General features: G+C 69.0%; 94 protein-coding genes and 1 pseudogene (1 of these 95 only partly in view). 46 read left to right on the top strand and 49 right to left on the bottom strand.

What is annotated here, in order from left to right:
- The first annotated feature begins 352 nt into the window (after positions 1-352).
- Positions 353-2,785 (top strand): non-reducing end alpha-L-arabinofuranosidase family hydrolase, encoded by a 2,433-nt coding sequence (locus V6U86_RS00960; protein ID WP_334497301.1) that lies wholly within the window; start codon positions 353-355, stop codon positions 2,783-2,785.
- An 89-nt stretch (positions 2,786-2,874) separates the two neighbouring features.
- Positions 2,875-4,266 carry a poly(ethylene terephthalate) hydrolase family protein gene (locus V6U86_RS00955; RefSeq protein ID WP_334497299.1) on the top strand — a complete coding sequence of 464 codons (1,392 nt, stop codon included), beginning with the start codon at positions 2,875-2,877 and terminating at the stop codon, positions 4,264-4,266.
- 107 nt (positions 4,267-4,373) lie between these two features.
- Here the strand turns inward: V6U86_RS00955 and V6U86_RS00950 are convergent, their stop codons facing one another.
- Genes V6U86_RS00950 through V6U86_RS00940 form a run of 3 tightly spaced genes read right to left on the bottom strand, consistent with a single transcriptional unit; the run spans position 4,374 to position 6,975 of the window.
- Positions 4,374-4,937 carry a GerMN domain-containing protein gene (locus V6U86_RS00950; protein WP_334497297.1) on the bottom strand — a complete coding sequence of 188 codons (564 nt, stop codon included), beginning with the start codon at positions 4,935-4,937 and terminating at the stop codon, positions 4,374-4,376.
- Entirely contained in the window at positions 4,934-6,289 is a 1,356-nt protein-coding gene (locus V6U86_RS00945; RefSeq protein ID WP_334497295.1) for a sensor histidine kinase, read from the bottom strand. The genes V6U86_RS00950 and V6U86_RS00945 overlap by 4 nt, the downstream gene beginning before the upstream one ends.
- Positions 6,286-6,975, bottom strand: a complete 690-nt coding sequence (locus V6U86_RS00940) for a response regulator transcription factor (protein WP_334497293.1) — start codon at positions 6,973-6,975, stop codon at positions 6,286-6,288. Before V6U86_RS00940 ends, V6U86_RS00945 begins: the two co-directional genes overlap by 4 nt.
- Before the next feature lie 154 nt (positions 6,976-7,129).
- On the opposite strand from V6U86_RS00940, the gene V6U86_RS00935 reads away from it, so the two are divergent.
- From V6U86_RS00935 to V6U86_RS00905, 7 genes are all read left to right on the top strand, one after another.
- Positions 7,130-7,549 carry an STAS domain-containing protein gene (locus V6U86_RS00935; RefSeq protein ID WP_334497291.1) on the top strand — a complete coding sequence of 140 codons (420 nt, stop codon included), beginning with the start codon at positions 7,130-7,132 and terminating at the stop codon, positions 7,547-7,549.
- 150 nt (positions 7,550-7,699) lie between these two features.
- Positions 7,700-8,317 (top strand): STAS domain-containing protein, encoded by a 618-nt coding sequence (locus V6U86_RS00930; RefSeq protein ID WP_334497289.1) that lies wholly within the window; start codon positions 7,700-7,702, stop codon positions 8,315-8,317.
- Between the two features lie 95 nt (positions 8,318-8,412).
- Positions 8,413-8,688 (top strand): GlsB/YeaQ/YmgE family stress response membrane protein, encoded by a 276-nt coding sequence (locus tag V6U86_RS00925; protein WP_334497287.1) that lies wholly within the window; start codon positions 8,413-8,415, stop codon positions 8,686-8,688.
- A 204-nt stretch (positions 8,689-8,892) separates the two neighbouring features.
- Positions 8,893-9,186, top strand: coding sequence for a BON domain-containing protein (locus V6U86_RS00920; RefSeq protein ID WP_442934864.1), 294 nt, complete (start codon positions 8,893-8,895; stop codon positions 9,184-9,186).
- Positions 9,187-9,401: 215 nt separating this feature from the next.
- Entirely contained in the window at positions 9,402-10,721 is a 1,320-nt protein-coding gene (gene nhaA, locus V6U86_RS00915) for a Na+/H+ antiporter NhaA (protein WP_334497283.1), read from the top strand.
- A gap of 260 nt (positions 10,722-10,981) precedes the next feature.
- Positions 10,982-11,872, top strand: a complete 891-nt coding sequence (locus V6U86_RS00910; protein ID WP_334497281.1) for an ABC transporter ATP-binding protein — start codon at positions 10,982-10,984, stop codon at positions 11,870-11,872.
- A 104-nt stretch (positions 11,873-11,976) separates the two neighbouring features.
- Positions 11,977-13,470, top strand: a complete 1,494-nt coding sequence (locus V6U86_RS00905; protein ID WP_334497280.1) for a hypothetical protein — start codon at positions 11,977-11,979, stop codon at positions 13,468-13,470.
- Positions 13,471-13,547: 77 nt separating this feature from the next.
- Here V6U86_RS00905 and V6U86_RS00900 read toward each other — a convergent pair whose 3' ends face one another.
- The 3 genes from V6U86_RS00900 to V6U86_RS00890 form a co-directional block, all read right to left on the bottom strand.
- Complete coding sequence (locus V6U86_RS00900) at positions 13,548-14,432, bottom strand: glycine betaine ABC transporter substrate-binding protein (RefSeq protein ID WP_334497278.1); 885 nt, start codon at positions 14,430-14,432, stop codon at positions 13,548-13,550.
- An 80-nt stretch (positions 14,433-14,512) separates the two neighbouring features.
- The gene (locus V6U86_RS00895) at positions 14,513-15,406 is read right to left on the bottom strand and encodes an ABC transporter permease (RefSeq protein WP_334497276.1); all 894 of its coding nucleotides are present in this window, start codon (positions 15,404-15,406) and stop codon (positions 14,513-14,515) included.
- Complete coding sequence (locus V6U86_RS00890; RefSeq protein WP_334497274.1) at positions 15,403-16,650, bottom strand: quaternary amine ABC transporter ATP-binding protein; 1,248 nt, start codon at positions 16,648-16,650, stop codon at positions 15,403-15,405. Before V6U86_RS00890 ends, V6U86_RS00895 begins: the two co-directional genes overlap by 4 nt.
- A 540-nt stretch (positions 16,651-17,190) precedes the next feature.
- Here V6U86_RS00890 and V6U86_RS00885 point away from each other — a divergent pair.
- On the top strand, positions 17,191-19,170 hold the full coding sequence (locus V6U86_RS00885) for an acyl-CoA dehydrogenase family protein (protein ID WP_334497273.1): 1,980 nt from the start codon (positions 17,191-17,193) through the stop codon (positions 19,168-19,170).
- 117 nt (positions 19,171-19,287) lie between these two features.
- On the opposite strand, the pseudogene V6U86_RS00880 reads toward V6U86_RS00885, so the two are convergent.
- Positions 19,288-19,515 (bottom strand): annotated as a pseudogene (locus V6U86_RS00880) (flavoprotein); the annotation flags it as partial.
- A 38-nt stretch (positions 19,516-19,553) separates the two neighbouring features.
- A complete protein-coding gene (locus V6U86_RS00875) occupies positions 19,554-20,051 on the bottom strand; it encodes a GNAT family N-acetyltransferase (protein ID WP_334497271.1) in 498 nt (165 codons plus the stop codon).
- 227 nt (positions 20,052-20,278) lie between these two features.
- Between V6U86_RS00875 and V6U86_RS00870 the strand changes: the two genes are divergently transcribed.
- Positions 20,279-20,677 (top strand): ArsR/SmtB family transcription factor, encoded by a 399-nt coding sequence (locus tag V6U86_RS00870; protein WP_334497269.1) that lies wholly within the window; start codon positions 20,279-20,281, stop codon positions 20,675-20,677.
- A gap of 164 nt (positions 20,678-20,841) precedes the next feature.
- On the opposite strand, the gene V6U86_RS00865 is transcribed toward V6U86_RS00870, so the two are convergent.
- The gene (locus tag V6U86_RS00865) at positions 20,842-21,495 is read right to left on the bottom strand and encodes an FMN-dependent NADH-azoreductase (protein ID WP_334497267.1); all 654 of its coding nucleotides are present in this window, start codon (positions 21,493-21,495) and stop codon (positions 20,842-20,844) included.
- A gap of 115 nt (positions 21,496-21,610) precedes the next feature.
- Here V6U86_RS00865 and V6U86_RS00860 point away from each other — a divergent pair, with 115 nt between their 5' ends.
- On the top strand, positions 21,611-22,096 hold the full coding sequence (locus V6U86_RS00860) for a MarR family winged helix-turn-helix transcriptional regulator (protein ID WP_334497265.1): 486 nt from the start codon (positions 21,611-21,613) through the stop codon (positions 22,094-22,096).
- A 328-nt stretch (positions 22,097-22,424) separates the two neighbouring features.
- On the opposite strand, the gene V6U86_RS00855 is transcribed toward V6U86_RS00860, so the two are convergent.
- From V6U86_RS00855 to V6U86_RS00835, 5 genes are all read right to left on the bottom strand, one after another.
- Positions 22,425-23,945, bottom strand: a complete 1,521-nt coding sequence (locus tag V6U86_RS00855) for an MFS transporter (protein ID WP_334497263.1) — start codon at positions 23,943-23,945, stop codon at positions 22,425-22,427.
- A 549-nt stretch (positions 23,946-24,494) separates the two neighbouring features.
- A complete protein-coding gene (locus V6U86_RS00850; RefSeq protein WP_334497261.1) occupies positions 24,495-27,560 on the bottom strand; it encodes an ATP-binding protein in 3,066 nt (1,021 codons plus the stop codon).
- A gap of 38 nt (positions 27,561-27,598) precedes the next feature.
- Complete coding sequence (locus V6U86_RS00845; protein WP_334497259.1) at positions 27,599-28,771, bottom strand: NAD(P)/FAD-dependent oxidoreductase; 1,173 nt, start codon at positions 28,769-28,771, stop codon at positions 27,599-27,601.
- 22 nt (positions 28,772-28,793) lie between these two features.
- Complete coding sequence (locus V6U86_RS00840) at positions 28,794-30,005, bottom strand: FAD-dependent oxidoreductase (RefSeq protein ID WP_334497257.1); 1,212 nt, start codon at positions 30,003-30,005, stop codon at positions 28,794-28,796.
- A gap of 4 nt (positions 30,006-30,009) precedes the next feature.
- Complete coding sequence (locus V6U86_RS00835) at positions 30,010-30,582, bottom strand: OsmC family protein (RefSeq protein WP_334497255.1); 573 nt, start codon at positions 30,580-30,582, stop codon at positions 30,010-30,012.
- Positions 30,583-31,035: 453 nt separating this feature from the next.
- Between V6U86_RS00835 and V6U86_RS00830 the strand changes: the two genes are divergently transcribed.
- Both V6U86_RS00830 and V6U86_RS00825 read left to right on the top strand, forming a co-directional pair.
- On the top strand, positions 31,036-31,245 hold the full coding sequence (locus V6U86_RS00830; protein WP_334497253.1) for a hypothetical protein: 210 nt from the start codon (positions 31,036-31,038) through the stop codon (positions 31,243-31,245).
- A gap of 178 nt (positions 31,246-31,423) precedes the next feature.
- Positions 31,424-32,017: a sigma-70 family RNA polymerase sigma factor gene (locus V6U86_RS00825; protein WP_334497251.1), complete on the top strand. Its 594-nt coding sequence runs from the start codon at positions 31,424-31,426 to the stop codon at positions 32,015-32,017.
- 77 nt (positions 32,018-32,094) lie between these two features.
- Here V6U86_RS00825 and V6U86_RS00820 read toward each other — a convergent pair whose 3' ends face one another.
- Positions 32,095-33,459, bottom strand: coding sequence for a BTAD domain-containing putative transcriptional regulator (locus V6U86_RS00820; RefSeq protein WP_334497249.1), 1,365 nt, complete (start codon positions 33,457-33,459; stop codon positions 32,095-32,097).
- Positions 33,460-33,860: 401 nt separating this feature from the next.
- Here V6U86_RS00820 and V6U86_RS00815 point away from each other — a divergent pair, with 401 nt between their 5' ends.
- The 3 genes from V6U86_RS00815 (at position 33,861) to V6U86_RS00805 (ending at position 38,477) form a co-directional block, all read left to right on the top strand.
- Positions 33,861-34,298: an acyl-CoA thioesterase gene (locus V6U86_RS00815; RefSeq protein ID WP_334497247.1), complete on the top strand. Its 438-nt coding sequence runs from the start codon at positions 33,861-33,863 to the stop codon at positions 34,296-34,298.
- A gap of 379 nt (positions 34,299-34,677) precedes the next feature.
- On the top strand, positions 34,678-36,834 hold the full coding sequence (locus tag V6U86_RS00810; RefSeq protein ID WP_334497245.1) for an MMPL family transporter: 2,157 nt from the start codon (positions 34,678-34,680) through the stop codon (positions 36,832-36,834).
- A gap of 317 nt (positions 36,835-37,151) precedes the next feature.
- A complete protein-coding gene (locus tag V6U86_RS00805) occupies positions 37,152-38,477 on the top strand; it encodes an FAD-binding oxidoreductase (RefSeq protein WP_334497243.1) in 1,326 nt (441 codons plus the stop codon).
- Positions 38,478-38,539: 62 nt separating this feature from the next.
- On the opposite strand, the gene V6U86_RS00800 is transcribed toward V6U86_RS00805, so the two are convergent.
- Positions 38,540-39,013: a MarR family winged helix-turn-helix transcriptional regulator gene (locus V6U86_RS00800; protein ID WP_334497241.1), complete on the bottom strand. Its 474-nt coding sequence runs from the start codon at positions 39,011-39,013 to the stop codon at positions 38,540-38,542.
- An 8-nt stretch (positions 39,014-39,021) separates the two neighbouring features.
- Here V6U86_RS00800 and V6U86_RS00795 point away from each other — a divergent pair, with 8 nt between their 5' ends.
- Positions 39,022-39,936: an LLM class flavin-dependent oxidoreductase gene (locus tag V6U86_RS00795; RefSeq protein WP_334497849.1), complete on the top strand. Its 915-nt coding sequence runs from the start codon at positions 39,022-39,024 to the stop codon at positions 39,934-39,936.
- 101 nt (positions 39,937-40,037) lie between these two features.
- Here the strand turns inward: V6U86_RS00795 and V6U86_RS00790 are convergent, their stop codons facing one another.
- Entirely contained in the window at positions 40,038-41,144 is a 1,107-nt protein-coding gene (locus V6U86_RS00790; protein WP_334497239.1) for a cytochrome P450 family protein, read from the bottom strand.
- 404 nt (positions 41,145-41,548) lie between these two features.
- On the opposite strand from V6U86_RS00790, the gene V6U86_RS00785 reads away from it, so the two are divergent.
- Positions 41,549-42,337 (top strand): hypothetical protein, encoded by a 789-nt coding sequence (locus V6U86_RS00785; protein WP_334497237.1) that lies wholly within the window; start codon positions 41,549-41,551, stop codon positions 42,335-42,337.
- 176 nt (positions 42,338-42,513) lie between these two features.
- Here the strand turns inward: V6U86_RS00785 and V6U86_RS00780 are convergent, their stop codons facing one another.
- From V6U86_RS00780 to V6U86_RS00760, 5 genes are all read right to left on the bottom strand, one after another.
- Entirely contained in the window at positions 42,514-43,239 is a 726-nt protein-coding gene (locus tag V6U86_RS00780; RefSeq protein WP_334497235.1) for an anti-sigma factor, read from the bottom strand.
- Positions 43,240-43,261: 22 nt separating this feature from the next.
- A complete protein-coding gene (locus V6U86_RS00775) occupies positions 43,262-43,735 on the bottom strand; it encodes a sigma-70 family RNA polymerase sigma factor (protein ID WP_334497847.1) in 474 nt (157 codons plus the stop codon).
- A gap of 256 nt (positions 43,736-43,991) precedes the next feature.
- A complete protein-coding gene (locus tag V6U86_RS00770; protein ID WP_334497233.1) occupies positions 43,992-45,320 on the bottom strand; it encodes a hypothetical protein in 1,329 nt (442 codons plus the stop codon).
- A 1-nt stretch (position 45,321) separates the two neighbouring features.
- Positions 45,322-45,852 (bottom strand): type VII secretion system-associated protein, encoded by a 531-nt coding sequence (locus V6U86_RS00765; protein ID WP_334497845.1) that lies wholly within the window; start codon positions 45,850-45,852, stop codon positions 45,322-45,324.
- Positions 45,852-47,690: a hypothetical protein gene (locus V6U86_RS00760; RefSeq protein ID WP_334497231.1), complete on the bottom strand. Its 1,839-nt coding sequence runs from the start codon at positions 47,688-47,690 to the stop codon at positions 45,852-45,854. The genes V6U86_RS00765 and V6U86_RS00760 overlap by 1 nt, the downstream gene beginning before the upstream one ends.
- Before the next feature lie 202 nt (positions 47,691-47,892).
- Between V6U86_RS00760 and V6U86_RS00755 the strand changes: the two genes are divergently transcribed.
- Positions 47,893-48,195, top strand: coding sequence for a hypothetical protein (locus V6U86_RS00755; RefSeq protein WP_334497229.1), 303 nt, complete (start codon positions 47,893-47,895; stop codon positions 48,193-48,195).
- Positions 48,196-48,215: 20 nt separating this feature from the next.
- Entirely contained in the window at positions 48,216-48,854 is a 639-nt protein-coding gene (locus V6U86_RS00750) for a hypothetical protein (protein WP_334497227.1), read from the top strand.
- Between the two features lie 160 nt (positions 48,855-49,014).
- Here the strand turns inward: V6U86_RS00750 and V6U86_RS00745 are convergent, their stop codons facing one another.
- Positions 49,015-53,391: an FtsK/SpoIIIE domain-containing protein gene (locus tag V6U86_RS00745; RefSeq protein WP_334497225.1), complete on the bottom strand. Its 4,377-nt coding sequence runs from the start codon at positions 53,389-53,391 to the stop codon at positions 49,015-49,017.
- Positions 53,392-53,470: 79 nt separating this feature from the next.
- The gene (locus V6U86_RS00740; RefSeq protein WP_334497223.1) at positions 53,471-53,767 is read right to left on the bottom strand and encodes a WXG100 family type VII secretion target; all 297 of its coding nucleotides are present in this window, start codon (positions 53,765-53,767) and stop codon (positions 53,471-53,473) included.
- Positions 53,768-53,988: 221 nt separating this feature from the next.
- On the opposite strand from V6U86_RS00740, the gene V6U86_RS00735 reads away from it, so the two are divergent.
- Positions 53,989-54,693 (top strand): hypothetical protein, encoded by a 705-nt coding sequence (locus tag V6U86_RS00735; RefSeq protein WP_334497221.1) that lies wholly within the window; start codon positions 53,989-53,991, stop codon positions 54,691-54,693.
- A 16-nt stretch (positions 54,694-54,709) separates the two neighbouring features.
- Positions 54,710-55,150 (top strand): DUF4333 domain-containing protein, encoded by a 441-nt coding sequence (locus V6U86_RS00730; protein WP_334497219.1) that lies wholly within the window; start codon positions 54,710-54,712, stop codon positions 55,148-55,150.
- Positions 55,151-55,300: 150 nt separating this feature from the next.
- Here V6U86_RS00730 and V6U86_RS00725 read toward each other — a convergent pair whose 3' ends face one another.
- The 5 genes from V6U86_RS00725 to V6U86_RS00705 all read right to left on the bottom strand — a co-directional run bounded on the left by V6U86_RS00725 (position 55,301) and on the right by V6U86_RS00705 (position 61,640).
- Positions 55,301-57,196 (bottom strand): CocE/NonD family hydrolase, encoded by a 1,896-nt coding sequence (locus V6U86_RS00725; protein WP_334497217.1) that lies wholly within the window; start codon positions 57,194-57,196, stop codon positions 55,301-55,303.
- A 207-nt stretch (positions 57,197-57,403) separates the two neighbouring features.
- A complete protein-coding gene (locus tag V6U86_RS00720) occupies positions 57,404-57,982 on the bottom strand; it encodes a TlpA family protein disulfide reductase (RefSeq protein ID WP_334497215.1) in 579 nt (192 codons plus the stop codon).
- A complete protein-coding gene (locus tag V6U86_RS00715) occupies positions 57,979-58,413 on the bottom strand; it encodes a hypothetical protein (protein WP_334497213.1) in 435 nt (144 codons plus the stop codon). The genes V6U86_RS00720 and V6U86_RS00715 overlap by 4 nt, the downstream gene beginning before the upstream one ends.
- 85 nt (positions 58,414-58,498) lie before the next feature.
- Positions 58,499-60,544, bottom strand: a complete 2,046-nt coding sequence (locus V6U86_RS00710) for a M6 family metalloprotease domain-containing protein (protein ID WP_334497211.1) — start codon at positions 60,542-60,544, stop codon at positions 58,499-58,501.
- 178 nt (positions 60,545-60,722) lie between these two features.
- Positions 60,723-61,640, bottom strand: a complete 918-nt coding sequence (locus V6U86_RS00705) for a dihydrodipicolinate synthase family protein (protein WP_334497209.1) — start codon at positions 61,638-61,640, stop codon at positions 60,723-60,725.
- A gap of 254 nt (positions 61,641-61,894) precedes the next feature.
- Here V6U86_RS00705 and V6U86_RS00700 point away from each other — a divergent pair, with 254 nt between their 5' ends.
- Positions 61,895-63,124 (top strand): PucR family transcriptional regulator, encoded by a 1,230-nt coding sequence (locus V6U86_RS00700; RefSeq protein WP_334497207.1) that lies wholly within the window; start codon positions 61,895-61,897, stop codon positions 63,122-63,124.
- A gap of 54 nt (positions 63,125-63,178) precedes the next feature.
- Here V6U86_RS00700 and V6U86_RS00695 read toward each other — a convergent pair whose 3' ends face one another.
- Positions 63,179-64,264 carry a branched-chain amino acid aminotransferase gene (locus V6U86_RS00695; RefSeq protein WP_334497205.1) on the bottom strand — a complete coding sequence of 362 codons (1,086 nt, stop codon included), beginning with the start codon at positions 64,262-64,264 and terminating at the stop codon, positions 63,179-63,181.
- A 152-nt stretch (positions 64,265-64,416) separates the two neighbouring features.
- Here V6U86_RS00695 and acpS point away from each other — a divergent pair, with 152 nt between their 5' ends.
- The 15 genes from acpS (at position 64,417) to V6U86_RS00620 (ending at position 79,714) form a co-directional block, all read left to right on the top strand.
- On the top strand, positions 64,417-64,863 hold the full coding sequence (acpS, locus tag V6U86_RS00690; RefSeq protein WP_334497203.1) for a holo-ACP synthase: 447 nt from the start codon (positions 64,417-64,419) through the stop codon (positions 64,861-64,863).
- A 325-nt stretch (positions 64,864-65,188) separates the two neighbouring features.
- A complete protein-coding gene (locus V6U86_RS00685) occupies positions 65,189-66,394 on the top strand; it encodes a DUF6421 family protein (protein WP_334497201.1) in 1,206 nt (401 codons plus the stop codon).
- Positions 66,387-67,505: a branched-chain amino acid aminotransferase gene (locus tag V6U86_RS00680; protein WP_334497199.1), complete on the top strand. Its 1,119-nt coding sequence runs from the start codon at positions 66,387-66,389 to the stop codon at positions 67,503-67,505. The genes V6U86_RS00685 and V6U86_RS00680 overlap by 8 nt, the downstream gene beginning before the upstream one ends.
- A 12-nt stretch (positions 67,506-67,517) precedes the next feature.
- Complete coding sequence (locus V6U86_RS00675; protein ID WP_334497197.1) at positions 67,518-68,093, top strand: hypothetical protein; 576 nt, start codon at positions 67,518-67,520, stop codon at positions 68,091-68,093.
- Positions 68,087-69,304, top strand: a complete 1,218-nt coding sequence (locus tag V6U86_RS00670; protein ID WP_334497195.1) for an ATP-grasp domain-containing protein — start codon at positions 68,087-68,089, stop codon at positions 69,302-69,304. The genes V6U86_RS00675 and V6U86_RS00670 overlap by 7 nt, the downstream gene beginning before the upstream one ends.
- 2 nt (positions 69,305-69,306) lie before the next feature.
- Positions 69,307-70,401, top strand: coding sequence for an aminotransferase class IV (locus V6U86_RS00665; RefSeq protein WP_334497193.1), 1,095 nt, complete (start codon positions 69,307-69,309; stop codon positions 70,399-70,401).
- A gap of 34 nt (positions 70,402-70,435) precedes the next feature.
- Complete coding sequence (locus V6U86_RS00660; RefSeq protein WP_030330895.1) at positions 70,436-70,726, top strand: 4Fe-4S dicluster domain-containing protein; 291 nt, start codon at positions 70,436-70,438, stop codon at positions 70,724-70,726.
- An 18-nt stretch (positions 70,727-70,744) separates the two neighbouring features.
- The gene (locus V6U86_RS00655; RefSeq protein WP_334497189.1) at positions 70,745-72,265 is read left to right on the top strand and encodes a coproporphyrinogen-III oxidase family protein; all 1,521 of its coding nucleotides are present in this window, start codon (positions 70,745-70,747) and stop codon (positions 72,263-72,265) included.
- A 1-nt stretch (position 72,266) separates the two neighbouring features.
- Positions 72,267-72,551 (top strand): acyl carrier protein, encoded by a 285-nt coding sequence (locus tag V6U86_RS00650; protein ID WP_334497187.1) that lies wholly within the window; start codon positions 72,267-72,269, stop codon positions 72,549-72,551.
- Positions 72,544-73,116 carry an RBBP9/YdeN family alpha/beta hydrolase gene (locus V6U86_RS00645; RefSeq protein ID WP_334497185.1) on the top strand — a complete coding sequence of 191 codons (573 nt, stop codon included), beginning with the start codon at positions 72,544-72,546 and terminating at the stop codon, positions 73,114-73,116. Before V6U86_RS00650 ends, V6U86_RS00645 begins: the two co-directional genes overlap by 8 nt.
- The gene (locus V6U86_RS00640) at positions 73,113-74,654 is read left to right on the top strand and encodes an amino acid adenylation domain-containing protein (protein ID WP_334497184.1); all 1,542 of its coding nucleotides are present in this window, start codon (positions 73,113-73,115) and stop codon (positions 74,652-74,654) included. The genes V6U86_RS00645 and V6U86_RS00640 overlap by 4 nt, the downstream gene beginning before the upstream one ends.
- Complete coding sequence (locus tag V6U86_RS00635) at positions 74,644-76,065, top strand: S8 family serine peptidase (protein ID WP_334497182.1); 1,422 nt, start codon at positions 74,644-74,646, stop codon at positions 76,063-76,065. Before V6U86_RS00640 ends, V6U86_RS00635 begins: the two co-directional genes overlap by 11 nt.
- Before the next feature lie 62 nt (positions 76,066-76,127).
- Positions 76,128-77,345: an MFS transporter gene (locus V6U86_RS00630; RefSeq protein ID WP_334497180.1), complete on the top strand. Its 1,218-nt coding sequence runs from the start codon at positions 76,128-76,130 to the stop codon at positions 77,343-77,345.
- Positions 77,311-78,534, top strand: a complete 1,224-nt coding sequence (locus V6U86_RS00625; protein ID WP_334497178.1) for an ATP-grasp domain-containing protein — start codon at positions 77,311-77,313, stop codon at positions 78,532-78,534. Before V6U86_RS00630 ends, V6U86_RS00625 begins: the two co-directional genes overlap by 35 nt.
- Positions 78,527-79,714: an ATP-grasp domain-containing protein gene (locus V6U86_RS00620; protein WP_334497176.1), complete on the top strand. Its 1,188-nt coding sequence runs from the start codon at positions 78,527-78,529 to the stop codon at positions 79,712-79,714. The genes V6U86_RS00625 and V6U86_RS00620 overlap by 8 nt, the downstream gene beginning before the upstream one ends.
- Before the next feature lie 36 nt (positions 79,715-79,750).
- On the opposite strand, the gene V6U86_RS00615 is transcribed toward V6U86_RS00620, so the two are convergent.
- Positions 79,751-81,094: a low temperature requirement protein A gene (locus V6U86_RS00615; RefSeq protein ID WP_334497174.1), complete on the bottom strand. Its 1,344-nt coding sequence runs from the start codon at positions 81,092-81,094 to the stop codon at positions 79,751-79,753.
- An 84-nt stretch (positions 81,095-81,178) separates the two neighbouring features.
- Between V6U86_RS00615 and V6U86_RS00610 the strand changes: the two genes are divergently transcribed.
- The 4 genes from V6U86_RS00610 (at position 81,179) to V6U86_RS00595 (ending at position 85,642) form a co-directional block, all read left to right on the top strand.
- Positions 81,179-82,264: a hypothetical protein gene (locus V6U86_RS00610; RefSeq protein WP_334497172.1), complete on the top strand. Its 1,086-nt coding sequence runs from the start codon at positions 81,179-81,181 to the stop codon at positions 82,262-82,264.
- A gap of 235 nt (positions 82,265-82,499) precedes the next feature.
- Positions 82,500-83,840 (top strand): carbohydrate-binding protein, encoded by a 1,341-nt coding sequence (locus V6U86_RS00605; protein ID WP_334497170.1) that lies wholly within the window; start codon positions 82,500-82,502, stop codon positions 83,838-83,840.
- A 54-nt stretch (positions 83,841-83,894) separates the two neighbouring features.
- Positions 83,895-85,142 (top strand): FAD-dependent oxidoreductase, encoded by a 1,248-nt coding sequence (locus tag V6U86_RS00600; RefSeq protein ID WP_334497168.1) that lies wholly within the window; start codon positions 83,895-83,897, stop codon positions 85,140-85,142.
- An 8-nt stretch (positions 85,143-85,150) separates the two neighbouring features.
- Complete coding sequence (locus V6U86_RS00595) at positions 85,151-85,642, top strand: MarR family winged helix-turn-helix transcriptional regulator (protein WP_334497166.1); 492 nt, start codon at positions 85,151-85,153, stop codon at positions 85,640-85,642.
- Between the two features lie 75 nt (positions 85,643-85,717).
- Here the strand turns inward: V6U86_RS00595 and V6U86_RS00590 are convergent, their stop codons facing one another.
- Complete coding sequence (locus V6U86_RS00590; protein ID WP_334497164.1) at positions 85,718-86,125, bottom strand: nitroreductase family deazaflavin-dependent oxidoreductase; 408 nt, start codon at positions 86,123-86,125, stop codon at positions 85,718-85,720.
- Positions 86,126-86,317: 192 nt separating this feature from the next.
- On the opposite strand from V6U86_RS00590, the gene pyrE reads away from it, so the two are divergent.
- The gene (gene pyrE, locus V6U86_RS00585; protein WP_334497162.1) at positions 86,318-86,842 is read left to right on the top strand and encodes an orotate phosphoribosyltransferase; all 525 of its coding nucleotides are present in this window, start codon (positions 86,318-86,320) and stop codon (positions 86,840-86,842) included.
- 160 nt (positions 86,843-87,002) lie between these two features.
- Here the strand turns inward: pyrE and V6U86_RS00580 are convergent, their stop codons facing one another.
- From V6U86_RS00580 to V6U86_RS00560, 5 genes are all read right to left on the bottom strand, one after another.
- The gene (locus tag V6U86_RS00580; protein WP_334497160.1) at positions 87,003-89,288 is read right to left on the bottom strand and encodes a hypothetical protein; all 2,286 of its coding nucleotides are present in this window, start codon (positions 89,286-89,288) and stop codon (positions 87,003-87,005) included.
- Between the two features lie 549 nt (positions 89,289-89,837).
- Entirely contained in the window at positions 89,838-90,689 is an 852-nt protein-coding gene (locus V6U86_RS00575) for a serine hydrolase (protein ID WP_334497158.1), read from the bottom strand.
- Between the two features lie 64 nt (positions 90,690-90,753).
- On the bottom strand, positions 90,754-91,254 hold the full coding sequence (locus V6U86_RS00570; RefSeq protein ID WP_334497156.1) for a hypothetical protein: 501 nt from the start codon (positions 91,252-91,254) through the stop codon (positions 90,754-90,756).
- 341 nt (positions 91,255-91,595) lie between these two features.
- Positions 91,596-92,096, bottom strand: a complete 501-nt coding sequence (locus tag V6U86_RS00565; RefSeq protein ID WP_334497154.1) for a SigE family RNA polymerase sigma factor — start codon at positions 92,094-92,096, stop codon at positions 91,596-91,598.
- Entirely contained in the window at positions 92,089-92,976 is an 888-nt protein-coding gene (locus tag V6U86_RS00560; RefSeq protein WP_334497152.1) for a hypothetical protein, read from the bottom strand. Before V6U86_RS00560 ends, V6U86_RS00565 begins: the two co-directional genes overlap by 8 nt.
- 376 nt (positions 92,977-93,352) lie before the next feature.
- Between V6U86_RS00560 and V6U86_RS00555 the strand changes: the two genes are divergently transcribed.
- Positions 93,353-94,378, top strand: a complete 1,026-nt coding sequence (locus tag V6U86_RS00555) for a 3-oxoacyl-ACP synthase III family protein (protein WP_334497150.1) — start codon at positions 93,353-93,355, stop codon at positions 94,376-94,378.
- Positions 94,379-94,438: 60 nt separating this feature from the next.
- On the opposite strand, the gene V6U86_RS00550 is transcribed toward V6U86_RS00555, so the two are convergent.
- From V6U86_RS00550 to V6U86_RS00525, 6 genes are all read right to left on the bottom strand, one after another.
- On the bottom strand, positions 94,439-95,005 hold the full coding sequence (locus tag V6U86_RS00550) for an MOSC domain-containing protein (protein WP_334497148.1): 567 nt from the start codon (positions 95,003-95,005) through the stop codon (positions 94,439-94,441).
- Positions 95,005-95,796 (bottom strand): thioesterase II family protein, encoded by a 792-nt coding sequence (locus V6U86_RS00545; protein ID WP_334497146.1) that lies wholly within the window; start codon positions 95,794-95,796, stop codon positions 95,005-95,007. The genes V6U86_RS00550 and V6U86_RS00545 overlap by 1 nt, the downstream gene beginning before the upstream one ends.
- 31 nt (positions 95,797-95,827) lie before the next feature.
- A complete protein-coding gene (locus V6U86_RS00540) occupies positions 95,828-97,246 on the bottom strand; it encodes a nitroreductase family protein (protein WP_334497144.1) in 1,419 nt (472 codons plus the stop codon).
- Between the two features lie 18 nt (positions 97,247-97,264).
- A complete protein-coding gene (locus V6U86_RS00535; RefSeq protein WP_334497142.1) occupies positions 97,265-100,549 on the bottom strand; it encodes a non-ribosomal peptide synthetase in 3,285 nt (1,094 codons plus the stop codon).
- Positions 100,546-102,366, bottom strand: a complete 1,821-nt coding sequence (locus V6U86_RS00530; protein WP_334497140.1) for a non-ribosomal peptide synthetase — start codon at positions 102,364-102,366, stop codon at positions 100,546-100,548. The genes V6U86_RS00535 and V6U86_RS00530 overlap by 4 nt, the downstream gene beginning before the upstream one ends.
- 97 nt (positions 102,367-102,463) lie before the next feature.
- Positions 102,464-105,532, bottom strand: a complete 3,069-nt coding sequence (locus V6U86_RS00525; RefSeq protein WP_334497138.1) for an amino acid adenylation domain-containing protein — start codon at positions 105,530-105,532, stop codon at positions 102,464-102,466.
- Positions 105,533-105,657: 125 nt separating this feature from the next.
- Here V6U86_RS00525 and V6U86_RS00520 point away from each other — a divergent pair, with 125 nt between their 5' ends.
- Complete coding sequence (locus V6U86_RS00520; RefSeq protein WP_334497136.1) at positions 105,658-106,485, top strand: GNAT family N-acetyltransferase; 828 nt, start codon at positions 105,658-105,660, stop codon at positions 106,483-106,485.
- An 18-nt stretch (positions 106,486-106,503) separates the two neighbouring features.
- Here the strand turns inward: V6U86_RS00520 and V6U86_RS00515 are convergent, their stop codons facing one another.
- The 6 genes in view from V6U86_RS00515 to V6U86_RS00490 are tightly spaced (at most 35 nt apart) and all read right to left on the bottom strand, a layout consistent with a single transcriptional unit that may run on beyond the window.
- Positions 106,504-106,761, bottom strand: a complete 258-nt coding sequence (locus V6U86_RS00515; protein WP_334497134.1) for an acyl carrier protein — start codon at positions 106,759-106,761, stop codon at positions 106,504-106,506.
- Entirely contained in the window at positions 106,754-108,634 is a 1,881-nt protein-coding gene (locus tag V6U86_RS00510; protein WP_334497132.1) for an HAD-IIIC family phosphatase, read from the bottom strand. Before V6U86_RS00510 ends, V6U86_RS00515 begins: the two co-directional genes overlap by 8 nt.
- The gene (locus V6U86_RS00505; RefSeq protein ID WP_334497130.1) at positions 108,631-109,662 is read right to left on the bottom strand and encodes a 3-oxoacyl-ACP synthase III family protein; all 1,032 of its coding nucleotides are present in this window, start codon (positions 109,660-109,662) and stop codon (positions 108,631-108,633) included. The genes V6U86_RS00510 and V6U86_RS00505 overlap by 4 nt, the downstream gene beginning before the upstream one ends.
- 35 nt (positions 109,663-109,697) lie before the next feature.
- Entirely contained in the window at positions 109,698-111,062 is a 1,365-nt protein-coding gene (locus tag V6U86_RS00500) for an MFS transporter (protein WP_334497128.1), read from the bottom strand.
- Entirely contained in the window at positions 111,059-112,639 is a 1,581-nt protein-coding gene (locus V6U86_RS00495; protein WP_334497126.1) for a GNAT family N-acetyltransferase, read from the bottom strand. The genes V6U86_RS00500 and V6U86_RS00495 overlap by 4 nt, the downstream gene beginning before the upstream one ends.
- Before the next feature lie 15 nt (positions 112,640-112,654).
- Positions 112,655-115,343: the 3' portion of a condensation domain-containing protein gene (locus V6U86_RS00490; protein ID WP_334497124.1), read on the bottom strand. 1,853 nt of this gene lie beyond the right edge of the window; 2,689 of the gene's 4,542 nt are visible here — the last part of the coding sequence; its start codon lies off the right edge, out of view — the gene reads right to left on this strand; it ends in the stop codon at positions 112,655-112,657.

Genomic DNA, 115,343 nt, shown 5'->3' with positions numbered 1-115,343 from the left:
CCCGGGAATTTTCTGCCAGCCTGGGAGCCATCGATCAGTGTGAACGTTAACAAGATCATTCCGCACTGGAGGCGCCTCACGCAACCGTCAGGCCCACCCCCTGCCAGGTGACCACGTCCACCACCCAATGAGACCAGCGCCCGCAACCACTTCCCAACGGGCGACCGGACCCACCCATCGCACACCTCCACCCGCTGGTCAGGTAGTCCGAACGAACTCGCGTCCGGGCGGACGCCTGAGGTGAGTCCCCGGCCCGCCCGGGCGGACTCAGCTCGTGGCCACCGCCATCCCAGCGGGGCCATCCACTCGAACAGCGACAGAGCTCCCCCTATCCCACCACCGGAGGATCAGCATGCCTTCCCGGACCCGTCCCACCGGGCATACCCGACTACGAACGCTCGCTTTTTCCGGAACGGCCGCGATAATTCTGGCCCTGGTCGTATCGCTGCTACCCAATCTGGCCCAGGCCGCCGAGAGTACCCTCGGCGCCGCCGCAGCCCAGTCCGGCAGGTACTTCGGTGCCGCGGTCGCCGCGAACAAGCTCAACGACGGCGCCTACACCACGATCCTCAACCGGGAGTTCAACGCCATCACTCCCGAGAACGAAATGAAGATCGACGCGACCGAGCCGCAGCAGAACAACTTCACGTTCGGCAACGCGGACCGGATCGTCAACCACGCCCTCTCCCGGGGGTGGAAGGTTCGAGGCCACACCCTGGCCTGGTACTCGCAGCAGCCGGGCTGGATGCAGAGCATGGAGGGCAGCGGGCTACGCAGCGCGATGCTGAACCACGTCACCCGGGTCGCCAGCTACTACCGCGGCAAGATCTACTCGTGGGACGTGGTGAACGAGGCGTTCGAGGACGGCAACAGCGGCGCCCGTCGCAACTCGAACCTGCAGCGCACCGGCAACGACTGGATCGAGGCGGCGTTCCGCGCCGCCGACGCGGCGGACCCGGACGCGAAGCTCTGCTACAACGACTACAACACCGACAACTGGACCTGGGCCAAGACCCAGGCCGTGTACAACATGGTGCGCGACTTCAAGTCTCGTGGGGTGCCGATCGACTGCGTCGGCTTCCAGTCCCACTTCAACGCCAACTCGCCGTACAACAGCAACTACCGCACCACGCTGTCCAGCTTCGCCGCCCTCGGGGTGGACGTGCAGATCACCGAGCTGGACATCGAGGGCTCCGGCACGACCCAGGCCAACACCTACCGCAGTGTGGTCAACGACTGCCTTGCCGTGGCCCGCTGCAACGGTCTCACCGTGTGGGGGGTGCGCGACTGTGACTCGTGGCGCTCCGGCGGCACCCCGCTGCTCTTCGACTGCAACGGCAACAAGAAGGCCGCCTACAACTCCACCCTGGAGGCGTTGAACAGCGCCGGCCCCACCAACCCGCCGACCGACCCGCCCACCAACCCGCCCACCAACCCGCCCGGCTCGGCCAGCGAGATCGTCGGGACACAGTCCGGCCGGTGCATCGACGTACCCAACGCCTCGACCACCAACGGCACCCGGGTGCAGCTCTACGACTGCAACGGGCAGACCAACCAGGCGTGGACCTACACCTCCGGCAAACAACTACAGGTGTACGGCAACATGTGCCTCGACGCCGCAGGCTCCGGCAACGGTGCGGCCGTCCAGATCTACAGCTGCCACAGCGCGACCAACCAGCAGTGGAACGTCAACTCCAACGGCACCATCAGCGGCGTGCAGTCCGGGCGATGCCTGGACGTCTGGAGCACCAGCAACGGAGCCCAGATCCAGCTCTACGACTGCCACGGCCAGAGCAACCAGCAGTTCCGGTTCGCCGGCACCACCCAGACGCCCACGCCCACGCCGACGACCACGACGCCGCCGCCGACCGGTGGCACGTGCGACCTCCCCTCGACGTACCGCTGGTCGTCGTCGGGCGCGCTCGCGCAGCCGAGGTCGGGATGGGTGTCGCTGAAGGACTTCACCGTCGCGCCGTACAACGGGCAGCAACTCGTCTACGCCACCACCCACGACACCGGCAGCACGTGGGGCTCGATGAACTTCGGCCTCTTCACCAACTACTCGCAGATGGGCTCGGCCAGCCAGAACGCGATGAACTCGGCGACCGTCGCGCCGTCGTTGTTCTACTTCGCGCCGCGCAACATCTGGGTGCTGGCCTATCAGTGGGGCCCCACGGCGTTCTCGTACCGGACCTCCAGCGACCCGACGAACGCGAACGGGTGGTCCGGGGCGCAGACGCTGTTCACCGGAAGCATCTCCAACTCCAACACCGGCCCGATCGACCAGGCGGTCATCGGGGACGACCAGAACATGTACCTGTTCTTCGCCGGTGACAACGGCCGGATCTACCGGGCCAGCATGCCGATCGGGAACTTCCCGGGCAGCTTCGGCTCGAACTACACGACGATCATGACCGACTCGACGAACAACCTGTTCGAAGGAGTTCAGGTCTACAAGCTCCAGGGCCTGAACAAGTACCTCATGATCGTCGAGGCGATCGGCTCGAACGGGCGCTACTTCCGCTCGTTCACGGCCAGCAGCCTGGGTGGTTCGTGGACGCCGCAGGCCACGTCCGAGAGCAACCCGTTCGCGGGCAAGGCCAACAGCGGCGCCACCTGGACCAACGACATCAGCCACGGTGAGCTGCTGCGGACCAACGCCGACCAGACCATGACCGTCGACGCGTGCAACCTGCAACTGCTCTACCAGGGCCGTTCCCCCAGCTCCGGCGGTGACTACGGCCTCCTGCCGTACCGGCCGGGTCTGCTGACCCTGCAACGCTGACGACCGAACGACACCGGGGCGGGCCGGCTCGGCACAAGGCCGAGCCTGCCCGCCCCGCACGCATCCACCACCACCAGGAGGTATCGACAGTGCGAGGACACGCAAGCCACCCCCCGCCCGCGGGGACGACCCACGCCGACCGGGTGTCCCCCCGGCTGCGGGGACGCCTGTTCAAGCTCGCCGCGGCCGGGATCGCCGCCGCGGTCGGACTGCTCACCATCACCCTGGCGACCGGGTCGGCGTCGGCCGCCGACAACCCGTACCAGCGGGGCCCGGATCCCACCCGGACCAGCGTCGCCACCGAGAACGGCCCGTTCGCCAACACCTCCGTCAGCGTGCCGACCGGGTACGGCTTCAACGGCGGCAGGATCTACTACCCGACCGACACCAGCCAGGGCACCTTCGGGGCCATCGCGATCTCGCCGGGTTACACCGCGTTGTTCTCCGCGGAACTGGCCTGGATGGGGCCGTGGCTGGCCTCCCACGGCTTCGTCGTGATCGGCATCGAGACCAACAGCCGTAACGACTTCGACACGGCGCGAGGCACCCAGTTGCTCGCCGCACTGGACTACCTCACCCAGCAGAGCCCGGTGCGCGACCGCGTCGACCCCAGCCGGTTGGCGGTCGCCGGTCACTCCATGGGCGGCGGTGGCGCGCTGAGCGCAGCCACCCGGCGATCGTCGTTGAAGGCAGTGGTCGGCATCGCGCCGTACTCGCCGTCGTCGAACCTGGCCAACGACCGGGTGCCCACAATGATCTTCTCCGGGCAGGCCGACACGGTGGTCACCCCGTCCTACGCCACCGGCCTGTACAACAGCCTCCCGGCCACGACCGAGAGCGTCTACCTGGAGGTCGCCGGCGCCGATCACGGGTTCATGGTCGGTCGGTCGAACCCGGTGATGATCCGGACCATGCTGCCGTTCGTCAAGATGTTCATCGACAACGACGCCCGGTACAGCCAGTTCCTCTGCCCGCTGCTCGACTCCAACGGCGTGGTCACCTACCGCAGCACCTGCCCGTTGCTGCCCTCGACGCCGACCACCCCGACCGACCCGCCAACGGACCCGCCCACCAACCCGCCCACCAACCCGCCCGGCTCGGCCAGCGAGATCGTCGGCGCCCAGTCCGGCCGGTGCATCGACGTACCCAACGCCTCTCGCAACAACGGCACCCGGGTGCAGCTCTACAGCTGCAACAAGCAGACCAACCAGGCCTGGACCTACACCTCCGGCAAACAACTCCAGGTGTACGGCAACATGTGCCTCGACGCCGCAGGCTCCGGCAACGGCGCGGCCGTCCAGATCTACAGCTGCCACAGCCAGACCAACCAACAGTGGAACGTCAACTCCAACGGCACCATCAGCAGCGTGCAGTCCGGGCGATGCCTGGACGCCTGGAGCACCAGCAACGGAGCCCAGATCCAGCTCTACGACTGCCACGGGCAAACCAACCAGCAGTTCAGGCTCGCCCCACTCGCATGATCCAGCGCCTCTGCGACAGGCCGGACTGAAACGGGCGGGCTCGGCGCCATGCCGGGCCCGCCCTCATCATCCCAACGCGGCGCCCGTACAGGCCTTGGGGACGACGGTCACCGAGGGGCGATCAGTGGCGCAAAATCGATGCGGGTGAGGGGCTGTTCGGACAGCGCACCGTCCGCGCGGGGCACCCGCAGAGGCCGACCGTCACGGAAGAACGTGACGGTGGTGACGTCGTCACGGCTGGTGAGGGTGCAGACGATCTGCCCGAAGGCGAGCACCTCGTCGCTGCGGCCGGCGTCCTCGCCGGGTTTGTCGACCACGACGCGGGCCTCGGTGCCGGTCACCGTGACACCGGCGGCGTTGACAGCGCCCGGCAGCGCAGTGGTCAGGTCGGTGTCGCGTTCGGCCGCGGTGGGTCCGGCCAGCAGATGCCGCAGTTGGTCCTCGGTAGTGGGTGGCCGGTCGACCCGCCGGACGAACGAGATGATGCGGTTGTCCCGGACGAAGCAGAGTGTCTCGACGGCAGGGCCGACCGGTGCGCTCGTGTCGGCGGACGCAGAGCTCTGGAATGGCCCTTGCGGCGCCTGCACTACCCGGGGGGCATCGTCGGTGGGAATGCTGCAGCTGGTCAGTAGCGCGGCAAGCGCCAGTGCGACGAGATGACGATGGTTCATGGCAGGCTCTCCGGCAGGGTGACGCGGAAGCGGGCGCCTCCATCGGGCCGGTCACCGACGGTGACGTGTCCGGCGTGTGCCGCGGCGTGCTGCGCGACCAGCGCGAGCCCGAGCCCGGTGCCGTCGCCGGTGCCGCGGGTGTGTGCTGCCCGCCCTCGAACGAAACGGTCGAAGATCGCCTCGCGGTCCTCGACGGGCACACCTGGTCCGTCATCCTCGACCTCGATGATTCCGGCGTTACCGTCGCGGCCCAGCCGGACGCCTGCCGGACCGCCCCCGTAGGTCACCGCGTTGTCGAGCAGGTTCGCCAGGATCTGGGCGACGCGGCGCCGCTCGACCAGCCACGTCGCCGGCACGTCGGGTGCGAGACGGACGAGGGTCGTGGGCAGGTCGAGGGCGCGGCAGGCGTCGCGGGCCAGCGCCACGACGTCCACGGAGGCCCGGTGGGCGGGTTGGTCGCTGCGGGCCAGGTCGATCAGGTCGTTGACGAGCCGCTGGAAACGGTCGATCTCGTCGGCGACGAGCCCGGCCGCGATGGCGGTCCGTTCGTCCTGGTGTTCCCGACGGCGGGCCAGGACGCTGGCCGCCGCGGCGAGGGTCTGCAACGGGGAGCGCAGCTCGTGGCTGACGTCGGCGGCGAACCGGCGGTCCCGCTCGATGCGGTGGGCGAGGCGGTCGACCATCTGGTTGAACGAGGAGGACAGGCGGGTCAGGTCGGGGTCGGTGGCCGTGTCTAGGCGGGCGGTGAAGTCACCGGCGGCGATCTTCTCGGCCGCGTCGGCGACCGCCGTCAGCGGGCGCAGCCCGTGCCGGGTGGCGTACCAGCCGAGTGCCGCGCCGGACCCGGCGACCATGATCGCGACGGTGGTCAGCGCGAGGGCCAGGACCTGGAGCGTCTGTTCCAGCTCCCGGAGCGAGTTCACCTCGAAGTACGTCGCGGACGCGGACAGCGGCACCCCGACGACCAGGGCGGGTTGTCCATCGACGCGTACCCGCTGCACGGCGGGTTCTCCGGCGGCGACGATCCGGCGCAGCGCGGCGGGGATGGCGGCCGTGGTGCCGGGATCGGCGGCGCGCGCGTACCACTCGCCGTTGAGGTGCAGCACCGGTCGACGGCTACCCCCGGTGTCCAACGACCGGAGCACCTCCACCACGTCCGGGGTCTCGGTGTCGATACCGGCACGAACGACGGTAGCGTCGAAGTAGGCCGCGCGCAGGGCGGTGCGTTCCCGCTCGTCGAGCAGGGATCGGCGGGTCAGGTCGTAGGAGATCAGGGCCATCGACGCCGAGAGCAGGAGCGCGCCGACGGCGAATGCGGCGGTCACCCGGGTACGCAGTCCGAGGCGTCTCATCGCTGCAGCTTGTAGCCCAGGCCCCGCAGGGTGACCAGGTGCCGCGGGTTCGCCGGGTCCGGCTCGATCTTCTGCCGCAACCGGCCCACGTGCACGTCGACGAGCCGTTCGTCTCCGCTGTCGTACCCCCAGACCCGTTCCAGCAGTTGCTGGCGGGACAGCACCCGGCCGGCGTGCTCGGCCAGCTCGCACAGCAGCCGGAATTCGGTGCGGGTGACCGATATGGGTTGGCCGGCTCGACGAATCTCTCCCCCGTCGGGGCTGATCTCCAGCTCGCCGACCACGAGCACCGGCACGGGCTCCGGAGTGTGCCCCACGACACCGCTACGGGCACGGCGCCGCAGGGCACGCAGCCGAGCGGTCAGCTCCTTGATCGCCACCGGCTTGACAACGTAGTCGTCGGCGCCGGCTTCGAGGGCGGCGACGATGTCGTGGGTGTCGTCGCGGGCGCTGACCACCACGATCGGCACGTCGTCGTCACGGCGTAGTTGCCGGATGCACTCGAAACCGTCGAGACCGGGCAGCATCAGGTCGACCAGCACGTAGTCGGCCGGGTCGCGTCGCTGCGTGCGCAGGCCCTCCTCGGCCGTGGCCGCGCCGAGAGCGTCGTAGCCTTCGTCCTCGAGTGCGAGCAACAAGGCCAGACGGATGCGGTCGTCGTCCTCGATCACCAGTACGGCCGTCATACCGGGCATCATCCCCAGCCGAGCGGCTCGGCTGCCAACCACGGCGGCCGGTTGGCAGATTTGTCACGGAACTGTCACAGATCCGCGTGGTGACCGCCAAGCCGGCACGGCAGGGTCCTTGACGACCGCGTCCGTGAAGGAGAGGGGTACACCCGTGACCGGACCGCTGGCAACTACGTCGTGCACGCTGCCGCTGGTCGAGGTGTGCGTCACCGAGTTCGACCTGGCCTGCCTGCCGGCCACCGGAGCAGTGTTCGACCGGCTGTTGGCCCTGCATCCCGCACAGGTGGTGGTCGACCTGTCTGGCTGTCGGCACATCGACGCCGCCGCCATCGGGCTCCTGCTCGATGTGCACCGGCGCCTCGCGCGTACCGACGGGGTCCTCACCGTCCGCAACCCGAACCCGCGCATCCGACGCATCCTGCACACCGCGCGTCTGGACCAGATCCTGCCGGTGGTCGACACCGACCCGTCGTCGCCGTCGACCTGCACCCCGGCGGTGGGGCAGGAACCCCCCGCCACACCGCCGACGTTGGTCGCTCATGGCCGCGCCTCGGTAAGAGCCGCGACCTGACGTTCGCCAGCGGTCTCACCTGTCCCACCATCGGGCTGGACCGCCACCCGGGTCGCAACAACCGGCTCGGGAGCCAGCCCCGCTTCGGCTCTGCACGAATGCCGTGTCGCACCGCACCCTTCCGACACGGCCCCAGGAAGGACCCACAGAATGACCGTTGTTCCGGACGACCACCTGATGACCCTGATCTGCGACACCTGCGGCGACTCCGTCAAGGCCACCGCGTGCGTGCTCCCCGACGCGGAGGTCGTCTGGACGCTGGTGTCCGAACAGGGGTGGAGCGGTTCTCCATTCGCCACCGGCCCGCATCGCTGCCCGCACTGCAGCCTGCTGCCGCCCACCGGTGGCGGCCAGGCGTCGTGCGGCGACCACGGTCCTGGTGGCATCCTCGGCATCGACCACGTCGACGACGTGACAGTTGTCGCCGCCGCCGGTGACGTCGATCTCGACACCGGTGACACCCTGCGTCACGCCCTGCGCCACGCGGCCGACATGGGCGGGCACGTCGTGGTCGACCTGAGCCGGGTACACCTCATCGACTCCACCGGGCTCGGCCTCCTGGTCCGCGCCCACCGCGACGCCCGAGACCGTGGGGCCACACTCTGCCTGGCCGCGCCGTCGCGGTTCATCCGCACCGTCCTGCACACGATGCGCCTGGACGGAGCCTTCCCCATCTTCGACAGCCGCGACGACGCCCTCGCCCAACTGTCCGAGGGTGCAATGTCGCAGCGCCCAACCTCCGCCGCCGCGACGGCTGCCCACTCCTGATCGGGCTCGAACGGCCGGCGGTCCCTGCGGCGAACGTTCAAACCGACCTCCGCTCGCCCTGTGCACCCGTACTCGAAGGACATCCGAGGAAGCCCATGAGCATCGCCGGTCTCGTCACCGCGCTCCTCGTCGGCGTCGCGATCGGCCTGCTCGGCAGGCTCATCGTCCCGGGACGCCGGGAAGCCCCCATCTGGCTGACCGTGTCCGTCGGGGTGGTCGCCGCGCTGGCGGGCACCATCCTCGCCCGTCTCGCGGGCCTCGGTACCGGCACCCTCAACCTCCCGACCCTGGCCATCCAGGTCGGCCTCGCCGGCGGCGGCGTCGTGCTCGTCGTCGCCACCGCCAGGTCGCAACCGTCCGACTCCCCATGAACGGGAAACGACGCAGCGCCGGCACCGGAAGGCCGGCCACCAGCACGGTCAGGCCGGAGCCGGGGCGACGCGGACGAGGAGCACGAGCGAACCCCACGAGTCCCCACCCGATCGCCTACCGACGGTGGGACCGTCACGGGTTCCCCATCCCCGCCGGCCGCGATCGCCCCCCGCTTCGCCACGATCAAGGAGCTGACCGTGTACATGCCATGGCCACTACCCGATGAGAACTGGTTCGGCGACACCTCGAACCAGCCCGAGCCGGACAGCGAGGACCTACGAATCGAGGCGCTGGTCGCGCAGCGACTGAGCATCGACTGGACCACGCGGCGCCAGCAGATCGTTGTCTCCGTGCAGAACCGGGTCGTCATCCTCGCCGGTGTGGTGAGTGACCCGACCACGCGGCAAGTCGCGGCGGAACTCGCCTACGACGTGCCCGGCGTCTTCGACATCTGCAACACGCTGCGGCTCAGCGGCCCACGGCGTAGCCACTGGTGACCGCCGATCACCGGTGGCGCCGCCGGTTCAGGGCAACAGCGCAGGCGCGAGTGACCTCTCCGGGGTGACTGCACCGCACGCTGCGTCGCCGTGGATTGCATTCTGCCCTTCTCAGGGCCGGTGACAGCCTGATGATCGTCGTTTGGCTAACGTAGAGGCCGGTGTGCCGGGAAGACTGGTCGGCGTTTCTATCACCGACCCCACCGGAGGACCCGATGACCCGACCACCGGCGAACCGCACGCCACTCCTGCTCAGCCGCAGGAGTTGGCCTGAGGTACGCCGGATCGGGGACATCCTGCGGACCGAAACGGTCGGTGGGGTCCTGCTGCTGGCGGCTGCGGTGCTTGCCCTCGCCTGGGCGAACTCGCCCTGGTCCGACGCGTACCGCTCCCTCGCCGACCTGACCGTGGGACCCGGCGCGCTGCATCTGGACCTCTCATTGGCGCAGTGGGCTGCCGACGGCCTGCTAGCGATCTTCTTCTTCGTCGCGGGGCTGGAGCTCAAGCGCGAGTTCGTCGCCGGTGACCTGCGCGAGCCCCGCCGGGCGATGCTTCCCGTCGCCGCCGCGCTCGGCGGCATGACGCTGCCTGCGTTGATCTACGTGGCGTTCAATATCGGGGCCGGTGACGAGGCGTTGACCGGGTGGGCGATCCCGACCGCGACGGACATCGCGTTCGCCCTCGCCGTACTCGGTGTGATCAACACAAGTCTGCCCTCGGCAATGCGGACGTTCCTGCTCACCCTGGCGGTCGTCGACGACCTACTCGCCATTGTGATCATCGCGGTCTTCTATACCAGTTCCCTGCCCTTCGGGCCGCTGCTGCTCGCGTTGGTCCCGATGATGCTGTTCGGTCTGCTGGTCCAGCGCCGGGTGCGGTCCTGGTGGCTGCTACTGCCACTCGCCATCACGACGTGGGTGCTCGTACACGCCTCCGGTGTGCATGCCACCGTCGCCGGAGTCGTGCTGGCCTTCACCGTGCCGGTGCTGCGCCGCAAGCCGGGGCCTGGCCCTGGCCTGGCCGAGCACTTCGAACACCGAATTCGACCCCTGTCCGCCGGGGTCGCGGTCCCGGTGTTCGCGTTCTTCGCCGCCGGCGTCTCGCTCGCCGGGGCGGGCGGCCTCGGCGCGACCCTGACCGACTCGGTCGCCCTGGGGGTGATGGTCGGGTTGGTGCTGGGGAAAGCCGTAGGCGTCCTCGGAGCCACCTGGCTCGTGCAGAGATTCACCCGGGCCCGACTCGCGGAAGGGCTCGCCTGGTGGGACATGGTCGGATTGGCGCTGCTGGCCGGGGTGGGATTCACCGTGTCACTGCTGATCGGCGAGTTGGCGTTCGGCGCCGGCACCGAACGCGACGACCACTCCAAGATCGGCGTCCTCCTCGGGTCGCTCCTCTCGGCGGTGCTGGCCGCCGTCGTCCTGCGCGCTCGTAATCGGCATTACCAGGGAGTCTGCGCCCTGGAGGAACGCGACAGTGACGCCGACGGCGTCCCAGACGTCTACGAAGAGCAGCCAACCAGAACGACGCAGTCCTGATCTCGGTGCTCGTGGCTACGGTGCGCGAACGCCTGCACCAGGCCACGCCGACGCGAGCCGAAGCGAGCCGAAGCGCAGCAGGTCTTCCGCTTCCGCCGATCATCGCATCGAACCAGACGCTCTCCAGGACACGAAGTCATGGTCACCTGGCCGACCCGGGGCGGGCCTCCGCGCCGTGACCCTCGGGAGTACGCTCCCATCAGGTGCGCCGGGAAGTCTGGTCGGCAGTTCATGTCCTGCTGCGACCTCCGGAGGCTCCGATGGGCGTTTCTGCACTGCGCACCGAAAATCTGTCCAAGCGGTACGGGCAGCTACTCGCCCTCGATGACCTCACCCTCGACGTCGCGGCGGGCGAGGTGTTCGGGTTCCTCGGTCCCAACGGCGCCGGGAAGTCGACAACGATCCGGCTACTGCTCGGCCTTGCCCGACCCACCTCCGGACGGGCGTGGATCTTCGACACCAACGCCGCCCACGTCGCCGCCGCCCACAGCAGGCTCGCCTACGTGCCGGCGGATGTGGCGCTGTGGCCACGGATGACCGGCGCCGAGGTGCTGGACCTGCTCGCCCGCATCGGCCCCGGTACGGACACCGCCTACCGCGACGAACTCATTCAACGGTTCGCGCTGGATGTGTCCAAACCGGCCGGCACCTACTCGACGGGCAACCGGCAGAAGGTCGCTTTGATCGCGGCGTTCGCCACGAGGGCGCCGCTGCTGGTGCTCGACGAGCCAACTAGTGGCCTTGACCCGCTCATGGACCTGCAGTTCCGGCAGGCCGTGGGCGTTGCCCGCGACAACGGGCAGACGGTGTTCCTCAGCTCCCACCAGCTCGCCGAGGTCGAGGCCATCTGCGACCGCGTCGGCATCCTGCGCGCCGGAGAACTGGTGGAGGTGGCGTCCGTCGCACAATTGCGCCGACTGCACCAGACGGAGGTGGCCGCGACGTTCACCGGCACGCCACCTGACCTCACCGGCGTCCTCGGCGTCGACGGCCTGCACCGCGACGGCACCGCGACCGTGCGGTTCACCCTGAACGGCTCACCTGCCGCTGCGCTGCGCGCCCTGGCCGATGCTGATGTGGCGACCATCGTCGTCCGCGAGCAGAGTCTGGAGGAGATCTTCCTCGCCTACTACGGGCAGGACGCCCGATGATCGCGGCCGCGACGACAGCAGCCCGGCCGCACCGTGTGCTGCGGGCGCTGGCAGTGCGTCAGGTGCACCGCGGGGCCATGGTCGTAACCGCTGTGTGCGCAGGCATGTCCGCGCTGGTGGCGGTCGGCTACCGCACCGAGGCACTGGACCAGACCGCCATAGCGGCGCTGGCACGCAACCCCGCGATTCGCACCCTGTTCGGTGAGCCGGTCGCGCTCGATCAGGCAGGCGGGTTCACCGTCTGGCGGACAGGCATCGTCCTGGCCATCCTGCTCGGTGTGTGGACGATGCTGACCGCCACCCGGATCACCCGTGGTGAGGAGGACGCGGGCCGTTGGAGTCTGTTGCTCGCCGGCCGCACCACCCTCGCCGAAGCTGTCCGCCATCATCTCGGTGTCCTGGCCGTCGTTCCGGTCGTCGTTGGAGCGGCGACCGCTGCGGCGATGATCGCCGCGAGAGTGGATACCACCGGTTCGTTGTTGCACGGAGCCGGCCTCGCCTCCGTCGGGCTCTTCTTCGTCGCCGTCGGGGGAATCAGCGCTCAGATGTTCGCCAGCCGGTCGGCGGCCAACGGGGCGGCAGCCGCCGTCCTGGTCGTCGGGGTACTCACGCGGATGGTCGGCGACGGTATGCCCGCACTGGCCTGGCTTCGGTGGCTGTCCCCGTTCGGGCTCGTGGCGCTGACCCGCCCGTTCGACACCAATCGAGGCCTGCCGGTGTCGGTGCTGACATGCGCCGCGCTGCTGCTACTGACCCTCGCCGGTCGGCTTGCGCTGCGGCGTGACGTCGGCGCGGGGATTCTTGCGACAGCCGACAGCCGGCCGGCGCGTACCGCGTTGCTCGGCTCGGTGCCGGCCTTCGCGGTCCGGCGCACCATGCGACCGCTGGCCGCATGGTCTACCGGGATCGGCGCGTACTCCCTGCTCCTGGGCCTGATCGCCCGGTCCATGACCGAATTCTTGACCGGCAACCCCCAGTTCGCGGCGATGGCGGCCCAGGCCGGCTTCCCCGCACTCGGCACGGTAGAGGGTTACGCGGCCACCATGTTCGCGCTGCTGGCCGTTCCGGTCGGGGTGTTCGTCGCCGTGCGGCTCGCAGCCGCCGCCGCAGACGAAAATGCCCGGCGCCTCACCCTGCTGCTGGCCGCACCTGTGACCCGACTGCGGTTGTTGGCTGCCGAGGCGACCATCGCCGGGTGCGCTGCGCTGGTCCTGATCACGCTGTCGGGCCTCGCCATGTGGGCCGGCACCGCCGCCGTCCGTGCCGATCTTGGGGCCGGCGACGCGCTCGCCGGCGCCTGGAACGTCGTGCCGATCGTGGTGCTCTGTCTGGGAGCTGGCGTCCTGGCGCTCGGATGGAAACCGCACGCCGTCGCGGCGATCGGCGCTCTCCCGGCCGCCGGCGGGTTCATGTGGCAGGTCATTGCCGACAGCGTCGAAGCCCCCTCCTGGATCCGCGCGCTGTCACCGTTCGCGCACCTGGCCGCAGTGCCGGCCACCGCACCAGCCTGGCCCGCAGCGTCGGCGATGGCCGGCATCGCCGTGGCAGGAGTGGTCGCCGGCGCGATCGGGTACCGCCGCCGTGATCTGTGGGCCTAACCAACCCCATCACCAACACGCTCGGCGACGACAAGGGGCACCGTCGAACCGACGGTGCCCCCTAGCGTCATGCCAATTCAGGCGAGCGTGCCGAGGTAGTCGGGATTGGCCTTGAGCCACTCCTCGACGGCCTTCTGCTCGTCGCCCTTGTGGGTGTTGAACATCAGGTCCTCCAGGGACGCGAGCTGGTCTCCGTCCATCTTGAACTTCTTCAGCATCGCGGTGACCTCGGGAAAGTTCTCGCCGAAGCCGGTACGGGCCAGAGTGTTGACCTGCTCGGCCTGGCCGAGGGTGCCCTTCGGGTCGGCGAGGTCCTTCAGCTCGTACTTCGCGTAGGCCCAGTGCGGGTGCCAGAGCGTCACCACGATCGGCTTCTTGTCGGCGATCGCGCCGTCCAACGCGGCCAGCATCGCCGGGGTGGAGGACGTCTTCAGCTTCAGCTTGCCGTCCAGGCCGTACTCGGGGATGACCTTCTCCTGGGTGGCCTTGGTCAGACCTGCGCCCGGCTCAATGCCGATCAGTTGCCCGTCGAAGCTGCCGGCCTTGTCGGCCAGGTCGGCCAGCGAGTCGACGCCCTCGACGTACTTCGGCACCGCGATGCTCAGGCTGGCGTCGTCGTACCAGACGCCGAGCTTCTCCAGCTTGTCGCCGTACTTCTCCAGGTAGGAGGCGTGCGTCTGGGGGAGCCAACTGTCCAGGAACAGGTCGATGTCGCCGTTGGCGAGACCACCGTAGACGAGACCGGCCTCCAGGTTCTTGAGCTCGACCTCGTAGCCCTTGTCCTGCAGGATGTCCTGCCACAGGTGCGACGCCGCGATCGCCTCGTCCCAGGCCATGTAACCGATGGTGATCTTCTTGCCGTTGCTGGAGGCGTCGTCCTGCTTGCCGCAGGCGGCGGCGCCGCCCAGGGCCAGGGTGGCGGTGACCGTGAGCGCGAGGGCGCGCTTCAGTGTCGTGAACAAAAGGGGTTGTCCTTCCTGTTTCGGGTATGCCGGCAGACCCCGCGTAGCCCGGGGAAGAGATTGCCGACGGAGAGCGACGGTCAGGCGGCCTGCCGCGCGAGGCGTTGCGCCCGGGCGGACGGGAAGCGGTCGCCCGCCGAGTCGGTGAGCCGGTCGAGCACCACGGCGAGGATCACGACGGCGATCCCCCCTTCGAAGCCGCTGCCCACCTCGACCTGCGACAACGCGAACATGATCACGTCCCCGAGGCCGCCGGCGCCCACCATGCCGGCGATCACCACCATGGACAGGGCCAGCATGATGACCTGGTTGACGCCGGTCATGATCGTGGGCAGTGCCAGTGGCAGCTTGGTTCGCAGCAGCACCATCCACGGTGGCGCACCGAACGACTCGGCGGCCTGGACGATCTCCTTGTCGACCTGGCGCAGACCCAGCTCGGTCAGGCGGACGCCGGGCGGCATGCTGAAGACCAGGGTGGCCAGCACGCCCGGCACGGTGCCGATGCCGAAGAAGAAGATCGCCGGGATGAGGTAGACGAACGCGGGCATGGTCTGCATCAGGTCCAGCACCGGTCGGGCCACTGCGGAGACCCGCTTGTTCTCGGCGACGAGCACGCCCAGCGGGATAGCCATCAGCAACGCCAGGGTGCTGGCCACGAGCACCTGCGCGAGCGTGCTCATGGTCTCCTCCCAGTACGGCATTCCGGCCACCAGACCGAGACCGACCGCGGTACCCAGTGCGAACTTCCAGCCGCGCAGCCACCAGCCGAGCCCGGCGAGCACCAGCACGACAACCACCGCCGGTACGCCGGTGAGGAGGTCGTTGAGCGGTCGTACCAACGCCTCGACCACGGTGGCGACACCGTCGAAGAACGGGCCGAGGGTGGCTGTGGCCCAATCGACGGCGGACTCGGTCCAGGCGCCGAGCGGCACCCGGGGCAGCCAACTGTCGAGTGGCGACTGCGTCAGGATCATGCCGGCTCTCCCTTCGTCCCGACCAGTTCCACCTGGTCCTGCTCCTGCGTCGGCTCGTTCGGTGTCGCAGCGGCCAGCGCACTGAGCAGGGTGATCCGGGGGATCACCCCGATCAGGCGGTCGCGCTCGTCGAGAACGGCCACCGGGTGCTGACTCTCCGCGCAGTCGGCAAAGAGGTCGGCCACCGCGGTGTCCCCGGTGACCGTGCGAACCCGCTCGGTCGACACGTACCCGTCGAGGTGGGGGCGGCCCTCGCGGAGCGCCCGCAACACCTCGTCCTCGGTGACGGTGCCGAGGAACCTCTTCATCGGACCGGTCACGTAGACCACCGAGGTCTGGCTCTCCCGCAGCGCCTTCGCGGCGACCCGGGGACCGGCGTTGACATCCAGCACCTGCTGGGGCTTCTCCATGACTGACGCGGCGGTGAGGATCCGAGTCCGATCGACGTCCGCGACGAACTGCGCCACGTAGTCGTTGGCCGGGTCAGTGAGGATCTCCTCGGCGGTGCCGATCTGGACGATCCGACCGTCCCGCATCACGGCGATCCGGTCGCCGAGTCGCATGGCCTCGTTCAGGTCGTGGGTGATGAAGATGATCGTCTTGCCCAGTTCGGCCTGCAGTTCCAGGAGTTGGTCCTGGATCTCGCGGCGGATCAGTGGGTCCAGTGCCGAGAACGCCTCGTCCATCAGCAGGATCTCGGTGCCGGCCGCGAGCGCGCGGGCCAGCCCGACCCGCTGCCGCATGCCGCCGGACAGGTCGTGGGGCAGGTTGTCCGCCCACTCCGTCAGGCCCACCATGCGCAGCGCGTCCATGGCCCGTTCGCGTCGCTCCGCCTTGGGCAGCCCGGCAACCTCAAGCGCGTACCCGGCGTTCTCCAACACCGTCCGGTGCGGCATGAGCGCGAAGTGCTGGAACACCATGCTGATCTTCTCGCGGCGCAGCCTGCGTAGCGCTGCCGGCTTGAGCGTGGTCAGCTCGACCCCATCGACCTGCACGCTGCCCCTGGTGGGGCGCAGCAGGCCGTTGAGCATCCGGATCAGGGTCGACTTACCGGAACCGGAGAGACCCATGACGACGAAGATCTCGCCGGGGCGTACCTCGAAGTTCGCGTCGATCACGGCGGCCGTGGCCGGTAGTCCGGCCAGAGCCTCGGCGCGCGGCTTTCCGTCCGCCAGACGTCGTACCGCTTCGTCAGCTCGACTGCCGAAAATCTTGTAGAGCGACTGCACTGTGAGCGCGGACACGATCCCCCTTCAAGACGGAACCCGGTTGGCCGTATCGCGTCACCGGCGCCATCTCGCGTTTCATCGTCGATATCAACATCGATCACATTCAGCGGGCCACATAGGCCTGGCGGCGAAACCTACCGACGCCCTCGCGACAAATCCAGTCAGCACGGCGGGGTTGTGGATATGCACACAAAAATTCGCGCGGTACCGGGTGCTGGATTGATCGTCCGACATGTTTCGCGCCCCGTCATCCGCACTGGTCGGACCGGGCGGATTCGGTGTCACCCACGCTGCCCTTCCTGCTGGAGCGCGCCCCACCAGTGCGTTGACGCGTACGTGGAAAGCAGTTCCAGAATTTGACAGGGTTGATAGAGAACTGTCACGAAACTGTCATACTCCATCGCGGATCTATGGCGTAATGTCACCGTCGGCGCACTGCCGCGGCTCCCGATTGTCTGGTGCCCTCTCTCACTCTGCCTCAGCGATTCGCCGAGGCGTCGGTATTCTTGGCTGGGCATTGCCTGCACCCGTATGCCCGTCAGCTGAGGGGGGACCATGCCCGATCACATCGACCTCGCCCGCCTGCGCGAAGTGCTCGACGGACCGTGGGCCGAGGTCCGCGGCGCACACCGGGATCACCTCGACGCGCGTTTCCTCCCGGTGTACGGCGAGACCGGTGACCAGGCACGGGAGCGGATCACCCGACTACTCACCGAACTCCCCGTCGAGCTGGGCATCGCGTCGGCCTTTCCCACCGAGTACGGCGGCAGATCCGATGTCGGCGGGTCGATCGTGGCCAGTGAGATGCTGGCGCAGGTCGACCTGTCTCTGATGGTCAAGGCGGGCGTGCAGTGGGGCCTTTTCGGCGGCGCCGTCGCCGCCCTCGGCACCAGGCGACACCACGACGCCTACCTCCGGGACATCATCTCCGGTCGGATCTTCGGCTGTTTCGCGATGACCGAGACCGGCCACGGCTCCGACGTCCAACAACTGCGCACCACCTCCACGTACGACCCGCAGACGCAGACCTTCGACCTGCACACCCCGCACGAGGCGGCCCGCAAGGACTACATCGGAAACGCCGCACGGGACGGACGGATGGCGGTGGTCTTCGCGCAGTTGATCACCAACGGGCGGCGGCACGGCGTGCACGCGTGGCTGGTCCCGATCCGCGACGCCCAGGGCAACCCGCTGCCCGGCGTGACCATCGGCGACGCCGGGCCCAAGGCCGGCCTGCTCGGCGTGGACAACGGGCGGCTCAGCTTCGACCACCTGACCGTGCCCCGCGAGATGCTCCTGGACCGGTACGGTCAGGTCGCCGAGGACGGCTCGTACTCCAGCCCGATCGAGAACGACTCCCGGCGCTTCTTCACCATGCTCGGCACCCTGGTCCGCGGCCGGGTGAGCGTCGGCGGCGCCGCGTCCGCCGCCACCAAGTCAGCACTGACGATCGCGGTCCGCTACGGCGACATCCGCCGCCAGTTCGGCACGCCCGGCGCCGACCGGGAGGTGCTGATCAACGACTATCTGGCCCACCAGCGCAAGCTGCTGCCCGCCCTGGCCACCACGTACGCGCTGCACTTCGCCCAGGCCGAGCTGGTCACCGCGCTCAGCGAGGTGCAGGGCGGCGACGGCCCGGTCGACGAGCACCGACAGCGGCAACTGGAGTCCCGGGCAGCCGGTCTCAAGGCCGCGCAGACCTGGCACGCCACCCGCACCATCCAGATGTGCCGCGAGGCGTGCGGCGGGGCCGGCTACCTGGCTGAGAACCGCCTACCCGGCCTCAAGGCAGACACCGACGTCTTCACCACGTTCGAGGGCGACAACACGGTGCTGCTGCAACTGGTGGCCAAGGGGCTGCTCACCGGCCACCGGGACGCGTTCGGCTCGTTGGACGGCTGGGGGCGCGCCTCCTTCGTCGCCGACCAGGTCCGCGAGATGGTGCTGGAGCGCACCGCCGCACGATCGCTCATCGAGCGGCTGATCAGCGCCGTACCCGGCCGCGACGACGAGGTCGCCGTCACCGACCGCGGCTGGCAGCTCAAGGCCTTCGAGGACCGTGAGCGGCACCTCCTCGACGGCGCTGTCCGCCGGCTACGCAACGGCGCGGCCACGAAGAAGGACCGTCCCTTCGACATCTTCAATGACGTCCAGGACCACGTCCTCGCGGTTGCCACCGCGCACATCGACCGGGTCACCCTGGAGGCGTTCGTCGCCGGCATCGAGGAGAGCGCCGATCCCGCGGTCCGGGCGCTGCTCTCCCGGGTCGGTGACCTGTACGCGCTCAGCGTGATCGAGGCCAACAAGGGTTGGTTTCTGGAGCACGGCCGGCTCACGCCGGCCCGGTCCAAGGCGATCACCGGCGTCGTGAACGGCCTGCTCAAAGAGCTGCGCCCCCACCTACGGACACTCGTGGACGGTTTCGCCATCCCGGACACCTGGCTGCACTGCGCCATTCTGGAAGAGGAACCGGGCCGACAGGACACGATGACCGCCCACGACGCCGCCGACGATCGGCAGGTGGTACCGGCGTAGGGGAAGGCGAGGCAGCACCACCTCAGGCTCGCCCCATCTCGCCGCCGGCGGCGACGCGGCCGTGGGTGTGGTGTCCGCCGACTGTGGGGTCGGCGGACAGCGTCGCGGCGGTGAGCATCAGCTGCAGCAGCCACCGGCCTGCGCGTCGGCGGGGTTGCTGTTGCAGACACCGGTTTCGGGCAGGTCGAGCCGGACGTCGCGGGCGGCGGCCCAGTCGCCGGCGAGGGCGGCGACGACGGAGCGGACCTGGTCGTAGCCGGTGGCCATGAGGAACGTGGGTGCGCGGCCGTAGGACTTCATGCCGACGGCGTATTAGCCGGGTTCCGGGTGGGCGAGTTCGTTCACTGGGTAGACGGGGGCCCGGCTGGTGAGGGGGCGGTTGGTCAGGTGACGACGGGACTGCGCCGCTCAAGCAGGACGACGTCACGCCAGCGGCCGTGGTGGCGACCGATCCGCTCGCGTACGCCGATGACCCGGAAGCCGGCCCGCTCGTGCAGGGTGAGGCTGGCCGCGTTGTCGGGGAAGACTCCGGACTGGATGGTCCAGATGCCGGCGGCCTCGGTGGAGATGATCAGCGTGGCCAGCAGCAGCCGGGCGATGCCTCGGCCCTGCGCGGCCGGATCGACGTAGACGGAGTGCTCGACCACCCCGGCGTAGACCTTGCGGGCCGAGGTGGGTGCGACCGCTATCCAACCGAGCACCCTGCCACTGGCGTCTACCGCGACGAAGCGGTGATCGGGCAGCTTCGCCGCGTCGAACACCGACCAGGTCGGTGCGGTGATCTCGAAGCTGGCGTTGCCGGCGTCGAGCCCGGCCTGGTAGATGGCCAGGACCCGCTCGGCGTCGTCGTCCCGCAGGCGGCGCACCGTGATGTCGGCCATCAGCAGGTTCCGTTCGGACTGGGGGCGGGTCGACCCATGGCCACGTCCGCGGTGGACTGCGCCAGGCCGATCGCGGTGACGACCTCCCCCACGCTCATCGCCACCTCCCCCATCGTTCATCGGCGATAAACGATTAAGGCTATCAACCGCAAACAGATGCAGCACTGTCTTGACGTCTGTCGAAACAGACAGTTGCGCGTTGATTAGAGGGATGCCAACCTAGAAAAATGTCGAAACAAGCTGCGCCTTCCACCCTCGTCGACGCGACCGCCGACACGGTCTGCTGCCGGCCCTTGGCGCAGCACCGCGTACCGGCCGAGACCGCCGCGGTGCTCGCGCCGGCGTTCAAGGCCCTCGGCGACCCGGTCCGCCTGCAGCTGATGTCGATGATCGCCTCCGCCGACAACGGCGAGGTGTGCGTTTGTGACCTCACCCCCGCGTTCAACCTCACCGGCCCGACCATCTCGCATCACCTCAAGACCCTGCGCGAGGCCGGTCTCGTCGACGCCGAGCGGCGCGGCACCTGGGTGTACTACCGAGCCCGACCGGCACTCCTGCGCCAACTCGCGGCGCTGCTCGGCGTCGAATCGGTGACCGCTGCACAGGCCGCCGGCGGCGGTTCCTGACCGGGCGCCGCCGCCCAGCCACTGGACCTGCCCTCGTCCACGTCAGCCTCGCCGCCCGTCGCCGGTTCGGTCACCCCGAGTCAACCGGCTGAAGCCGGCAGCTTCGGGGTGACCCAGCCCCGGTCGTTTCAAGGCCCGCGTTCTGGCTCGGGAAGAGAAGCCTCTCAGCTCGGGACGCTCAGGGCGCCGAGGGCGCGACCGGCCTCCCCGGCGGACTCCAGAGCCCCGGCGTGCATCTGCGCGGCCTGGTCGACGAACGCGTCGAGTGCGGGGTTGACCCCGACCAGGGTGAACTCGCGTTCGACAACGGTGAGGTCGGCGCCCCAGCAGTCACCGATGATCCGGCGCAGATACGGCGTCGAGTGATCCCAACCCTCCCGCGGCGTGCCGGCGCCGTACGCGCCGCCACGTACCGTGGCGAGCACGGTGGGCTTGCCCGCCAGGAACGGCTCCCCAGTCGCCCGCGGGTCCGCGAGCACGGTGTCGACGTAGGTCTTGAAATGCTGGGAGACACCGAAGTTGTAGAGCGGCACGGCGAACAGCAACGCGTCGGCGGCCAGCAACTCGTCCACCAACGTCGCGGCGAAGGCGACCGCCTCCCGCTGCTCGGCGGTGCGCTCCTCGCTCGGCGTCATACCGGCGGACACCGCCGCCGCCCAGACGGTCGCCGAGATGGTGTCCACGCCGACGTGACGGCGCTCGACAGTGTCACCGGGATGATTGGCGAGCCACTCCTCCTCGACGATGTCCGCGATTTCACGACTCGCCGAGCCGTGCGAACGGATGCTGGCATCAAGACGGAACAAGGTCACAGACATCTCCCTGGGTTGCGAAGTTCAAGGTTGAACCTCAATCTAGCCGATGAAGTTCAAGCTTGAACCTCATGGAGATGTCCCTCACTCTGATGAACCAGCCGAGACGTACTCTTGCGGCATGCCTGACGAACCTCGGTGGTTGACCGACCACGAGCGCGACGCCTGGCTTGCGCTGGCCAAACTCATGTTCAACCTGCCGAGCGCCCTCGACGCCCAACTCCTGCGGGACAACCACCTCACGCTGTTCGACTACTTCGTGCTCAGCAACCTGTCCATGACGCCCGGGCGAACCATGCGGCTCAGTGATCTGGCCAGCCACCTCAACTGCTCGCTGTCCCGACTGTCGAACGTCGTCAAACGCCTCGAACAGCGAGGGCTGCTACGCCGCGCGCCCGACCCGGAAAGCTCTCGCTACACCGTCGCCACGCTCACCGACGCCGGATGGGATCTTGTGGTCGCCGCAGCGCCCGGCCACGTCGCAGCCGTCCGTGACTACGTCATCGACGGCCTCACCGCGAGCCAGATCGACGCCCTGCGCGAGGTGGCCTGCCATGTAACCCGAAAGATTTCCGACATTCCGGAGCCCAACGCCCGAAACGGGTGACTTTCGGGCGACGAATGTCACCCCACCCGTCCCGATCGGGTCGGAGACCCTCCCCGAACCGGCGGCCATCGTGGTGAGACGTCCAGCACCAGACGCTCCGCGAGCCGCCTCCCGGACGCTCGGGCACACCGCCCCGGAGCAGCATCGCCTGTTTCGTCCAGGCGAGGTACCAGGCCTCGTACCTGGACACCTCGACGCACGCCACCGTTCCCATCCGGGCCGTGCAATCGTTGGTCAGGGGCAGGCGACACCCGACGGAGGCGGAAGCGAACGGCTGCGCTTCCGCCCCCGACCGTACGGCCGTCACGTCGCGGCCGCGCGCCACCCGTCAGTCGCCGAGCGCGGGCTCCAGGTTGATGACCGGCACCTGGTCGGGATCGGCCGGCTGGGCCGACTCGGCGATGTGCCGGCCGTCGGACGATCGGATGCCGAGGATGACAATCGCGGCCGCGGCCAGCAGGATGATTCCGCCGATCAGGAAACCGCGGTCGAATCCCCTGACCAGGGCCTCGTTTGGCTCGACGCCCCTGTCGATCAGGTCCAGGGTGTACGCTGCGGCGACCGAGCTCAGCGTCGCCAGGCCGATCGCGCTGCCCAGCTGCTGCGAGGTGTTGATCAGGCCGGAGGCCAGCCCGCTCTCCTCGGGTTGCACACCAACCGAGGCCACCAGGAACATGGCCGCCCAGGCGAATCCCGCGCCGATCGCGGTCAGCAGCATGCCGGGCAGGACTCCCCCGGCGTAGGAGCTGTCCGCGTCGAGGAGGCCCAGGTGGAAGAGACCGACGGCCAGGATCAACAGGCCGATCCACAGGGCCGGCTTGGGACCACCCTTGGCGATGATCTTCTGAGCCATCGTGCCGGCGACGGCCATCGCGACTGGCCACGGCAGGTACGCCAGTCCCACCTCGATCGGGCTGTAGCCCTTGACTTGTGCCAGGTAGAGCGTCGGGAAGAACATCATGACGAACATGCCGCCGGTCATCAGGACCATCGCCACATTGGCGGATGCCAGAGCACGGACCTTGAAGATGCCCAGCCGCACCAGCGGCTGCTTCGACACGCTCTCAATGATCAGGAACACTACGATCAGAGCAACCGCAGCCCCGATGAACAGCCACACCTTGCCCGAGCCCCAGCCCCACTCGGCCGCATTCACGACGCCGTAGACCAGCAGCATCAATCCGGCCGTGATGGTGACCGCACCGGGCAGGTCCATGCGGGTCCGTCCCTCGGTCGCGTGCTTGCTGTTCGGGACGAACTTCAGCGCGGCGAGGATCGCGATCGCGGCGATCGGCAGGTTGACCAGGAAGATGGCCCGCCAGTCGAACCACTCGGTGAGGACACCGCCCGCCAGCATGCCGGCAGCGCTGCCGGAGGCGGTAACCGCGCTGAAGACGCCGAGCGCCTTCGCCCGCTCCTTCACCCCTCCGAAGGTCACGATGATGATCGACAGCACGGCAGGGGAAATCAGAGCACCGCCGAGCCCCTGCATCGCCCGGCCGATAATCAACGTTTCCGGGTTCTGCGCGAACCCGTTGACCGCGGACGACAAGCCGAACAGCAGTAGGCCGACCACCAGGAGGCGCTGCCGGCCCAGAAGGTCACCGGCTCGCCCACCGAACAGCAGGAAGCCGCCGAACAGCAGGATGTATGCGTTGATCACCCACTGCAGCTGGAGCTGGCTGTCGAAGTTCAACCCCGATCCGATGGACGGGAGCGCCACCGTCACGATGGTCGAATCGAGCACGACCATGAACTGGGCGACGAGGACGATCCAGAGAATCGTCTTGGACCTTGCCATTTTTCCCCTCACAAGTAAGGACATTGGCCGGATTCGGATCGGCCGCACCCTTAGAGGATTCTGGACTGGCGGTGCAACGACAAATGGCCCCTTAGTAACTTACTCTTTTCCGCTTTTCGGTTAGTGAGGTGATTTCAGGAAGGCAAAACGGTTGATTGGTGCGATACGGGCCAAGGCGTCGAGTCTGGGCGGTGTTGGAGACAAGCGTGGAGCCATCGACGGCACCACCACCAGCGGCCGCTGGGGCACCACCGACCTGTGAAACCGGCCCACCGACGGCACCTGGATCCCCGACGCCTACCACTACATCGGAGCGGCCAACCCGGTCAACGGCTGGTGCTGACGCGCCGCCCCACCCGGTGACCGGTGACGCCACATCGACGGCGGGGCGGACACCCTGCGACGCGGCGAGGTTGGACCCGCCGCGTCGGACGTCTGCGCTTCGGGCGCGCCCAGCGCCCTGCCCTCCACAGTCGACGATTGACGTCGTCTGTGCGCGGCAGTGCACGGGATCCCGGCCGGGCGTCCCAGCACAGCCTGTCTCTCAGGATTAGCGGATCGAGCGTTGCCCGCAAACCCGAAGAGGTCAACACCGCATCAGCCGGCGCGGCAACGGGCCGCGTCCAGGGGGTGCGCGACATCGTCGAACAAATCTGCCGCGCGGTGTCGCAGTTGCCGTGCCTGCTCCGCGTCGCCTTCGGCCGCCACCAGATGCGCGCGGGCTTCCAGCGTGGCGGCCTGCCACGCCGTGCCCTCCCAGAGGGTGCTTGAACGTTCCGCCGCCGCGAGAAACTCCCGCGCCGCGTCCAAGTCGCCGACGCGGACGCAGGTGATGGCCGCGGGAACCTCAAACATGATGGCGCAGAAATCGCAGGAGTCGGTCTGGGTCATGGCAGCCTTCGCCGCGTTGATGGCCGCCCGGGCGGTCTCCGGCGAGTCCGCAGCGGCCACCGTCGTGCCGTAGATCCGCTGAATCAGGTGGGGGGCGAGCACTGAGGAACGCGCCAAGGGAAGTGCCCGACGCAGTAGCCGCGTCGCGGTGCGCAGGTGACCACGCGTGAGGTGCACCTCCGCGAGCCGCTGCAACGAATGGGCCTCGCCAGCGGTGGCGCCGATCTCGCGGTGCAGGTCAACGGCTGTGCTGAGTTCGCGCTCGGCTGTGTCGAGATTTCCGGCGAGTAGTTCCGCCTCGCCGGCCAGGGCTCTGGCGAAGGCGACAGCCCGGAGAACGCCGGAGGACTGGGCGGTACGGCGCAGGCCTTGAGCGAGGTCGATGACGTCCTCGTAGGGCGTGGGCCCGTAGAGCAGATATTCGGCGACGCAGAGGTGCGCGTCGAAGACGGTGGTGGCCAGCCCGGGGTCGTCGCGGGTACGCATCAGCTCTGCGCGCAGCGTGTGGTTCCATTCACCACGGGTGTGCGTGATCAGCCCACGCAGGGCGACCAGGTTTGACTGGAGCAGGGCGGAGCCTTGTGCCGGGTCGGCGCGTAGCGAATCGGCGACCGCCGCCCTGGCACCGTCGATGTCGCCGGTGAAGTAGGCGAGAGCGCCGTGGGCGAGTAGGACGGCCGAATCGTCCGGCCCGCCATCGGGCTCCAGACCGTGCAGGACCGCCGCTGCGGTGTCGGTGTCCCCGGACAGAACCGCGAGCTGTCCCATCCTTGCCCGCAGCACTCGAGCCTGCCGTTGGTCGGCCACCGCGAGCGCCTCACGGTAGGCGGAGAGTGCTGCTGGGTCGCCGATCGCGGCGAGCGCGTCGGCTCGCACGGTCCGGGCCGCTACCAGCTCTTCGTCGCGGGCCGCCCCGAGAATGGACTCCACCAGAGACAGGGCGTCTCGAAAGGCACCGACCGCCACTTCGGTCTGCGCGGCGCGCAGCACGAAAGGTACGGCTGCAACGGTGTCACCTGCGGCGAGCAGGTGGTGGCCGATGCGTGCCGGTGACGCGCCGAACTCGATCAGGCGCCGCGCGCAGGAGCGGTGCAGGGCCGCACGCCGGTGGGGCGGGACCGCGTCCAGCAGGGCCTCGCGGATAAGCGGATGGCGAAACCGGAAGCCTCGTAGGGTCCGCTCGACGACCAGGACGGCCAGGGCGGCGTCCAGGCAGTCGAACGCCTGCTCCTCGGGCAGATCGCTCATCGCGATGAACCCGTCGGTGTCGAACGTGGAGCCCATGAGCGCCACGCGCTCCAGCGCCGCACGTGTGGGTGGGGCCAGCGAGCCCAGCACCGCCTCGGCCGGTGCGCGAAGTTCTCCATCGACGGCCGAGCGGGCCAGCTCGGTGACAGTGAACGGGACTCCACCAGAAATCGACCAGATGTGTTCCACGACATCGTCAGGCAGGTCCGGTGCCTGCGCGGCGACGAGCGCGGCGGTCTCAGATTGGGTCAGTGACGGCAGCGCGAGGTCAAGCGCGCCGGAGCGGCCGAGCAGGCTGTTGCGGATCCGCTCGAAGGCGTCTGTGGTCGGCTGCCGTCGGTGCGTAAGCAGGAGCACCAGCCGTTCGTCCCTGCAGCTGCGGACCAGGTAGCGCAGTAGCCGCATGGTCCCGTCGTCCGCGTCGTGGACATCCTCGACGATAAGCAGCAGACCCGGCCCGGCTGCCGCGAGGCGTGCCAGTTGGGCCACCGCTATGAACAACCGCTGCGAGGCGTTCTGGCCGGCCCAGTTCCCGGCATCCCCTGACAAAGCCCGGTCGATGTCGTCCCGATAGCGGTCGTTGAGGCCGTCGAGCAGGGTGGGATGGCGGCGTGCGAGGTCGGCCAGCGCGTCCAACACGGGAGCGAAGGGCCAGGCGCCTTCGACCGCCGAGACAACGCCTTGACCGGTACGCCAGCCGTCGGCGACGACCCGCTCGCGTAGCCATGCGGCAAGGGTGGATTTGCCCATGCCAGCTGCGCCCGCGATGAGGACGGCACGGCCGCGTCCCGTTGCGGCCTCCTCGACCACACGCTCCAACGCGGCCCTTTCCCGCCTCCTGCCGACCAGGAACTGGCTTGCGGCCCCCTGCGAGGTCGGGCCGATCAGCGCATCGCGCAGCGCCAGCGCCTCCGCGTCGGGCACCGCACCGAGCTCGAGCTGACGGGCCCGGCCGAGACGCTCGAACAGGCGTAGCGCACTGTGATGGTCGCCCGACTCGGCACGCTCACGCATCAGCGCCACACCTACGCGCACGTCCGTCGGGTCTGCTTCAACCAGATCGCTCCACCGCCCGGCGAGCCGACACACCTCGAGGTAGGTGCGGCGCAGTCGGTCACGGTGGCCCTGGGCCCACTCCTCGTAGCGGTCCTCCGGCAAAAGATCACCGTCGTATGCGTCGACGGCCCGGCCGGCCGCCGTGACGTCCTCGTTTTTCAGCGCCTCCGAAGCAAGATCATCGAACTCGACCGCGTCGATGCGGACTTCGGTCCCGACGTTCGGGAAGAGCGAGACCAACTCCCGGTGAAGTACCACACCATCGGGGCCGAGGACCCGGCGGGCGTAGTGTGCTGCCTTGTGTAGCCGGGGTGCCGCTTCCTCGACTGTGGCATTCGGCCAGAGTGCCGCGATGACCTGCTCACGGTGGAGCTGTCGGCCCGGCGCGAGCGCCAACAGTTTGACAAGCGTGATCGGCTGGCGTCGGGTCCACGCCGTGCCCGGCACCGCAACCGTGTCGACCGTCACCCCGAATCCACCAAGAAGGCGCACCGCCACGCACTTTTTCATCTCTCAATGGTAACGACGCCACCCGGGCCGGTTAGTGCCTCGACCTCGGCGCTGAAAGCGGAATTCAGCCGCAGGAGCAACTCGCGTACCGCTGGCACATCCCACCGGTAGCCGGCGAGTTCATCGACAACGTCAAAAATGGGTGTCGCGAGCTGATCCCGTTCCGCCTGGTATGCGGCCAGCGCCTCGGTTTCCCCGACACCGGACAGAATCGCTGCGACCTGCCGTGAAAGCAGGGCTGCGTCACGCAACGCATCAGTGATCCCATTGGTGCTCAACGGGTCGATGAACTGACCGGCGTCCCCTACCAGCGCCCATCCCGCTCCGTGGGCCTGCCGCAGATAACTGAAGCGTCCAGGGAAGCCGTAGAGCCGCCGCGGCGCGACCGACTCGGGCAAGCGCTCAGTGGCCGCCGGACCGGTCGCATCGGCAAGCAGTCGCAGGTACGAACCCCGCAGATCACCACTCATCTCCTGATTGAACCTTTGGGCGCTGGTTCCGGCGAAGACACACACCTTGCCGTCGTTGGTGGGAATCATTCCTGCCGAGGCACCCGGGCGGTAGAACCACTCGTAGTCGGTAACCCCAAGCCCGTCCCAGTAACCATAGATAATCGCGCTGCTGGCGCTTCCGACCCGCACGTTCGGTGCCCCCACCAGGCGAGCCACGGTCGACCCGGCACCGTCGGCGCCGACGGTCAACCAGGACCGCACTCGCACCGGCGCCGATGACTGGTCGTGCCCCACGACGCCAGTGATTCGCCCAGACCGGTCGCGCTCCAGGCCGGTGACGGTGACGCCGTATCGAACTGTGGCGCCGGCGTTCTCGGCGGCTTCGGCGAGAAGCCGGTCCAGGATCGTGCGGCGAGGGGCGTAAAGTGCGTCCACGCCGGCAGCAGGCTTGATCGACACGGTGACCTGCTCACCTGGATAGTGGAAGCGGGTGCGCCGCACCGCAGGCGTGTCTGCCGCCACGATGGGATCCAGCAGGCCCCACCGGGTGAGTTGGGCTACGCCCGCCCGCATCAGCGCATGAGTTGAGAGCGTGTCAGCGCCGGGCTTCGCCCGCTCCAACACCAACACCCGCAGACCCTGCCGTGCCAGCAGTAGCGCCGTCGCGGCACCCGCCGGCCTGGCCCCGACGACGACTACGTCGTAGTCCTCTGTCATACCGACCTCCCTCTACTGATAGTTACTTGGTGAGATTGCTACTTCGTTGGCGGAGCCTCACGGCGATCTGCTCGGCGAGATACGCCGCGTCGTGCCGGGCGCCATCAATCAGGGTGGCGTTGCGTCGGTGCTGAAACCGCAACCCGATCGAGTAGAGCCCAGGCGCGTCTGTCACCCCGCGGTGGTGACGCAGGTGACCAGTACTGTCCAAAACCGGTACCTGCAGCCACGGGTAGACGGGTTGAAAGCCGGTCGCCCACACCACGGAACTCAGACCGGTTGCCTCTCGTAGCCCGCGGTCGATGACAAGGGGCGGAATGTCGGCCGAGCGGGTGAAAACGGCGTACCGGTCAATCGTCTCCAATACCCGGCGCAATCGGATCTCGGCCCGTGTCGTCGTGTCCTGGAGATCGTCCGCGAAGATCGCCCGATCCCTCCCGTCCACCTGGACCAGGCGACCGGCCAGGCGAACTCCGCGATTCGTCAGCACGCCCAGGTCAAGCGCCCGGCCGGCCGCGAGTTGAAGCGACGGCTCGCGGCGGGCACGGTGCGGGTCCGGCACCTCGTCAAGAGTGCGGTCGAGGCTCCCGAGGCGGTCCAGCCAGTACCAAACGTCCCGGCCGCCATACCGCCGCGGCATCCGCGTGTGCTCGCCGACTGCCAGGGTCACCTCACGGCCGGACCGGGCCAGCTCATCGGCGATCTGCACCCCGGTTGACGACGCGCCGACCACGAGAACGCCACCGGCGGGCACCTGCGCGGGATTCCGGTAGGCAGCCGCGCCGATCTGAGTGATCGTCGGCGAGAACTCACCAGCCAGCGCCGGCACCAGCGACCGGGAGTGGTACCCGGTGGCGATGACGACGCAGCGCGTCCGCCAAGTGCCCGCGTCGGTGGATACCAGATAACTCTCACCGTCGGCCCGAACCCCGATGACAGTGGTGTTCTCCAGCACCGGCGCCCGGCTGATCCTGGCGTACGCGGACAGATGGTCAGCGAAAGCCGCAGCAGACATGAACCCATCGGGGTCGTCGCCCTGGTAGGACCAACCGGGCAACCGGGAGAGCCAGTTCGGCGTCAGTAGCCGGCATGAGTCCCACCGGCCCGACCGCCACCGCTGCGCCACCTGGCCGCGTTCGAGTACGACATGCTCGATGCCGTATCCGGTAAGGCACTGGCTCATCGCCAGCCCCGCGTGGCCCGCACCGATGATGACCGTATCGGTGGTTGTCATGGCTCTACTCAGTCGTCACGTCGATGACGACCGGTACGCCATTGGTGAACACGTCGTAGACAGCCGAACGGCGACGTGACTGCTCGATCAACCCGCGCAGGACATCGTCCGAGGCGTCCCCAGAGATCCGGAAGCTCACCGAAATCCCCTGGTACCCGTTACGCACTTCCTCGGACATACCGAGAATGCCGAGCAGATTGATGTCGCCGACGACGGTCGCCTCAACCGAGTTCAGCTTCACCCCGCGGGCCGCCGCAATGTTCGCCAGACCCGACGTGAGACACGACGCAATCGCGTGCAGCAGATACTCCACCGGCGCGGGACCGTTTCCCCCGCCCACCAACACCTTGGGATGATCCGAATCGTAGGTGAACGGCTCAGTGCGGCTCATGTCCTCCTGACCGGCACCGTAGAAGCCCTGAATCTCGCTGCGGTTGTGAGTGCCACTGACCCACCGGTTGACCGCACGAAACTGGAACTTCGCCAGCTCCGGCTGGGACCGCACAGCGTCGAGCGTGGCAAAGAGGGCCGGCGTGTCAACGCCATTGAGCGGCGGGCGCTCCGAAGTCGTACCCACAGTCCTTCTCCCTTGTGCCGCCCATTCCGGACCCGACTTCGTCGCGGTGACAACCGGAGCAGGCAACGCCGGGAAAGCTACGAGCCCCGCCTTCCCGGAACCTTCCCGGCTCTTGTCCGTCGGGACGAGTTGAGGGCGTTGCCCGGCGAGCAGGTGTCAGGAGTTCGGCGGAGCTGCCCACAACGACGGCGGCCTGGTCGTGGCCGGACCAGGGCGGGCGTCGGGAAGGTTGCGGGAAGGTGAGGCTCGTAACTTTCCCGTGTCGCTCGCTCCGGTTGTCGCCACGGCACACGTCGGGCCCGGTGCGGGTGGCGCGGTGAACAGGTGCAGGGCAGCCATTCTCGGCGTTCCCGTGCGGCCGACCCCCAGTTGGCCGCGGTCGCCGTGTTCGCGTTGGTCATCGCACGGTAGAAGCACCTCGCAGGAGCACCACTCTCAATTTTGGAGAGCATTGTGAACGTTGATGAGCTGGGCTCGATGCTAGAAATTTCGGCACATCCCGATGACGAGGCTTACCTGTCCGACGGTCTGATCCGGCGGCCGTACGAGAGATTGTCGATCGGGAGCGCACGCCGGCGCGACAGCCACGTCGCAGCCGGACGTCTGAACCTTCCGCGCGAGCAGACGTCGAACAACATAGTCGGGCTCGCGACGCGCTTTTGATTGGGGATCACGAAAAAGTTCGACGGTCGTGGAACAAATTGCTTGATCGCGCGCCGCCCGAGCCACTAGGCCGTGTGGTGTCGATCACTCAGAGCGAGGTAACTAGCAGTTAAGTGGATTTACACTCGCTCTCCCTAGCCTTGCCCCTGACCTGCTGGAATTGCTACGGGGATGAATCATGACCACCGCTACTACGCTCAGCAGCGCCGACCTACCCACACCTGAGCGCTCCCCCGCCGGCGCGCAGCCGCCGGCGTCCCGGGCCGAGTTCTTCATCCAGGAAATCCACGGCAACAATGGCCGCGCCCTGCTGCGTTTCCTGCGGAGTCTGGTGTCTGCGGACGCGGCCCACACCGTGGAGGATCTGGCACAGGAGACCATGCTGCGCGCTTGGCGCAACCTCGACGCGGTACCTACCGAGTCCGAGTCGCAACGTCGCTGGCTGTTCACCGTGGCACGTCGGTTGGCCATCGACGCGTACCGGAAGCGGCAGTCGCGACCGGCGGAGGTCAGTCTTGTCGACACCGAGCCCGTCGGCTTCGGAAACGAGGCTGCGGAAACGGTGATCGCCAAGCTGACGCTGCAGCAGGCCATCGCCCGGCTGAGTCCGGCCCACCGATCCGTCCTCGTCGAGTTGCACGTGAAGGGCCACTCGCTCGAGATGGCCGCCGCGCAGCTCGGCGTTCCCGTCGGCACCGTGAAATCGCGTTCGCACTACGCGATGAAGTTCCTGCGCGACGAGCTGGACGGGGCCGAGCCAACCATCCGGTGATCGGAGAGCAGACCTCGCCGCGATCGCGTTGCCGTCGCCTTCCGTTCACCGCACCGCAGCGACGGAATCCGCGCCGGTCAGGACGGCTGGTCGGGTTCGGACGGACTGGCGAGACCGACGACGGCCAGGTCTCGCAGGAAGTCCGCCCATATGGCAGCGGCATTGTCGACCAACTGTTGCGATGCGAGATCCATCAGACCCGTGACGGCGGTCACCACGGCGACCGGGGCGCCGTCGGAGCGCCGGACCATTGACTGAACGAGCCGGACGATCTTCGGAGACGGGTATTCGAAACGAGTAACGACATCGATCTCGTCACCGAAAACCAGCTCACGCATGTACTTGATGGATACGTCCAACTCCACCGGCCCCAGGCCCGCCGACGCCAACTCCTTGATCGACAGACCAGCGTCGGCGAGCGCCGCCCACCGGGCTTGGATCGAGTAATCGAGATACTTCGAGCTACGGACCCGCCCGTTGGAACCGATATCGTCGCTGCTGACCGTGATCGGTGCGGTATGAGTGACGCCGTCGTAATGAGATTGCGAAATCTGATCGGGCGAAGCAGTCGCACTGCACGTGGCACAAGAGTCCCGGCCCGCCTCCTGCCCCGACCCGGTGTCGTGCCGGCGCCCTTCCTTCTCTTGCCGGCCAGCTACGCTCGAACTCTGCAGAACTTGACGATAGGCCGCTCGAAGTTCGGCACCGGGGTCGATCCCCAACTCCTCCGTGAGCTTCCGACGCAGCGAGTGATAGATGGCGATCGCGTCAGCTTGCTGACCGGCGGCAGACAGGATCAGCATCAGCTTGGCCTGCAGCGCCTCATCGAAGTGGTAAGAGGTTGCCATGCATCTCAATGCCTGAAGCACGGAGTGACCGCCGTCCAAGCTCAGCGACAGGTCGGCTGCCTCACGGGCAAGCCGGGCGCATTCGCGGTCAACCGCGTCGAACGCATCAGACTGCTCCGCCAGCAGATCTAAAGCGCCTGCGCACGGCCCTCGCCAAAGTTCCAGAGCTTTGGAATAGGCTGCCATCGCCATCCCCGGTTGCTGCGCATTGATCGCCGCCCGCGCCTCCAGTGCGAACCGCCTGAAGAGCAGCACATCGAGACTCTTCTCGTCCAACAGGAGGCGATAGCCGGCGGCGTCGGAAACGAGCAGACAACTTCTCACCCGAGGACCGAGAGTTGGCTCGACAAGCCGACGCAAATTGCCCACGTAACGATGGACTATGTTGACGGCACTCGATGGTGGTTGACTCCCCCACAACATCGAGACTATTTCCCCTATGCCCACAGGCTCACCGATGCGAGCCAGGAGAAGCGCCAGGATCAACCGCTGCTGGCGAGGGCCGAGGTCGAGCTCCTGACCGTTGCGCCGAACCCGGATCGGACCGAGCACCTCGAATAGCAAGGTCGGAGATCCGTCATTGTCGTTAGTCACGGGTAAGCCTTTCCGCCGTGAACACAATGCTATGGAACAGTTTCGTCAACAAATGTCAGATCTCCGGTCTGGTTGGACCAGATCGCACCAACCGCACCCGCACACCAAACCTGGTCATTATACCGCCAACCCCACCAACTCTGCCCAGCAACTGTTGCGTTCCGTTGAGTGCACACCGGGCGCATCCGCACGCCCACAATGAACCACCGCTCGTCCGCCCAAGGATCTTTCGGCTCCAGTCATCACGATTGCCGCAGCGTAGGTCACCCCTTCGTCGGCACCCCTGCCAGGGCAAGGGCCCAGGCCAGACCGCCAACTGGACAGGTCCGCTGAACCCTGGCGCCCCGGGCTCGTCCGTACAAGACAGAGGGTCCACTCGACGCCCCACGACGGAGACGCCCATGCACTCGACACACATCATCATCCGCAGCGACGATATCGATTCGAACGGACATGTTCGCGGCTCCAAGTACCTCGACTATGCCGTACACGCCCGCTGGATCGCACTCACCCAGGCCGGGCTCTCGGCCAAGAAGCTTGCCTCAGCGGGGTTCGGCCCGGTAGTGCTGGACGTCTCCATCAAATACCGACGCGAACTCATGCTCGGGGACGAGATCGACATCGAAACGCGGTTCGAGTACGGGTCCCCGAAGTTCGTCAAAACCATTCAGTCAACCGTCCGCCGCTCGGATGGTGTCGTGGCTGCCGAGGTTACCAGCCTGACCGGCCTGATGAATCTCGCCGAACGCAAGCTCGTCGACGATGGTGTTGTCGTCTGGCGGAAGTTCCTCCACCAACCGTCCGTCGTCGACCTTCCGCCCGCCGATGATCAGCGCTGACCGAGGCTTGCGGGCAGTAATTCAGGTCACCAAAACAATAACCCACACTGGATTCACCGTTCGTAGGCCTTTCATTGCGCAAGGCGATGCTACCGGGGAGTACGTCGATGATTCGGTTCGACAATCGCGGAGAACAGCGGTAACCGCCGATCAATGACGCGAGTCTTCCGAGGCCAGACGCTTTCACATGTCAGCCCGACTCACTGCACACCACGGCGCAAAAGGCAACCTGGCGTGGCCGGGGGCAGTGCCGGCGTCGACGACCGGTCGGTGAACGACCTCGGGTCTGCCCCGTTGTCAAAGGCATGAGGTTGAGTTCAATTCTGGACGTGCCTACTGAGGCACCCGCCCTGAAACCCCATCCTGGAAGGATCCGACGGTGAATCGAACACTGCACCGGATCGGGACGCTCTGCGCGGCCCGTCCCTGGTTGACCCTTTCCGCCTGGGTCGCCATCCTGGTGCTGGCGCTCGGTTTGGCGGCTACCGTCGGCGGCACACCCCGCGACGACTACGACGTACCCGGCACCTCGTCGCAGGCCGGCACAGACCTGCTCCGTGAACGGTTCCCCGGCCTGTCCGGCACCGAGGCGCGGGTGGTGGTGCACGACCCGGCCGGCGACGAACTGGATCCGGCGCTGCTGGACCGGGTGGTCGACGCGCTGCGCGTCGTGGAGCGGGTCGGCGTGGCCGGCCCGGCACAGAGGTCCACCGACGGGGACACCGCGCTCATCGACGTCCGGTACACCGTGCCGGTGACCGACCTCGACGCCGACGCCATGGAACAACTGCGTGCCGCCGCTGGGCCGGCGCGGGACGCGGGCCTTCAGGTGGAGTACGCGGGCCAGGTGCCGGAGGGTGAGAAACCCACCAGTCACACAGGCGAACTGGTCGGCGTGCTGATCGCGCTCGTCATCCTGATCATCGCCTTCGGCTCGGTGGTGGCGGCCGGACTGCCGATCATCGCAGCGCTGATCGGGCTCGGCATCGGCTCGTCGGGAATCCTGCTGCTGGCCGCGCTCACCGACATCGGCACCACCGCGCCGGCCGCCGCCGCGATGGTCGGCCTGGGTGTCGGCATCGACTACGCCCTGCTGCTGGTGACCCGGCACATCGAAGGGCTGCGTGTCGGTCTGGAACCACGGGTGGCGGCAGCCCGGGGCACGGCTGTCGCCGGTCGGTCCATCCTGGTCGCCGGCGCGGTCGTGTTGCTGTCCCTTTTCGGGTTGGTCTTCTCCGGCCTCGCCGCGTACCGCACCTACGGGTATGCCACTGCGATCGTGGTGGCGACGGTGATGACGGCGGCGATCACACTGGTGCCGGCGTTGTGCGCGATCAGCGGCCGGCGGATCATCCGTCGTCGGCGGCGTCTCTTCGACGACGAGCCGCGGCAGCGGCCACCGGTGACCGCCCGCTGGGCGGAACGGGTGGGCCGACGTCCCGCCGGCTGGGCTCTGCTCGCTCTCGCGGCCCTGCTGCTGCTCGGTGCACCCGCGCTGACCATGCGGACCTGGCCGCAGGACGCGGGCAGCCAGCCCACCGAGAACACGGTCCGGCGGGCGTACGACCTCATCGCCGCCGAGTTCGGACCTGGCGCGTACGCCCCGCTCGTGGTGGCCGTGGATTTGACCGCGGTGCCGCGGGAATCCGTACCGGCGTTGCGAGAGCAGATCGCGGCCGTGCCCGGGGTGGCGACGGTCTCGGAGCCGATGCTGGCACCCGACGCCACGGCAGCCGTGCTGACCGTGCAGTTGGCGTTCAGCCCGCAGGATGAGCGCTCCAGTGAGCTGGTGGACCAGCTACGCGACGATGTGTTGCCGGCCGGCGCGGAAGTCACCGGGGTCACCGCGGTCTTCGTGGACATCGCCGACCTGCTGGCCGAACGGCTGTGGCTGGTGGTCGGCGTGGTGGTCGGGTTGTCGGTGATCCTGCTGACCATCATGTTCCGTAGCATCCTGGTGCCGATCAAGGCCGCGCTGGTCAACCTGCTCAGCGTCGCGGCCGCGTACGGCGTGCTGACCATGGTCTTCCAGTGGGGCTGGGGCGGTCAACTGCTCGGGGTGGACCATCCGGTACCGGTCTCGACCTGGGTTCCGCTGCTGCTCTTCGCTGTCCTGTTCGGGCTCTCCATGGACTACGAGGTTTTCCTGCTGTCCCGGATCAGGGAAGAGTGGCTGACCACCGGGGACCCGTTCCAGAGCGTGGTGCGCGGCCTGGCCGCCACCGCTCGGACCATCACCGCCGCGGCACTGATCATGGTGGTGGTGTTCGCCGGATTCATGACGAACGCCGACATCGTCACGAAGATGATCGGCGTCGGACTGGCCACCGCGGTCGCCCTCGACGCCACGATCGTCCGGCTGGTCCTGGTGCCGGCGACCATGATGCTCTTCGGCCGCGCCAACTGGTGGCTGCCGACGTGGCTGGACCGGATGCTGCCGACCCGCGGCCGAGGACACGCCATGCCCGATGCGCTGACCGACGAGGGTGACACGAACCAGGCGAGGCGTCCGGCGGAGCCGGTCAACGCACGTTGATCCGTGCGGCGGCACCGGCCGGAGGCACTGCCTCCGGCCGGTGCCGCGTCGAATGCGACCCCCATCCTGCTCGGCCAATCGGCGCACCTGCCCCAGCTCTGACCTGGCGTTTTTAGCGAAATCTGTCGGTGTGAGGCGTGACACGAGCCAGCCGGAGCTTCGAACTTGGCCGCGCGCGACCGCGTCTGCTGAATCGAATCCCGCTCTCAACCTCACGAAGGGCCATCTTGATGAACCCCAGCCAGAATTCGCCCGGCGGTGGCGCTGCGATCAACCCGGATGCGGCAGCACGGCTCGCCGCCCAGACAGTTGGACCGGTGCTCCTTCCGGACGACGACGGGTATGACGCCGAGTGCGCGTCGTACAACCTCGCCGCCCCGCAGCGGCCGGCGCTCGTGGTAGGCGCCAAGGGCATCGGCGACATCCAGGCTGCCATCCGCTTCGCAGCCGAGCATGGCCTGCCGATCGCGGTGCTGGCCACCGGTCACTCTGCGCCTTCCTCGGCCGGCACGGTTCTGATCAACACCCGGCGGATGGACGCGGTCACCATCGACGTCGAAGCGCGTACCGCCCGGGTCGAGGCCGGCGTCCGATGGCAGCAGGTCGTCGAGGCCGCCGGCAAGCACGGTCTGGCCCCGTTGAACGGGGCGTCGCCCACCGTCGGGGTGGTCGGCTACACCCTGGGCGGCGGGTTGAGCCCGATCGGCCGGACCTTCGGCTTCGCCGCCGACCAGGTACGACGGATCGAGTTGGTCACCGCTGACGGTCAGCTGCGCGTGGCGACCGCCACCGACGAGCCGGATCTGTTCTGGGCCCTGCGGGGCGGCAAGGGCGCCCCCGTCGGTGTGGTGACCGCCTTGGAGTTCAACCTCTTCCCGGTCAGCCACATCTACGGCGGCGGCCTCTTCTTCACCGGTGACCGGGCGTCCGAGGTGTTCACCGCGTGGGGCCGGTGGACCGCCAGTGTGCCGGACGAGATGAACTCGTCCATCGCGTTGCTCCAGCTGCCGCCCCTTCCCGAGGTGCCGGAGCCGCTGCGCGGCGGGATGGTGGTACACGTACGGATCGCCTACGTCGGATCCGCTGAGGAAGGGGAGCGACTGATCGCACCGCTGCGAGCCATCGCCCCGACACTGATCGACTCGGTCACCGAGATGCCGTACACCGCGATCGCCTCCATCCACGCCGACCCGCCGAACCCGATCCCGGTCCAGGACAGGTCGGGACTGTTGTCCGAGTTCACCCCGGAACTTGTCGATGCCATCGTCACGCACGCCGGCCCCGACGCGGGCAGCCCGCTGGCCATCTTCGAGCTTCGGCTCCTCGGCGGTGCACTGAATCGCCGTCCGTACTCCGGCAACGCCACCGACCTGCAGGGTGCCGCCTTCACCTGCTACGCCGTCGGGATCGGTGGGCCTGACCAGGCCGAGGCGATCCAGGCTCACCTGGGCCGCGTCTTCGAGGGCATCCGGCCGTGGAGCACCGGCCGGCAGTTCCTGAACTTCCTGACCGCCGCCGAAGCCACCCCGAAGGCGGTCGCCGAGGCGTACCTGCCGGAGACGTACGGGCGACTGGCCGAGATCAAGGCCAGCTACGACCCGACGAACATTTTCGGGGGCACCCCGGGTATCGCTCCCGCCTGAGCTCGGCCGTCGGCACAGGCGCTCTCCTGTGCCGACGGTCAGCCGTCAAGGAGCGAGGCACCTCACCGCCCACACCTTGCGACTGACCTTCTCGCCCGGGATGAGAGCGACCCCTCCAGCGGGCACGTGGGCGTCAGGAGGCGGCCTCTTCTGCCGGGGGTAGCACGCTGGTCACCGCGGCGTTCGGCGTCGGCGAGTGCTCGGCGCCCGCGTTCGGTGGCCACGATCCGGCGGGCGCGTCGGTCGCGTGGATCCAGCTGCCGCTCGATGAGCCCCGCGTTCTCCAGGTCATCTATGACGTAGGTCAGGACGCTGCGGTCGATCACCAGGCGGGCCGCCAACGCGCCCTGCGTCGGCACCGCTTCATGGACCACCACCGCCAGGATGTGGTAGCCGCGACTGCCATGCGGCAGGTCCTTCAAAGCCTCCTCGGCGTACTCCTGCCAGCGGCGCAGCACCATGCCCAGAGACCAGCCGAAGTTCGAACCGCGTCTGCGGTCGGCAGGCAGGTCGCACTGATCACCGGCGGCGGACATGCCCAAGGATAACGGCCGGTGCGTTCGAGATCGGCCTGATCACCTTCGGCGAACTCACCGCCGACCCGGCCAGCGGCCAGCTTCCCGAACCGCACCAGCACCTACGTGGCGTCATCGAACTCGCCGAGGCAGCCGACCAGGCGGGCCTGGACGTTATCGGGGTCGGCGAGCACCACCGTTCGGATTTCGTCGCGACGGCACCACCGATGGTGCTGGCGGCGATGGCCGAACGCACCCGGCGGATCCGTCTGACCAGCGCCGTCACGGTGCTCAGCTCCGACGACCCGGTCCGCGTCTGGGAGCAGTTCGCCACCCTCGACCTGCTGTCCAGCGGCCGCGCCGAAATCATGGCCGGGCGCGGGTCGTACACCGAGTCCTTTCCGCTCTTCGGCCACGACCTCGCCGACTACGCGGACCTGTTCCGGGAGAAGCTCGGCCTGCTGCTGCGGATCCGCGAGACGAACCCGCTCACCTGGTCGGACGGGCGCTTCCGCCCACCGTTGCGCCAGGCCGACATCGCACCCCGGTCCCTTCAGAAGGAGCTGCCGATCTGGGTCGGCGTGGGCGGCACGCCGACCTCCGCCGTCGAGACCGGCGCCCGAGGGCTGCCCGTGATGCTCGGGGTCCTGCTCGGCACCGTCGGCAGCCACTCCCGGATCGTCGACCTCCACCGGCTGGCGGGCGAGCGGGCCGGACGCGATCCGGCCACCCTGCGGGTCGGGCTGGGCGTGCAGGGTCACGTCGGCCGGACCAGTACGGAGGCACGGCGGACGATGTACCCGCACTTCACCGCCGGCTTCGGCGGAACGCCCCAGGCGCAGCTCCTCGCGTCCGTCGAGCGGCTCGCCACCGAGGTCGCTCCGGTGCTCCGCCGGGAACTCGCCGTCCCAACCGTCACCGCCACAACCCCAGGGAGGGGATGACCGAACCGGGGTGGAGCTCGGGCGAAGATCTGACGCGTCACCGGCCGATGCCAGGTGAGCCGGTGACGCGTCGTCCGTGCCGACGACCCGCAGACGGATCCTCAGCTCGTTGTCACGAGGAGTTCGTCGAGTCCGTGCATCAGCGCGCTGGCCCGCCAGCGGGGTGCGAACCCTTCGACCAGTCGCAGCTCAGGCAGGCGCGACACCAACCTGGTGAAGGCGATCTTTGCCTCCAGGCGCGCGAGTGGCGCGCCGAGGCAGTGGTGAATGCCGTGGCCGAAGGCAAGGTGCGGGCTCCGTTCGCGGGTCGCGTCGAATGCCTCCGGCTCGGTGTACTGACCGGCGTCACGGTGGGCTGCCAGGATCGAGAGCAGAACCGTCGAGCCGGCCGGGATGGTCTGGCCGCCGTACGTGACGTCTTCGGTGGTCATGCGATGAGTCCCGAGCTGCACCGGGCTTTCGTAGCGCAGCACCTCCTCGACGACCTGAGACATCTGATCAGGGTCGGCGCGGACCGCACTCCACCGCGTGGGGTCGTCGAGCAGCAGCCAGGCACCGTTGCCGATGAGGTTCGCCGTCGTGTCGTACCCGGCCAACAGCAGCAGATACACCGTCGAGACAAGCTCGTCCTCCGTGAGCTGATCACCACTGTCCCGCTCGGATATCAGAGCGGAGATCAGGTCGTCACCGGGATGCCGACGTTTGGCGGCGACAAGGTCACGGATGTAGCCGATCATCCCGATCATGGCGTTCGGCAACTCGCGACTGCGGTGAGCGCCCGCGGCGATGATGCTCGCCGACTCCATGAAGCTGTCGCGGTCGCCCGCCGGGACGCCGAGTAGCTCGGAAATGACCGTGATCGGGAGCGGGAATGCGAACTTCGACACGAGGTCGTGCGGACCCGGCGTGTCGAGCTCGTCGATCAACTGGTCGGCGACGGCAGTGATGGCCGGCGTGAGACGGGCGATGCGTCGCGCGGTGAAAGCGCCCTGGACCAGCCGGCGCAGGCGGGTGTGGTCCGGAGGGTCGACGGTGAGCATGTTCTGCGCGGAAGCGGCGTAGATGTCGGGCGGCAGCTGCGGCCGGAACCCGAGCGGGGACAACAGTCCGTCCTTGACCAGGCGAGGGTCAGCCAACGCCCTGCGTACGTCGTCGTGACGGGTCAGAAGCCAGCCGGTCCGCCCGTCGGGCAGACGCAGCGGCGTCACCGGCCGCCGCTCACGATAGTCGGCCAGTTCGCTGTGGACGTCACCACGAAAGAAACCCAGAAAGGGCTCCCCCTGAACCGGCGGTTGCTGGGTTTGAGGCTCCATATCGGTGTCGACGTAGCGAACCTCCGTGGGTTCACCCGAACCTCGCAACGGGTCGGGCCAAAGTCGACTGAACCGATTCCAAGCGGAGTCCGTGTGGATGCCGAACGACGTCCGGACGTACCGGAATCGGATAGAAACTGGGAGAGCCCGACATCATGCGTAAGTATCTGGTGCCCTTCGCTGCCCTCATGGCTGCCGGCGTGGCGTTGACCGCGTGCAGTTCGACCCCTGAGGCACCCGCGCCGGCGAGGGCGTCCGCCCCGGCAGACAGCGGAGCCACAGAGCCCTCGGATGGTGCGGTGGGCGGCGATCTCGCGCTGCTCTCCGGCACCGCGAAGTCGAACCGCTCGGAAGCCAACAGCGGCGACTGGGCGGTACCGAACGGCGGCCTCGCGACGGGTGCGGCCCGCCAGTCGTCGCAGCGGTGGGTCCAGTTGACCGCCAGCAGGGCCGGCGACCTCAACCCCGTGGTCGTGAACGGGGCCGGACTGACGCTCTACCGCTTCGACAAGGACAGCAACAACCCGCCCACCTCGAACTGCAATGGAGAATGCGCGCAGACCTGGCCGCCGGTCACGGTCGCGCCGAACGGCAAGATCTTCATCGCGGGGGTCAAGAAGTCGGCGGTCGGTACGGTTCGGCGCGCGGACGGCACCCTCCAGATCACCATCGGCGGCTGGCCGGTGTACCGGTTCGCCAAGGACACCAAGCGGGGTGACACCCTCGGCCAGGGCGTCGGAGGCACGTGGTTCGGGGTGACCCCGACCGGTGGCAAGGCCGGCGCGCCGGAGGGCGGTCAGGACAACCCGGGCACCGGTGGCGTGACCGCTCCGCCCGCCACGAGTGCCGTCTTCTTCGACGACGCCAACTTCAGCGACAACGGCGCATCCCAGGGCGTGTCCGGCGAGGGGTGCCAGAACCTGGCCCGTCCCGGCGTCGCCTCCTCGATCGCGGCCCCCGGCTCGCTGAAGATCTGGGTGGGCCCCGACTGCACCGGCCGATCGCAGGTCATCAACGGGGACGTCACGGATCTGGCGACGATCGGCTTCGACAACGCCGTCGCCTCGGTCCGCTTCAGCCTCAACTGACGATCTGTCCCGATCCACGGGTGTGCTGGTCCGGCTCTGCGCCGGGCCGGCACACCCGTCTTCGTACCGGTTGAGTCGTGACCCGACAGTTCCCTGTGAGCCGTGGCCGATCGAGGGCACCGGAGAGCGCTGTTCTTCATCAGTGACTGCTCGCCGTGCCACCTGCCACCGTCCGGCTACAGCCGCACGGTGGCGTACGCCTTGCCGTCGGTGTTCTCCACGCGGACACCGCTGACCTTGGCGGGGTCGATCAGGGCACTGCCGTCGAGGGTGGTGCCGTTGGCCGAACCTTCTTCGGACACCAACCAGCTGCCGGCCAGTACCGTGCTGCCGTCCTCGCCGACAACCAGCAGGCGGCAGCGCTCGCCCTGAGGGATCCCGGACACCGCTGCGTTGACCCGCACCCAGCCCGCTGCCGGGGTCAACGCGACGGTGAGCCGGGCACCCGTGGCCGGGTCGGTCGTGCTGGCCTGGCGGGTAGCCGGGTTCGCGGCGCTCACCGCGGTCGACGGTGCGGGCAGGGCCCGCGTCTCGGGCGCGTCAGTGGTCGTACGGCCCAGCAGGACGCCGCCGGAGGCGGCGGCGGCGAGAGCCACCACCGCGGCGGCACTCAGGGTCGCCCGGCGGCGCTGGCGACGCCCGGACGATTCGCTGCGAACCTGGCGCAGGGTGCGCTGCAACAGCAGGTCGCCGCCTTCTGGCGGGCCGTCGAGCAGCATCGCCTCGGGCACCGCTTCCAGGGCGTCCTTCCACCCCTTCAGCGACTCGACCTCGCTGCGGCACTCCGCGCAGCCCGCCAGGTGCTCCTGCGCCTGCCGGAGCTGCTCCTGGTCGAGCTCACCCGTCAAATAACCGCCGATGTCCACGTGGTCACCGGCCGGCATAAGGCTGTCCGATTTCATTAGGCAGACCGTTCCACCCGGTTCAGCGCCCTGCGATGTCGCGTAGCGCCCGGAGTGCGTAGTAGGAGCGTGACTTGACCGTTCCCGGCGGGACACCCAACACCTTCGCAGCCTCCGCGACTGTACTCCCGAGTAGATATACCTGCTCAAGGACCTCGCGATGCTCCCGCGAGAGGCGGTTGAGGGCGTCCATCACCACCATCGAGTTGACCACCTGGTCGGCGTGATCCCGCTCGATCGCGACGTCCGTCGGACTTTCCGGCACCTCGGACGGTCGCGCCATTCGAGCGCGGACCGCATCGGTTATGAGGTTACGTACCACGGTGAGCAGCCACCCCCGCACCGATCCCTTGCCGTTGACGAGACTGTCCGGATGGCGCCAGGCGCGCACCAGCGCCTCCTGGACGATGTCCTCGGCGATGGCCCGATCGCGGGTCAGTTGCGTCGCGTACGCGAGCATCGCCCGGCCGTGTTCCTCGTAGAGGGATCGGATCAGGGCCTCGTCTGCTACGTCCCGCCGACGATCGGGCCTCAAACCCGCCATTCGTACCATCCTCCGTTGCCCTCGCACCGGCGTCGCCGCCGGTGCATCCGGGTAACCAGGATGCCTGCCGTACTTCCGAATACCGGCAATCGTGAACGAATGTGTTCCTATGCTCACGCGGGTGAACTTTCGCGCTTTTGGCCGATCGGGCGCGGCGGCCTCATCTCGGTCCGGGGCAACGCGACGGGGACGCCTGCACAAAGGAGGGTCATCCACCGAGGACCGGGATGAGCCGGCCGCGCGGGGTGGGGCGGTCGAGGTGCAGGCCGAGCACCCCGACGTCGAGTGCGCCGTTGGCATCGCTCTCGAACCGCCAGACAGTGTTCGGCGAGTCGCCGACGACCACCACGGCCGCCGTACCGTCGGAGGCCGCCGCCATCGCGCCGAGCCGTTCCCACTCGTCGGCCGGAAGCGGGGCGGTGATCACCACCAGGTGGTCGCGAAGCGCCAAGGCCTCGTGAGCGTCGTCGCCGGGCAACCCCAGCACGGTATGCACATCGACGACCACCCGAACCCGCTCTGGAACCGGCCAGGGCTCAGGTGGTGGGCCGACCACAGTGATCGCCACCGACGCTGCGGCGTAGCGGCTGATCTCGCCGAGGAAGGCACCCGCCAGACGCCGCGCGACCGCCGGCTCCCCGGTGAGGGCGATGATGCCGGGTGCGCGCCCCAAGTTGACGACTGTCAGTTCCCCTCCGACCGTGCCGACGGTGGCGAGTAGCGGGAACCCGCCATCACCACCGGCCACATTCTGGTCGAGGTCCCAGCTCGGCGCTTCCCAGATCGCACCCTCCTCCCGCGCCCGCCATGGGGGCGGCGGGTCCGGTAGTGCTGGCGCCAGCCGCAGCGACACCCGGTCCGCACCGACCATCGCCGCGTACACCTGGGGTTGGGACGCCTGTGCGGCGATCTGCCGCAGGGCGCGGTCCAACACCTGCCGTGAACCCGGCGCCGGTCGGGCCGGCTCGGCCGCGCGGCGGCGGGCCCGCCGGATCAGCAGCGGTACGGCGACCGCCAGGAGCGCCGCGCCGATGCCGAGCAACGTCGCCGTGACCGGTCGGAGCCCGATTGTCTCGCCGTCGTCGACCGGAGGAGCCGCGGGCGCCGCTGCCGACTGTCCCGTCCGCGGTCGTTCGACAGGCGGAACCTGCGGCTGCTGACCCTCGTTCGGCCTGGCTGGCGGCGGCGGACCGACGCGGATCTCGCCGGACGTCGCGCCCTCGGGGAGGACGAGGACCCAACCGGCGGGGATCGGCTGGGCCGGATCCGTGAGGATGCCCCCGTCCGGCTGGGTACGACCCTGGTTGAGCTCGAGGATCTCCGGCCAGCGCCGGCTGTCGCCGAGCACCCGGTCGGCGACCCCGGGCAGCGTCATGTCGCTCTCCGCGCCCGGTTGCCCGGGCACCACCCAGTACGGCACCGACGGCTCTACGGCGTCGGCCCGACCGGGGATCGACAGGACCAGAGCGGCCACCACCGCCAGCAGCATTCCCGCGCCGGAGCTCCGGCACCCGGCGTACGCCCTGGTCACGGACATCTCACTCGGCTCCGTCGGCGTCGACCGATTCGCGCAGGGCGTCCGCCAACAGGCGCATGGACCGTGGACCGCCCGGGTTGACCAGCACGTCGAGGCCCTCCGGGAGTAGCCGCACCAGCTCGGTCAGATCGACCTGCCGCCACTGTGGCGCGTCGACGCGCGCCTGGTCGAGGCCGCTGGAGGCGACCACCACGCAGGCCACCCCGTCCGGGGCGGACGCCACGGCAACCTCGCCCGCCTCGTCGAGCGCCACGGCCACCAGGCTGTCCCGTAGCGCCCGCAGCACCAGGCTGACATCAGCCCGGTCGGTGGCGACGAGCTTCGCCGCCGCGTCCACGGGGCTCGTGGGTGAGTCGGCGTTACGTGGCTGGTACAGCGGGTTGGCCTCGAAGCGCCCGGCGGTCCCGTCGTCCTCGACCAGCCAGCCGCCGACGATCGTCTCCACCGGGGGGACCTCCGACGACTCCTCGTCGAGGTCATCGTCGCTGTCCAGCAGCAGCATCCAGTTGCGTTGCACGTCGGCATCGTCCATCACGACGCCCCCTTCTGCGTCGGTTTGATCCTCTTGAACTCGCCCATGTTGTCTACCGCCAGGGTCGCAATGGTCTCGCCGGGACTGGTGAACAGTCCGTCGAGATCCTCGCCTCTGGTCACCTTCACGGTCTCGGTCGCCGCGAAGATGGGCCGTTTGTTGCCGAGGTCCCGCATGGTGTCCGCGAACTTCTGGCCGGCGTCGCCACCCTCGTTGGCGAAGTTGCAGGAGATCATGGCGATCGTGCTCTTCGGCTTGGCGCCCGCGGCGGCCTTGAAGGTGGCGTCGTTGCTCAGGATTCTGGCCATGGTGTCGCCGCCGACGTCCACCACCTTGCCGTTCGCCAGGGTCACGGCGGCGCTGTCCGGGCTGCCGTGCGCGAAGACGAAAATCGGGTCGCTCTTCAGCCCGTGCCAGGGAGCCGGCACGTAGTTGTTGCCGACGAGGGTGGACTCCTCGCCAGGCAGTTGCCGGATGACCTTCATATTCGCGAAATTCGCCGAGCCGTCCAAGTTCTTACCGGTGGCTAGATTGCCATGCTGCCGCGCCCAGTCGGTGAAGTTGTCGAAGTCGGTCGATGTGCTGGGGAAGATGACGCCGACCTGCTTGCCGTTGCTGTCTTTCAACGGGGCGGACGTGACGTCCTCGACGTGGAAGGTCTTGAGGCGGCCGCTCTCGGTCACCCCGACCTGGAGTGTGGGATCCCTGTCGCGCTTCGCTTTGACGATCTTCCGTTCAACCGTGAAGCGCACATCGTCGATCTTGTTCTTGACCGACGTGAACGCGCCCTTGACGGTCTTGCCGAGGCCGACAGTGGTGATGGCTGTGTCGATCCCGGTCCCTGGCGCGGGGGCCTTCTCCACGGTTCGGGCGCCGCCCGGAGGGCCGCCAATCCCCCTGGTGCTGTTCTTGATCCCGTCCGAGACCGTGCCGGGGAGCTTGTTGCCACCCTTACCGGCCATCTTGATGATCCGGCCGACGAGTCGCCCGCCCGGCACCAGGCCGAGCGCCAGACCTCCGGCGGCCAACCCGATCGCGGCGGGATCTCCGCTGGCTGCCGCCGCCGCGAGGTCGATCGCACCGGAGAGCAGGCCGAGCGCCTGGCCGAGCGGAGGAAAGATGAACGAGGCGATCACCGAGAGCACGTCCAGGATGGCGGTGATCCACTGGATGACCGTGCTGCGGAGGAAGTCGATGAACGCCTGGAACGCCTCGACGATCTTCTCCCAGAGCGACCGCTGGGGGGCATCCTTCGCCAGCCCCCGCAACGTCTGCGCCGCCGTCCGGGCAGCCTGATCACGCAACGCCGTCGCCTGGCCCAGCAGCGCCTTTGCCTGGTCGAGCGCCTGCTGCGCATCGGCGGCGCGGTTCTGCGCGGCGGCGTCGTCGTCAGTGGCCCTGTCTTTCGCGGCCTGATCCGCCGCCGGGTCGGCGCCCAGCGCGGCGACCGCCGCCTGCGCCGAGGCGAGCACCGCCTGCGCCGCGGTCTGGTCGCCGGCGGCCTGCCGGGCCTGGTCGAGGGCGCGCAGCGACATCGTCTGCGCCTCCTCCAGCGACGGCAGGTACCGCAGGTACGCGTCAGCGGCCGCGGCGTAGGAGTTCGCCATCTGGTCCAGCCGCCCGGGCAGCTTGCCGATCAGATCACGGAACGCCTCCATCGCCTTGCCCTGACCAAGGTGGACCTGGCCACCGGCGGCGAGCAGGTCGTGCGCCTCCCGGGTGGTCCTGGACAGCTCCTGGTACGCCCGAGTGATCTCGTCGAAGGACTCCGGATCACCGGGTACCGGGTCGGAGTCCACCTGCAACACCGACCACTCGGCGTCTCCCGGACGCGTCATGCCCAACCTCCCCATCGCACCGACCGCTCCCCGCCCCCGGCCAACGCCGTGAGCCGACTCGCACACGTAGCGAGCGTGAAATCGGTTCAGCCGGACTGAACCGATCCGACCGGCCGTCCGTGTACGGCGCGGAGTCATTGGCCGGACCGGGGAGGAGAGCGGGGATGGGCAAGCGGAGCAGGCTCGACGCCGGGGTGCCGGCATGAGCGTCATCGACGTACCCGGCGCGGAGCTGCAGCGGGTGCATGACCTGTTGCAGCGCACCAAGGAACTGATGGACAGCGCATCGATCAGGTCGATGGGCCCGGTCGTCGACACGCTGGGGCAGCGCGAGTTGGAAGCGGCCGCACGTGAGTTCGAGAAGCGCTGGGGTGACGGGCGGTACGTCGTGGCCAAGGACCTCGAAGGGATTCGCGACGCCGCGAAGGCGGTGGCCGACGCGTTCCGGGAGACGGACGAGCAGACGGTCGCCGCGCTGGAGAACCCCGAGGGGGCGACGAGTTGACCAGCGGAGAAGGCGCGTCAGTGGCTGCCCCGATCGGATTCGAGCTTCGTACACCCCAGGACTGGGTCGACTTCTCGGTCGCCGACGAGGCGAGCGAGAACCGCGTCGCGGACGAGGTGTGGACGCGGGCGCGCGAGGGTGGGTTCCCCGAGAAGCAGGCGGGACAGTACGCCGAACAGCTGCGCCGGTCGGTGCGGCAGGCCCGCAACGCGGGCGCGGTGCACGCCATGGGCACATTCCAGGTGTACGAGGACGGCGCGCTCATCGCCACGATGCTGGTCTCCGTGGTCACCCCGCCCGCTACCGGCGACATCATCGGGGCCCTGACCGCTGTGGCGCAGCCCGCCCACGACGACGGGACCTGGCGTCGGGTGAGCACCGCCCAGATCCCCGCGATCGGCACCGCCGGTCGGGTGCACGGCATCCAGAACGTCACGCAGGACGGCGCCACCATGCGCTGCGCCGTGATGCACACGGTCGTACCACTGCCGGGAACGGCGAACGTGCTGGTGGTCACCGGTTCGAGCCCGAATCTCGCGGAGGCGGAGGAGATCTTCGAACTCTTCGCCACGATCACCGCGACACTGACCTTCTCGTATGAGGGAGGGACCGCCGCGATCACTCCGCCAGCGGCCTCCCTGGGGGAGGTCGGCAGTTAGGGGGTAACTGCCGACCCGCGTTGGGGGGACACCGTTGGGGGGTGTCCCCCCAACGTCGTTTCGGTACCTGGGCGTGGGCGGGGTGTTGCCCCACCGGCGGGCCGGGACACTGTCGAGTCCGGCCCCGATCCGGGGCCGGACTCCGTCGTCGCGATCGCCCCTATCCGGCGTCGCCGGCCCTGGCCAGCAGCTCCCGCAACGCGGCCGGTTCGGTCCGGGGCACCTGCACCAGATGCAGCCGACCGTCGCCGAAGTGGGCGAGCACCCGGCCCGGCCGTCCGCCGCCGAGTTGGCCGCGGGACAGCTTCACGCCGATCAGCTCACCGTCGCCGAGGCCCTGCGGGCTGAGCAACGCGCCCTGCCGGTTGCGGCGGGCGTCGACGTGCCAGCCGCCGAAGCCGCCGGAGAGACCGTCGATGGAACCTCCCATGATCAACCCGAGGCCCTGCTCCGCACCGACCCGGGCGATCTCACCGAGATCGCTGCCAGCGTCGCACTTGAGCAGTTGCTCGGCATCGTCCAGGACGACCACGGCGGGTCCGTCGCGCCCGGCGAGGGCCGCCGCGAGCCCGGCCGAGGTGAAGTTCTCGCTCGTCACCAGGTCGAGCACCCCGGGCACCCCGGCCAACTCGCGCAGCGGCGATCGGCGGGGCGCCGCGATCACCACGGGTGTCCCCTGCTCCAGCAGACCGGCGACCATCGTCAACAGGGCCGTGCTCCGCCCTGACCGAGGTGGCCCCGCCAGGATGAAGGAAGGGGTGGTCCCGAGGTCCGGGCCGATGGCCGAGAGCTCGTCCCCGCCGACCCCCAGCATCGTCCACAGCGGATTGGTCGGCCGGGCCAGGACGCTCGCCTGCGCCAGGGTCAGCTCGTCCGGCAGCACGTCGATCCGGAACGGACGGGTGGCGGCGGCGACCTCGGCGTCCCGCAGCCGCGCCGTCTCCGCGATCGCGGCGAGCGCCCGAGCCTGACCCTGCCCGGAGCTGTCCTGCGTGAGCAGTGCGATCTGCGCCTCCGCGCCGTCGACCGCCCGGATCGCCCGGCCCGTGCCGATCTCGTCCGGCAGCTGCCGATAGTTGATGCCGACCATGCTGTAGTCGCTGCGTTCGGTGAGCCGGAGCACCAGCTTGTCGTCCGTCGTCGACGAGATCCGGGTGGTGAACATGCTCCGGTCGCCGGCCATCACCACGTGGATCCCGGCCCCGGCTCCCTCGCGTAGCAGGGTCAACAGGGCCGCCATGACGCTGCCGTTGTCGTAGTCGGCGAACGTCTTGTCGAAGACCTCGAACCGGTCCAGCAGCAGCAGGAGGTGCGGCGGACGGTCGGCCCCGGCCGCCCCGGTCCGATACTCCACCAGCCCGGCCGAGCCGGTGGAGGCGAGGAGCTGCTGTCGGCGTCCCAGCTCCGCGACGAGGCGGGTGAACAGGCGAGCGAGCCGTTCGGCCTCGGTACGTTGCACCACCGCACCACAGTGCGGCAGCTCGGTGAGGGCGAGCAGCGCCCCGTTGCCGCAGTCGACGCCGTAAAGATGGACGTCGGCTGTCGAGTGCGCGCCCGCTACGGTGCCGGCGATCGTCCGCAACGCCTGCGAACGGCCGCTTCGCGACGAGCCGATGATGTGCAGGTGCCCCAGCGTGCCCAGGTCCAGTTCCAGCGGCGCCTGCTCCTGCTGGGCCGGTAGGTCGACCAGGCCGTACGCCACCGAGGGCAGGTGGTAGCCGCTGCCGCGCGGCGCGGGAAGCGCGTCGACTGTCAACGTGTCCGGTAGCGCCGGCAGCCACGGGCTGTGCGGCGGCTCGATGGCGAGTTGCTCACTGGCGCCGCGGACGGCCTCCACCAGCACGGCGAGGTCGGTGAGTTCGGCCGATGGCGCGGTCTTCACACCGGGACGGTTGGGCCTGGGCCGACCCAGGTCCTTCCAGGAGACGGGCGCGAGCCAGGGTGCCTGCCGGACGTCGGTACGAGCGCCCGGGCGGAAGCCGCCGACCCGCCCGGCCTGGAACGGCACCAGCGACGACTGAGCCAGGCGTACGAAGGCCCGGCCCGGCGTCGATTTCAGGATCGAGGCGGCGTCGGGGGCGTTGAGCACGTCCTGGCTCTCGCTGGTGTCGGTCACCCGCAGGGCGATGCGCAGGTTGGTGTTCGCCCGGATCTCGGGTGACACCACCCCGCCCGGACGTTGGGTGGCCAGCACCAGGTGGATGCCGAGCGACCGTCCCCGCTGTGCGATGTTCACCAGGCCGGTCACGAAGTCCGGCAAATCGCGAATCATCGACGCGAACTCGTCGATCACGATCAACAGTCGAGGCATCGAGGTGCGGGTCGGCTCGCGGCGCAGCAGATCGACATAGTCGTCGATGTCCTTCGCGCCGGCCTCGGCGAGGATGTGCTCGCGCCGCTTCAGCTCGGCGGTGAGCGAGGTCAACGCCCGACCCACCAGGTGGGTGTCGAGGTCGGTGACCATGCCGACGGTGTGCGGCAGCCGGACGCAGTCCTTGAACGCGCTGCCGCCCTTGTAGTCCACCAGCACGAACGTCATCGCGTCCGGGCGGTTGGCGACGGCGAGCGAAGCGACCAGGGTCTGCAACAGCTCCGACTTGCCGGAACCGGTGGTGCCGGCGACCAGGGCGTGGGGACCGTCGCGCTTGAGGTCCAGGGCGAACGGCCCGTCCAGCGAGATGCCGAGCACCGCCTCGGTGGTCCGGCCGCCGGTGGTCCACCTGGCCGCCACCGCGTCCGGCGCCGGCGGCTCCATCCCGAGCACGTCGAGCAGCCGACTCGCGTCCGGCAGGACTGCCCCGTCGTCCGTGCCGCCGGTGTCGCGCAGCGGCGCGAGGGCACGCGCCACCGTCCGCAGCCACTGCGTCGAAAGCAGGTCCGGGTGCACCCCGGGGATCGGCGCGGCGAGCGTCCGGGTCACCAGCAGCGACCCGTCGGTCTGCTCAGCGACCACGGCCTGGCACTCCTCCGGCAGCAGCCTCTCCTCGGCGTCGACGCAGAGCGCGTACACCCCGACGGCGGGTCCTTCCCTCAGGATCTGCGTCACCCCGGGCAGGGACCGCAGCCGGCGTGCCCCGTCGAGCACCACGAGGATGTCGCGGAACGCCCCGTCGGTCCGCTCGGCGGCGCGGGCGGAGATCACGGCGACCAGTTCGGCCACGCGCCGGGCCACTGTCTGGGTGTCGGTGCCGACGGTGGCGAGCGTGTCCTGGCCGTCACGCGGCGCCACGTGCGGCAGCCAGCCGACCCACGACCAGCCCTCCTCGTCGCCCGCACCGGCGAGCAGATAGATCTGCAGGTCCTCGGGGCTGTGCAGGGTGGCGGCCTGGGCGACCATCCACCGGGCCGTGATCCGGGCGGTGGCGCCGCCGGCGATGCCGACCACACCGTGCTTGCGCACCGGCACGGTCGCCGGCACGTCGAGGGCGCTCCACCGGACCTCCCGTCGGTGCTCGTCCTGGCTCGGATCCCGGAGCACCACCTCGGACGGGAGGTCGGCGCTGCCCGTCCGCAGTTCGAGGAAATCGGGGTCGGTGCGGCGGCGCTCCCAGAGGCGGCGCTCCGGTCCCCCGGCCATCAGCAGTACGGCGGCGGGGTCGGGGAAGTTGTCCCGCCGGGCCAGCCGCTCGTCAGCGAGCGCCGCCTGCGCGTCGGCGCCGATCCGTTCCCGTTTCGCCTCGTACTCGCCGAGCCGGGTGCGGTGGCTGGCCCTGCCCTGGCGGCGGGAGCTGATCTGACCGACGATCAGCGCCACCGGCGACAGGATGGCGAAGAGCAGGGTCAGCGGATTGCGGGTGATGAGGTACGCGGCTCCGGAGACCACCAGTGGGGCCAGCACCGTGATCAGCACGAATGGTCGCCGTTCCGGCGGCGACGGTGGCGCGGGAAGGGTGAACTGGGTGGTGCGGACCTCCGGGAGCAATCGGGGTGGACGGTTGTAGTCCAGGCCGGTGCGGTCCTCGGAGATCTGCAGTGCGGCCTCCGCCCGGACCGGAATCCGCAGCTCCAACAGGGACGAGCCGACGGCGAGCTGTCCGCCGGGGTGCCACACCTGTTCATCGTCGAGTTCGACCCGGTCGAGCAGGAGGCCGGAACCGGCCGGTCGAACACGGCACACGCCGTCGGGGGCGACCCGGACCGACGCGACGACGGGGGCGGTCGAGGGGTCGCTGAGGCGGACGCGGCTGGCGCTCGCGGTGCCGATGGCGTGCTCACCGAGGTCGAGCTGATGGACCGCACCGGCGTCGGTGCCGCTGACCACCCGCACCTCCACCAGCCCCCGCGGTTGCGCGGGTGCCTCGGGCACCGGCCGGTCCAGACCGAGCACCGTACCCCGGCGCAGTGGGGCTTCGGCGAGGGTCAGTCGCGGGTCGAGCGGCGCCCCGGCGACGAAGATCGTCGGTGGTGTGCCGGCGGGCTCCGGCCGACGCGCGGCCAGCGCCTCGGCGAGTTCCCCGACGGTGGTGTCGGGGGCCGCCTCGACCTGGTATTCGATAACGGCGGTGGACGGATCCACGACGGTGAGCTGCAGGCGCACGAGGTTCTCCTGGTCGGAAAAGACGGTCGGGGCCGCGTGGTGATCGCTCACCACGCGGCCCCCGGGCCTGTCCGGTCGTTCAGCGGCCCAGGCTGGCCCCGGTCTGGTTGTCCGTCTCGGAGAACGCGGTGCTGACCTGCGTGAGGTACTGGCTGATGCCCTCCATGCCGTTCAGCGTCTGGTCGACGCTGCCCTTGTACTCCTCGAAGTACGGGCCGAACTTCTGCTGGGCGGCCGGGGTGTTGTAGCCACCCTGGATCAGAGCGTCGATCTTGCTCTTGGCCTGGTTCATCCCGTCCAGCAGCGTCTGCATGTTCTGCTTCAGCCAGGTCGACGATTCCTCGATGTCCTCGCTGACGATGTGGTACGTGGCCACGTTCCGCTCCCTCGTGTCTTCAATCTCGCCGGCTCCGAGGCGGTCGTTCCGGGCCGCCTCTCGCCGATGCCGTCCCCCACACGGACCGTGGGCCAGAACGGTTCAGCGAAACATTCGGTCTCGTGACGCCGCAGACGGTGAACCACTTTGCCGACCGCGTCGTGTGGGTGTCGGATCGCGCGTACCGGCGCGGTCCTCCCCGAACATGAGGTGGAGCAGAGATGCTTGTGCACAGCCGGGTCGCGCGGACCGCGATCGCATTGGCCAGCCTGGCGGGCCTGGCCGCGTGTGCTCAGGAGGCCACCGGGACGGCTGCGCCGGTTACCGTGGCGGCCCCCACGGTGGCACAGGCGACGCCGAGTTCGACAGCCGAGAGCGGCACGCCGCCGGAGGTGATCGATGCCCCGGCGACCCCGCTCGCAGAGCCGAGGGTGGCGAAGACCCAGGGTCGGGTACAGATCTACAGCGGCCCCTCCGCCGTTTCGGTCTCACCCGCGCCCGACGCGGGGCGGGGCAGCACCGTCATCCAGCTGAACGAAACCGCCTCCGCCGACATCGGCACGTACGTCGCCGACGGGCAGGGCCGGACGCTGTACCGGTTCGACAAGGACACGGCCAAGCCGTCGAAGTCGAACTGCAACGGTGACTGCGCGACGGCCTGGCCGCCGCTGCTCGTGAGGTCACCGGGGCAGATCTACCCGAGCGGGATCAACCCGAAGCTGGTCGGCTACGTGGAGCGTGCCGACGGCACCTGCCAGGTGACCATCGACGGCTGGCCCGTCTACCTGTTCGCCAAGGACACCGAGCCGGGCGACACCAAGGGTCAGGGGGTCGATGGCACCTGGTTCGCGATCAGCCCAACCGGTGCCCGCACCCAGTCCCTGCCCGAGGTGGTCGGCACGCCCACCACGGCCGCCGCCCGCTGAGCCCGAGGAGACGACGATGATCAACCCGCATGCGCGGGCCGACGACGGCTCCCCGACGCCCGCCCCGCATTGGACACCGGCACCGCCGGCGCAGTGGGGGCCGGCAACCACCGGGCCGAGGACCCCCGAGCGTCGGCGGCGCGTCTCCCGGAAAGGCGTGATCGTCGTGGCCAGCGCGGTGGCGGCCGGGGCGACACTTGTGGCCGTACTCGGACTGGTCTGGCCGGGATTCCTCAACCGGAAGGTCTTCGACACGGCGGCGCTGCAACAGGGGGTGCTGTCGGTGCTGCGCGACGACTACCAACTCGACGCGGACCTCGTCGCCTGCCCACCGGGCCGGGCGGTCACGGTGGGCAGCAGCTTCTCCTGCTCCGCTGAGGTCGCCGGCGTGCCGAAGACCATCACCGTCACGGTGACAAGCTCCGACGGCCGGTTCGAGGTGGGTCGTCCGCGGTGAGGTACGAGGCCGGGGTCTGGCGGTCGTCCGGTCGGGTACGCGACACGATCCTGGGTTTGTCGCCGTCGATGCTCGACGTGTCGCCGCGGTGGGGTGATCGCCGGGCCGCCCCGGTGGTGAGCCGCGCTGGGCGGCCCGGCGATCGGCCGGTCAGAGGCCGGCGGCGTGCGCGGCGGCGGTGCCACCGACAACAGGTAGGACGATGTTGCTGCTCTTCAGCGCGACCTTCAGGTTCGCGGCGGTGGTGTCCGCCTGGCTGGAGTACTGCGGGTAGCTGGCCACGATGATCACGCCGATCCGGTGGCCGGGCTTGAAGACGTAGTCCTCCGGCAGCAGCGGGAAGCTGAAGTTGTACGACTCCCCCGGCACCAGCGGCACGGCGACGCGGATCGACTGCCGGTTCTGGGCGTCCATGATGCCCTTGGTGACCAGCTCGTAGTCGGCGGTGGCCACCCGCTTCGCCGTCTGCTTGTAGCAGCCGTCGTCGGTCGGGCTGCTCTCGCCCCAGCAGTCCGACGTGTCCAGGGTGATGATGCCCTCGCCGGAGGCCCGGTGCGCGACCCGCTCGTCGGTGCCGTAGTCGACCAGGATGGCCCCGAGGTTGGTGTCGGTCTGGTCGGCGGAGGCCCGCAGTTGCACGGTGGGCGTGCCGGAGATGTGCAGCGGCGCGGAGAGCGGCGCGGAGAGGAACGCCAGCCGGTTGGGCTGCACCACGTCCGGGTTGAGGATCATGGTGTTCTGACTCTGCGTACGGTTGTCCTGGAACGCCCCGGTCGCCGGCTTCGCGGTGGGCACCAGCCCGAGACCGCCCGCGCCGGTGGTGCCGGGCTGCAGGAACACCTCGGTGTCGGCCTTGCCGGGGATCGGCCAGTCGGCGTGGGTCTCCCACACGTCGGCGGAGCGCTCCAGATCCACCCGCGGCTCGTCCATGATGCCGTTGGCGACGCCCTGCAGCCAGAAGTCGAACCACCGGTGCAGCGTCGACACCCACACCGCGCGGCGCGAGTCGAACGGGTCGACGTGGCCCTCCTGCGACAGCCACAGCTTGCGCGGCACGTTGTTCTCCGCCAGGGCGTACCAGAACTTGCTGAAGTGGTCCGGCCGGACGTTGTCGTCGTTGAGGCCGTGGTAAAGCAGCACGCTGGCGGTGACGTTGGGGACCTTCTTGACGTAACTGCGCTCGTTCCAGAAGGACGTGTAGTCGCCGTGCTCGTCGCCGTCGGCGGCGCCTATCGCGTCGCGTACCGGCTTGCAGTAGTCCCGGCGCTCGGGGTTGGTGACAGTGTTGGCCAGCGACGACACGTAGCTGTTGCCCCGGGTGATGACGCCGTTGCTGCGCACGTAGTCGTAGTACTCGGTCGGTCCGCTGATGGGCACGACAGTGGTCAGGCCCTTCACGCCGGTCACCGCCGTGGCCATGGCCAGCGAGCCGTCGTACGACTTGCCGATCATCCCCGTCTTGCCGTTGTGCCAGTCCGCCTTGACGATCTCGCCGGCGGCGTTGCGGGCGGTGGCCCGGCCGTTGAGCCAGTTGATCGCCTGCTTGGCGCTCAGGTTGTCCTGGTTGGCGTTGGTGGTCGGGCAGCCGGTGGAGTTGTTGGTGCCGACCATGTCCAGCAGGATGACCGCGTAGCCACGCGGCACGAAGTAGTTGTCGTAGAACAGTGGCCACTTGTCCAGCAGCCCGTCACCGTCGAGGTCCGCCTTGCACTCGGACTCGTTGCCCCGGCAGACCGTCGAGTAGTAGGGGCTGGCGTCCATCACGACGGGGGCCTTGAGCCCCTGCGCGGTGGCCGCCGGCCGCATCAGGTCGAACGCGATGATGTCGCGCAACCCGTCGTTGTCACTGTCGAAGGTGGAGTCGATGAAGAGGCGTTCCCGGATGGCGTCGGCGTAGCCGAACACCGGCTGGGTCACGCCGTCCTGGACGACGATCGACGGCGGGCTGTCCGCCGCCTGCGCCTGCGGCGCCACGCCGAGGGCGGCGAGCACTGTCGCCGACAGTACGGCCACGCCCGTGCGCCAGCGCGTTCCCACTGTAGCCATGCATTCTCCTTGATGTGTCCGAGGTTGCGTACGCTACGAGCCGGTGGCCGGGTGCCACCACCTGCACGTGTAGGAAGTTCGTCGGGTGCGCTTCGACGGGGTGCCTCAGTCGCCCGGCGGGCAGCCGTGCGGCGGGCACGGTAAGACCCCGGTGCGACGCCGACCGGTGCCGGGCCGGCGTCGCACCGAGGTGCCTGGGCGACGGGGCTACGGTTGGCCGGCCAGCACCAGTTCCCGCAGCCACCGGTCGAGTGTCGGGGCGTCCAGGCCACCTGGCCAGCCGCGGAGCAGGGCGCCACCCTTGGCCACCAGCACGACCGCTGGCGGCTCCCGCACCGCGTACGAACGCCAGATCGTCTGCTGCTCGTCCAGGACGACCGGATACTCCACCCGGTGCGCGCGCAGGTATTCCTGGACCTCGTCGGCCTGGTCCGCGCCGGCCACGCCGACGAAGACCACCCGGTCCCGATAGCTGCGGGCCAGCTCGCTGAGGGCGGCCTGGCGACTGGCGCAGGTGGTGCACCAGGAGTTGAAGAACGTGAAGACGACGGGGCGCTGTGCCCACAGTTCGGCGGCGGCGAACGGTGTGCCGTCGGTCAGCGCGCCGGTGAACGCCGGGGCCGCCGCGGCGGTGCCGGGCGCCGGGCGCAGCGCCAGGTCGGCGGGGACCGGCCCGGGCAGTGCCCCCGCCCCTCCGGCGGGCGCCGGTGTGGACTTGGGCTCGGGCGTGCTGCAGCCGCCCAACAGCGCCGCCGCCAGCAGCAGCGGCAGGAGTGCCCGCCTCATGACGGGACCACCGCCACCAGCGCCGGGCCCTCGCTGCTGTCCGACGTCAGGTCGAGCGCCGGCCGGCCGTCCACCTCCAACCGATAGGAGGCCCGCTGCGGCACGCGCACCGGAACGGCGAACTCGCAGTAGGTGGGCAGGCGCTCGACGCCCAGGTCCTCGGCGAAGGCGGCCACCGCGGTTCCCGCCGGCAGCTGCCCGCTGGCCACCGCCGCCCCGTCCGGGTCGAGTACCCGGTACGGCGCCCGGTTGTGGAAGTGGGTGTACGGACCGGTGCCGGCGCAGTCCACGCCCGCGGCCCTGATGTTGATGTCGCGAACCAGGACCCGGACGGTCGTCGGGGAGACCGCCTCCTGGGTGGCGCCGACAGCGCCGCAGCCGGTCGCGCCGGCCAGCAGCAGGGGTAGCAGGGTCATGATGCTTCGCCGCACGTCATCCTCCTTCCGCCCGCCTGTCGGGTCCGCTGCGGCCTGCCGCCGCGGACCCGACAGGAACGGGGTCAACCTCGGGCGCAGGTCAGGACTTCTCGACCCGGCACTGCTTGGTCACCGTCTTCGTCGGGTCGCTCTCCGAGGTCGCGGTGAGCTTCACGAAACCGGTGTCTGCGGCGGCAGCGGTGGCACCCACCGACACCTTGACCGTGGTCGCCTTGCCGAACTGCGCGGTGGCGAGCTGGTTGGGCAGCCAGGTCCGCCAGCCCTTGCCGGCCACCTCCGCCGACAGGCGGTAGACGTCCGACTTCAGGTACGCGCTGACGTTCTCCGGGTGCTGCTGCCCGCCGGCCGAGTACGAACCGGTGTTGGTCAGGTCGAACGAGCAGGTCACTCCGCGGTTGGTCGGCTTGCCGCCGCTGGTCACCTCACCCTTGCCCAGGGCCACGCCGTGGCTGCTCGGCCCGCCGGTGCCGTCGAGCGAACGCACCGCCACGGTGTAGGAGAGCGAGCCGGCCGAGTCCCGCTTGAGGTCGATGATGTAGAAGTGCAGCCGGTTGGCCTCGTCGACGTACTCGTACTGGCTGCCGGTGTCCGCGCCGGCGTGGAACAACGCGTCCGAGAGCTGCCGGTAGTCACCCATGGTGATCTTCTGCGGGGTGCCGTCGGGCCGGTAGAAGTCGATCATGTCGATGTCCTGCGGATTGGCGTCCACCACCCACTGGAACGGGGCGCTGTCGGCGTTCTTCGTCTTGCTCAGCAGCACGCCGCTGTCGGGGGTGAAGGAGTCCGCGCCCATCCGGTCGACGACCTCGACGGTGTAGTTGTTGAAGTTGCCACCATCGCAGAGCGGGTCGGTGCTGACCCCACAGGTCGGCGACAGGTCCTTGTTCAGCGCGATGTTCACGCCGCTCAGACCCTTCGCTCCGGCGTCGACCGCCCGGGCCGTGACCTGCGCGACCACCAGACCCGAGGACGCGAGCGACTCCCGCGACAGGCGCAGCACGTGCTCCTCGCCGACCAAGCCGATCTTGATCTTGTCCCGAAGGGCGTGCAGCGAGCCCATCGAGCCGCCGTTGGTGGGCGGGATCTGCCAACGGGTGTGCGGACCGCCCGGGCCGTTGAACGACCCGCGCGACATCATGCTCCAGATTCCGGTGTAGGACCTGCGCAGTGGCTCGCCGTACGGGTTGTTGTAGTTGTCGCCGATGCCCAGCAGATGGGACAACTCGTGGGCGTAGACGCCCATGCCGGAGCTCTCCCCCTGCGTCGAGGAACCGCCGCCGGCGTTCGGCCACAGTGTCGCCGCCGCCTTCCACGAGGTCCAGTCCACGTAGCGGGTCTTCGCCCAGTTCGGCAGGTTGGGGTCCGGCGGGCCCCAGGCGTCCGGCACGTCCTCCTTGTTCTGGAAGATCATCTGCCCGAACTCCTGCCAGGTGGACGACTCGTCCTGGCCGGCGCTGAGGATGAACACCAACTCGTACTGGTTGGCGACCTCCTCGCCGACCGCCGCCCGCCAGGCGCCCAGCCCGTCGGTGCGGATGTTCTTGCTGCACACGTCCCCGCTCGGGCAGGCACCCGGGTTGAAGCCGTTGTCCAGCCCGTACTGGTAGGACTTGGCCGGCATCTGGTACGGCCCGAACCCGGTGAGGTCGACGCCGTAGCGGCCGTTGGAGTCCTGCATCCAGTACTCGTGCAGGGTGTGGCCTTTGTTCAGGGTGTTCGGGGTGTTCAGGAAGTCCTGATAGAACTTCGGCACGTCCGCCCGGGGAACGTTGGTCGCCACGGACTGCGGGTTGCCGAACACCGTCGAGCGGGCCCGCTGGGAGACCGCGAACGTCTCGTCAGGATAGTCGAGCGCCACCAGGGCGATCTTGAAGTTGCGGACCGAACCCGACACGCTCGGGTCGGCCCAGTTCTTGCCCGGCACCGCCTTGTAGTCGTTCCAGGTCATCGTGTCCGGGTTCTGCCAGACCTGCGGATCGAGGACCTGGAACGGCGCGGTGCCGCCGGCCGGGTTGGCCGGGGCTGCGGCGGCCTGCGCCGCCCCGGTCGCCACCAGCGTCGTCGCCACGGCTGCGGCCAGCACGGCCCGCCTCAGCCGGGTTCGGTGGGGGGTAGCACGGTGCACGAAACCACCTCTCGTCGGGGGAAACGCGGCGCTGACGTCCCGGTGGGGGTTGCCCGGAACACCTGTCAGCAGGCCGCGCAGCGAATCTAGGAGGGCGGACCGGTGCTGGTCACCGTGCAGATGTCGGCAGGTGGGCCGGCGACTTCCGACACCTGAAGGACCGGCGCCCACCGGCGGATCAGCCAGGGCCGGCCCCGGAAACCGGATCGGGCGTTGCCGCGAGCGCCCGCAGCACATCCCGGCGCACCCCGTCGGCGGCAGCCCTGGGCAGGGGTCCGCGCGGTGGGCGGCACTGCCCGCCGAACCGCCCGGCGCACTCCATGGCGAGCTTGACGGCCTGCACGGCTTCCGGCCGGGAGGCCCAGCCGAGGATCGGGTGCAGCTCGGCGTAGAGCGGCAGCGCCCGGCCCAGGTCGCGGGCGACGCACAGCTCGTACAGGCGCACGGCCTGGCGGGGCAGCGCGTTGGGCAGGGTCGCTACCCATCCGGTGGCCCCGCACAGCACCAGTTCGAGCACCACGTCGTCGGCGCCGACCAGCACGTCGACGTGCGGGCAGAGGTCCCGCAGGCGATGCAACCTGCGTACGTCGCCGGAGACCTCCTTGACCGCGACGATCCCGTCGATTTCGGCGACGGTCGCCAGCAGGTCCGGCGTGAGGTCCAGCCGGGTGTCGTACGGGTCGTTGTGGGCGACCACCGGCAGGCCGACCGCCGCGACCTCCCGGTAGTGGGCGACCACATCGGCGGCGCGGGCGACGGGCCCGTCGGGTGGCCCCGCGAGCACGCCGTGGGCACCGGCCTCGGCGGCCTGCTCCGCCCAGTGGCGGGCCTGCCTGCTGCCGTAGCCGCCGACACCGGGCACCACCGCGCAACCGGACGGCGCGGCCTGCACCGTCGCTCTCACCACGGCGGCCCGCTCGTCGTCGGAGAGGGCCCGGTACTCCCCCATCGACGCGCACGGCGCGACCCCGTTGCACCCCTCGGCGGCGAGCCAACGGACGTGTTCCTGGAGTTGGTCGAAGTCGACCGAGAGGTCGGCGCGGAACGGTGTGGTGACGGCGACCAGCACGCCCCGCCAGGGCCTACCAGTTCCCACTCGGAAATCCCCTCCCCGCCGGCAACGCCCGTCAGCCCAACCGCACCGCGCCCGGGGCACCGGCGCGGTCGGTACCGGAACCTTAGGAACGTCTGTCGCCCCCGGTCTTCGGACAGATGCCGAAACCGTCGCGGTGCCGTCCGTCCTTATGTCGCGACTTCGACAGTGGACCTTGCGCAATGGCCCACCCGCACCGGAGGGTAAGGACTGGCGGTCGCGCGATCCCTGTCACGCAGCGCAACCTGGGGAGATACATGCACGGTGAGCTCCAGCGAATCGTCGACGCCGTCGCCGTCCGGGTGGGGCGTCCCGCCCTCATCGAGGACCGGCGGCAGCGGGTGGTCGCCTACAGCGAGCACGACGGCCCGATGGACGACGTCCGCCGGATGTCGATCCTGCGCCGGCAGACGACGCCCGAGGTGATCGCCTGGTTCCGGGGCAGGGGCGTGCTTACGGCGCGCGCTCCGGTCCGTACCCCCGCGTGTGTCGAACTGGACCTGCTGGCCCGCGTCTGCGTGCCGATCCGGCACGAGGACCTGCTGCTCGGGTTCGTCTGGTTCATCGACGCGGACGGTTCGATGACCGACGCCGACATCGCCACCGCGGCCGGTGCCTTCACCGACCTGTCGCTGGCCCTCTACCGGGAGAACCTGCTCGGTGAGCTCGCCTCGCAGCGGGAGACGGAGGCGACCCGCACCCTCCTGGTGGAGGGCCGGCAGGCGCGAGAGCACGCGGCGCAGGCGCTACTGGACGAGGGCGTGGTGGCCGCCGACGGGTCGACCGTCGCGCTCGTCGCGCAGCTCGTGCCGGCCGGTGGGCGGCAGCCCGACGAGGTGGCCCGGATCGCCCTGGAACAGGCCCTGGTCACGACCCGCCGGTGGATCGGCGTGCGGGAGACGCTGCACCTGGTCTGGCACGACCACGGGGTGCTGCTGGTCTGCGGCGACCGGATCGCCGGTCGCCCCTCGCCGGAGGCGTCCGCCGGGCACCTGGACGCGGCGCTGAGCACCGCGACCCGGGGCCTGGCCTCGGTGGACCGGACCGTGACCGGAATCGGCCAGCCCCGCGCCGAACTGTCCAGCGCGGTCGAGTCCTACCAGGAGGCCGCCCAGGCGGCCCGGGTCGGTACGCAACTGCCCGCGCTCGGCCGGGTGATCTCCTGGGCCGGCCTGGGCATCTACCGGGTGCTGTCCCAACTCGACAGCCAGCACCTCGACGTCGCGGGCGTTCATCCCGGGTTGGAGCGGCTGCTGCGCGACGACGCCCACCAGGTGCTGCTGGAGACCCTTGAGGCCTACCTCGACCTGGCGGGCAACGCGCACGCGACCGCCGAGAAACTGCGACTGCACCGGACCACCCTCTACTACCGGCTGCAACGGGTGGAACAGCTCGCCGGGACCGACCTCAAGGACGGCAACGAACGACTGTGCCTGCACCTGGCCATGAAGCTCGGTCGGCTCACCGGCGATTACCGCACGCCGTGACTCCGTCGCACGCCTGTGGTGCCTGCGGGCAGCTGAGCGGACCGACGTTCCTGGTCACACGAGGCGGGTCATCCAGCCGTACGGGTCGGCGGCCCGGCCGTACTGGATGTCGAGCAGATGGCGGCGCAGCCGCATGGTCACCGAGTCCTCGGCGCCGGCCTTCGGAGCCGTCACCTCGCCGCCCTCCCAGACCAGGCGCCCGACGGGCGTGACCACGGCACCGGTGCCACACGCGAAGACCTCGGTGATCGCGCCGGACGCCACGCCCTCCTGCCATTCCCGGATCTCCACCGGGCGCTCCTCGACCTCCAGGCCCAGGTCCTTGGCGAGGATGAGGATCGACCCCCGGGTGACGCCCTCGAGGATCGTGCCAAGCTCCGGGGTGATGATCTTGCCGTCGGCGGTGATGAAGTAGAGGTTCATGCCGCCGAGTTCCTCCACGTAGCGGCCCTCGGCGGCGTCCAGGAAACAGACCTGCTCACAGCCGTGCTCGGCGGCCTCGACCATCGGCGCCAGGCTGGAGGCGTAGTTGCCGCCGCACTTCGCCTCGCCCGTGCCGCCCCGCGCCGCGCGGGTGTACTCGGTGGAGAGCCAGATGGAGACCGGCTTGACGCCACCGGAGAAGTACGCGCCGACCGGGCAGGCGATCACCATGTAGGTGATCTCCTTCGCCGGGCGAACCCCCAGGAACGGCTCGGACGCGAACATGAACGGCCGCAGATAGACGCTGTATTCGTTCTCGTCTGGCACCCACACCTGATCGGCGCGGACCAGTCCCTCGACCGAGGCCATGAAGTCCGGCACCGGCAGTTCGGGCAGGGCCAGCCGCCGGGCGGACCGCGCGAAGCGCTCGCCGTTGGCTTGCGGCCGGAACGACCAGATCGAGCCGTCCGCGTGCCGGTACGCCTTCATCCCTTCGAAGATCTCCTGGGCGTAGTGCAGCACGGCCGCCGCCGGGTGCATGAGGATCGGGCCGAAGGGGATGATCTCGGAATCCTGCCAGCCGCCGTCCGGCTTCCACACCGCCCGTGCCATGTGGTCGGTGAAGTGCGTGCCGAACCCCGGATTCGCCATGATCTCGGCTCGCCGCTGCGCGCTGGCCGGGCTCGGATTCTGCTGCAACGGGAACGGCAGGCTCATGGCCGGATCCTCTCAATGACCGCATCCCTGGGCGCTCAGTCACCGAGAACGAACGCGCAGGGGAAGTTTTGTCGGATGACAGGTGCAGAATACCGACCGTATTGTCGCCGATCATAGACAGACTGCAGCGACTCGGGAGGGACGGTGCGGCGGTGAGCCGGGGCGAGGAGAAGATCGCCGCGGCCGCCGACAGCGCCGCCCGTCAGGTGGTGGGCCGGGTGGTCGTGTGTGTGGGCACCGACCTCGTCGACGTCGACGACATCCGGGCGCTGCTGGCCCGGCAGCCCCGGTTCGCGGATCGGCATTTCACTTCGGGAGAGCGCGCCTACTGCCTGCTCGAAAACGACCCGGCGGAACGCTTCGCCGTCCGTTTCGCCGCCAAGGAGGCGGTGCTGAAGGCACTCGGCACCGGCCTGAGTGGGTCGGCCCTGCGGGAGATCGAGGTGGTCCGCCGTCACTCCGGGCAGCCGGCACTGACCCTGGCCGGGCGCGCGGCGGTGCTCGCCGAAGCGGCCGGTGTCCATTCATGGCTGATCACCCTGACACATAGCCGACATCTGGCCTATGCGTTCGTCGCAGGCCTGGGCCAACGGCCCTGAGCACCTTCCCCATTACCAACGTCCAAGTTGGACATACAACTCATATCATTTGATTGACGGCCGATGCCGCATTGTTGACTTTAGCTAATCTGCGCGGAGGTTCGGTGCCGACCATCAGCAGATAATTACATCGCAATCGGGCAAAACAAGAGTCAGTCAAGATCAGCGATTCTCGCTGGTCTATTTCCCAAATAGCGAGAGTTGTTTGACGGGGCCGGAGCAGCGCCAGAAGATTCTGATCAAGCGAATCCTCGGAGGTAGGCACACTTCGAGGTGCATCACGGGTGGGACGCCTAAACGGCGTCGATGCTGCCGAGGGGATAATGTGGAGCCACGCACGCTCTCTCAGGTCCTGGAATTCGAGCGTCGCATAGTGCCGGTCGCCGGCCTGATTCGCGCGGCCCAGATCCGCGGCGACGGCGACCAGGCGATCGCGCAGCTCGACCAACTCTGCCGCGACATCGAGCAGCTCGACCCGCTGATGCCGGCGAGTCAGATCGAGGCCACCATCCACGACCTGCGGGCCTGGTCAGAGTCCGGCTTTCTGGAGAAGCCGGCCTTCGACGCGACCCGTGACACCGTCCCCGCGCCGGAGGATGGCGAGGTCGCCGCCTTCGTCGGACCGGTCACCCTGCCGAACGGCGACGGCTCCCGCGGTGCCTTCCTCGAGGCCTTCACCGTCGTTCGTCAGGACCCGGACTGCACCACCGAACTGCAGTCGCGTTATCCGCACGACAAAGCGGTGTTCCAGTCGACCCGACTCCTTTCCGCTTCCCCAGGATTGCGCGACGGAAACTGCGTCGTATTCTTTCCGGAGAATATTCCGACGGCTACGCCCACAGTGGATCAGTCGTTCGCCTGGTTCTTCTTCAACCGGCACACCACTATCTACGCCCGCACACTGGAGATCGTGGCACGGCTCTGTGGCGTCGGTTCCCCGTTCGCCGACACGTTGGTGCTGGCGTCCGCCGACGTCGACCCGGAGGACGTCTATCAGGCGCGCTGCGTCTGGGGCTACCTGCACGACTACTACCACCACACCGGGCCCCGTCCACTGGATCAGCACCTGGCGTTGAAGACGAAATGGCGACCCGGTCTCGCCGAGGAGCTCAAGGTCGACCTGAAATCGGCGATAGCCTGCCACGAAGAGTCGGTGCCCTACGGCGACATCATTTTCGAGTACATCATCCTGGAACGGCTCTTCCGCTACCCGGCCGAGCCACGCCCGTTGCGCAACTTCGACTCCGGGACCGGCTTCGCCCTCGGCACCTGGCTTGCCGAGCACGGCCTGTTCACGCTCGGCGACGACGGCCGGCGCAGCCTGGCCGGCAAGGCGGAGATCGTCGCATCGGCCAAGGAACTCGTCCGGACGATCGAGGAATTCGAGGCGATCACCGACGACGAGTCCTATCGCGAGAAGGTCACCGATTTCCTGTACGAGAGATTGCTCCTGGAGCCCGACAACAAGGCGGACAGGTACGGCGGCCCCCGGGCATCCCTGAGCCTCTGGGGCAGTGAGGTCCATGTCTGACGGAACCCTGACCATCACCGACCGCGCCGAAGCCCTTCGCGATCCCGGGTTCTGCCGCTATCACACCGACAACATCGTCGTCGTTCACTGGTCGGCCGAGCACGGCTGGTCCGACTACTCCCTTGAGCGGTACGCCCCGATGACCATGGATCAGGGCGCCCTCGTGCTGCACTATGGCCAGAGCGTCTTCGAGGGCCTGAAGGCGTTCCGCCAGCCCGACGGCTCCGCCGCGCTGTTCCGCCCCGCGGACCACGCCCGCAGGATGACCCGATCGGCACGGCGGCTGGCGATGGCCGAGATGCCGACCTCGATGTTCCTGGACGCCTGCGCTCACCTCGTCTCCGCTGACGACAGTTGGATTCCCGGAGAGCCAGGCCAGGGCCTCTATCTGCGCCCGCTGATGATCGCGACCGAGTCGGAGCTCGGGCTCCGCGACTCGCGGCGCTACCGGTGCACCTTCCTGGCATATCCGGCCGACCCGTGTTTCGGGCGGGCCTTCACGCCGATCTCCGTGCTGACCTCCGGTGAGGCCGTACGCGCGGTGCGCGGCGGCGTGGGCGAGGCGAAGTGTTCCGGCAACTACGCCGCCAGCCTGCTGACCCGCAAGCAGGCCAACGCGCGCGGCTACGACGAGGTGCTGTGGCTCGACGGCATCGAGTTTCGCTGGGTCGAGGAGCTCAGCGGCATGAACGTCTTCTTCGTCTGGCGCGACGACGACGAACCGCACGGCGTACGGCTGACCACGCCACCGTGCCAGGGCACGATCATGCGGGGCGTGACCCGCGACTGCGTCATCGCCCTCGCCGGTGATCTCGGCATTCCGGTTGCGCAGGAGCCGACCCCGATCGACGCCGTCATGACCGGTGCCCGGTCCGGCAGGCTCGTCGAGATGTTCGCGTGCGGGACCGCCGCCGTGGTCGTGGCGGTCGGCCGGATCGCCGATGGAGACGACGACGTGACGATCGGGGACGGGCAGGAGGGCGTGGTGACCGCCCGGGTGCGGCACACGCTCATGGAGATCCAGCACGGCAGCCGTCCGGACACCCACGGATGGCTGCGGAGCGTACGCAAAGACCTTGCCTCCGTTCACAGCTCGACCGACCGACAGTAAGGGAGATGGCGGATGCCTGACGCCACCGGCCGTTCCACAGCGGGTTCCGGCTCGACCGCACTGCCGCACGTCACCACTATCCACACGCTCGGACCGACCGGCACCAACCTGGAGAAGGCCGCTCACCGCTGGTTCGCCGACCGGCAGCGCCCGGGTCGGGTGGTCCTGCACGCCGAGGTCGAGGATGGGCTCGACGTCATGACGTTCGACGGCACCGAGGCGATCCTCGCCTGTGCCGTCTACCCACGCCTGCACGACCTGGTGTTCGGCAACCTGCATCGGCTCACGATGGCCGACAGCTTCATCCTGGACACGTACGACATGGTGCTGGCCGCCCGTCCCGGACAGGATTCCGTGCGCACCATCGTCACCCATCCCGCTCCCAGTTGCCTGGTCACGAATCGGGGCACGATCTCGTACGCGAGCAGCAACTCCGTGGCGGCTGCCGTCTGCGCCGCCGGGGAGTACGACGCCTGCGTGACCACCGACCGCGCGGCGCGGGCCGAAGGGCTGCGGACGCTGGAGAACTTCGGCCCGGTGCCGATGGTGTTCACCCTGCACGTGGGAAAGGCCGGCCCCGGGTGTTGATAATCGTCCAACCGCTGTCGGCCGGGATCCAGCTGGCGAGCCGGCTGGTGGCGGCCGGCGTCCCGTGCCTGATCCCGACGCAGTTCCCCGACCTGCTGCCGGCGGAGGTCCACGCCGGTGCGCGCGTCGTCGACTGGCATCCGGACCACGGCGTGCCCGCTCTACTGGGCCTCGTCGACCGGCTGGGGGTGGTGCCGACCGGCGTCATCGCGGGCTTCGAGTACGCCGTCGGCGCGGCCGCCGAGCTGGCCCGCGCCCTCGGGCTGCCGGCGCTGAGCCAGGACACGGCCGAGGCCGTGCGGCAGAAGGACGTCATGCGGGAGCGCTGCGTCAAACATGGCATCGCCGTCCCGGCATCGTTCACCATCCCGGCCGACGAGGTGGGCGACTGCCCCGTCGCGTTCCCGGCGGTCGTCAAGCCGGTCGACTGGGGCGGGAGCCTGATGGTGCGCCTCGTCCGCAACACCGACGAATACCAGCGCGCCTGCGCGGAGATCCACCGGTACGGCGAGGTCAAGTTCCACCACGATCCGCGGCGGGTCGCCCTGGTCGAGGAGTACGTCGACGGCCCCGAGTTCTCCCTTGAGGGCTGGGTGGACGCGGCCGGCCCGCATCTCGTCAGCGTCACCACGAAACTCGTCAGCGCACCGCCGCAGTTCTTCGAGATGGGCCACGTCGCCACACCGCCGCGGAGCTCACCGCACGGACGGCTGCTGCGCGAGTTCGCCGAGCAGGTGGTCGCCGCCTTCGACATCACCGTCGGGCCGTTCCACATCGAGACCCGCATCGCCGCCGACGGCCGCCCGGTGCTGATCGAGGTGGGCGCCCGGTTGGCCGGCGACTGCATCCCCGAACTGATCATGGCGGGTCCCGGGGTGGACCTCTACCTGGCGACGGCTGAGGCGGCTCGCGGCGGCCGTTACGTGGACCAGCCCGTCTCGTCGCTGAGCGCCGGGGTCGCCTTCGTCACCACCGATCGGCCGGGCGTCTTCGCCGGCAGTGTGTCCGGCATCGAGCCGTTTCTCGATGTCGACGAGTTCGACCGGATCGTCTTCGAGGCCGAGCGCGGCGGCGCGCTCGATCCCGACGACATCTTCCACAACCGGGTCGCGCAGGTCTGTTTCGTCGGCGATCCAGGCCGGGTCGAGGACCTGGTCGGCGCCGTGCTCCGCGACGTGCGGGTCGATATATCCGACAAGGAAGGCAGCTGATCGTGAGCAAGGACAACGATCTGATCGTCGAGGCGACGACCGCACCCCGTTCGAAGCCGGAGGCCGACGCGCCGACGCGCCCGGGTGGCGTTCTGACCGATCACGCGTACTCGATGCGGTGGAGCAAGCGGCGGTCCTGGCAGGGCATGACCATCGCCGACCGGGACGCGCTGCCGTCCGTACGGCCCACGGCCTCGGCCCTGAACCACGGGCAGGCGGTCTTCGACGACCTCGCCGCCTACCGGATGACCGACGGGTCCGTGTCGGTGTACCGCCCGGACAGCCACATCAAGCGGCTCAACAACGGGGCCCGGCGGATGGCACTCCCGCAACTCGACTTCGACCGCGTCTGGCTCGCGATCCGCCGGCTCGTGGACCTGGACTCCGCGTGGATCCCGGCACAGCCCGGGTCGGCGCTGCTGCTGCACTCCGTCCTGGCCGGCAACGGCTCGACGCTCGAGGTCGCCCCCGCCGAGGAGTGCCTGTTCACGATCGTGGCGAGCCCGCTGACCCGGCCGGCTCCGAGCGAGCTGCCGGTGCGGGCGATGGTGGTGAACGACTACGTGCGGGCGTGGCCGGGCGGCACGGGGGACATCAACGCCGTCGGTAACGGCGGGCCGGGACTGGTCCCGCGGGAGATCGCCGCCAACTACGACTACCACCACGTGCTGTGGGTGGGCGGCGGTCCGGAGCGCACCGTCCAGCAGGTCGGCGCGATGAACGCCTTCTTCGTCATCGACGGCGTCCTGACCACGCCGTCGCTGGACGGCACCGTACGGCCGGGGATCACCCGCGACTCGATCATCAAGCTGGCGCGTGATGCCGGGACCACTGTCGACGAACGGCCGGTGCCGTTGGCGGAGGTGCTGCAAGGCATCAGCGACGGCCGGATCACCGAGTGCTTCGGCACCGGAACGGTCGAGGGGGTCGTGTCCATCAACGGCCTCGGCTACCGCGGGGAGGAATACCGACTGCCCGGCAGCGTCGCCGTGGCGTCGCACCTCCGCGAGACGCTCGACGGCATCCACCGCGGCGATCTGATCGACCGGTTCGGCTGGATGCGACGGCTTACCGAAGTTTCGACAGTCCACGCCTGACAACGGCAGCACGACTCACCAGGAGATCCAGATCATGGCCTACGTCGTCACCGATGCGTGCATCGGGTGCAAGTACACCGACTGCGTGGACGTCTGCCCGGTCAATTGCTTCCACGAAGGCCCGGAGATGCTCTACATCAATCCGGAGGAGTGCATCGACTGCAATGCCTGCGTTGCCGAATGTCCGCCGGAAGCCATCTGGGCCGATGTCGAGCTGCCCGAGGACAAGTTCGAGTGGATCCTGATCAACGGTGAGATGAGCCAGCAGTACCCGGTGATCTACCAGAGCGACGCCAATTCCGTCAGCAAGAAGTCCGCCTCGTAAGGGATGGGATCGACAGACATGACCACAATCGAAAACTCGTTCATGCTCGGTCTCGATTCGAACTTCTACCTCAAGGACGACTTCGAGAGCCCGGAGAAGCGCACCAACGTCACCTGGTTCTACCCGAAGATCTGCGGCTTCCAGGACGCGCTGCGGACCGAGCAGGAGAAGGCGGAGTACTTCTCCTTCCTCGACCGTCAGACGCACCCGCAGCGGACGAACATCCTGCTGTACTTCCACATCCCCTTCTGCGAGGCGTTCTGCAACTTCTGTGCCTGCTTCAAGGAGTCCTCCGCGAAGTACCAGGGTGAGCAGCGGGTGCGGTTCGTCAAGGCCATGGTGAAGGAGATCGAGCGCAACGCCCGCTCGGCGTACTTCCAGGGCACGAAGATCAAGTACGTCCAGTTCGGCGGTGGTACGCCGTCGGCGCTCGACCAGGAGTCGATGGCCACCATCATCCAGGCCGTGCATCGCGAGTTCGACCTGAGCGAGGTCGACGGGATCTCGTTGGAGGGCAGCCCGCTCGGCCTGTCCACCGACGGCTACATCGAGATGCTCAAGTCCCTGGGCATCACCCGCATCTCGTTCGGTGTGCAGACGCTCAACGAGGAGATCCGGCGCAAGCTGACCATCAAGGCCACCGTCGAGCAGGTCTACCAGACTGCGGAGAACATCCGGAAGGCCGGGATCAGGACGTTCGCGCTGGACCTGATGTACAACCTTGCCGGTCAGACCGACGAGATCCTCGCCTCCGACATCCACGGCATCTGCGCCGAACTGCGCCCCAGCTTCGTGCAGACGTACCGGTTCAACCAGTGGGAGGGCACCCGGCTCGACAAGCAGATCCGGGCCGGCAAGGTGAGCGACGTGCTGCCGTCCGGGAGCATCGAGCGGGTCCAGTACCGCCAGATCAAGGAGAGCCTGGCCGACTACGGGTACGACAAGCAGCTTTTGATCAACTTCTTCACCCACCTGGAGGACACCGGCCCGATCGGGCTGGACCATGCCTGCGGAGGCAACGGCTACCGGGCGAGTTACACCCTGGGCATCGGCCCGGCCGCCGAGAACTACATGGGTGAGCGAAGCTACCGCAACCACACGAACGTGGACCGCTGGATCAAGGATGTCGAAGACGGCATCATCCCCATCGAGCAGGGCCGGATCTGCAGCGAGGACGAGGTCGAGAACCGGGTCATGGTGTTCTTCCCGGTCTTCGGCACCGTACGCAAGGCGGACGTCGCCAACCTGGAGAAGTACCGCCGGGAGATCAACTGGATGGTCGACAGCGGGTACGCGATCGAGACCGACGAGGACATCACCCTCACCGAGGTCGGCCGGGAGAACGCCGGCAACATCGCCTTCCTGTTCTACTCCGACGAGGAGAAGGCGCGGGCCCGCCGCACCATGTACCTCTCGCTGAAAAACAAGCGCAACCCGTTCCACCAGGACGAGATGAACATCCCCCGGACACCGGTCTTCCTACAGTCCAAGCTGGCGACCCGGCCGGCCGACTCCGGCACCGCGCCGAAGGCGGGCTGACGTGACGAGCGCTGACCGGAAGACCCGCGCGGACATCGAGGACGACCTGCGGAAGATCGCGGCCGAGGTGTTCCCGAACCACAGCGTTGAGCTGACCTCGACCACGCCCCTGTTCAACGGCGGGCTCTCGCTGAACTCCACCCAGATGATCGAGCTGACGTTGGCCTTCGAGTCGTACTACGACATCGAACTCGAACCGGAGCTGCTGACGGTGGAGCACTTCGCCACCCTCGGCTCGCTCGCGACGATGCTCGAGGACCAGCTCAACGACGACTCCTATGTCTGATGCCGTCCGGGTCGTCCTGGTGCACGGTAACGCCGGCGCAACCATCGACGGCATCTGGTTCCCGTACCTCAAGCGGGAGCTCGAGGCGCGTGGCCACAACGTGGTGGCACAGACCTTCCCCGATCCGATCAAAGGTCGGATGCGGTACTGGCTGCCCTACCTGACCGATGTCATCCGGCCCGACGACCAGACGGTCATCGTCGGGCATTCGTCAGGAGCCCTGACCGCACTGCGGTACGCGGAGTCGGCGCCGCTGCTGGGCACCTTCGTGGTGGCCGGTCACCACACCGACTGCGGCTTCGAACTCGAACGGCGCAGCGGATTCTTCGACCGGCCATGGGACTGGGCGGCGATCAAGCGAAATCAGCGCTTCATCGTCCAGTTCCACTCGACGGACGACCCGTGGGTCCCCGTTGAGGTGGCCCGGGAGCTGCATCGGCTGACCGGCAGTCGCCTGACAGTGATGGAGGGGATGGGCCACTTCGGGTCGTACGACCAGAAGTTGGACACCTTCCCGGAGCTGCTGGAGGCGGTGTGCCAGCAACTCGCGACAGTCGACAGGTGACCGGTGGCCCGCTTCGCTTCGTCGACGAGGTCCTCGACCGCCGCCACGACGACGACGCCGTGGCGGTGGTCGACCTGGCCACCAACGAGCAGGTGTCCTATCGGACGCTGGCCCGGCGCACCCAGGCGCTGACCGATCTGCTGGCTCCCCTCGTCGGGCGGCACGACACCGTCGCGATGGTGCTGGACAAGTCCATCGACTCCGTGGTCTGCATGGTGGCGGCGCTTCGGCTCGGCGCGCGGTACGTGCCCGTCGACGAGTCGTTGCCTCCGGCCCGGACGGCCCTGCTGTTCGCCAGGTGCCGCCCGACGGTGACGGTGGCGCATCCGCAGCACCTCGGGCTGGTCGCCGAGGCGGCGGCCGGCGCCGTGGTGGTCGCCGGTGGCTCCTGGGACGTGCGGGCTGAGACCGACTACCGGCCCTCGGCGTACGAGGACAGGAGGCCGGACGACCAGGCGTACGTCATCTTCACGTCGGGATCGACCGGCGGCCCGAAGGGCGTCATGATCAGCCACCGCAGTGTGTGCGCGCTACTCGAAGGCGTACAGGAGGTGGTCGGTTTCCCGGAACGAATGCGCTACCTGAACGTGGCGCCGCTGTTCTTCGACGCGTCGGTTGTCGATCTGTACTCCACCTTCCTGGTCGGCGGCAGCGTGCACCTGCTGCCCCGGCTGTCGATGGCCGGCCAGGTCACGCAGGCGTGCGAGCGGTGGCGCATCACCGACGTGCTGCTGGTGCCGTCGGTCATCCGGATGCTCCTCGGACGGTTCAGCGACATCGACCGGCGCGATCTGAGCTCGCTGCGACGCCTCTGGTTCGGCGGCGAGTCGTGCCCGACCTCGCTTCTGCGGGCGATGGACAAGAAGCTTCCCGGCCTGACCTATGTGCACGGCTACGGCCCGACCGAGACCACGCACAGCGCCACCCTCTACCTGACCGACGACATCGCCGGCCACGACGACGAGTACCTGCCGATCGGGGCCCCGCTGCCCGCCGTCGAGGTCCTGATCGTCGACGACGACCTGCGACCGGCGCCCGACGGCGATACGGGTGAGCTGCTCATCGGTGGCCCGCAGGTCATGCTGGGCTACTGCGAGGAGCCGGCGAGGACCGAGCAGGTGCTGATCACGCGTGGCTCACCGGAGATCCGGTACTACCGCTCGGGCGACTTCGTTCGGCGTACCAGCGCCGGGCAGCTCGTCTTCGTCGGCCGTCGCGACGATGCTGTCAAGATCGCCGGAAATCTCGTGCACACCTCCGAGATCGAAGCCGCCGCGCTCGCCGTGGACTGGGTGCTCGACTGTTGCGCTGTGGTGACTCAGCACCGGGTCGCCGGCCGGGCCATCACCCTCTTCGTCCTCGGCGCCGACCGGGCCGGAGCCGAAACGGAACTGGGGACCGCGCTCGCGCGGGTGCTACCGCCGTACATGGTCCCGGCCGCGATTGTCATGATCGACGATGGGGACGTCGGCCTGACGCCGACCGGCAAACTCGACCGGGGCCGCCTGCGCGGACTGGTGGCGTCCGATGATCGATGACGAGATCGCCGCGTTCACTCGGCGGGGTGTGCTGACCGTGGTCCCACGGGCGGCGTCCGGGCGCAACCTCGCCGACCCCGCCGAGCTGCTACGCCACCCGGTCGAGGAGTTCCTTCCCGCGCCGGCCACCGTCGACCGGGTTGCCGAGGCGCTCGTGCGGGAAGGCCTCGCGATCGAGGCGCGCACCGACGCGGGCCTGACGGTCAGTGGTGAGCAGAGCCTGCTCGGGGAAGTCTTCGGCAGCGCCGTCGCCGTGGTACGCAACAAGTACATCCGCGATTCGCCGCGGTACGAACTCGTGGCGCGGGGCCCGCTCCGCTCCCGGGTGTGCACCGACCTCATCAGTGCGGTCTCGGCGCCGCGATCCGGGTTCGAGCTGAGTGCGACCGCGTCTCCGCCGACGGTGCGCGGCACCGGGCACCACCTCAGCCTTCCGGGCGACGCGGTTCGGGTGGCCGGAGCCGAGGAGCTCCACGCCGCCGGCGTCCGCGGCGACGGCGTCCGGGTCGTCATGGTCGACACCGGCCTCTATGACCATCCGCATCACCGGCGGCACGGTTACCGGACCTCGGTGGTCGCCGCCCTGCCGCAGCTCGATCCCGCGGTCGACGAACGCGGTCACGGCACCGCGATGTCGGCGTTGCTGCTGGCGGTGGCGCCCGACGTGTCTCTCACGATGGTCAAGATGGCCACCGAGGGCTTCTCCTTTCCCGTCGCCGCGTTCCAGCGGGCGGTGCAGCTGGAACCTGACGTCATCTCCTGCAGCTGGGGCACGCTGCGCTCGGAACCCCATCTGCACCTCGAGGTCGCCAACGCGATCCGACGGGGCTGCACCGTGCTGTTCGCCGCGGGTAACGGCTCGACCGACCGGCCGACAGCGATGTTCCAGTCCGTCGCCACCCCGGGCGCCGTCACCGTCGGCGGAGTGCACATCGACCCCGACGGCGCGCTGCGGGCCGCCGATCTCGCCTCCAGCTACCGGTCGGCGGTCTTTCCCGGACGGGCCGTGCCGGACGTGTCCGGCCCGTGCGGCATGTTGCCCAACGGCAACTACATCCTCTTCCCGACCCAGCCGGGATGCCTGTTCGACCGCCGCAACAGCAAGTACGACGGCACGGGCGCGGATGACGGCTGGCTCGTTTCGAGCGGCACGTCAGGCGCTACCGCATACGCGGCCGGCGTGGTGGCATTGGCGATTCAGCAGGGCCGGGCGTGCACTGTGGAGTCGCTGGCGGCTGCCTGTGTGCCCGTTACGCGGGGCCGTTCCATCACCGGGGATGAGTGCGGCGGAGAGAGCCCGAACGCGGTCACCGGTCACGGTCTGCTTACTGCGCACCGATTGGCCGGGGTTGTCGCTGCTGATCGACCGCTGTTACCATCCTCGATGGACAGACGGGGGTTCTCTGCGTGAATGGACCATTGCGTGCCCCCGCCAGAGAATCCCAGACCACAGACATTCGACCCCATCATATCGTGCGCTTCGTCGGCGGTCGCGGGGTCGCGGCGCTGGCCGACCAGTTTCTGTTGTTCGCCATTCCGCTACTGGTCTTCAAGACCACCGGCAGTGTCGCCGCGAGCGGGCTCGTCTTCCTGGTCGAGTGGCTTCCGCGGGTCATCTTCGTCCCCGTCGCCGGGGTGCTCGCCGATCGTGTCGACGGCTACCGGCTCTACCTGATCGCCGACGGTGTCCGGGCGTTCCTCGCCGCCGCCGCCTTCGCCGCCGTACTGGCCTGGCCGGACGCGACGGTGGTGACGCTGAGCGTTCTCGCCGCATCCATGTCCCTGGCCAGCGCCCAGGCGTACATCGCGATGGAGACCACCCTCCCCCGGTTCGTGCCCGCCGAGCACATGGTGCGGGCGCAGTCCGTCATTCAGGGCACCGAGCAGGCGAGCACGGTGCTCGGCCCGGCCATCGCGGTCCTGCTGGCCACCCTGCTGGGAACGACCGATCTGCTACTGGTGACCGGTGTGCTCTTCGCGCTCACCACGCTCAACGTCCTGACGCTTCGCGGCAGCCTGCGCCGTGCGGTCACCAACACCGAGCCCACGACTGTCCGCGGTGTGCTGGCCTCGGTGGCCGAGGGCGCGCACACGCTGTTCAAGCTCCCCGCGATGGTGGGCCTGGTCGGGCTGACGATGATGGTGAACCTCATGGTCGGTGTCGGCATGGCGACCAGCGCCGCCATCACCACCGGCACGTTCGGCAAGCCCGACCGCTACTTCGGGGTGCTGTCCTTCGCCGAAGGCGTGCTCTCCCTGCTGATCTTCTTCATCATCCCGCGGCTGTCCCGGCGGATCAGCTCGCTGGTCGCCATCCTGGGCACCTTCGTGATCATCTGCCTGGGTGGCCTCACGATCAGCCAGGCGAACACGTTCACCCAGTTCGCCATCGGTTACACGTTGCTGATCGGCACGGTCGGCATCCTCAACGTCTTCATCCGCGCCGAACGAATCCGCCGCATTCCCCGCGAACACCTCGGCAAGACGATCGGCCTCATCGTTCTACTGAACCAGGTCTCCCTGCCAATCTCGGGTTTCGTCGTCGCCATCTTCGCCACCGCCCATGGCCCGCAGGCCGTGCTGCTCGGCGCCGTACTCGGATCCGTTCTCGTCGCCGTTCTGTTGCTTCCACTGGTCCTTCAACTGAGGTATCCCCATGCGCATCCTGATCCTGCACCGAATCACCGATGACATCATCCGATATGCGAATGGCCTCGACTTCGAAGCCCACGAGGTGACGTTCATCGGTACGGCCGAGCGCATGGCGACACTGCCCGCACGGCTGCCCGGCACCCGGATCGAACGACCCGGGACCGGCGCCACGGAGACCGAGGTGGTGGCGGCGCTCGCCGGTCACCCACAACCCGACCTGGTCATCGCCCAGTCCGAGTTCGACCTGATCGCCGCGGCCCGCATCCGGGAGGCGCTGGGCGTGCCCGGCCCGCGCGAGGCCGACGTGCTGCCCGTCCGGGACAAGGTCATGATGAAGGCCGCCGCTTCCCGAGCCGGCCTGCGTGTGCCGCGCTATCTCCCGCTGACCTCGGCCCTCGCCGGAGCCGCCATCCCATGGCCGGGCAGGACGGTTCTCAAGCCGCTCGACGGCGCTTCCAGCCAGGACGTACGCGTTTTCGACACAGCCGAAGCCGCAGTCGACACGGTACGCCGGGAGGGCCTGCCGTCCGACGCGGACCCGAGCGGCTTCGAGATCGAGGAATTCGTCAGCGGCCCGATCATCCACGTCGACGGGCTGGCCGTCGACGGCACACCTGTCACGCTTCAAGCCAGCCGGTACGTCGGCACCTGCCTCGGGTACGCCGAGGGCAGCCCGCTCGGCTCGGTGCAGACGGACACCCCGCCGGCCGTCGTCGAGTGGACCACCGCCTGCCTACAGGCAGTCGGCATCACCACGAGCCTGTTCCACCTCGAAGGCATCGAGACGCCCGACGGCCTGGTCTTCCTCGAGGTGGCCAGCAGGTTCGGCGGGGCGGGCGTGGCCGACACCTTCGAGCTGGCGACCGGCGTGCACATGCCGTCGGTGCAACTGCGGGCCCTCTCGACGCCCGGCGCCTCCGCCCCCGAGGCGCGCGCCGCCGACCCGGATGCCCGGTACGGCTGGTTCATCATCCCCGGTCACACGCTGGGCGCGAAGTTCTGCACGATCAAGGGCGCCGACGAGTTCCGGCACAGCCCGCTGACCTGGCGCTGGGTGCAGCGCACCGAGGACGAGCCGGTCAGTCAGGCCCTGAGCTACGCCGAGTACGACGTACCCATCGCCGGTATCGTCGGCCCGGCGCCGACTGCTGTGCTCGAACAGTTCCTGCGGGACATGTTCTCCTCGGTCAAGGTCACGGCCGCCGACAAGGCGGACAGCCATGTCTGAGCTGCTGCTGGTCGGGGTCGGTTTCATGGGCCGGCCGTACCTCGCCGCCGCGCGACGGCTGGGTCTGCGGGTGGCAGCCGTGGAGGGCGCGGCCCGAGCCGCAGACACGGCCGAGCTCGTCGACCACATCCGGGTGGCCTCTGGCAACCACGACGAGCAGTGGGCCGGAGGAGCCTGGGCCGCTGCGGCAGACCGCAAGCCGGCGGGAGTGGTGGCGTTCACCGAGAACAACGTGCTCGGCGCGGCCCTGCTGCAGGACCGGCTCGGCGTGCCCGGCCCGTCCCTGCACGCCGCGACCGTCTCCCGCAACAAGGCTCTGCAAAGGGGTCTGTTCGCCGCAGCGGGCGTCCGCCAACCCGAATACCTGTTGACCGACGATCTGGCCTCGGCGCGTGACTGGGCCGCGGCACGCCTGCCGATTGTCGTGAAGCCACTGTCCTCGGCGGGCAGCGAGGGAGTGGAACTCGTCGAGGACCTGGACGCCTTCGAGGGCGCTGTAGCACGCCGAAACCACGAGGGCCGGCTCCTGGTGGAGACGGCGGTGGACGGCCCGGAATACAGCTGGGAAGCCCTGATCAGCGAGGGAAAGGTGTGGCTGGCCAACCTCACCGCCAAGGAGACCGCCGAGCCGCCGCACTTCGTCGAGATAGCGCACCGCACCGGCATCCACCTCGACCAGGAGGCCGCCGCCGAGGTGACGGAGTTCTGCACGGCGGTGGTGGCCGCCCTCGGCATGCGTACGGGCATCGTGCACCTCGAGTTCCGGCTCGCCGCCGACGGGCCGACCCTGATGGAGGTCGCCGTCCGGACCCCCGGCGACTACCTCATGGATCTACTCAGCCTCACCTACGGGCTGGACTGGTTCGAGATGGTCGTCCGGCTTGCCATGGCGCTGCCCCTGCCCGAGCCACCGCCGGGCCCCGTCGCGTACGCCGCGAGCTATCTCCCGATCGCGCCGCCCGGCATCCTGGTCGAGGTGCGGGGCATGGCCGAGATCGAAGCACACCCGGCTTTCGTCACGTGCGGCTGGTGGAAGCACCCCGGCGACGTCGTGCCGGCGGCCACCTGGAGCGCGGAACGCGCCGGCTACCTCATCGTCTCGGCCGAAACCCCGGCGCTCCGCGACGAAGCACTGGCCTTCGTCCGCGAGACGCTGACCATCGTCACCCGCCCGGGCTGAACCGTGACGGCGCGCCCGAACCGCTCGTCGACCCGCTCACTGTCTGGGGTGGGGCGGGTGCGGCGGTTCGGGCGGCTTCCCACTGGCGTGGATGGCGTCGGAAGCGGCGATGCCGGCGAGGACGACGACGGCGGTGACGGCCACAGCCAGCGGCGGCAGCAGGATCATGAACGGCGAGGCGCCGGCGATCACCACGGCGCCGATGATCCGAGAGCGTGACACCCGGTCGAAGACGGCATGTTCCACCAGGGCCCGCCCGATCAGGAACAGCATCGGTCCGCCCAGGACAACGAGAATCCACGCCCGATTGGTGGGCCCGAACGGGTGTTCGATCACGATTTCGTATCCGACTGCGACGACAACGATGCCAACCACCATGAGCACGTGCGCGAGGAAGGCGTCCCGGATGAGGTGTACGGGCTCAGCGGAGGCTCTGATCGCCTCGGGCAACAGCTGGCCCGCCCGGAAGAGGTAGACGCGGAACAGCAGCACGGTCGTGATGAAGGAGACCGCGAAGGCGGCCGCTGCCCCTCTGTGCCGAAAGGATGTGTCGCTGTAGGCCGAGCCGGTCGTCAGAATCAGCTCGCCGAGGGCGATGATGAAAAATTGTCGGTAGCGCTCAGACAGGTACTCGGCCAGGACGGGCCACTGCCGTGGGGTGGGGCGGGACCACGGCGTGGGATAGAACAGCAGCAGCGCCGCGCAGTCGATGGCAATCGCCAGCGTCCACAACAGTACTCGGGCCGGATCAGTCGCTATCGCGCCGACGATCCACGGCACGGCCGACAACGCGAACCAGAAGAACACCCCGGCCGCTCGACGCTGAGCGTCATGGCCACGCAGTATCGGCACGATGATCAGCCCACGAACGATATGGACGGACACGTACGCACCGGCGAAGGCCAGACTTCTGTCAGCGAACGCGGCGGGCACCGCTACCGCCATCACCAGCGCGCCGAGCATGGCCGTGTAGACCACCAATTGAAGCTGCGGTCTCTGCGGGTCATAGAGGTCGGTGACCCACGCCGTGACGAACCACAGCACCATGAAGGCCAGCAGCAACAGCAGGGTCTCGCCGGCCTCGATGAGGACGACCCGCTGCTCGGTGAGCTCCTCGACCAGCCGCTGTGAGATCCGATTGAGGGCAAAGACGAAGACCAGGTCGAAGAAGAGCTCCAGAAGGCTCGGTCGCTGCGGTTGCCCCGGCTTTCGCAGCAGCGCTGCTGCCCTTGTCGACATGGGCCGCCCACTTCTGTCGGCCTGGCCTATCTGGGTATTGGTACCATGCCGGGCAGGTCGTCGAGTCAGGACCCGAAGAATGCCCCCGGCCGACACACCTGTCGGGCGGCCATGGGGAGCTGAGTAGCGGACAGCCGACATCGGAGCGCGAGGTAGCCGACTGCGACCATGGAGTCACTACGCGCACGCTCCTCTCCGACATACTCCCGTCGACTGGAGGAACAGATGCGTCTCCGATCGTTCGTCACCGCGGCACTGGCCACCGCCCTGGCCGCCAGCGCACTCGCGCCAGTGGCACCAGCCGAGGCGGCCACCGCCGACCGCTGGGGCTTCGCGTACGTCAAGGACCCCACCGTGCCGGTCTGGACGGTGCTGGACACCAGCCGGCAATGGGGCAGCTGGAAGACCGCGTTCCCGGCCGCCTGGGCCGACGGCGTCAAGCTCGCACCCGGCCGGTTCCAGGTCCGCTTTCCGCAGGTGGGTGCCGGTTCGCGGGGCGTGCCGCACGTGACCCCGGTGAACCGGACCGGGCACTACTGCGAGGTGGTCCGCTGGTTCCAGTCCGGTGCCGACGAGATCGTCGACGTGCAGTGCCACAAGCCCGGCGGCACCCGCGACGACACCCCGTTCACCGTGCTCTGGACGACCAGTTCGGGCGCGCTGCCGGCCGGCACCTCCCACGCGTACGTGCAGTGGGGCGCCGGCGCGGTGGTGCAGTCGTACAACTCCACGGGCGCGGCGAACGCGGCCGGACCGGTGGGCGTCGGGCAGTACCTGGTGCGGCTGCCCGGGGTCGGCTTGGCCGGGGTGCTCGCCGGCAACGTGCAGGTCACCGCCGGACAGCCGAATGCCGGGCCGCGCCGGTGCAAGGTCTACACCTGGAGTGCGGTGGGAAGCGACGTGCAGGTGTACGTCTTCTGCTACGACCAGGCCGGCGCGTTCATCGACACCGACTTCACCGTCTCGTACCACCGTCGGCGGCCGGTGATCGGCTCCCTCGGCCCGCCGTCGCACTTCGGCTACCTGGGAACCGCCGTCGGCGGGCCGACCAACGACAACTCGGTGCTCGGCGTCGGCGCGAACACCGTGGCACCGCTGGCGCCCGCCGGCCGCTACCTGGCGACCTTCCCGCAGGTCGGCCTCAAGGAGACGCACGCCCAGGTGGTGGCGCAGGGCACCGGCAGCAACTACTGCCACCTCACCCAGCCCTGGACGTACACCACCAATGCCGACGTCGACGTCATCTGCTTCGACAACACCGGCGCAGTCACCCCGCACCGCTTCCTGGCCACCTTCACCTCCCGACTCTGACGTCACGCCGAGCCGGACCGGCGGCAGCCGTTCCCGTTGCCGCCGGCCTGGCAGGGCCCGCACCAGTGGCAGATCCCAGGCCGACTCCGGCAGGGCCGCCCTGCAGCAGCCCTCGGGGTGGTGCGTGGGGCACGAGGAGTACGGCCACGTGCCATCTGTAAACAACCCTTGATATTTAGTGTCACGAACGTCAATATGTGGAGGTCGCGGGTCGTCGAAGCCTGGGGAGTGAGCCATGAGAAGCCGTCGGATTTTCGCAGTGCTGGCCGGGGCGGCGATGACCGTCACGGCCGCCGTCGCCTTCGTCCCCAGCAGCATGGCGGCCGTGCCCTCGGCCGACGCCGTCCCGATGGTCGCCTGCACCGCCCCGGCCTGGGCCGAGGGCCCCACCTACCAGGCGGGTGCCCAGGTCACCTACGGCGGAAGGCTCTACCAGGCGCTGGTCACCCACACCGCGCATCCCGGCGCCGGCTGGAACCCCGCCGCGACGCCGTCGCTCTGGCGTGACCTGGGCGCGTGTTCGGGAAGCACGCCGCCGCCCACCACGCCCCCACCGACGACCCCACCGCCCACCACGCCGCCACCGACCACACCTCCCCCCACCACGCCGCCGCCGACCGGTGGGACCTGCGCGGTGAAGTCGCGGCCCACCGGCAAGGTGTTGCAGGGGTACTGGGAGAACTGGGACGGCGCCTCCAACGGCGTACACCCAGGCCTCGGCTGGATCCCGATCACCGACAGTCGGCTCAATCAACACGGCTACAACGTGATCAACGCGGCGTTCCCGGTGATCCGCGCGGACGGCACAGTCCTCTGGGAGAACGGCATGGACGCTGGCGTGAAGGTCGCCACCCCGGCCGAGATGTGCCAGGCCAAAGCGGCAGGCGCCACCATCCTCATGTCGATCGGCGGGGCAGCCGCGGGCATCGACCTCAGCTCCAGCGCCGTCGCCGACCGGTTCATCGCGACGATCGTGCCGATCCTGACGGCCTACCACTTCGACGGCATCGACATCGACATCGAGACCGGCCTGACCGGCAGCGGAAACATCAACACCCTGTCGACGTCGCAGGCCAACCTGATCCGGATCATCGACGGCGTGTTGGCCCGGATGCCCTCGAACTTCGGCCTGACCATGGCACCGGAGACGGCCTACGTCACCGGCGGCAGCGTGGTCTACGGCTCGATCTGGGGCTCGTACCTGCCGATCATCAAGAAGTACGTGGACAACGGCCGGCTCTGGTGGCTGAACATGCAGTACTACAACGGCAGCATGTACGGCTGCGCCGGCGACTCGTACCCGGCAGGCACCGTGCAGGGCTTCACGGTGCAGACGCAGTGCCTGAACAACGGCCTCACCATTCAGGGCACCACCATCCGCGTGCCGTACGACAAGCAGGTCCCCGGCCTGCCCGCGCAGATCGGCGCCGGCGGCGGCCACCTGTCGACGTCGCTGGTCACGCAGGCGTGGAACTCCGTACCCGGCCTCAAGGGCCTGATGACCTGGTCGGCGAACTGGGACGGGTCGAAGGGGTGGACCTTCGGCGACAACGTGAAGCGCCTGCAGGGCCGCTGACACGCGATGGCGCCGGGCCCTTGCCCAAATCATCTTAGTCATTAAGATAACTGTATGGGCAGATCGACCGACTTCTCCGTGGCAATCGCCGGCGCGGGCCTCTCCGGCCTCTGCCTCGCCCAATACCTGATGCGCGCCGGCATCGACGTGCAGGTCTACGAGCGCGACTCTGGCCCTTTCGTCCGGCGACAGGGCTACCGGATCATTCTCGACCGGTACGGGCTGGAAGCGTTGCGCGAGAGCCTGCCCCGCGCGCTGTACCACCTGGCGCTGGCCACCGGCGACGAACCCGGCGGGCACCTGCGCTTCACCGACAGCCGGCTGCGGGACGCGTTCACCATCACCTTCAAGGACGAGCCGCACGCGACCCGCCAGGTCGACCGGCTGACCCTGCGGTCGATCCTGCAGTCCGGCCTGAACGGGCGCATCCACTACGGCAAGCACGCCGTCGCGGTGGACAGCGGCGGCCCGGCAGGGCTGCGACTGCGGTTCTCCGACGGCGGGGCCGCCGCGGCAACCGTCGTCGTGGGCGCGGACGGCGTCGGCTCGGCCCTGCGCGCGCGGCTCATGCCGGACGCGGACCCGGCGAACACCCCGATGGCGGGCATCTACGGGCGGTCGCCACTGCAGCGCAACGGCGAGAGCGTCATCCCGGACGCGCTGCGTACCAGCGGGGTCCTGGCCATCGCCGACCAGCCGGGCCGCGCCTTCTTCTTCACCTCCATGCGATTCGGCGAAAGCCCGCCGGAGGCATTCGCACGCCTGGCTCCGGGCAGCTACGCCCCCACCGGCTACGACTACGTCATGTGGGGGCTGCTGCTCCGGCAGGAGGAGGTGCCCGTCGGCGTCCGCGCGGACCTGCTGGCGCTGTGGAGGCTGGCCTCCCGGATGAGCGCGGACTTCCACCCGGTCATCCGGCGGCTGGTCGGCACGGCCGAGTTGGACGCCACGGTGCTCAACCTCTTCGCCACCGGCCGGCGCCCCCGCCGGTGGGCAGTGCCCCGGGCGACGATGATGGGCGACGCCGTACACGTCATGCCGCCGTTCGGCGCTCACGGCGGCAACACCGCGCTGCGCGACGCCGCCCTGCTCGGCCGCAAGCTGGTCGAGGCCCACGCCAGCGGCACGCCGGTGGAGAAGGCGATCGCCAGTTACCAGGACGAGATGGTGCCCTACGCGTTCCGCGCCGTGGACACCGCCGCCGGATTGATGCGCCGCCTCACCGGGGGCGCGGCCGCACCGCACTGGGTGCTGACCCGCGTGCTACCTCGGCTGCACCGGGTCACCGTACCGGAGGCATGATTGCGGGCATGTCCCACGAGCCGGCCCCTGCCTCCGCGATCGCCGACCTCATGCGCGCCGGGCGGGAGATGTCGCGGCTGTCCATGGTGTTCCGGTACGCCATCGCGGAGCGGCTGGGTCTCACCGTGAGCGACCTGGAGTGCCTGGACCACCTGGCGGACGTCGGATCCGCCACCGCGGGGCAGGTCGCCGAGCGGACCAACCTCACCACCGGGGCGGTGACCAGCATGCTCCGCCGGCTCCAGCAGGCGGGCTACGTGACGACCGAGCGCGACCCGGCGGACCGGCGGCGGGTGATCGTCACCCTGCAACCGGAACGGATCGCCGAGTTGAAGCGACCGTACGAGCGGTTCGCCGAGCGGGCGGAGTGGCTCATCGAGGGCTACAGCGCCGAGGACGTCATGCTGCTGGTCCGACACTACGACCGCATGCAGGCGATGTACCTCGCCGAGTTGGACCGCCTCCGCGGCGGTCTGCCCGAAACGGCGTCGGTCGACTGACCGCACCCCCGGTCCGCGGAGCCCGGTCCGGCCTGAGCCGACGACAGGCCGACGACGGCGGTATCGACCGTCTGCCTAGCGCGCAGGTTCCAGTACGACGACTGGGATCTGGCGGTCGGTCTTTCGCTCGTAGTCGGCGAAGCCCGGATACGCGGATTTCTGCGCGCTCCAGATCCGTTCCCGCTCGTCACCGGCGGCGACCCTGGCGACCAACTCGACCTTGTCCGTACCGATCTCCGCGTGAGCCTGCGGATGAGCGAGCAGGTTGTGGTACCAGTCGGGGTTGGTCGGCGCACCGCCCTTGGACGCGAACACGGCATAGCCGCCGTCCACCTTCTGGTACATCATCGGGTTCACCCGAGGCTGGCCGCTCTTGGCGCCGACCGTGTGCAACAGCAGCAGCGGCGCGCCAGCGAACTGACCACCGACCTGCCCACCGTTGGCGCGAAACTCTGCGATGATCTTGTCGTTCCAGTCACTCATGCCTTCTCCTCGCTCCCGCGAACCGGCTCCATCGACACGATACCGACAGTCTCGGCCGAGAGTGTGACACCGCGACCACGCACCAACGAGCCCGACGGCGACGATGCGAGCACGATCTGTCCCCACAGGACGCCCGCCGGAAACCGGCGAGGCCACGATTGCTTGATCCAGGTGAGATGCGAGGCTGAGCGGGTGACCTACCCGCTCGCGCGCCGCGTCTACGACACCTGCCACCTCGTCGGACGGTTTCGTCTGCGATCCGGCCAGGTCAGCGAAGAGTACTTCGACAAGTACCTGTTCGAAGGGCAACCGGATCTGTTGCGCGAGGTCGCCGAGGCGATGGTGACCCTGCTGCCGGAGTGCGACGTGCTGGCGGGAATGGAGATGGGCGGCATTCCCCTCGCCACGGTGATGTCACAGATGACCGGGCTGCCCACGGTCTTCGTGCGAAAGCAAGCCAAGGAGTACGGCACCAGCAAGGCCGCCGAGGGCGGTCCGGTGGACGGCCGACGAGTCGTACTGATCGAGGACGTCGTCACCACCGGAGGGGCACTACTCGCATCGTGCGCACAGCTACGGTCCATCGGCGCCCAGGTCGAGACAGTGGTCTGCGCCATCGACCGCGAGCAGGGCGGTCGTGAAAATCTGGCGGCCGAGAGGCTGCAACTCCGCGCCGCCCTCACCCGCCGTGACCTGGAAGCTTCAGTGCTGGCGTGAGAACTCTGGTCCGGCTCAACCAACGGCAGCCGAGATGCTGGAGCCGGTGCCCGACGATCTGAAGCCGTTCATCGCCGCGAAACCTCGACCCAGACCAGACGTCAGGGCAAGTCGCGCAATCCGACCCACGGCTACCTCCTGACCAACTGCCGTGGCCGTCTCAGCTTGTGCCGTGCGGACCGTCTACGTTGCCGGAAAGCCTTCCTGCTCGCAGCATCGCCATCGTGTGGTCGATTGGAAGTGGCGGCTCTGTCGGGGCCGGCCGGAAACTCTGCGCTAGGTGGGTCCGGATTTCAGCGTGAACAAACTCCCATTCGTCTCCCACCCGACGAAGAACGCCCGCATTTTTCCATGACCACTCAACAAACTCTGAGGGTCTACGCCAGAAAAGTCCACGACGATGGGAAGACCACGCCAGCGCAAAGCGCGAGACGCGCACATCCAGCCCCACTAGTAGAGTCGCGACCCCTGCCGCGACACCGATCACTCCGGCAACTTCGTAAGCAGACGCGTGAGAACTCGTTAGACATACCCAGACCGCAACAACGATCGCCGTGGATACAATCTCCATAAATATCAATACAGCCGAACCCATAACCAGCGACTCTTTCCAGGTTAGATTCGGCTCGTCAATGAAGTGCGTATATGACGTGCCGGCGTCACGGGCCAGTGGAGCCCTATTTCGGAACATGTTTTTTATCTGGTCGACCACGGAAAGGGCCCCGGCCAGGATGAGGAGTCCGAAGAGCAACACCCACGGAGCGGCTAGGCCAAGAATGACGGCACCCGCGAGACTCTCTGCGCCTAGTACAACTATCGCAGATGCGAATACTACGGATGCCACAAATGGACTCCACAGCGGGGCCCCGCCAGACTGACGTGCCTCCCGAAGCCCGGCAAGTGCTGGCGAATTTACATAACTACTTATGTCTACCGCCATTATCGCGGCCGACACGAGGCCGGCCACCACACCAGGACCGAGACCAATGAACAGGGCAGCGAGGCACCCCAACAGGATGGAGGTCCCCGCGGTGCGCCAAGCCCGCCAAACCTCAGTTCGGGTTCTACGCTGGCCCTCGACTGTAGAGTCAGGATCGAGGATCCAGAACAGGTCGTCCAGCTTAAACGTTCTCCGCCCGTTCACCTCAAGACTTGCGGCGATTCGGGAAAGCCACCCGCGGACGGCGCTCTTTGCCAAACCCTTGAAGCCGTCACAAGCCTCCGCCACAAAGCTCTCCATTATTATCTGACGCCCCTCCGTCAGGGGCACGTCCAAGAGCCGTCTCCAGGTGCCGGCGTCAATATTTGCGCGCCTCAACATCCAAAGTCTCAGCGGAGTTCCCAACATGGCGGATATGTCACGGGTGCTGGCATCGAGTTGCTTCCGGACCTCCTCCCGACCTAACGCTGCACCCATCTCTGGGTCGGATCCGATGATTCGAAGTATTGCCTCCGGAGTGATCGGTAAAGCCACGAAGCATTCTTCGAAGAAGATAGCGACCGCAGCCTCCGACGAGAACTCTTTCACTCTTGATGTGATCACGAGTGGTCGTGCGCCGTCGACACCGCCAGCATAGTCGCAGATATCCTTCATGCATTTACTGCGGTACTCTGCAGGAGCCTCATCAAAGCCATCAAAAATAGGTACTATCTGTCGACTGTCGACGAGCTGCGCCAGAGCCGCGACCGGTATACGGTCGTAAGTGGTGGCAAGTTGCGAGACCATCCAGTCGCGGATGCCGATCTTTGGGTCACCCTTAACGCATTGGAACCAGTCGGACAAATAGAAGAGCTCCGTGACGGATTTCGTGTCATCCAGGACAGCCGCCTGATTCAACATACGCAACATCGATAAAGCGGTGTAAGTCTTTCCTGTTCCAGGCTCACCGAGGATCGCAACGCGGAAGGGTGATGACGACCATGCAGTCGATAGCTCCTGCCGGGAGCGCTTGGGACCGCGTACTCGGAGACGCATCGGATCGGGCCCTGTCCACTGCCATGAAGCAGATCGGTAAAACGTCTCAAGGGGGGCCTTTCCCTGCAGCATCAAAGCTGCTTGGGAGTTTCTACCCTCAATGCGTCGTTCGGCAATACGGGCCAACAGGGCACTACGCCATCGAATAATCTCCGTGGCGCTGTAGTGCCCTTCCCTATCGACCGCTCGGTCCGAAGGCGCCCCGCGGGGCCAGAGCGTCAGCAGCGCGACGAAAAGGCTCGTGACGCCCGCCAGACCGCCGAGAACATTGGCGTTGTCAACTAGCCCGCTATCCGCCACCGGCCCCCGGAACGCCCATAGAACGGCGGCGACGCACGCGAGGAGCGCTGCGACGATCAGCCCCTTGATCCGCCGGTTCATGTTCGAGATTATCCAAGGCCCCCGCGCAGTTAGGTAGTGTTCGATCGCCTGGGAGGCGGCTGCCCCTTTCGGACGGTCCTCCCGGCTCACCTGCCACGCTCAACCGATGCACGGGTCCAGCCCAACCACGAATGCCGCCAACGCCTCAAGCGCAGGTGCCGGCGGTGGCCGGGCGCAACCAGCCGGGCACTCAACAGGGTCCGGGCCGGCAGGTCGGCGGTCACGACCTGGTGGCCGGGATCGTCTCCGCTGGACAGGACCAACCTTGGGCTGGGTGGTCGTGCACAACGCTTCGTTGCTGGGCGGGTCGGTGGTGACAGCACCTCGCACCACGACGGCGAGCGACTCCGCGCTCCCCCGACTTCCCGGGATCTGTAAACAACCCTTGATATTAAACGTCATGAACGTCCATATGTGGAGGTCGCGGGTCGTCGAAGCCTGGGGAGTGAGCCATGAGAAGCCGTCGGATTTTCGCAGTGCTGGCCGGGGCGGCGATGACCGTCACGGCCGCCGTCGAAGGGGTGGACCTTCGGCGACAACGTGAAGCGCCTACAGGGCCGCTGACACGCGATGGCGCCGGGCTCACCGTGAGCCGGGCAGGTCGACCGCATCCACGGTCGACCTGCCCGAGCGTGCGGCCTACTCCTGTGAAGGGCCGTCGCCGGCAGTGGCGGCACGCATCTCCTTGAGCACGTACGTGGCGGCCTTCTCGACGACCCGGACGCCTTCCTTCTGGCTCACGTGATGGTCGGAGAGCACGGCGATCAGCCAGTCATGATGGGCCTCGACGATCCGTCCGATGCTGTTGACCAACCAACGACCGCCGTCGACATCAGCGGTGTCCCAGCCGTTCTTGACGTAGACGGAACGATTGCCCGGCTCTCGCGCGGCGGGGACTCCCCATCGTTGCTCGGGGATCACCTTCTTCATGAGGCCCATGACGAAGGTACGATCCTGCGGGGTCAGCGGTCCCGTCGGGGACGTCAGCGCGGTCAGCAGACGGAGCTGGTCGGCCGCCGTCGTCGTGGTGAGTCCCCAGTGCGAGTTGGGCTTGGTCTCCCGCAGACCGAGCGCGCGGTTCGCGGCGGTGAGGCCGCGCGAGCCCTCGATCCGCTGCCACAGGGCTACCGCCGCGGCGTTGTCACTGGACACGATCATGGCCTCGGCCAGCCGTCGGGTGTCCGAACCCAAGGGCTTGCCCGGCGGCCGCTGACGCAACAGAAGGGCCGCCAGGATGTTGACCTTGACAATGCTGGCGGTCTCGAACCGTCTGGCGCCCACCGTCACCGCGGCCGTTCCCTGTCGGTCCAGTGCGGCGACCGCCAGGTGGCCGTCGTACCGATCCACGTAGGCCTTGATCCGCGTTCTCGCCAGGTCGACCAGGTCGATGGCCGGCGCCGTGGGAATCGGACTGGCAGGAGAGGGAGCGGGCGATGGGCTGGTCTCGTCGCCGTGGCGACCGCGAGTGGCACCGAAGGCGGCCGTCGCCACGCCGGCGAGAGACATGGTGACCGTGGAGACAACCCAGCGGCGGGGCAGCTGCCGACCTTTCCGCTCAGCCAAGACGGGCCACCGCCCTCGCCGCGATCGAGTCCACAGCGGCCTGGCTGCCCGGATCGGGGACGCTGACCGTGGAGACCGTCTCGCCTCGTCTCAGCATCGCGACGTACGTGACGGTATGCGAGGCATCGGCGCGCGCGATGCGACCTCGAATGAGCATGCCGGCGCCCCCGAGATATTGCGGATCGACGACCTCGAACGAGACCCGCGAGCCGAAGACCAGGTAGCTCGCGCACCGCAGAAGAACCCGACGGACGTCATCGACACTCCGCTCGGCCCACCCCGGTTCGTACGTCTCCACGACGTGGTGAACCGGCGACGAGCCGTCGGACGGCCGGTAGTAGCGCTGCTCGGCCGCGCGCCGATGCGACTTGGCCGGGTAGTCGCCGCTCTGATAGTTGGGGCAGTCGTCCTGCTCCCACGGCCAGGGCGGCAGACCGGTTCGCATGTCGTCCTCATGCCAGCCCGAACCCAGATCGCCGGCCACCAGCAGCATGCCCGGACCGCCCCGTTCGGCGTTCGGGACGTGTCGCTCCTCGGTGCCGACAACGGGCTCCCCCCGATGACACCCTGCGGCCATCACCAACGCCGTCAGGACCATCGGCACGACAGCGAGCGAGCCGCGACCTCTGCCGCGAGTCCGGCCTCGGCACGTCCTGCTGCTCGATACGGACACCATCGACCTCCCCCAACGCAGATATTCGCCACCGCAGGTCGCGCTCGCGGCGACCGCGGATGGTGGACCATTCGTCGTCGCCGCACCATGGGCGCGGCGATCGCCGACCGGCGGCCCGACACCAGCGGGATCCGCCACACACCGACCGCAGACGAAACCGATCAATGGCGCTCCTCGGCGAACAGCTCGGCACGGGTCTCGCCGAGCAGGTCGCGCAGACGATTGAGGGAGCGCATGCTCTGGCTCTTGACCACCGCGGTGGAGACGCCCACAATCTCGGCGACTGTCTCCACACTCAGGTCGTCCCAGTAGCGCAGGACGACGATCGCCCGATCCCGCAACGGCAGGGTGGCGACCGCGTCGAGCAAGGTCATGCGCAGCTCGGCTGGATGTTCCTCGCCCCGATCCGGCGGAGCCGACATCGCCAACTCGCGGCTGGAGCGACGCCGCTGCTGGTCGATCATGCACCGCAGCAGCATCTTCCGGGCGTACGCGTGCGGGTCGTCGGCCCGGCGGACCCGCCTCCAGTTGGCGTACACCTTGGCCAGCGTCGTCTGGGTGAGGTCCTGGGCGAGATGCCAGTCGCGGCACATCAGGAACGCGGCGTCGCGCAGGCGGCCAGCGACAGCCTGCGCGAACTCGACGAATTCTTCGTCAGCCATTCGACACGGCCAGCGTCGGGAACCTCTTGGTACCGGCCATGACGAACTCGGCCGGCAGTTTCGTCCCCCAGATCGGGCTGGCGGCAACCTCGGTTGCCTCGTCCACGGAGAGGACGGGTCGTGCCGGCGAGGTCCCCTTGCCCTCCCAGACCAGACAGGTGGAAATCGTCAGAGTGACCTGGATGCCACTGGGGTGATGCACCGTGACCATCTTGTTCTGTACGCAGTTGTCCGGCACTTCGGTCAGCTCCACCGTCCCCGGGGCCGGGCCGCCGCTAGGGCCACCCTGGTAGATGGCGAGCCGCAGCATGCCCGGGCCTGCACCTCGATCCAGGTAAAGCTGGACGTACGGCATGCCGAGGCCGACCGCCTCGCTGCTTCGCAGACTCGCGTAACCGCCGGTCTTCCCCCCGGGCAGAAGCCGAGTCAGCACTTCCAGGGCGCCCTCCGGTGTGGCGGTCAGCAACTTGCCGTCCGGTTCCGCGCCGATCCTCACGCTGCCGATCACCCTGGTCGAGGCAGTCGGCAGGCCCGCCCGACGGGGATCTGCTGACTGGTTGTCGTTGGCGCCCTCGGCACCTGGTGGTCCCTCGGGGGACTGAACCGGGGACGGCGTGACAGTGTCGACCGGCCTGTCCGGCGAGCCACTGGTCAGTGCGCCGCGCTGACCGGTGTCATTCGCACCGACGCGGAACGGCCCGGCGGCCAGGCCGATCACGAGCAACATCGCCAACGCCGAGCCGCCGGCGCCGAACTGCGCCAGGCGGCGCTGGCGGCGCAGCCGGCGGCCCTGCACCATCGACTGCTGGACCAGATCGCCCAACGGCGGGGCGGGGTGTCGGGCCAGATCGTCCCTGAAACGCCCACGGACGTCACCCATGTCGCGAACCCTCTCCCCAGCCGACCGCCCACGGTGGCGATCCGTCGCTGACCAGACGGGTTGGCCAACCGATTTGGTTACCGCCTTCGGCAGAAATTTTTCAGCGGCGCCACTTGGCTGACGCGTCGCTTCAGCCAGCCAGACGACCTGCGAGCACACCCGGATCCGATGCCGCTGATCACCACGCCGCGCGGCCTGCTCGCGCGCACCGAGGACCTCTGGGGCCCCGACGCACGGCACTAGAATGACGATCTCATCGAGAACGATAAGTCGCGTTCGGCAACACGTCCGACCTACCGTCGAGGCCGTCCCCGGTCGCTGGTCCGACGGCCCGGCTCCGGCGTCGGGTGCCGCCGACTCCCACCAGGAGGCTGAGATGTCGTTCGGGGTCGTCGCCATCGGCGAGTCTCTCGGCGAGCCGGTGAAGGTCACCGACTCGGTGGTCGCGGAGTACACGGCCAGCGAGACGGTACGGTCGTGGGGCTACCGGCGCTTCCACCGCGCCGAGGATGGCGTGCTGCTCACAGACCTGGCCGTGCAGGCGTGCGAACAGGCGCTGAAGGCCGCCTCGGTGGACGCCGCGGAGGTCGATCTGGTGGTGCTGGCCATCGCGGACTTCGCCGAGTATCTCTGCTGGGACGCCGCCGCCGCGGTGCAGGGCCGGATCGGGGCGGTCAACGCCGAAGCCATGCTGATCAACCAGGCGTGCAGCTCCGGAACTATCGCCTTCGACGCCGTCGCCGGGCGGTTCGCGACCCACCCGGACTATCACAACGCGCTCATCGTCTCGGCCAACCGGGTCTGCGACACCTATCAGAACCGGATGGACTCCACCACGACCGTGCTGTCGGACGGGGCCGCCGCGGCGCTGGTGCGCCGCGGCCACCAGCGGGTCCGGTGGCTGGCCACCGAGATCATCACCGACGGCCGGTACGCCGACTTCTTCCGGATGGACGTCGGCGGCACGGCCCGACCCTTCGGCACGGCCGGGGCAGCCGGTCCGGAAGGGCTACGGGTACGCAACCCGCTCGACCGCCTCGGCGAACTGCTCGACAACGACGCCCGTCGGATGCTGGAGTTCGTCCGGACGTTCGGCGGGAACATGCGCCTGGCCGTGGACCGTGTCTGCGCCCGCACCGCAACGGATGTCAGCGAGATCAAACGGTTCATCCACCTCAACGACAACCGGAAGGCGGCGGCCGACATCGCCCGGGCGCTGGGCGTCCCACTCGATCGGCTCACCAACGACCTGGCCTTGGACCACGGCCACTTCGGCGCGGCCGACCAACTGCTCGGCCTGCGCCGGCTGATGCAGGCCGGCGAGCTCCAGAGTGGCGACCTGGTCGCCCTGACCACCCTCGGCAGCGGAATGCACTGGGCGGTCACCCTGCTCCGCGTGTGAGGTGCCGGCGGGCGCGGCGGTCTCGTCGTCCGCGCCTCCGGTACGGAGGCGCGGACAGGCTCAGTGAGTGGTGTCGGTGAGCAGGTGCACCGTGTCGCCGGTTCGGACGACACCGCCGGTCACGATCTTCGCGCTCATGCCGCGCAGGCGCAGCTCCCGGCCGGCGCGCGAGTTGACGAACAGCACCGCGTCCCAGCCGAAGCGCCGCTGGAACTTGCTGCACCCCAGATGCAGCTCGGTCGTCGCCTCGATGACCGCCGAGCCGATCCGCAGCCGCGTGCCGGGGGGCACGTTCGCGACGCTCAACTCGAAATCGACGTAGAGCTGATCGCCGGCGAGCTGCCAGCGCTCGCGGTCCTGGGCCACCAGAGCCGCGCAGCGGGAGTTCATCACCGTGATCTGCCGGTTGACGTCGGGAGTGCCGGTGATCTTGTCGCGGCTGCCGCGCCGCTGCCACATGTCGCCGACCAGGCCCTCGTCGAGGTCGAGCACGCCCTCGTCGAGCATTTCCCGCTCGCCCACCTCGGGCCGCCTGACGATCATGTCCAGGGTGCCGGTCTTGGCGGGCGATGCACGGATGTGGTCCAGCCCGGCTTCGAGACCGGCCCGCTTGAGGAATGTCGCCATTACGGATTGACCGCCTGTCGATCGACGTTGCGAGAGTCGGCCGAGCTGGGGCCGAGCAGCCGCTCGAGCAGCCCGGTGGACCAGTCGTTCAGGTAGAAGTGCCCGCCGGGATACAGCTCGACGGCGGTGCGCCCGGACGTGTACCCGCCCCAGGCCCGAAGCGAATCCTCGGGCACCGACTGGTCCGACAGCCCGCCGAAGACAGCGAGTGCGCAGTCCAGCGGAGGCTCGGGCACGTACGCGTACCGGTCGAGGAGCTCGAAGTCGGCGCGGATGGCGGGCAGCATCAGGTCCACCAGTTCCTGGCAGGCCAGGAGCTCGGGCTCGAGCCCACCCAACGCCGCCACCCGCGTCAGCAACTGCTCGTCGGAGAGCCCTCGCACGTCCAGCCGACCGTGTCGCAGGTGCGGTGCGGCGCACGCGGAGACACCCAGCACGTCGGGTGCCGCCATGCCGAACCGGCGCATCCGCAGTGCCGTCTCGAAGGCAGTCAGTGCGCCCATGCTGTGCCCGAACAACGCGTACCGTCGGCCACCCAGATGATCCGCGACCGCCTGTGCCGTGGCATCGGCGAGCGCCGTCATGTCGGCGAACGGTGACAACCTGAACAGGTCCTGGCGTCCCGGCTGCTGGATCGCGCACAGGGCAACGCCGGACGGCAGACGGGCGGCCCACGGCCGATAGTACGGAGCCGCTCCGCCGGCATACGTGAAGCAGTACAGGACCGTGTCGGAGGCGTCGGTCGAGTATTCGTGGATGCGCACTGCGGGCTGCGCGAGACCTGAGGTCATGGGACCTGTCCAATCCGTACCATGCGGATGTTCAACGCCGCACGCCGACGGCGATGACAGCCAGGGCGTCCCGGACACCGATGGTGGCGGGCAGCTCAGAATCGACGAACGTGAGGCCGCTGCAGTCCAGCCGCAGCGCCGCGACAGCGAGATAGATCCGGCCCAGCGCGTAGCCGGCCGACAACAGCGACGCCCGGTAGGTTCTCGCGTCCGGGGCGATGGTCGGGCCGGGCGCCGGGGTCAGGAAGATGACGGCGGCCGCGTCCCGGCCGGCCTCCTGGTCGAGGCAGGCCCGGAAGGTCGCGGCCCGGCTGCTGGAAGCCGTCCGCTCCAGGGCGCCGGACGCCGGACGGTACACGCCGGGCTCCAGGCCCTCGACGCCGTGCGCCACGACCCGCACCTCGTGCAGCGTGCCCGCGTCCCCCGGCATGGGCGCCGAGGCCACGTCGATGATCCACCGAGCCGCGACAGGCGAGACGACTGCGGTGTCATCGAGACGGCGAACGGAGCGCCGCCGGCTCACCAGCAGCTCCAGGGCTTCGTCGCCGACCTCGTCGGGGACCTGCGCCGTCGCGCGGACGCCGGGATCACGAACCACCCGACGGCGGTCCCAGGCCGCGACCTCGTGCTCCCCGCAGAGGTTTCCGGCCTCGTGGATCGCGGCCACCAGGGGAAACTCCTCCGCGCCCGCGCCGAGGTCGCCCTGTGCCGAGTCCCCGCCGGGGGTCACCGCAGGAACACCGTCAGCCAGCGGCACCAGCAGCATCGGGAATTCCTCGCGGTCGCGTGCCCCGACCAGACTGCTCACCACGGCGTCGTCGAACGCTGTCTGCACCCGCGCGGTCAGACCCTGCGTCGAGGCCGCCAGCACCGCGTGTGCCGCGACGGTCCCGCAGTCCCAGCCCACATGCCGGTAGCCGCGCTCGCTGTAACGCCAGCAGCTACGCCACGGCACGCCGGTGATGACCAGGGTCGCCACGTCGCCGGCCGCCGGGGGTCCGATACGCGTGACCGCGTGGGCGCGCGCGTCGTAATGCCACACCCCGTCAGCGAGACCGTCGACACCGCGGGCGCTGACATACACCTCGTACGGATGCCGGTTGCCCGCCGAACTGGCGGCCCGGAAGTATTCGCCCGAGCGCGCGGAGTGTTTCCTCACGCCGGCACACCGGGCGAGTGTCACCGCCAGGTCCCCGATGCTCGGCGTCCTGCCCGCTGCCGAGTCGACCGAACCGCTGTCGCTGAGCAACCGCGCCGCCGCCACCGGGGCGCCCGCGACGTCCGGCAGCGTGATGCGCTGCAGGTGCTCGGGATATTCCTTGAACGGGGGCGGCCGTTCCTCCGGCATCAACGGGATGAAGTCCTGACGTACCCGGTCGTCGTCGACCGGCTCCAGCCAGGGCCGGTCGGCGGCGTAGGCCGTCAGGCGATGAAAGGCCTCTGCGAGCATCTTGATGGTTCTCCTTCGCTACGACTGTCGCGTGCTCGAGCCGGCCGGCGTCCCCGCCAGACGCACTATCGCGTCGCGGTCGACCTTTCCGTTGGGAGTCACCGGCAGTTGGCTCAGCACCGCCCACTTCCTCGGCACCATGTACGCGGGTAGCGCAGCGCCCAGTTCGCTGATCAGCGCGGCCAGGTCCGGCTGCGCCGCGCCGACGGCCGGCACCACCGCCGCGACCAGCTGTTTGTCCGAGCTGTCGCGTCCCGCGGCAAGGACGAGGCAGTCGGCGACACCGCCAGCGGAGGCGCTGATGACCGCTGATCGGATCTCGTCCAGCTCGATGCGGAACCCCCGCACCTTGACCTGGTGGTCACGCCGGCCCAGGAACCGCAGGTTGCCGTCGGCGTCCAGCCGAACCAGATCGCCGGTCCGGTACAGGCGCTCGGGCAGGTCAGGGCAGAACTTCCCAAACGCCATGGCCGTCCGCTCCGGCTCGTCGAGGTAGCCCGTCGCGAGGCCGTCGCCGGAGGTGTACAGCTCGCCGACCGCGCCGGGCGGGACCTCCCGCTGGCGTGAGTCGAGAATGTGGATCCCCGTACCCGCCACCGGGCGGCCGATCGGAACGGGATCGTCCACCTCGGCGGCGCTGAGCATCCGGTGCACGGTCGTGAACGTGGTGTTCTCGGTCGGTCCGTAACCGTTGACGACCACCAGACCCGGATGCCGACCGAGTACGGCGCGTACGTGCGTGGCCGAGACCACGTCACCCCCGGTCAGCAACACCCGCAGCCCGCCGAGTCGGTCGAGGGCGAAATCCACGAGCAGCCGGAACAGCCCGGCGGTGATCCACGCCGCCGTGATCCCGCGGTCGCTGATGAACCGCCCGAGGTCGCTCGGGTCGGTGAGGTCGTCCGGGCCGATCTCGACGGCTGCGCCGGTCAGCAGGGCACCCCAGACCTCCAGAGTCGACGCGTCGAAGGAGAGTGGGGACATCCGCAGTACGCGATGGCCGGGGCCCAGCGGTGCGTACCGGGAAAGGCCGGTGACCAGGCGCTGGACGCCACGGTGGGGGACGCAGACCCCCTTCGGCCCGCCGGTGGAGCCCGAGGTGAACGCGACGTACGCCAGTTGGGTGGCCGGATCGGGCGGCCCGCCCTGCGTGGCGTCGCCGGCCGAGCTGGCGTCGCCGGCCGAGCTGGCGTCGCCGGCCGAGCTGGCGTCGCCGGCCGAGCTGCCGTCGCTGGCGTCGCTGGTCGAGCTGGCGTCGCTGGCCGAGCCGGCCGCGAGCCAGTCCGGTTGCCAGGTTGGCACCACAGCGGCGCCGGTTCGGGTGGCCAGGAACTCGGCGTCCTCGCCGACGACGGCGGCCGGACGCAGGGTCGCCAGGATCTGCTCGATCCGCGCCGCCGGAGCCTGCCGGTCCAAGCCGCAGTAGGCGGCGCCGGTGCGGACGACACCGAGCAGGGCGACGATTTCGGCGACCGACGGCGGGCAGGCGACGAGGACCCGGTCGCCGAGGCCCACGCCGGCCTGCCGGAGGCCGGCGGCCTGCCTGCTCACCGCGTCGTCGAGCTCCGCGTAGCTGAGGGTGACGGATCCATCGCGCACGGCCAGCGCATCGGGGGTCCGGGCCACCTGGGTGCGGAACCAGTCGTCGAGGGAGCCCGCACTGCCACCCGCCTCGTCCGCCGCACCGACGACGAGCGCCGCGAGCCGGGACCGCCCGCCGGCCTCGATGCACCTGAGCGAGCCCAGCCGCGAGTCCGGGTCGCCGGCCAGCGAGGACAGCGCCTCCAACCAGCTGGTGAGGAAGCCGGCGGCGTCATGGTCGTCCCACAGGTCGACGGCGTATTCCAGGTGACCCGCCAGCGTCGGCTCGGCCCGGTTGAGAAACAGTTCGAGGTCGTACTGCGAGCCGCCACCGTGGCCCTCCTCCACCTCGATGTCGAGGAACCGGGACGCGATCGCGGCGGGAACCACATTGTGATGCGCTCCGAACGCGATCTGGACCAGCGGGTGCTGGCGGGCCGAGCTGACGATGCCGAGCGCGTCGACGATGTCCGCGAACGGCACCGCGCCGTTGTCGAGGCTCCCGGCGAGGCTGCGATGAACCGCCGACAGGAACTCCGCGACGCTGACGTCGGGCCGGACGTCGACCCGCACCGGCAGCAGGTTCACCGTGAGCCCGACCAGCTCCGTCAGCTCCGCAGGGCGGCCCACGACCGGCATCCCGATGACGAGTTGCTCCACATCGCTGTGGCGGGCCACCGTCAGCCCCAACGCCGCGAGCAGAAACGCGGTCGTCGTGGTCCCGGCCGACGCGGCGGCGGCGCGTACGCGATCGGTCAGCTCCGGACCCAGGTCCACCGCGGCACGCGCGCCACGAGCCTCGCGCAGCGGCGCCCTCAGCTTGTTCGACGGCAGCTCCAGCGACTCGGGCACGCCGTGCAACTGCTGCTTCCAGAAGGCCAACTGCCCGGCCAGGGCACCGCTGGCACGTTGCTGCCGCAACCACCGGTCGTAGGCGTCGGCGTGGACCGCCGGGCCGGGCTCGTACTGCTCACCGGCGGCGAGCGCGTCGTATCGGGTGAAGATCTCCCGCAGGACGAGCGCGATGCTCCAGCCGTCCAACAGGATGTGGTGCACCGTGAGCACGAGGGCGTGGCGCCGCGGACCCGACGAGGCGAGCGTGAACCGGATCGGCGGGCGGTTGGCGAGATCGAACGGCGTACGGTCCAGCCGCTGCGCGAGCGCGGCGGTCGAATCGTCGGGCAGCAGGTCCAGCGTCGGCTCGATGTCGGTCACGTGCCGGGTGACCCGTCCACGGGAGACCGGGAAGACCGTCCGCAGACCGTCGTGCCGACGAGCGGTCTGCTGGATCGCGCGTTCCAGGAGCGTCGGACGCAGCTCGCCGGTGAGGTGACAGGTGAACACCAGGCGATAGGGTGCGCCGCCGAGGATGCGGTCGCCCAGCCACAGGCCCTCCTGCACTGACGACATCGCGGCCGCCGGGACGGGGTCGCCTGACTGCTCGCCCGGCCCGGCAGCGCCGGCCCCGTCCGCCGGCTGGGCCGTGGTGGCCCCGGCCAGGACCCGCCCGAGCGGGATGTCGTCGAGCAGGTCGGCGGCGCGCAGCCGGACACCGCGCTTGGCGGCGTTGCCGATCAGGGACAGCGCTCGCAGGGAGTCGCCGCCCAGACCGATGAAGCTCGCGGTGGCCAGTTGCGCGTCGGTGATGTGCTCGACGCTCGACACCGAGAGGCTGTCGCGGGCCAGGTCGGCCAGCCACGCGGCCGGGGGGTGCTCGGTCATCTGACTGCGCTCGCCGCCTTCTTCTCCAGGGCGGCGTCGACCCAGGCGGCCAACTCCGCGATCGTCGGGTTGCGGTACAACGCCGCGATGCCGACGCGGGTCCCCACCGCCTTGCTGATCAGGGCGACCACCCGCAACGCGGTCATCGAGTTTCCGCCGATGGTGAAGAAGTAGTCGTTGCGGTTGATGGGGGTGGTGTGTAGGACGTCGGACCAGATGCCGGCCAACAGTCGTTCGGTATCCGTGAGCGGCGCGGCGTCACTGCCCCGCGTCGGCAACGACTGCGCGTCCATCCCCCGCAACGCGGCCCGATCCAACTTCCCATTCGACGTCACCGGCAACGCATCGATCACCGAAATCGACGACGGCACCATGTACTCCGGCAAACGACCAGACAACCACTCCCGAACATCCTGCACCGTGCCCACCGCCACACCCGGATCAACACCAGCACCCGCCGCCACCGTGACAAACGCCGCCAACTCCGGACCCACACCACCATCGACCAACTCGACCACCGCGACACCGACCCCATCCCGGGCCGACAACGCCGCCTCCACCTCACCCAACTCGATCCGGAAACCCCGCAACTGCACCTGCCGATCCAACCGACCCACGAACTCGAACTCCGCCGCGCTCACCCGGACCTCATCACCAGTCCGATACCAACGCCCCGACACACCCCCCACCACCGCATCCACGAACCGCCCCCGGGTCAACTCCGGCCGATTCACATACCCACGCGCAACCCCAGCACCCGAAATCCACAACTCACCCGAACCACCAACCGGCACCCCCTCAACAACCGCACCACCGGCCACCTCCCCCAAACCCGCACCCACCACCGCGAACACCAGATCACCCAACGGCACCCCGATCGGACTACCCGACCCACCCACATCCGCCGCCGTCAACTCACGAACCGACGCATGCACCGTCGTCTCCGTAATCCCATACAAATTCCACACCCGCGGCCGATCAACCCTCTCCAACAACCCGGCGATCTGCCCCGCCCGCACCGCCTCACCACCCAACACCACATGCCGACCCGGCACACCCTCACCAGCCAACCGCAACAACGCCGACGGCGTCAGACTCACCATCGTGACCCCACGCTCACCCAACAACCGCCGAAAAACCACCGGATCACGACTGTCCTCATAAGAAACAATCTCCACCCGGCCACCCGACGTCAACGCACCCCAGATCTCCCACACCGAAAAATCAAAAGCGACCGAGTGAAAACACGACCACACATCATCCGACGACCAATCAATCCACTCCCCCACCCGATCAAACAACCGCGCCACCGAACCATGCTCAACCGCAACACCCTTCGGCGCCCCCGTCGAACCAGACGTATAAATCACATACGCCAAATCACCCGACCCCACCTCCGGCAACGCCACACCACCAACACCCCCGACAGCCGACACCTCCACCAACTCCGCAACCCGACCCAACTCCGCAACCACACCCCCAGAAACACCACCATCAACCACCACGAACCGCGCCCCAGAATCCGAAACCATGAACCCCGAACGCTCACCCGGATGCCCCGGATCCAACGGCAAATAAGCACACCCCGCCCGCATCACCCCCAACAACGCCACCACCACATCCACACCACGACCCATACACACACCCACTACCTCACCCCGACGAACCCCCCTCCCCACCAACCACCGCGCCAACCCATCCGCACGCTCCACCAACTCCCCATACGACAACACCCCACCAACACCCGACACCGCCACCGACCCACCAGCCCGCCGCCCCCACTCCGCCACCAACGACGGCACCACCACAATCCCCATCACCCACCACCCTCACAAAAACCCCGGACCACAACCGGGCCAAGTTGGAAGAACAACTGCTCACGCGGCACCGTCGAGATACCAGCGCGCTCTGAAATCATTGGGCGGATACCGCGCCCACAGCTTCCCGAAGGCACTCCACGTACCGATCCACGATCTCGGCCACCTCCGCGGCCGTGAAGTGATCGCTCGAACCGTCCACCACCACGCCGTCGTCGACGACGCTGACCGTGATCGGAAGTTCGGTGACGGTGTAGTCGGTCACCGTCGCGATGAAGTCGGACATGCTGGTCTCGGCGAAGTCCGTGTAGGTGAACCAGGTCGTCGGGGCCGGCAGCCCCAATCGGCTGCGCATGGCGGCGAAGGGGAAGTGGCGATGCTCCAGCATGTCCAGTTCGGCCGCCCCCACCTGCGCGACCCGTTCATGCCACGACGCGTCCTCGGCGGCGGGCAGAACCGGCACCGCGTTGAGGAAGACGCCCACGGCCAGGTGAGTGTCCAGTGCTTCCGGCCGCGCGTTGGCCACAGCGAGCGTGCCCGGCCGCGGCGCGTCCGGGCCGGCAACCAGTTCGAGGGCGCGCAGGTGCGCGGCCAGGAACAGTTGCTTGGGCGAACACCTCCAGGTCGCACAGGCCCGGTCGATGTCCTGCCGCAGGCGCCCGTCGATGGAGTAGGCCACCGACCACACCGCCGGCTCCCCGTCCTCCCGGCGTCGGGTGGGCACGGCCAGCGCCCGCCACTGTCGGATGATGTCGGACCAGTACTCCGCCGAGTCGGTCGAGGCGAGCGCCTCCGCCTCGGCCTCGGCCGCGAGTTCGCAGACGTCGGTCGGGGTGGCCACGGCCGCACCGGACAGCGCGGCCCGGAGCTGGTCGAAGAAGACCGCCACGCTCCAACCGTCGAGCAGGGCGTGATGGTGGGACAGGAACACCCGGGCTCGGCCGCCGGGCAGGACGGCGCACACCAGCCGCCACAGGGGGAAGTCGTCACGGTAGAACGGGCGCCCGCGCTCGTTCTCGCGGATCTGCTCGATTCGCTTCTGCGCCGCGTCCGGGGCGAGCGTCGACAGGTCGTCGTACTCGAGCAGCGGGTCGGGTAGGTCGTGGACGAGCTGCACCGGACCGTCCACACCCGTCAGGTCGAACTCGGTCCGGAGGCCGGGCTGGGCGTCCGTGACCGCCGACAGGGCCGCGGCCAGCGCCGGCCGGGTGAGACCGGAAACGTCGAACGTCGTCTCCGACACCACGTGATAGGTGGGCCGATCCGGGTCGCGCTCGCTCTCGAAGAGCATTCCGGTCTGAATGAGCAGCGCCGGGTACGACCGTTCGACCGCGGTCGGCATCGGGTCCACGACGGCCGGCGGTGGGTCAGCGATCCGGGCCGTGGGCGCGGTCGCCGCCGCCAACTCGGCCAACACCGGGTACATGAACAGGTCGCGGACGCTGAGCGCCAGCCCCTTCTCCTCCGCGGCCAGGGACACCCCCAGGGCGGTCATCGAGTTTCCGCCGATGGTGAAAAAGTGGTCATTGCGGTTGATGGGGGTGGTGTGTAGGACGTCGGACCAGATGCCGGCCAACAGTCGTTCGGTATCCGTGAGCGGCGCGGCGTCACTGCCCCGCGTCGGCAACGACTGCGCGTCCATCCCCCGCAACGCGGCCCGATCCAACTTCCCATTCGACGTCACCGGCAACGCATCGATCACCGAAATCGACGACGGCACCATGTACTCCGGCAAACGACCAGACAACCACTCCCGAACATCCTGCACCGTGCCCACCGCCACACCCGGATCAACACCAGCACCCGCCGCCACCGTGACAAACGCCGCCAACTCCGGACCCACACCACCATCGACCAACTCGACCACCGCGACACCGACCCCATCCCGGGCCGACAACGCCGCCTCCACCTCACCCAACTCGATCCGGAAACCCCGCAACTGCACCTGCCGATCCAACCGACCCACGAACTCGAACTCCGCCGCGCTCACCCGGACCTCATCACCAGTCCGATACCAACGCCCCGACACACCCCCCACCACCGCATCCACGAACCGCCCCCGGGTCAACTCCGGCCGATTCACATACCCACGCGCAACCCCAGCACCCGAAATCCACAACTCACCCGAACCACCAACCGGCACCCCCTCAACAACCGCACCACCGGCCACCTCCCCCAAACCCGCACCCACCACCGCGAACACCAGATCACCCAACGGCACCCCGATCGGACTACCCGACCCACCCACATCCGCCGCCGTCAACTCACGAACCGACGCATGCACCGTCGTCTCCGTAATCCCATACAAATTCCACACCCGCGGCCGATCAACCCTCTCCAACAACCCGGCGATCTGCCCCGCCCGCACCGCCTCACCACCCAACACCACATGCCGACCCGGCACACCCTCACCAGCCAACCGCAACAACGCCGACGGCGTCAGACTCACCATCGTGACCCCACGCTCACCCAACAACCGCCGAAAAACCACCGGATCACGACTGTCCTCATAAGAAACAATCTCCACCCGGCCACCCGACGTCAACGCACCCCAGATCTCCCACACCGAAAAATCAAAAGCGACCGAGTGAAAACACGACCACACATCATCCGACGACCAATCAATCCACTCCCCCACCCGATCAAACAACCGCGCCACCGAACCATGCTCAACCGCAACACCCTTCGGCGCCCCCGTCGAACCAGACGTATAAATCACATACGCCAAATCACCCGACCCCACCTCCGGCAACGCCACACCACCAACACCCCCGACAGCCGACACCTCCACCAACTCCGCAACCCGACCCAACTCCGCAACCACACCCCCAGAAACACCACCATCAACCACCACGAACCGCGCCCCAGAATCCGAAACCATGAACCCCGAACGCTCACCCGGATGCCCCGGATCCAACGGCAAATAAGCACACCCCGCCCGCATCACCCCCAACAACGCCACCACCACATCCACACCACGACCCATACACACACCCACTACCTCACCCCGACGAACCCCCCTCCCCACCAACCACCGCGCCAACCCATCCGCACGCTCCACCAACTCCCCATACGACAACACCCCACCAACACCCGACACCGCCACCGACCCACCAGCCCGCCGCCCCCACTCCGCCACCAACGACGGCACCACCACAATCCCCATCACCCACCACCCTCACAAAAACCCCGGACCACAATGGAAGGCCGCCGGCTGACAACACCGAACGCGGCGTCCGAAATGGAAATTCGCATCTGACCCGGCAATGGCCGGCTTGTATAGTCGCCGCCATGACTCGAGACCCTGTGATGTCGGCTTCGGTGGCCGATCTCGACGCCTACCTCGACGCCGCGCCGCGTCCCGACTGCGACGCGGTGGACGTCGGGCCGTTCACCCTGTTCGTGTCGCGGTCGCCGTGGCCGTACTACGCGCGGCCGACCGTGGGCCGGCACGCCCCGATCACCGTCGGCGACCTCGACGCGCTCGCGGCCGCCTGCGTCGAGCACGGCGTCGACCTCGGAATCGAGTGGGTGCACGAGGTCCACCCCGAACTCGCCGCGCTGGTCGCGGCCTACGGGCTGGACCTCAGTTCCCACGTGCTCATGCGGGCGGACGCTCAGGAGGTGACCGCCGCGGCTGTCGACGGGGTCACCCTCCGCGTCCTGGCGGCCGACGACCCGGCTCTGCCGGCCGGGCGCGCGACCGCCGACGTGGCCTTCACCGCCGGGGGCACCGGACCCGGCCCGGAAGGCGCCACCGAGCGGGACACCTTCCTGGACAAGCTCGAGCCCGAGCTGATCGAGCACCTCAACGACCGCACGCGGCGCGGGCTGACGATCACCGCCGTCGCCGAAGACCCCTCGGACGGCGTCGTCGCCGTCGGCAGTTACCAGCCCATGGGCGAGTTCGCCGAGATCATGGCCGTCGCGACGCTGCCGTCGGCCCGACGCCGCGGTCTGGCTGGCGCCCTCACGGCGTTGCTCGCGCGGCACGCGCACGACGAGGCCGGGGTACGGACCGTACTGCTGGCCGCCCAGGACGACGCGGTCGCGCGGGTCTACGCGCGGGTGGGCTTCCAGCAGGTCGGGACGACGCACGCCGCCGAACCCGCGGGCTGACCGAGGCAACAGCATCGGTCATCGCTCCGTTTCCGCCGCATGCCCCAGGCCCTCGGCGATCAGGTCGACGAGTTCTCCCACGGTGCGTACGGACATGAAGCGACGCAGGTCGAGCTTGACCGGCAGGTCCTGTTCCACGTTGACCATGAGGGACAGAGCTTTGAGGCTCGACCAGTCGTCGATGTCCTCGAACCTGGACTCCGGGTTCAGGCTGGACGGGTCCAGATCGGCGACCGGGGCGATCATCTCGGTGATCTGCGTCGTCAGGTCAGACATCGGCGGTCTCGCCTTCCAGGTCGATCCAGGCTGGCAACAGTCGGGGCAACGGTTCGAGCGCCAGATCGTAGGTCTGCCCCGACTCGGCGACCGGGGTGAAGCCGGCCTCCCGGTAGAAGGTCACGGCGGGGGCGTTGCGGGCTGTCGGAATGAGGTCGGCGACCAGACGCGACGCGCCGTGACGCGACGCGCGCTCGACCACGCCGTGCAGGACCGCGAACTCGATGCCTCGGGAGAACACCCGGCAGCTCATGACGAAGTTGTCGATCGTCCACTGCGCCGGTGCCACGGTGAGCAGGACGACGCCGACGGTGTCCTCCGAGCCGAGGCGATCGGCGACGTCGAAGACGAGGACCATGCGGTCGTCGGACGCCACGGCCTCCTCGATCTGCGCCTCCGTCCAGCGCAGGTTGGTGGTGTTGAACTGGTTGGTGCGCTGCAGGAGCTGATGGACCCGCGGCACCGAGTAGCTGTCGGCTCGGCGGATCCGGACGCGCAACTGCAGGCTCTCCAGGAAGGCCCGGGTGCTGCCGGCCTCGGCGAGGCCGGCGCGGCGCTGGACCTCCGCCCGGTAGCGCCCGGTGCGCTCCAGGTCGGTGTCGGTCAGCTGTACGACGTCGAACAGGCCGGAGCCGAGCAGCCGGGCGGCGTGGTCGGCGGGGTCGCCGTCGGCGTGCACCACGCGGACGTCGGGCAGCGACTGACGGACCAGCTCGCATTCGAAGGCGCTGTCGTCGAAGAACACCATGCTGTCCAGGCTCAGATTGAGCCGGTGCCCCAACTCCCGCAGGTTGCCGTCCTTCGGCGACCAGTTCACCGCCTGCGCCACGAAGTCCTCGGCGCGCAGCACCATCGCCGGGTGCTCGGCGAAGACCCGGGCGACCGGCTCGGGGCTGTTCTTGCTGCACACCGCCAGGAGTACGCCCTGTTGGCGCAGCTTCTTCGCGCGCCGCTGGACCTCGAGGTAGGCGTTGCCCGGGTAGAGCGATCCCAGTTCGATCCCGGTGGGCCCGTCATCGCCGATGACGCCGCCCCAGAGGGTCTGGTCCAGGTCCAGGACGAGGACCTTGCGGGACAGGCCGGTCAGGGCGCGGCAGAACGCCGCCGCTTCCGTCGCGTACAGGTCTTCCACGCCGGGCGACCAGGCCATGCGGGCGAACCGGTAACGCCGTTCGTCGCGTAGCGCGACGGGCTGGTTGGCGACGAGCGTCTCGAGGTCCAGGACGTGGACCTGCGGTGATCTGTCGGGTAGGTCGAGCAGCGCCAGGTTCGCCCGCCGCCAGGCCCGGCCGAGCGCGGCCCTGCTGCGCTGGGCGACGAGCGTCCGGTATTCGAGCGCGGAGAGTGGCACGGTGTGCAGCAGCATCGTGGCGCCCGTACGCGCCGCGAAGCCCAGCGTCAGCTCGCCGATCTCGGCGGCCGCAGCCGTGAGGTGCTGGTCCAGCGCCGCGAGATCGGTGGGATCCCAGTCATCGGGCAGCAGCGCTTCGTCGTGCAGGAGGCAGAGCACCACGTCGGGCGCGAAGTCGGCCAGCGGCGAGGCAGGGTCGCCGAGGTCCAGCATCAGCCGGCCGTAGCCGGTCAGCTGGATCTCGGCGTCGATCCCGGCCGCCAGCAGCGCGGTACGCAGCAGCGGAAGGAGGCCGTCCGCGGTGAAGGTGCCGGTGAGCCCGACCCGCAGTGGCCGCAGCGGTCGGCTGTCGCCGGCGACGAGCCGGGCGGGGACGCCGGCCAGCAGGCCGCCGACCTTGGCACGCTCGACCATCCCGGTCAGCTCCCGGATCGCGGGCCACAGCTGCGGGTCCGGGGCTGCGCCGTCCGTACGCAGACGGCGCAGCCGGGTGAGCAGGTCCGCCAGGGGAATCGGGTTCATATCCGCAGCAGGGTGACGGCCCAGTGCATGCCGCCGCCGAGGGTCGTCAGGGCGACCACGTCGCCTTCCTGAAGCTCGCCGGCCTGCATCAGCCTGTGCAGGGCCAGCATCTGGTCGGCCGCGCCGAAGTGGCCGAGGTCGAGGCCCAGATCGCCGGTGAATCGTTCCAGGGGGATGTCCAACGCCTTGGAGATGTCGCCCATCGCCTGCTGGTTGTCGTTGAGGTGGATGAACCGCTTGATCTGAGCGGGCTCGATGCCGCTCCGGGCGCAGACGCGGTCCACGGCCAGCCGCATGTTCCCGCCGAACTTCTTGAAGAACTCCAGCATCCGGCGGGCATCGTTGCCGAGGATCTCCGCGACCCGGCCGAGCGGATTGGCCTGCTTGCGCAGGTCGTCCTTGTCCATCGCCCCGGACACCCCGAACGGCTGGGCGGTCCCGCCGACGTCCATCCGGAAGAAGTCGGCGTACCGACCGTCGGTGATCGTCTCGGTGGCCAGCCACCTGCCGCGTTCGTGGCCGCGGCGCACCAGCGCCGCCACGGCGCCGTCGGACAGCACGCTCGTGCTCGTCTCCATCCGGTTCTGGTACGTGTCGCAGATCCGGTTGGACGAGACGATGAGCGCGTTCTGGTAGTTCTCGTGGGTGGCGAATCGGCCGGCGACGGTGTCGAAGGCCATCACCCCGGCGCAGCAGGCCTGGTTGACCAGGATCGCCTCGGCGTTGATGGCCCCGATCCGGCCCTGCACCGCGGCGGCGGCGTCCCAGCACAGGTACTCGGCGAAGTCCGCGATGGCCAGCACCACCAGATCGACCTCGGCGGCGTCGACCGAGGCGGCCTTCAGTGCCTGTTCGCACGCCTGCACGGCCAGATCCGTGAGCAGCGTGTTCTCCTCGGCGCGGTGGAAGCGCCGGTAGCCCCACGACCGCACCGTCTCGCGGCTGGTCGTGTACTGCTCGATCACCGCGTCGGTGACTTCCACCGACTCACCGAGAGATTCGCCGATGGCGACGATCCCGTACGACATCTCAGTCTCCTCCAGCTCTGTTCGGACGGGGCCGGTCACGCCGACGAGGTGTGGGCCGCCGCCGCCGATGGGGCGGACCCGGGCGCGGGGGGCTCGGCCTCGGCAGCGGCTGCCGGGCCGGGCTGGTCGTCGTGGGGTTTGTCCGCGTCGCTGCCGAGCCGCCTGCGCAGCAGTGCGGTGGGGAGCAGCATGAACAGACAGCCCACCGCCAGCCCCGCCACCAGCGGCACGCCGTTGCCGACCGGCAGCATGGCGGCGGCGATCGCCGGGCCGGCGATGGAGCCGCCGGTCGTCGCGAACGCGAACAGGGCGTTGGCCCGGCCCCGGACCTGGTCGTCGACGACGTCGTTGAGCAGCGCCGCGAGGACCGGTGTGACCATCACCTCGGCCGCGCCGAAGGGCACGCTGGACACGAAGAGCAGCACGAGCGCCGTCGTCCCGCTGGACTGGCCGGCGGCCAGGACCAGGAGCCAGCTGACGCCCCAGAGCAGCCCGGACGCCGTCAGCCAACTGGTCCGGCGGACCTGGCCGAGGCGGGGTATCACCACGAACTGCGCCACCACGACGACCACGACGTTGATGACGAACGCGCCCGCGACCCCGCGGGCGGGGACCGCGTGGTTGATCGTCAGGTAGCCCGGCAGGACCGACTCGAACAGCCCGTAGTAGAAGACCGCGGCCAGGCTCATGGTCGCGATGATCAGCACCACCACGGGGTTGCGCAGCACCAGGCGATAGGACGGCTTGGGCCCCGCGTCCGCGTCGCCCACCTCCTGGGCCGGCTTCTTCCCGGCCTCGATCGGCGCGACCGCCAGGAACACCGCCATGAACAGGAAGGTGAGGCCGTTGATGATCCAGAGCAGCTGATAGCGCCCCAGGGTGCCGTTCACCAGCACACCGCCGAGCAGGACCCCGAGTCCGACAGCGGCGTTGAAGACACCGAACTGGAGCCCGAAGAACACGGTGCGCTCCTTGGGCGGCACCACCGTGGCGAACATCGTCCGCACGACCGGGCCGACGCCGCCCCCCGCGATCCCGACCAGCGCCGCGACGGCGATCGCGACCCCCGGTCGGTCGACGAACGCGTAGAGGCAGGAGCCGATGGCGGCCAGCAGCATCACCGCGGGCATAACGATCCGGTGGCGGTACCGGTCGAGCAGGGCGCCCCAGACCAGTCCCGACAGGAACGAGGCGACAGCCGTGACCGCGAGCGCCGCCGCGGCCACCCGGATGTTGATGTGCCGCACCTCGGTGAGGTAGATCAGCAGGAACGGCAGCACCATGCCGATACCGAAGGCGTTGACGCCGTCGGCCAGCAGCAGGATCTGGGCTCGGCCGGGCAACCGCCTGAGCACGGCCAGCAGATTGTTGTCGGGTGCGGTGTCGGTGGGGGTGCTCATGGCCGTGGGTCCACTTCAGCGAACCAGATGGTGCGACCGGCGACCGGGAGGAATCCGGATCCGGGCAACGTCTGGGCGAGTTCGTACTGGCCGTCCTCCTCGGCGACGGCCGTCACCGACGCCGCGCCGGCGGCGTCGGCCATTCGCGCTGCCGCGGCGAGCAGCGCCGCGGGGACGCCCTGACCTGTCGCGTCCGCCAGCACCTGGCAGGCGAGCACGAACCCGTCCTCACCCTCGGCGAGCGGGGCAAGCGCCAGCCAGCCCAGGGCCGGACCGGAAGCCCGGCAGACCAGCAGCGCACCGCTGTTCTCCTCGATCAGGTCCGTGCGGATCTCGGCCGGGTCGGAGGTCATCCGGGCGCCGCCGGGCATGACCGCCTCCGCGATCGTGCGCGCTGCCAGGTCGACCAACTCGTCGACGGCGGCGCTGTCGGCACGGTCGACCACGTCGACCGTGAACCCTTCGGGCGCGTCCACGGCGGGGGCGCCCCTGTCGCGCCGCGTGATCAGGTGGTGGCCCATCGGCCGGAAGCCGTGCTTGCGTACCCAGGCGACCGACGGGTGGTCCTCGTCCGGCGTACCGGTCACCAGGCCCGTCTTGCCGTGTGCCCGCGCGTGCTCGCGGATCTCGCCGAGCAGCCGCTCGGCCAGGCCGCGGCGGGCGACGGCCGGGTGCACGACGATGTACATCAGATGGTTGGGTGGGTCTTCCACGCCCAGCTTGTCGCCGGACTGGGCGTAGGCCAGCAGCCGCTTGCCGTCGCGAACGACCCGGCGCAGCGGGTCGGAGCCGGGGACGAACGCGAGGTCGTCACCGCCGGCCTTGCGCACCTTGCCGAGTTTGGCGAGCGCGGCGCGCTCCTCCTCGTCGTCGCGCATCGGCTCGGACTCCGGCAGGTCGGGCGCGAGCTGGTACGCGTAGTGCAGGACTTCGTCAGCCGTCTGCTCCAGCCGGAAGCCCACCCGGGCGAGGACGCCCTGCGCGCCGGCGTTGTCCGCCGTGGTCCGCGCGACGACCCGACGTACGCCGGGCTGGGTGAAGGCCCAGCGGCACAGCTCGGCCACCGCCTCGGTGGCGTAGCCCTGGCCCCGGGCCGACTCGGCCAGGCCGAAGCCGATCTCCACGACGCCGTCCTTCGGCGGCCGGTGGAAGCCGAGGTCCCCGAAGGCACGCCCGTCGGCTCGCGCCGAGACCAGATACATGCCGAACCCGAACTGCAACTCCTGCGGAGTACGCGCCTGGAAGTTTTTGGCTCCGAAACCGGTGCCGGGAAGGGGGAAGTTCTCCACGTACTCGTCGGCGCTCGCCCCGCCCTCCAGCACGTCCAGCACACCGGCCACCTCGGCCGGGCTCAGCTCGCGCAGGCGGATCCGTTCGGTGCTGAGCACGTTGGTCGCGGCGACGCCCGCAGCCCGCGGGGTGCGCGGGCCCGGTCCGTTCCAGACCCGGTCGATGTGGTCGAGGCACTCCTGTTCGGAGCCCACGAAACCGGCGGGTTGCCAGCCGGTGGGCAACTTCCGGTGTTCGGCCCACGTGGAGTGGTGACCGCTGTCGTTCGTGACTACCTGGTAGGGCATTGGTGGAGTTCTCTCCTATGAGGCGGTTCGGGCTGTCGACCGGGACACGAAGTCCCATAGCCGTGACTTGGGGAAGAAGCCGGTGTCGACGCAGTGGCCGATCACGACTCGCAGGAGGGCGAGGTCGGGGGCGGGACACCGCAGGCCGGCCAGGGCGGCCGTGGTCGCGCGGGTGTCGTGCTCGATCACGGTGCCGGGGGGCCCGGTGAACTGCCGCAGGAATGGCGCGGCCTCCGCGTCCGCCTCGTCGGCCCCGTCGCGCGTGAGCCAGTCGACGACGCTGTGCGGGTCGGTGAGGATGGCGGGGTAGCCCAGGTCGCGCAGGATCTCGGTGAGCGCCGGCATGGTCAGTTGCTTCGGGTTGAGGACGTGGAACGTACGCCCGGAGTGCGACGGGTCTTCCGACAGACGCAGCACGGCGGCCGCGGCGAAGTCCACGGGCGTGACGTTCATGGTGAAGCCCGGCGCGTCGGGCACCAGCCCGCACCGCATGATGGCCCGCACCAGCTGGTACAGCAGGTTGCCCCGAGGGTCGGGCAGGAAGGTCCCCGTTCGGGTGTCGCCGATCAGGCCCCCAACCCGGTGCACGACCGCGTCGAGCCCATCCTTGACCGCGGCCCGGATCACTTGTTCGGCTTCGAACTTCGACCGCGAGTACGGGTTGTCGAACTGCTCGCCGCGGTCGAAGTCGTCCTCGTGAATGGTGACCGTCGGGCCGTCGCCGGGTGCCGCTCCGACGGCGGACGCGGTCGACACGTGCACCATCCGCCAGCCGCGGGCCAGCGCCAGCTCGGCCAGCAGCCGGGTCGGCACGACGTTGGCGGAGCGCAGGTCCTCGAGTCGGCCGAACATTTTCGACTCGGCCGCGGAGTGCACGACGGTTCCGATCCCGGTGATCGACGTGCTCAACGCCTCGGCGGTCAGCTCACGCAGATCGGTCTCGACGACGGTGACCCGGTCGCGGAGCCGGGGCAGGACGTCGGGGGCGTACCGGGCGACGGCCTCGTCGAGCCGGGCCGCCCCGCTGGCGCCGTCGCGGGGTCGGATCGGGCAGACGACCGTGCCGCCAGGTTCCCGCAGCAGCGTGGCGAGCAGGTGCACGCCCAGGAAGCCGGCCGCCCCGGTGAGCAGGACGTCCCCCCGGTCGGGCGAGGAGCTGACCGACGCGGACGCGGACGCGCCGGACGCGGAGGCGGCCAACTCGACGGCACGCGGCGGTTCGCGGTCGGGCTGGCTGGCGGCGGCCGGCTGTGGATCGGCCGCGGTGCCGCCGCCGGCGAGCACGTCCAGGTGGGCGGCGAAGGCCCCGACGGTGCGGTGCGTGAAGAAGTCCTGGATGGTGGCCTCGGGGAAGCGGTCCTGAATCTCGGCCAGGCACGCCAGGACCAGCATGGAGTGACCGCCGGCGTCGAAGAAGTCGTCGTCGACGCCGGTGATGTCGACTCCGAGCGCCTCCGACCAGGTCTCCGCGACGTAGCGCTCCATTTCGGTCATCGCCGCCTCCGGTTCTTCCTCTTCCACGCCCGGTCGAGGCTGCTCGGTCGGCTGACTCCCGGTCGGTGCGCCCGGCTCGGGGAGAGCGGCGGCCGGGACCGCCGCGAAGGCCGCGAGCAACGCGTCGTAGTCGGCGGCGAGGCCGCGTACCGTCGACTCGTCGAAGAGCGCGGGGTCGTATTCGAGGTCGAGGCGCAGGCTTCCGCCGCCGCCGGCGGTGACATACAGCGTGAGGTCGTACTTCGCCCCCAGGCCGGGCAACTCGACGGCGTTGGCGGGCTGCCCGTCGAACGCGGGCACCGCGAACTGGTCGGGCATGGTGAACATGACCGAGAACAGCGGGGTCCGGTCCAGGTCACGCCGCGGGTTGAGTGCGGCGACCAGCCGGTCGAACGGAAAGTCCGAGTGTCGCATCGCGTCGAGCACGGTCGTCTGGACGTGCCGGGCGAGGGTGTCGAAGTCCTGTCCGGGCGTGATCTGCACCCGCAGAACCAGTGTGTTCAGGAACGGCCCGAAGACACGTCGGGCCCGCTCGGACGTACGCCCGGTGGCCGGCGTGGCGATGGACAGGTCGTCGGCGCCGCTGCGCAGGCGCAGCAGGGAGGCGTAGGTCGCGAGCATCGTGCTGAAGAGGGTGACGTTGAGCCGTGCCGCGAGTTCCCTGGCCCGGGCGGCCTGCTCGCTGCTCAGCGTCCACGTCCACTGCGCGCCCGAGCCGACACGCACCTTCGGGCGCGGCCGGTCGGTGGGTAGCGGGACCAGGTCCGATGCCCCGGCGAGCTGATCCAGCCAGTAGGCACGGCTGGCCGAGGCGTCGGAGTCCGCGCCCAGCAGGTCGTGATACTGGATCGGCGCCGGCGCCACCTGGCCGGGGAGCCCGGTGCGGTGGCGGCGGTAGTCCTCGGCGAGTTCGTCGACCAGCACGCCCATGGACGTCGCGTCGCAGACCGCGTGGTGCGCGGTGAGCACGAGCAGGCTGCGCTCCGGTCCGCGTACCAGCGTGCCCCGCAGCGGGGTGGTGGTGTCCAGGCTCCGCACCGGCGGGTCGCTCACCTGGCGGGCCCACTCCCGGACGTCGAGATCGTCGACGAGCGGACGGCTGCCCGCCGTGCCGGCCTCGACCACCTCCAGCGTGGTGCCCGGTTCGGGGCGGATCTGGGGTACGAACTGCCCGCCGTCTCGGGTGAACACGGTGCGCAGGGCGCTGTGG

Origin of the sequence: Micromonospora sp. CPCC 205558, assembly GCF_036902955.1 — a bacterium.
Classification (GTDB): domain Bacteria; phylum Actinomycetota; class Actinomycetes; order Mycobacteriales; family Micromonosporaceae; genus Micromonospora.
This window is presented reverse-complemented; position numbering and strand designations above follow the sequence as displayed.

Coding starts and splice junctions, on each gene's coding strand:
- V6U86_RS00615 (WP_334497174.1), bottom strand. CDS start 81,094: ATGTCGGCTGTCCGCTACTCAGCTCCCCATGGCCGCCCGACAGGTGTG.
- V6U86_RS00655 (WP_334497189.1), top strand. CDS start 70,745: ATGACCACAATCGAAAACTCGTTCATGCTCGGTCTCGATTCGAACTTC.
- V6U86_RS00550 (WP_334497148.1), bottom strand. CDS start 95,005: ATGGCGACATTCCTCAAGCGGGCCGGTCTCGAAGCCGGGCTGGACCAC.
- V6U86_RS00735 (WP_334497221.1), top strand. CDS start 53,989: ATGCTTGTGCACAGCCGGGTCGCGCGGACCGCGATCGCATTGGCCAGC.
- V6U86_RS00520 (WP_334497136.1), top strand. CDS start 105,658: ATGACTCGAGACCCTGTGATGTCGGCTTCGGTGGCCGATCTCGACGCC.
- V6U86_RS00720 (WP_334497215.1), bottom strand. CDS start 57,982: ATGAGGCGGGCACTCCTGCCGCTGCTGCTGGCGGCGGCGCTGTTGGGC.
- V6U86_RS00730 (WP_334497219.1), top strand. CDS start 54,710: ATGATCAACCCGCATGCGCGGGCCGACGACGGCTCCCCGACGCCCGCC.
- V6U86_RS00635 (WP_334497182.1), top strand. CDS start 74,644: ATGATCGATGACGAGATCGCCGCGTTCACTCGGCGGGGTGTGCTGACC.
- V6U86_RS00825 (WP_334497251.1), top strand. CDS start 31,424: ATGACCACCGCTACTACGCTCAGCAGCGCCGACCTACCCACACCTGAG.
- V6U86_RS00905 (WP_334497280.1), top strand. CDS start 11,977: ATGTCCGCGCTGGTGGCGGTCGGCTACCGCACCGAGGCACTGGACCAG.
- V6U86_RS00660 (WP_030330895.1), top strand. CDS start 70,436: ATGGCCTACGTCGTCACCGATGCGTGCATCGGGTGCAAGTACACCGAC.
- V6U86_RS00860 (WP_334497265.1), top strand. CDS start 21,611: ATGCCTGACGAACCTCGGTGGTTGACCGACCACGAGCGCGACGCCTGG.
- V6U86_RS00950 (WP_334497297.1), bottom strand. CDS start 4,937: ATGAACCATCGTCATCTCGTCGCACTGGCGCTTGCCGCGCTACTGACC.
- V6U86_RS00535 (WP_334497142.1), bottom strand. CDS start 100,549: ATGACCGAGCACCCCCCGGCCGCGTGGCTGGCCGACCTGGCCCGCGAC.
- nhaA (WP_334497283.1), top strand. CDS start 9,402: ATGACCCGACCACCGGCGAACCGCACGCCACTCCTGCTCAGCCGCAGG.
- V6U86_RS00600 (WP_334497168.1), top strand. CDS start 83,895: ATGGGCAGATCGACCGACTTCTCCGTGGCAATCGCCGGCGCGGGCCTC.
- V6U86_RS00680 (WP_334497199.1), top strand. CDS start 66,387: ATGTCTGACGGAACCCTGACCATCACCGACCGCGCCGAAGCCCTTCGC.
- V6U86_RS00945 (WP_334497295.1), bottom strand. CDS start 6,289: ATGAGACGCCTCGGACTGCGTACCCGGGTGACCGCCGCATTCGCCGTC.
- V6U86_RS00725 (WP_334497217.1), bottom strand. CDS start 57,196: ATGGCTACAGTGGGAACGCGCTGGCGCACGGGCGTGGCCGTACTGTCG.
- V6U86_RS00545 (WP_334497146.1), bottom strand. CDS start 95,796: ATGACCTCAGGTCTCGCGCAGCCCGCAGTGCGCATCCACGAATACTCG.
- V6U86_RS00675 (WP_334497197.1), top strand. CDS start 67,518: ATGCCTGACGCCACCGGCCGTTCCACAGCGGGTTCCGGCTCGACCGCA.
- V6U86_RS00940 (WP_334497293.1), bottom strand. CDS start 6,975: ATGACGGCCGTACTGGTGATCGAGGACGACGACCGCATCCGTCTGGCC.
- V6U86_RS00570 (WP_334497156.1), bottom strand. CDS start 91,254: ATGCTGCTGGTGGCCGGCGATCTGGGTTCGGGCTGGCATGAGGACGAC.
- V6U86_RS00540 (WP_334497144.1), bottom strand. CDS start 97,246: ATGCTCGCAGAGGCCTTTCATCGCCTGACGGCCTACGCCGCCGACCGG.
- V6U86_RS00565 (WP_334497154.1), bottom strand. CDS start 92,096: ATGGCTGACGAAGAATTCGTCGAGTTCGCGCAGGCTGTCGCTGGCCGC.
- V6U86_RS00910 (WP_334497281.1), top strand. CDS start 10,982: ATGGGCGTTTCTGCACTGCGCACCGAAAATCTGTCCAAGCGGTACGGG.
- V6U86_RS00560 (WP_334497152.1), bottom strand. CDS start 92,976: ATGGGTGACGTCCGTGGGCGTTTCAGGGACGATCTGGCCCGACACCCC.
- V6U86_RS00780 (WP_334497235.1), bottom strand. CDS start 43,239: ATGAAATCGGACAGCCTTATGCCGGCCGGTGACCACGTGGACATCGGC.
- V6U86_RS00960 (WP_334497301.1), top strand. CDS start 353: ATGCCTTCCCGGACCCGTCCCACCGGGCATACCCGACTACGAACGCTC.
- V6U86_RS00525 (WP_334497138.1), bottom strand. CDS start 105,532: ATGGGGATTGTGGTGGTGCCGTCGTTGGTGGCGGAGTGGGGGCGGCGG.
- V6U86_RS00920 (WP_442934864.1), top strand. CDS start 8,893: ATGCCATGGCCACTACCCGATGAGAACTGGTTCGGCGACACCTCGAAC.
- V6U86_RS00800 (WP_334497241.1), bottom strand. CDS start 39,013: ATGTCCGCCGCCGGTGATCAGTGCGACCTGCCTGCCGACCGCAGACGC.
- V6U86_RS00555 (WP_334497150.1), top strand. CDS start 93,353: ATGTCGTTCGGGGTCGTCGCCATCGGCGAGTCTCTCGGCGAGCCGGTG.
- V6U86_RS00765 (WP_334497845.1), bottom strand. CDS start 45,852: ATGGACGATGCCGACGTGCAACGCAACTGGATGCTGCTGCTGGACAGC.
- V6U86_RS00645 (WP_334497185.1), top strand. CDS start 72,544: ATGTCTGATGCCGTCCGGGTCGTCCTGGTGCACGGTAACGCCGGCGCA.
- V6U86_RS00620 (WP_334497176.1), top strand. CDS start 78,527: ATGTCTGAGCTGCTGCTGGTCGGGGTCGGTTTCATGGGCCGGCCGTAC.
- V6U86_RS00530 (WP_334497140.1), bottom strand. CDS start 102,366: ATGGGGATTGTGGTGGTGCCGTCGTTGGTGGCGGAGTGGGGGCGGCGG.
- V6U86_RS00590 (WP_334497164.1), bottom strand. CDS start 86,125: ATGAGTGACTGGAACGACAAGATCATCGCAGAGTTTCGCGCCAACGGT.
- V6U86_RS00595 (WP_334497166.1), top strand. CDS start 85,151: ATGTCCCACGAGCCGGCCCCTGCCTCCGCGATCGCCGACCTCATGCGC.
- V6U86_RS00840 (WP_334497257.1), bottom strand. CDS start 30,005: ATGACAACCACCGATACGGTCATCATCGGTGCGGGCCACGCGGGGCTG.
- V6U86_RS00930 (WP_334497289.1), top strand. CDS start 7,700: ATGACCGTTGTTCCGGACGACCACCTGATGACCCTGATCTGCGACACC.
- V6U86_RS00625 (WP_334497178.1), top strand. CDS start 77,311: ATGCGCATCCTGATCCTGCACCGAATCACCGATGACATCATCCGATAT.
- V6U86_RS00700 (WP_334497207.1), top strand. CDS start 61,895: ATGCACGGTGAGCTCCAGCGAATCGTCGACGCCGTCGCCGTCCGGGTG.
- V6U86_RS00870 (WP_334497269.1), top strand. CDS start 20,279: ATGTCGAAACAAGCTGCGCCTTCCACCCTCGTCGACGCGACCGCCGAC.
- V6U86_RS00610 (WP_334497172.1), top strand. CDS start 81,179: ATGCGTCTCCGATCGTTCGTCACCGCGGCACTGGCCACCGCCCTGGCC.
- V6U86_RS00885 (WP_334497273.1), top strand. CDS start 17,191: ATGCCCGATCACATCGACCTCGCCCGCCTGCGCGAAGTGCTCGACGGA.
- V6U86_RS00875 (WP_334497271.1), bottom strand. CDS start 20,051: ATGGCCGACATCACGGTGCGCCGCCTGCGGGACGACGACGCCGAGCGG.
- V6U86_RS00500 (WP_334497128.1), bottom strand. CDS start 111,062: ATGAGCACCCCCACCGACACCGCACCCGACAACAATCTGCTGGCCGTG.
- V6U86_RS00760 (WP_334497231.1), bottom strand. CDS start 47,690: ATGACGCGTCCGGGAGACGCCGAGTGGTCGGTGTTGCAGGTGGACTCC.
- V6U86_RS00505 (WP_334497130.1), bottom strand. CDS start 109,662: ATGTCGTACGGGATCGTCGCCATCGGCGAATCTCTCGGTGAGTCGGTG.
- V6U86_RS00895 (WP_334497276.1), bottom strand. CDS start 15,406: ATGATCCTGACGCAGTCGCCACTCGACAGTTGGCTGCCCCGGGTGCCG.
- V6U86_RS00605 (WP_334497170.1), top strand. CDS start 82,500: ATGAGAAGCCGTCGGATTTTCGCAGTGCTGGCCGGGGCGGCGATGACC.
- V6U86_RS00815 (WP_334497247.1), top strand. CDS start 33,861: ATGCACTCGACACACATCATCATCCGCAGCGACGATATCGATTCGAAC.
- V6U86_RS00845 (WP_334497259.1), bottom strand. CDS start 28,771: ATGACAGAGGACTACGACGTAGTCGTCGTCGGGGCCAGGCCGGCGGGT.
- V6U86_RS00865 (WP_334497267.1), bottom strand. CDS start 21,495: ATGTCTGTGACCTTGTTCCGTCTTGATGCCAGCATCCGTTCGCACGGC.
- V6U86_RS00770 (WP_334497233.1), bottom strand. CDS start 45,320: ATGTCCGTGACCAGGGCGTACGCCGGGTGCCGGAGCTCCGGCGCGGGA.
- V6U86_RS00695 (WP_334497205.1), bottom strand. CDS start 64,264: ATGAGCCTGCCGTTCCCGTTGCAGCAGAATCCGAGCCCGGCCAGCGCG.
- V6U86_RS00510 (WP_334497132.1), bottom strand. CDS start 108,634: ATGAACCCGATTCCCCTGGCGGACCTGCTCACCCGGCTGCGCCGTCTG.
- V6U86_RS00925 (WP_334497287.1), top strand. CDS start 8,413: ATGAGCATCGCCGGTCTCGTCACCGCGCTCCTCGTCGGCGTCGCGATC.
- V6U86_RS00515 (WP_334497134.1), bottom strand. CDS start 106,761: ATGTCTGACCTGACGACGCAGATCACCGAGATGATCGCCCCGGTCGCC.
- V6U86_RS00755 (WP_334497229.1), top strand. CDS start 47,893: ATGAGCGTCATCGACGTACCCGGCGCGGAGCTGCAGCGGGTGCATGAC.
- V6U86_RS00495 (WP_334497126.1), bottom strand. CDS start 112,639: ATGCCCTACCAGGTAGTCACGAACGACAGCGGTCACCACTCCACGTGG.